We start from the raw sequence: 113,753 nt of genomic DNA, 5'->3' as shown, positions 1-113,753 counted from the left end.
TGGTGTCAGCCCCTCCGTAGCACTCCGAGTTGTGCCTGCCGTCATGACATCCATTAGAGACCTGTGAGGCCGCTGCCACATCGCCCCGCAGAGGTAATCCGCCGTACATCCCGTGGTGCAAGCAACCCTGAGTCCTTATCAGGGTTGTCGGGGACCCGGGGTCCTCCTGCTGGCGTAGGGTCGGCCCATGGACGCCACGCCCCTCCCAGCGCCGACCGCGCAGTCGACCGCGCAGCCGCCTGTGACGTTGAAGCCGACCACGACGGTGACCGCGAGCGCGATGCGCCGGGCGCTGCGCCGCGCCCGCGACGGTGTGGCGCTGGACAGAGGCGAGGCGGCGGTGCTGCTCCAGGCCCGGGACGAGGACCTGGCCGACCTGTGCGCCACGGCCGCCCGGCTGCGCGACCAGGGCCTGGCGGCGGTCGGGCGCGAGGGCGTCATCACCTACTCCAAGAAGGTCTTCGTCCCGCTCACCCGGCTCTGCCGGGACCGCTGCCGCTACTGCACCTTCGTCACCGTCCCCGGCAAGCTGCGCCGCGCGGGGCAGGGGATGTTCCTGTCGCCCGACGAGGTCCTGGAGATCTGCCGCCAGGGCGCCGCGATGGGTTGCAAGGAGGCCCTGTTCACGCTCGGCGACCGCCCCGAGGACCGCTGGCCCGAGGCCCGTGAGTGGCTGGACGCGCACGGCTACGACGACACCATCTCCTACCTGCGGGCGATCTCGATCCGGGTCCTGGAAGAGACCGGCCTGCTGCCGCACCTCAACCCGGGCGTCTGCAGCTGGACCGACTTCCAGCGCCTGAAGCCGGTCTCCGGCAGCATGGGCATGATGCTGGAGACCACCGCCACCCGCCTGTGGTCCGAGCCCGACGGCCCGCACTACGGCTCGCCCGACAAGGAGCCCGCCGTCCGGCTGCGCGCCCTGGAGGACGCGGGGCGCAGCGCCGTCCCGTTCACCACCGGCCTGCTGATCGGCATCGGCGAGACCTTCGAGGAGCGGGCCGACTCGCTCTTCGCGATCCGCGGCATCTCCCGTCAGTACCACGGCATCCAGGAGGTGATCATCCAGAACTTCCGTGCCAAGCCGGACACCGCGATGCGCGGCATGCCGAACGCGGAACTGCAGGAGATCGCCGCCTGCATCGCGGTCGCCCGGGTGGTGCTGGGCCCGAGCATGCGGCTGCAGGCGCCGCCGAACCTGCTGGCGGGGGAGTACCAGCTGATCATCGGTGCGGGCATCGACGACTGGGGCGGCGTCTCGCCGCTCACCCCGGACCACGTGAACCCCGAGGCCCCCTGGCCGCAGATCGCCGAACTGGCCGCCCGCACCGCCGAGCAGGGCTACCGGCTGCGCGAGCGGCTGACGGTCTATCCGGAGTTCCTCGGCCGCGGCGAGCCCTGGCTGGACCCGCGGATCCGGCCGCACGTGGAGGGCCTGCTGGAGCCGGAGACCGGGCTGGCCCGCGAGGACGCGCCGGTGCTCGGACGGCCCTGGCAGGAGCCCGAGGACCTGGGTTCGGCCGGCCGCACCGACCTGCACCGCGAGATCGACACCGACGGGCGCACCGGCGACCGGCGCGGCGACTTCGACGACGTGTACGGGGACTGGGGCGCGCTGCGCGAGCAGGCCGCCGCCCTGCCCGCCGCATCGCCCGCCCGCCTGCCCGGTGACGTGCGCGCCGCGCTCGCCGTGGCCGCCGACGACCCGACCCGCCTGACGGACGACCAGGCGCTCGCCCTCTTCCAGGCCGACGGCCCGGGACTGGACGCGCTCTGCCGGATCGCCGACGACGTCCGCCGCTCGACGGTCGGCGACACCGTCACCTACTGCGTCACCCGGAACATCAACTTCACCAACGTCTGCTACACCGGCTGCCGCTTCTGCGCCTTCGCCCAGCGCCGCACCGACGCCGACGCCTACAGCCTCTCGCTCGACCAGGTCGCCGACCGTGCCGCCCAGGCCTGGGAGGTGGGCGCCACCGAGGTCTGCATGCAGGGCGGCATCCACCCCGACCTGCCGGGCACCGCCTACTTCGACATCGCCCGGGCCGTGAAGGACCGGGTGCCCGGCATCCACGTACACGCCTTCTCGCCGATGGAGGTGGTCAACGGCGCCACCCGGACCGGCCTTTCGATCCGCGACTGGCTCACGGCCGCGCGCGAGGCCGGCCTGGACACCATCCCCGGCACCGCCGCCGAGATCCTGGACGACGAGGTCCGCTGGGTCCTCACCAAGGGCAAGCTCCCGGCCGACACCTGGGTCGAGGTCGTCACCACCGCGCACGAACTGGGCATCCGCTCCTCCTCGACGATGATGTACGGCCACGTCGACACCCCCGCCCACTGGCTCGGCCACCTGCGCCTGCTCGCCGCCATCCAGCAAAAGACCGGTGGCTTCACCGAGTTCGTCACCCTCCCGTTCATCCACACCAACGCCCCGGTCTACCTGGCCGGCATCGCCCGCCCCGGCCCCACCCACCGGGACAACCGCGCCGTCGTCGCGATGGCCCGGCTGCTGCTGCACCCACACATCCCCAACATCCAGACCAGCTGGGTCAAACTGGGCGCCGAGGGCGCGGCCGAGATGCTCCGCTCCGGCGCCAACGACCTGGGCGGCACGCTGATGGAGGAGACCATCTCCCGGATGGCGGGCTCCGCCTACGGCAGCTACAAGTCCATCCGCGACCTGGAGGCGATCGCCACCGCCGCCGGCCGTCCGTCGCGCCAGCGCACCACGTTGTACGGCGAGGTGAGCGAGGAGCGGCGCGCGGTGGCGCTGGCCTCGGACGGGCATCTGCCGGTGCTGCTGCCGGTGGTGGAGTAGGGGGCGGCTCAGAAGCCCGAGGTGTCCAGGGTGAGGCCGAACGGCTCGGGAAGGTGCAGCGGGGTGCCGAACGGATGCGGGCCGTCGACCACCGCATAACCGAGGTCGTTCGGCTCGGAGAACAGGGTGCACATGCGGTTCTGACGGTCAGCCAGGAGGTAGAGCGGCGCGCCGTACTGGGCGTAGCGCTTGCGCTTGACGACCCGGTCGGTGTCGCCGTTGGACTCCGACGTCACCTCGACCACCAGGAGGGTCTGGTGGGGGAGCAGGGCACCGGCCCCGGTGGCCAGCTCCTCCGGCATGACGGCGAGGTCGGGGATGTACCAGTTCGGCGAGCCGGGCAGGTCGAGGTTGCCCGAGCCGATGATGCAGCCGAGCTCGTCCGCTTTGGCATCGAGCTGGCGGCTGATCCCGGCGGCCACCTTCTCGTGGTCCCAGTCCGGTGATGCCAGGACGATCCGCCCCTCGACGACCTGGGCCCAGGGGTGGTCGATGAGTTGGACTGCGTACTTCAGCGCTGCCTCGTGATCCACGTCCCCGTACGCGATGGGCTGTGCGCTCACACTCGCCGCCCCTTCACCCCTCCGGTTCCCACGCTGCCGACGCCGAGCCGTCACGCCGCTGCGGGCTCCCGCTCCGCGCCGCTCAGTCCCTCCTTCGTCGCCCGTAGCGCCGCCCGGGCGTTCGCGGCACCGGTGGCCGTCGCGGCGTAGCCGCCGCCGATCCCGATCGCCGGTGCGCCGCGCCCGGCGCAGACGTGGCATCGGCCCGGCCGGGGCACCGGATCGCGGCACTCCACGCACTCCGAGCGGTCGGCGTGTCCGGGCCGCTCGGCCACGGCGCCTGCGCCCGGTTCCGGCGGCATCTTGCGCTGCAGCCGGTTGCGCAGCAGGCCCAGTGGCGATGCCAGCACCTCGGGCAGGCCCGGTAGTAGCGCCTGGGCGAGGTCGGCGAGCGTGCTGCCGCGCGCCAGCCAGCTCGCCACCAGCGGCGCCAGCTGCAGCGCCTCGGCCTCGCCGAGGCGAAGGCGCCGCTCGGGCCGGATCACCCGGTACAGCGCGGCCACAGCCTCGCGCAGAACCGGGTCGACCTCGCGGGTGGGGCGGGGGGTTGGTTCTTTCTCCCGGTTCTTTCTCTTTTGGATGACACGGGATCCGGTACTCGCCTCACCGGGTCCCAGAATGCTGGGAGTCGGAGCCACCAGCTGAGGGGTGTCGAAGACGTGCACCTCGGTCCGGAGCGTCCCGTCGGGCATTCGTAGCGTCAGGACCCAGTAGTAGCCGGCATCCCGCAGCTCTTTGAGGGCCTTGTAGGTCGCGACCCGCCCCTGCGGGCTGGAGTCGGCCATGTGGCGCCCGTCCTCACGCCACCCGGGCGGGCGGGAGAGCATGTCGAGGAGCAGGCCGCGAGCGGTGTAGGTGAGACGGCGGTTCTGCGCCACACGGTTGGAGACAACCGTGAAGTCGCGTGAGTGCGCGCTAAGGTGAATGTGCATCGGGAGCTGTTCTCTCCGGGTGTCGGGCCCCGGGGTGTTGGCGCACCGCCGGGGTCAACTGTGTTGTGTTGACCTTTCGCACGGAACGTAACACGCCAACCACCTTGCGCTACCGCGCATTCACTCGAACGGGCGGCCATTGGGGGCGTGCGACAGCCCAGTCGCGCCGGCTCGGCGCGCTCACGCCCCAGGAAGGCCGCCCGCTCAGATCCAGGTGTAGTTCCAGTCGGTGACCGGCTCCAGCTCGAACTCCGGCAGCGGTGCGTCCGGCGAGGGAAGTTGAGCGAGAACCTTGCCGATCGGCGGGAACAGCGGCAGGTTGCCGACGGCGCGGAAGTCGATCCATTCGACGCTGCCGACCTCGTGGCTGCCGTCCGGCAGCTCGTCGAACTCCTGAGTCGCGAGGCCGGCACGAACCTCGGGCGTGACGAATGTCCGATAGATCAGGTGGATCTTCCGGGGCGAGGGCGTCGACCCGGGCCGGGTGACCCGGGCATCCATCGTCCCGATCAGCTGGACCGTGTCGGCCTGTTCGGCGCCCAGGCCGAGCTCCTCCGCCAACTCGCGCACCACCGCCTCGCGGAAGTCCTCACCGGGCTCCACATTGCCGCCGATGGTGCTGTAGTGCACGGAGTCGGCGCGGTCGCGGCGCAGCAGCGCGACGTCGTCACCGCAGAAGACCAGGCCGGTGACGCGGACCTTGATCCTGCTGAACGGCTCCTCGGATGTGGGCTCTTGGTCGGTGCTCATCGGGATGGTTCTCCTCGCGGTAGCGCTGCGGGTGCGGGCTGCTGTTGGCCTGGACGGCGCTCCGCAGCTCACCAGCCCTCAATGGCGTGAGGCCGGCCGTCCAGGTAGGCGGCGATACCGCCGGCGTTGTAGGGGACGGTGTTCTCGGGGAGCTGCTCCGGGCACACCCAGAGGAGCCCCGCACACTTGTGCGGTTCGGTGTTGACGGGCTCTCCGTCCCAGCGGCTGGCGGCGAAGAACCAGCCGACGCGAGGTTGGCCTTCGGGGTTGCGGAAGTGGACGACGTGGACGGTGCGCAGGTCGTCCCGGTCGAGTTTGATGCCGATCTCCTCGGCCGCTTCGCGGATGACCGCCTCGGCCACGCTCTCGCCGTGGTCGACCTTCCCAGAGGGGAGGTTGAGTTGGCCGTCGGCGTAGCCGGTGTTGGCGCGTTCGGCGAGCAGGATCCTGCCGTCGGCACGCTCCAGGATCAGCATGACGTCGATGACGGGGCGTTGGGTGGTCATGATGCAGGCCCTTCCGGGCCTCGCAGGTTCAGCTGGCGATGAGCAGGCCCAAGTCGGTAACGCGGTCGGCGATCCAGCGGACCCGGGAGGTCGTGTCGATGCCACTGGGCAGGTCGAGGAGCTTCACCCCGGTCTGCGTCAGGGCATCGTAGACCGCGTCATCGACCTGCGCCTGAAGGTGCAGGACCTTGTCTCGGTAGTGGTCCCCGCCGGCCTGCTGGTCGAAGCGGTCGCGGCAGTAGACCACCGCGTCGTAGGCGTTCGGCATCCAGGCGCGGCACAACGCCTCGATGGCTTCCAGGACTTGAGTGACTTGGGGATCGGACTGGTCGAGCACGAGGCGGGCGTAGGCCAGAACGTTGGCAGGGGTCTTGTCGCAGATCAGCAGCCGGTGGTTGCGGGTCGCGCGCAGGGCGGCGGTCAGCTGGGCGGCGAACAGGTCGAGTTCCGCCGTGAGGTCGAATTCGCCGTCGTGGTGCAGGGTGATGGCTTCAAGGAACGGACTGACCCGTGCGGGCTCACCGGTGCACTCCACGTGGATGCCCAACTCCCGGTAATGGGCGGTGAGAGCGTGGACGAGGGTGGTCTTGCCGGCGGCCTGGGTGCCTTCGACGGCTAGGACGATGCAGTCGCGGATGGGCATGGATCCTCCGTGAGGAGCTTGGTGAAGGTCGGTGAGGTGAGCCACGTCCAGGCACCCTCGGCTCTCTGGGCCAGGACGCGGTTGACGTTCACCGGCTCGCGCCAGGTCGAGACGCCACGCGCGCGAGCAGCGACGAGGGCGGTGGAGAGGCTGTGACGCAGGTTCAGCACGCTCACCCGCTCGCAGGCCTCGTGGTCGGACTTCTCAAGCCAGCGGCGGTGGAGCGCGGTCATCGACGTTCCGCGCAGCTCCGGTTGCGTGACGTCGAGTTGGAGTTCTCCGCAGACGTCGACCAGGCGGCGGGAAGGGTTCGTCAGCAGATGCCCGGCGTCGTATCGGGTGTCGAGGATGGCCGGGTCCGCCGCGTCCGGGGTGCGGCGGCGGCGCCATGCCTCGCGTGCCGGTCCGACGGAGCGCGGCCGGTGGTGGTCGTGGTGGGCGTCCAGGACAGCGAGGTCCGCGCACAGCTGGTGCCCGACGATGAGGTCCGCACCGTCGAAGGCACGCTGAACTGCCGTGCCGGCCTGCTCGATCAGCTGCCCCATCTCGTCGGCGGACTCGACGTAGAGGCTGGTCCAGTCGAACATGACCGCAGCTGGGTCAAGAACGCCGCTGGGCAGGTCGATCCAGGTCAGGGAGTAGCAGAACGGCCGATTGCCGTTCTTGATCCGGTAGTTCTTGGTCCACTCCAGGTCCAGGGAGGCGATTCGCACAGTGCCCGGCGGGCGTCGCGGTGGCACCTGGTGGGGGCGTTCGAGCGTGGACAGGGTGATCACGGCGCACTTCCTCGATCGGTGGCGGGCCCCGGGCCGAGGCCCGCCGGTGACGCTACCGGCCGGTGCCGGACGGACTGAGACGGTGATGCAGCACGTTGGGGAAGGAATCCCAGGCGACAGCCCGCACGATGCGGGCGACCGGCAGGACGCCATCCCACCGGATGTGGCGACGGGCAAGGCCGGCCAGCAGCGTGGTGGCGAATGCTTGGACGACCGCCGAACAGGCCAGCTTCTCCCCGGCCAGCGGCGGGTCCATGCCCAGGTACTCGTAGATCGCCTGGACCCGGTGGGGCATCAGAATGCCATCCGAGCCGTCTGGCACAGCGAGCTCGTTCTCCCGGCACGCCTGGCCGATCGTCCAGCCCGTCAGGGCGAGGTCTTCGCCGGTGTCGGTCAGCTGCGCGGTCGCCCGTTCGCGGACCTCCCGCAAAGCCCACGCCTGTGCCAGCGCAGTGATGCCCGGCGCCCCGCCGGTCGCGTGGGCGAGCAACGCGGCCCTGTCGTCCTCGAAGGAGTGCCAGGCCAGCCCTGCCGCATGCCGACGGCCCTGGACGAGCAACCGGTCCAGGAAGTCCGCCACCTGTGGCGCCTCCTCCTCTGATCCGACGGCGACGGCCTGGTACCCGAAGTGAAGCATCGGTGGGACGACGGTCTTGGTAGCGGTGCGGTGCACGGGCAGGAAGACGGCGGCCGCAGCCACCGGCAGGGCCTGCTGCCCGTTGTCGGCCCACTGCACAGCGAAGCCGGTCAACAGCCGCACGGAGTGCCCGAACGGACGCTTGTCGGCGCCGAACGGAGTGTGGGGCCACAGCTGGTTGGTGTAGCTACGCACTGACGGCCTCCGTGTGGCCAGTGGTGCGGATGGAGCGCCCGAGGTACTTCGCGAAGTGGTTCGCCTTGAACCGGTACCGCTTCCAGATCTCGGTGATCGGCTCTTTCAGGACGTTGCCGAGCGGTTCGAACAAGTCCTTCGCGTCGTACACCGGCCAGGCGTTGACCGCCCCGGTCGGCTCGACGCAGATCATGTGGCCCTCGTTATGTGGGGTCCAGGTCGTCATGCGCAGCGCGGGTGTCCAGTCGTGCACCGCCCGCAGCTCCTGGAGGCGGCCGAAGGCCTCGGCCGCCTCCTCTTCGGTGATGAACTCCTTCTCGTCCAGGTCCAGGGCGTTGCCCTTGCGCAGCGGCAGGATCAGCTTCAGCTTCCCCGCCTCCAGCAAGTCAGCGATCTGGTAGGTGAAGGGGAGCGCGGTGAGCGTCGAGCGGTAGACGACGGCTGACAGGGACAGTGGCAGTCCGGCGTCCTTCAGGGCTCGAACCCCGGCCATCACCTGGTCGTAGTCGCCCCGGACCCGGGTGGTCGTAGCCCGTGGCCCCTCCAGGCCGACGTTCATGAACGCGACTTTTCCCGCGATCCGGCGCGCGTGCGCCAGGCCCTTGGTGGCGTTGGTGGGCACCGCGACGATGAATTTCTCATCGGCGAACATGTCCACCACGTCCCCGAAGTCCTCGCGCAGCAGCGGCTCCCCGCCCGACAGGAACACCCGCCCGACACCCTTGAGGTGGTCGCGCATCCTCTCCAGCTGCCCCAGCGTCGGGTCCGGGAGCTGCAGGGTCTCGGAGCAGAACGAGCAGTCGAAGTTGCACCGCTTGGTGACCTGGAGGATCACCGACAGCGGGCCGGTCGAGTCGGCGACGAGCTGATCCAGGTCGGCGGTCGGGTCGAGCGTGAAGTGGTGGCCGGCGGCGAAGCTGACCCCGCCACCCAGGTCGACGGCCGAACGGCGTGACATCTGCGGAGTTCCGAGCATGGTGGTCACGTACTCAGTCCTTTCGGTTGGCCGGCTGGCGTGCATCCAAGGCGCTACGCCCGACCGGTGGGAAGTGAGCCTCAGGCGGAGGCAGTGCAGGTACAGCCGGTCAATCAGCCTTCGAGCATCGGCTTTCTGCCCTCGCGGACGCCTCGCGGGTGTGTCGACTCATGGGCAGGTGAGCCCACACGACTTTGCCGAACGGGACCGGGTGCCAGCCCCATCCGCTGGTCAGCTCCCGGACGAGTACCAGGCCAAGACCTGACTCGGCCTCGCCAGGCTCCGCCTCCCGCGTGACGGGCCCGGCGGGGTTCTGATCGGCGACCGCCAACAAGCAGTTGCCCTGGCCCGAGTCGAGCAGCAGCGCCCGTACGCGCCCGGGAGCATGCCGCACGACGTTCGCGAGAAGTTCGGCCGCGACCGTCCCGAGCGCGTCCCGCTCGCTTTCCAACGCTGCGGGCCACCACCGCTCGGCCAGGCTGACCAGCCACTGGCGGATGCGGCGCACCTCCAACTCGTCTGCCAGCGCGTCGTAGTACCGTTCATGCTTCTTTGGTCCGCGCCATCCCTGGCCCCTGCGGTGGTCAATGGTGCTCACGATGCTCCTTACTCCCGGGCGCCACTCGGAAAGCGACGCCGAAGCCGCATTCCATGGCAACTGCGGGACTTGCGGAGCTCACAGAGTGCCGCTGACCTGCGGACACAACCACTGCATTGCCGGGGACTCTTGAGACACGTTCTGGTGAAGGCTGGGACAGATCGGGGTCACTTCACGGTCACTTCGAAGCGGGAAGTGTGCACCCCGAGCTTCTGGTGGTAAGCACGTATGCGGCGGACAAAGAAAAGGTGGTGACACCCTTGGCAGACCAGCCTGAGCCCGGGACACTCCTCGGCTCGTTACTCGCGCAAGGTGGTGTGAGTTACCGCGAGTTCAGCGACGAATACCGTCGTATCGGGAAGCAATTGTTCGATGAACGTCGAGACAGCGCCTTCAGGGGCGCGACAGTCGCGACGAAGACGTGGAAGCGCTGGCGCTCGGGAGTCACCGGGCTGCCGCGCCATCCCGCGCCCAGAATCCTCGAACGCATGTACCCGACCTACAGCGTCCAGGCGCTGTTTGGGCCGCCGGACGCAATCGCGGTCAATCCAACTTCCATGTCAACGCTCGACGATAGCGATCTGATGATGACAGCACGTAAGGCAGCCGTTCACGCGGGCAACGCTGCAGCAAGCAACCTTCCAGACATGACCATCAGTCAGCTTGAGGATGATGCAATCGAGTTCGTTCGGGCCTATGTCTCCAAGCCCCCATTCACCGTCTATGGACAAGGCAACGAACTGCTGGCCGTAGCACAGGCGATGCTCGATCGGACGCAGATCGTGTCGCAACGTAGTCGGCTCTACCTCGTGGCCGGGGAGGTGACGGCCATCCTGTCCGCCGCAGCGTTCGACCTCGGCTCGCTGACGGCCGCCACCTCATTCGCCCGATCAGCCGCAATGTACGGACAAGTGATCGAGCACGGCCCGCTCCAGGCCTACGCGCACGGCACCCTCGCCCTGCTTGCCTACTGGGACCGCCGGCCGTCCGATGCGGTTCGGCTCATCGTGACCGCGAAGACGTTCACTGGCCTGGGTGACACCGGTCAGCGGCGGCTCGGTGCGATCGAGGCCCGGGCCTACGGGCACCTCGGCGATGCTGCTAATGCCCGTCGTGCTGCTCTCGACGCACTTGAGTTCGACTCCGGCAGTCGGGATGAACTCCATGACGACGTGGGAGGCGAGTTCAGCTTCTCGCGCCGTCGCACGCTGATGAGCAACGGCACCACCCACCTCCTCCTCGGTGACGGCCCCAGCGCTGAAGAGGCCACGGGGCAGGCGATCGCCCTGATGGCCAGCCGGCCAGGCGGCAAGCCCGCTCTGCTCCCACAGGAGCACACCGACCTTGCCCAAGCCCAGACCGACCTCGCCCGGGCCCGTATCCTCGCCGGTGAGTTCGACGGCGCTGCCGAGGCCATCGCCCCGGTCTTCGATCTCCCCAGGGAGTGGCGGGTGGCCGGTGTCACGGACCGACTGCGAGGCCTTCGCCAGGACCTCACCCGCGTTGCCGTCCCCGGCCCGCCGACCGCAAAGGCCGAGCTGGCAGAGCACATCGATGACTACGTTGCGGTCGGCGCGCACTCCCAGCTCGGTAGCACCCTCGCCTTAGGGTCATGAGGGAGATCGCCCGGCCGTGCTGGCCAGCACCGACGCCTCCTTCTCCTCGCTGATCCCGTGCACGTGACGTCGTGGGTGATCCACCAGCTCGCCACCGGCGTCCAGCCATGCCCAGGTGTCCGCGATGGTCTGCGCGATGGACCGGAAGCGCATCCCCGCTCCTACTGCCCGGGTCGAATCAACGCTCCACACCCCCTGGTGGGTACGCCACAGTGGGAGCTCGGTCCACTCCGTGACCCCGTGCTCGATCAGCAGCCGGTCGTCCACCCACACCGGCTGCCCTGCTCCTTCGGTGACGCGCAGGCACTCCGCTACGAACCCTCCGAAGGTGATCCCCTGAGGGTGGGTGACGTTGAAGATGTCGCCCTCGGCGACGTCGGCGCGGTCGAGCGCGAACGTGGCCACGTCTCGGACGTCGACCGGCTGGACTTTCCGGTCAGGTGGTGCCGGAGCCAGGATGTTTCCGCCTCGTGCCGCTCTGCTCAGCCACCAGGGGAGTCGACCCACGTACTCACCCGGGCCCAGAATCACTCCAGGCCGGAGGAGGGTGACGGCATCGGCGCCGAAGACGCTGGTCACCGCCCGCTCACCGCCGGCTTTCTGAAAGCCGTAGATGGTTGGCGATCCGTCAGGGCCGGTGTACCCGAAGGTCTCGTCCGCGTCAGGCGGGCAGTCCAGCACCGGGCTGTCCTCGGTCAGCTTCCGATGCGGCCAGCCCTGGTAGACCGACACCGTGGAGATGTGCACCCAGTGCCGGACCTGGTCACGGAGCTCGGTGGTGCTGAGGAGGACACCGCGCGGCGACAACTCCGTGCTGGACGTGTCGATCACAGCGTCCCAGGGGCCGTGGGACGCCAGCCTGCGGAGGTCCTCAGGCGCTAGCCGGTCACCGGCGATGTGCTGCGCCTGCGCGGCGGGAAGTCCGGAGCGGCCCCGGCTGAACGTCGACACCTCCCAGCCTCGCGCGAGGGCGCCGTCGACAACGGCCTTCCCGAGGAACCACGTGCCGCCGAGAACGAGAATCCGCATGCTGCCGATCCTGCCGTCCCGCTGTAGGAGCGCGCCAGTCTCGAAGCTTCATGCCGATGCCCGTGGGGCGATCCTGTGCTGGGCGGTCCGACTGCCGGGCTCGGGGGCGTAGGCGGGCAGCCAGGGCGGTCTCGCTCGTACGGTGCGCGCCGAGGGAGTCGGCCGCTACCGAGTCCACGTCCACGTCCACGACTTCGGCCGCTTCGAGTGCGGCACCGAGGGCGCGGCAGTTCACCGGTTCGACAGCGACGACCTTCACGCCATGGTGCTCGGCGGCGATGGCCGTTCCGGCTCCCGCATGGAACTCGCGCGTGCCGCCCTCCGGATGATGAGGTGGCACGGTGACCAACCACGATGAGACGGCGGCTGTCCTACCGTTGACGCTGGCCTGGGTGGGCCGGCACCTGGAGGTCGGTGAACGGGTCGTCAGAGCCGAGGTGCTGCACGGCGGCATCACGGCCGACATGCGGAGGCTGACCATCGGCACGCGGGACGGAGGTACCCGCTACCTGGTGCTGCGGACCTTCGTCAACGTGGAGTATGCCGAGGACTGGCTGGACAGGGAGGCCGGCGCCCTGGCCCTGCTCGCGGGGACCGGTGTGCCGGCTCCTGGGCTGGTCGCGGTTGATCCGACCGCCGCGCATTGCGAGTATCCGTCGCTCCTGATGACGCATCTGGCGGGCCGGACGGTCCTCGACGATGTGGGAGTGGAGGCGCGCGTTCCTCTGCTGGCCCGTCAACTCGTGGCGATCCACGCGTTGCGACCCGCTGAGCGGCCCCGGGAGTACGTGGCGTTGACGACCGCCGACACCGTCGTGACTCCGAAGGGCGCCGACGCGGCGGCATGGGCGGCGGCGATCGATGTGATCCGCAGGCCCGCGCCGCCCTATGAAGGGCGGTTCCTGCACCGGGACTTCCAACCAGGCAACGTGCTGTTCGACGTGCCGCCCTCGGGGCCGGCAGGTGCCAGGATCACCGGCGTCGTCGACTGGGCAGCGACTTCCTGGGGCCCGGCGGACCTCGATGTGGCGCACTGCTCCACCAATCTCGCGCTGCTGCACGGCCCGGCGTGGGGTCTGCGGTTCGCTGAGGCGTATGAGGAGGCCGGCGGGGTGCTGGCCGCGGCCGCGAGCGAGCGGCTGTACTGGCAGGTGCGGGACGGGCTGGCGTGCTCGGAAGAAGTGCGGTTGGTGGCGCAGCCGTGGCGGGCGGCAGGGAGGACAGAGCTGACGACGCGAGCGGTGGAGGAGCGGCTGGATGCCTATGTCACCGCCCTGCTGGACGCGCTGGGCTGAGCCAAGATGGCCCGGGGCGCAGGATCGGTGACGAACTCACGGACGAGTAAACCCGTTCGAGAGGAATTCGAGACCGTGGCACCATGGGCCGCGTGACGACGAACCGAAAGGTCCATGCCGCGTAGACGGCCAGAGCGCATCCGGGCCAGTCTCCCCCTGCGCCGGGCACGGGGGTCAAGGCCGGTGATCGACGGTGTCTCCTCGCGGGCGCTCTCCGAGATCGCCCGCCTCGAGCGCACCCGGAGTTACCTGCTACCGGGGGATGTCACCGCCGCCGTACGCCTGTGGAGGGACTACGCCCGCTGCCCTGAGCGCCAGTTGTGGCACGACGACGAGTGGGGCAACGTGCACTGGTACTGCTGCGGCGATCCGCTGGAAGCCCGCGCCCTCCTCGACACGGTGATGAACGCACTGTCACCCCGAAGCGCCCGCGAACTCCGAACGATCGTCAACAGGTCTGACACTGCAAGGTGAGCTTCTGTCTCCGGCTCCCCAGGCCAGTTGACGATTGACGAGCCCAACGGTCACGCCGCTACCCGACGAACGTCTGCGTGCCCAGCACCGCGAGCAGCGCCAGCCGTTGCGCGTCCTCGGTGTCGGGCTCGGCCGTGTAGATCATGATGCGCAGGTCGCTGCCGGCGACGCTGAGCACGTCGCAGTCCAGCGTCAGCGGGCCCACCTGCGGGTGGTCGATGGTCTTGCGCGACGCCTCGTGCCGGCTCACGGCTCCGGAGTCCCAGAGTTCGGCGAACCGGGGGCTGTTGGCGCGCAGTTCGGCGATCAGGCGGCGCAGGCGCTGGTCCGCCGGGTAGCGGTTGGCCGTCGCGCGCAGCTGGGCGACCTGGGCGGCTTCGAGGGCGCGCCGGGACTGCGGGGTGTGGCGCACGCGGGTGCCGGAGCCGAGGAAGTTGCGCCACACCGCGTTGCGCTCGTTGCCGTGGAACCGGCCCATCAGCGCCGTGTACAGCGGGTTGGCCAGCAGCAGCGTCCAGGTCGCGTCGCTGACCGCGACGGGTGTGCCGGTCAGGCGGTCCAGCAGCCGCTGAACGCTCGGTGTGATGTAGGCGGGCACCGTGCCCTGGCCCGGTGGCACCAGGCCGGCGACGTGGAACAGGTGCTCGCGCTCGGCCGCGGAGACGCGCAGGGCCCGGCCGAGGGCCTCGACGACCTGCTCCGAGGGGTTGGCGGCCCGGCCCTGTTCGAGGCGGGTGACGTAGTCGACCGAGATCCCGGCCAGCAGGGCGAGTTCTTCGCGGCGCAGGCCGGCCGCGCGGCGATGGCCGCCGACGGGCAGGCCGGCCGCCTCCGGGGAGATCCGGTCGCGCCAGCGTCGCACCGTGTGCCCGAACTCCGTGGTCGCCATGACACCCACTGTGCACCGCGCCGCCCGGATCGTCCTGGTACTGGCAGTCCCAGGAAGCCGGGACGTCTGGCTGACCGCGCGGCCGCGCCGCATCGTGGAGGCATGACAGCGACACTGATCACCGGAGCGAACAAGGGTCTCGGGTTCGAGACCGCCCGCCGACTCGTCGCCGCGGGCCACACCGTCTACCTCGGGAGCCGGGACGCCGAACGCGGGCGCCGGGCCGCCGAGCAACTGGGCGCGCGGGCCGTCCAGCTCGACGTCACCGACGACGCGTCCGTGCGGGCCGCCGTCCAGGCCATCGAGGCCGGCGGCGGGCTGGACATCCTGGTCAACAACGCCGGCATCGAGGAGCGGGGCGACGGCAACGCGGTGATCGGCGCCGCGGACGTGACCGCCGACCTGATGCGGACGACCTTCGAGACGAACGTGTTCGGCCTGGTGCGCGTCACCCACGCGTTCCTCCCGCTGCTCGAGCGTTCGGCCGCACCGGTCGTGGTCAACGTGAGCAGCGGACTGGCCTCGCTGACCGTGGCCAGCACCCCGGGCACACCGGGTTACGCCTACCCGGGGGTGGCCTATCCGGCGTCGAAGGCCGCGGTCAACATGATCACGGTGCAGTACGCGAAGGCGTTCCCGGCCATGCGGATCAACGCGGTCGAGCCGGGTTTCACCAAGACCGACCTGAACGGGAACACCGGCATCCAGACCGTCGAGCAGGGCGCCGAGATCATCGTGCGGATGGCACAGGTGGGCCCGGACGGCCCCACGGGCGGCTACTTCTACGCCGAGGGCACCCTGCCCTGGTAACGCGAAGCCCTGGGGGTTTCAGTCGGCTCGCTCGCCGACCAGCAGCTCGCCCAACTCCGTGCGCCGGTACACCACCCGCCGCCCGACCCGGGTGCCGGCCACCAGGTCCGCCTCGCGCAGGACGGCCAGGTGGCCGCCGATGGTGCCGACCGACTGGCTGAGCTGGGCGGCGAGTTCACTGGTGGTGGCCGGGACGGCCAGTTCGTGCAGGACGGCCGCCCGCCCCGGGCCCAGCAGGCGGGCCAGCGCCCGGGGCGGGCGGACGGCCGACAAGGTGGCGAAGCCGCGGGCGGGATAGACCTGGGCGTACTGCCCGGACGGCCCCTCGCAGAGCCAGGTGCCGCTGGAGACGCTCACCGGGACGAAGAGCATGCCCTCGTCGCCCACCACACGGTCGGGGAACGACTGATTGCTGAAGCGGATCGCGTCGGCGCCGACCCAGGTGCTGCGGCGGCTCATCTGCCGCAGCGCGCCCGGCCAGCCGTAGGCGGCCAGCAGGCCGGCCCGGTAGGTGACGTCGCGCTCCAGCACCGCCCGCCGGCGTGGCCAGTCGGGCTCGACATGGCCGACCCAGACGGCGCGGAGCAGCTCGGCCGTCCGCACGGCCCAGCCGGTGCCGGCGAGCCAACTCAGGTCGTGGCGCTGCCAGCTGTGCGCGACCGACTGCTCCAGCTGGGCCCGCACCCGCTGGTCGGAGAAGGCGGCGACCCGGGCCAGCTCGGGGCCCAACGTGGTGCGCATGCCGTCCAGGGGCGGCAGGACGACATGCTCGGGCAACCACTTGGTGGAGCTGAGCAGCCGCACCAGGCCTCGGGCGAACGGGTCGGTGGCGATCGCGGCGGTGAACACCGGGTGGTGGCGGGCGTGCCAGGCGGCGAACGACGGGTCCGGCTGCGACTTGCCCAGTTCGATCAGCGTCCCCAGCGTCTCGGCGAGCGGCGAGAGTGCGAACCGGGAGCGGGACAGGGCCAGCGGGCTCAACCGCAGCAGCGTCATCCTTCGTCCCCGTCTCCTTCGTCGCCTGTCGCTTCCGTCCCCCGTCGCTTTCGCCTCCTGCCGAAACGATAGTCCGGGCCGGCCGGCCGGCGAACACTCGGGCGGATGAGCCCGTCACCCCTGCGCACCCCTGCCTTCCGCTGGTTCTTCACCGGCCAGTCGGTCTCGCTGCTCGGCAGCTCGATGGCGCCGGTCGCTCTGGCGTTCGCGGTGCTGGACGCCTCCGGGCGCAGCGGGGACCTCGGCCTGGTGCTGGCCGCCCGCATGGTGCCGATGCTGGCGTTCCTGCTGGTGGGCGGGGCCACCGCCGACCGGTTTCCGCGCCGGACGGTACTGGTGACGGCCAATCTGGGTTCGGCCCTCACCCAGGGCGCGGTCGCCGCACTGCTGCTCACCGGCCACTACGCGCTGCTCCCGGTGGCGGCGCTGGAACTGCTCAACGGGGTGCTGGCCGCGTTCACCACGCCGGCGTTGCGTGGTGTGGTGCCGCAGTTGGTCGGGACGGCCCAGCTCCAGCGGGCGAACGCGCTGCTCGGGTCGACCCGCAACGCCACCAAGATCCTCGGGCCGAGCGTCTCGGGTCTGCTGGTGGTGGGGGTGGGCGGCGGTCCGGCGATCGCTCTCGACGCGCTGAGCTATCTGCTGGCGGCGGGCTGCCTGGCGAGGTTGGCGGCGGCCGAGGCCGATCCGCTGCCCCGAAGCGCCTCGCTGCTCGGCGACATCCGCCAGGGCTGGACGGAGTTCCGCCGGATCCGCTGGGTCTGGCTGGGCAGCTGGGCCTTCTTCGTCATCAACCTGGTGCAGACCGGCACTTGGCAGATCCTGGGCCCGCTGCTCACCCAACAGCGCAGCTCTGCGGCGACCTGGGGCTTCGTGCTGAGCGCGCGCGGCCTCGGGCTGCTGCTGACCAGCGTGCTGATGTACCGGGTGACGGTCCGTCATCTGTTGCGGCTTGGTCAACTTGCCTGCGCGCTAGGTACGTTGCTGCTGCTCGCGCTCGGGGCCGGGTTGGACGCGCCGTGGTTGATCGCCGCCGCCTTCACCGGCGGGCTGGGCTCGTCCGTCACCGGCATCGCCTGGGACACCTCGCTGCAGGAGCACGTGCCCGCGTCCGTGCTCTCCCGGGTCTCCTCCTGCGGCGACCTGCTCAGCTACCTCGCGATCCCGATCGGCCAGCTCTCCGTCGGCCCGCTGGCCCACGCCTTCGGCGGCGCCCGGGTGACCATCGTCGCCGGCCTGGTGGCCGGTTTCGCGGCGGTGGCCCCGCTGGCGGACGCTTCGGTGCGCCGACTGCGTCATGCGGAGGGCTGGGGAGTGGAGGGCTAGGGAGTGGAGGGCTGGAAAGTCAGGCGCCGACAGGATCGCCCAGCCCTGTGCCCTACGGGCGGGCGACTCTGATCCTCGTGTGTCCAGAGGCGTCGACCAGCTTGCCGAGGTCCCCGAGGTCGTCGGTGAGGATCGGCGCGTCGAGGTACTCGATCGCGGTGAGGACGACACTGGCATCCACCGCGTCATTGCTCCCGGCGCGGTGGCAGAGTTCGGCGGCCGCCTTGGCCCGCGACTCGGTGAGCGGCAGCACCTCGCAGCCGCGCAGTACTCGATGCAGCACCGCCGAGGAGGGGCGGGCGTTCCACGCCTGGGCCAGCACGCCGGCCGGCACCAGGGGCCGCACCCGCGCGGCGAGCAGGGTCTCGTGCTGCGCCACGAAGGTGCGGCGGTTCCTTTCGGCGGCGATCAGTGCCCCGGTGTCATAGACGATGGCGCTCACGCGCTCTGCCGTCCGGGACTGGCGGACCAGCCCATGAGCTCGTCCACTCGTTCCGAGGCCGCGCGGCGTTCGTCCGCAGTGAAGGCGCCGTGCTCGTGCTGGTACTCCTCCATGGCGACAAGGCCGTCGAGACGACGCTGCTCGGTGGTGAAATAGTCGATCAAAGCATGCGTGACAACCGTGGAGATCTGCTCCTGGCGCTGCGCGGCGACCTCTCGCAGTCTGGCCCCGAGCGCTTCGTCGAGGCTGATGCTCAGCTTGGCTTTATCGCTCATATTCCAACTGTAATACAGAGCTCTCCGGATGTCAGCCCGACCGCCCCGACCGCGTTGGGCACTGGCCACGGCGCCGGGAATGGTCCGGCGAAAACCCGTTCAACGGGAACTCCGCGAGCCCCTCGCTCGTTATCAATTCGGGTAATCCGCCCGATAGTTAACACCTTGGGATATTTCGCGAAGCTGTGATTTACTCCCCGGCATGACTCCCCAGACGATCACCGCGTCCTCGGCCGGCACCTGGCAGCTCGGCGACCTGACGGTCAATCGGCTCGGCTTCGGCGCCATGCGCCTCACCGGCAGCGGCCCCTTCGACCTCGGCACGCCCAGTGAGCGCGAGCGGGCGCTCGGGGTGCTGCGGCGGGCGGTGGAGCTCGGGGTGAACCACATCGACACCGCGGCCTTCTACTTCTCCTCGCTCCGCTCCGCCAACGAGCTGATCAACACCGCTCTCGCGCCCTACCCGGAGGACCTGGTGATCACCACCAAGGTCGGGCCGGGCCGCGACAGCGGCGGCGAGTGGTGGTGGGCCGAGCCGGCGCAGTTGCGTGGGCAGGTGGAGGAGAACCTGCGCCAGCTCGGCCGGGACCACCTCGATGTGGTGAACCTGCGGAACAATCGCCCAGCGGTGGAACCGTTCGTCGAGCGGTTCGGCGCGCTGGCCGAGCTGCGCGAGGCGGGGCTGATCCGGCACCTGGGCGTCTCCAACGCCAGCGCCGAGCAGCTCGCCGCCGCTCAGGCCGTCGCGCCGGTGGTCTGCGTGCAGAACCGATTCGGCATCGGTGCCACGGCCGAACAGCGCGAGGTGCTGCGGATCTGCGGGGAGCAGGGCGTGGCGTTCGTGCCGTTCTTCGCGATCGCGGGGGAGGGGCGCGAGGGCGGCGCCGGCGGGGCGGAGGACCAGGCGGTGCTCGACATCGCGGCGGCGCACGGGGCTTCGGCCGCCCAGGTGCGGCTGGCCTGGACCCTGCAGCAGGGGCCGCACGTGCTGGCGATCCCGGGCACCGGCAATCCGGACCACCTGGTCGAGAACCTGGCGGCCGGTGCCCTGCGGCTGACCGGCGAGGAGCTGGCCCGGCTCGACGCGATCTGACCGACGCGCTCCGACGGGGGCGCCCCGCCGGACCGGCGCGGTCGCACGGCCGTCAACTCGCCACCAGGGCAACGGGCTCCGGGTAGTCGGGGACCGGCACGGAGTTGGCCGCGCCCGCGGTCAGCCGGTTGAAGGCGCCGGCCAGCAACCGCGAGGAGAGCAGCTTGTAGAAGCGGTTGCGCCGGCGGATCTTCCGCTCGGTCGGCGGGGCGAGGAAGGGCCCGGCGCCCTTGGCCTGCTTCTGGCCGAGCTCGGCGCCCGGGCGCAGCCGCTCCTCGTAGCGGGCGAAGGCGAGGCCGTGGTCGCCGGGCGCGGCGACCAGCTCGCCGGCCAGGACGTACGCGCCGATCATCGCCAGGCCGGTGCCCGAGCCGCCGGGCCCGGCGCACCAGGCGGCGTCGCCGAGCAGCACCACCCTGCCCCGGGACCAGCTGTCCAGGTGGATCTGGCTGAGCGAGTCGAAGTAGAGGTCGTCGGCGTCGTGCATCAGCTCGACCAGCGCGTCCGTCCGCCAGCCCGCCCCGGCGAAGGCGTCGGCGACGATCCGCTTCTGCTCCGCCTGGTCGTGCCGGGCGTAGGGCGACTCCGGTGCGGCGAAGACGAATCCGACACCCGCCCGGGAGCTGTCGCGGGAGCTGCTGACCAGTGCGCCCCGGCCGGGGACGTTGTAGATCACGCCGCTGTGGTCCAGCCCGAGGTGGTTGGGGGCGGTGAAGCCGGCGAAGCAGTAGCCCATGTCCTGGCGGAAGCGGGACTCGTCGCCGAAGGCGAGCCGCCGCACGGCCGAGTGCATGCCGTCGGCGCCGACCACCAGGTCGAAGGTGCGGGGGGCGCCGTGCCGGAAGGTGACGTCCACTCCGTCGGTGGTCTCGGCCAGCGAGGTGATGCTGTCGCCGAAGACGTACTCGGTGGTGTCCCGGGTCAGGTCGTAGAGGATCCGGGCGAGATCCCCGCGCTCGATCTCGACCTCGCCGCTGAAGAACGCCGACGGCAGGTTGACCAGCGGCTCCCCGTCGCCGTCGATGACCACTTGGGCGCCCATCGCGGTCTGCTGGGCCTGGACGGCCGCCAGGATGTCCATCCGCCGCAGGACCTCCACCTGGGCGCCGCGGAAGTCGACGGCGCCGCCGCTGTCCCGCAGCCCGGGCGCCTGCTCCACGACGGTCGGCACGAAGCCGAAGCGCCGGAGCCAGTGGGCCAGGGACGGGCCGGCGATGCCGGCGCCGGAGATCAGCACGGTGGTGTCGGTGGTCATGGGTGCCCCCTCATGTCGCCCTTGCGGGCTCTTGCCTCGCGGCCTGTGGCTCCACCGTAGGGCGCTCTTATCCGCTTGGTCAATCCATGTGGATAAACCGATCGGTTGAACCGCTTGGATGACGGCTGCGCTAGGATCCGGACATGGGAAACCGCGAGGATCTGCTGACGGGCGCCGTGCAGTGCCTGAAGGACAAGGGGTGGTCGCGCACCACCGTCCGCGACATCGCCGCCGCCGCCGGGGTGAACCATGCGGCGATCGGCTACCACTTCGGCTCCCGGGACGCGCTGCTGACCGCCGCCTTCGTGCAGGCTATGGACGAGTGGGGCGAGCGGATCGGCGAGGCCGTCGCCGCGTCACTGGACCCGCAGGCCACCCGGCAGCAGCAGTACGAGGCCCTGTGGCGGGAGATGATCAAGTCGTTCACCGCCGACCGGTCGCTCTGGCTCGCCTCGCTGGAGGCGGTCGTCCTGGTCGAACAGAACCCGAAGCTGGGCGAACTGCTGACCGCGGCCCATCGGGAGGGGCGCCGCGGGATGGCCGCGCTGCTCTCGGGAGTGCCGGAGGACGAGGTGGACGAGGCCACCGAGCGCAGCCTCGGCGGTGTCCAGACGGCCCTGCTCAGCGGGGTGATGACCCAGTGGCTCCTCGATCCGGAGCACGCCCCGACCGAACACGATGTGATCGCCGGCCTGCGCGCCCTCGGCACCCGCGTCGAGCCCGAGGCCCCGCACGATGCCGGCTCCGGTGGCAGCGAGGTGGTCTGAGCCGGGTGGCGTCCGCTGCTGGCGTTGACGTCAGGGTCAAGGTCTACGGTCGAGGGGATCGAGCGGGCAGGAGGCCATGGGATGCGGATCGGGGAACTGGCGGAGCGGGCGGGAACCACCACGCGCACCCTGCGGTACTACGAGTCACGCGGGCTGCTGACCGCTCGACGCACCGGGAACGGGTACCGGGCGTACGGCGAGGAGGATCTGCGGCTGGTCCGGCAGATCCGGCTGCTCCAGGACTTCGGCTTCGAGCTGGAGGACACCCGCCCGTTCGTGGAGTGCCTGCAAGCGGGGCACCAGGCGGGGGATGCCTGCCCGGCCTCACTGGAGGTGTACCGGCGCAAGCTGGCCGAGCTGGACGACTGCCTGGCCCGGCTCGGCGCGGTGCGTGCCCAGGTGGCGGGGCAACTGGCCCGCGCCGAGCTGGAGGTGGCGAGCGCGGATGCCGAGCCCCGGTGCGAACTGTCGACGAAGCCGACCGGAGAGGGCGAGTAGATGACCGACACGACGACCGAGCAGACGACCGAGCTGGTGAAGGAGGTGACGGACGCGAGCTTCGCCGCCGAGGTGCTCGCGGCCGAGCTGCCGGTGCTGGTGGACTTCACCGCCGACTGGTGCCCGCCGTGCCGGATGATCGCACCGGTGCTGGCGGCGGTGGCGGCCGAGGAGGCGCAGCGGCTCAAGGTGGTCTCGCTGGACGTGGACACCAACCCCGAGATGCAGGCCGCCTACGGCGTGCTCTCGATGCCCACCCTGATGGTCTTCAAGGGCGGCGAGCCGGTGAAGGTGATGGTGGGTGCCCGGGCCAAGGCCAAGCTGCTGCGCGAGCTGGCGGACGTGATCTGAGACACCGTCAGCTCATCGGTGGGCGGGCCGGAAGTGACTTGCGGAGCCACGGTGGGACTGCCTATTGTCCTGACTCAGCGCGTTGATGGAGACGAGTAACCGCGGGATTCCGCGAGCCGAGAGAGCCGCCGGCAGCTGTGAAGGCGGTCTCGTGCCCCACGGTGAAGACACTCCGGAGCGCTGAGCAGTGCAAGAGGCCACTGCCCGGCGAGACCAGCGGCCGGGTGGCGGTGAAAGTGCGGTGGTACCGCGAGTCACCCTTCTCGCCCGCACTTCCAAGGGATCAGCCGAGGTCCCCGGAGGACTGCGATGATCCACCCCATCGAGCGCACCATGGTCGCTGACCTGCGCGAACGCACCGAGCAGCCTGACCGGACGGTCACCGTCGCGGGCTGGGTGCACACCCTGCGCCTGCAGAGCACGATGCAGTTCGTGCTGGTCCGCGACCAGAGCGGCATCGTCCAGGTGACGCACCGCAAGGCGGACGACGAGCTGACCGCCGTCCTGGACGGCCTCACCACCGAATCCGCCGTCCGGATCACCGGCCGGGTGGTGGCCAACCCGGTGGTCAAGCTGGGCGGCCTGGAACTGATCCCCGAGTCGGTCGAGGTGCTGAACCGGGCCACCGCCCCGCTGCCGATCGACGAGCACTCGGGGCCCGAACCCCGGCTGGACTGGCGGTTCCTGGACATCCGGCGCCGTCCGGCGGCCCAGCTGCTGTTCGCCGTGCAGACCACCTTCGAGGCGGGGCTGCGCGACTACGCGTACGGCGCGGGCTGCACCGAGCTGCACACCCCGAAGCTGATGGGCACGGCCTCCGAGTCCGGTGCCGAGGTCTTCGAGCTGGGCTACTTCGGGGGCAAGGCCTACCTGGCCCAGTCGCCGCAGTTCTACAAGCAGATGGCGATCGCGAGCGGCATCGACCGGGTCTTCGAGATCGGCCCGGTCTTCCGCGCCGAACCCTCGTTCACCTCCCGGCACGCCACCGAGTTCACCGGCGTCGACGTCGAACTCGCCTGGACCACCGACGTCGAGGAGGTGCAGCGGTTCGAGGAGGAGATGATCGCGCACGCCCTCGGCCGGGTCGCCGAGCGCCACGGCGCCGCGATCCGCGAGGAGTTCGGCGTCGAGGTGACGGTGCCGAGCCTGCCGTTCCCGCGGATCACCATGGCCGAGGCGCACCGGATCCTGCGCGAGGAACTCGGCTGGGACCCGGAGGGCGCCAAGGTCGACCTCGACCCGGAGGGCGAGCGGGCGCTGGCGGGCCATGTGCGGGAGCAGACGGGGCACGAGTTCGTCTTCGTCACCCACTACCCGGCCGAGATCCGGCCGTTCTACCACGCCCGGCCGGCCGGACGGCCCGACCTGACGCTCAGCTTCGACCTGCTCTGGAAGGGCCTGGAGGTCACCACCGGGGCCCAGCGCGAGCACCGCTACGAGGTGCTGGTCGAGCAGGCGGCGGAGAAGGGCATGCGGACCGAGCCGCTGACGGACTACCTGAACTGCTTCCGCTACGGCTGCCCGCCGCACGGCGGCTTCGGGATGGGCCTGGGCCGGATGCTGATGGTGCTGCTCGGGCTGGGCTCGCTGCGCGACGCGGTGTTCCTCTTCCGGGGGCCGAACCGGCTGACGCCGTGAGCGTTACGCCGCGAACCTGATGCCGTGGGCCCTGAGGCCCGGGTCGCAGCGGTGAGTTGTGACCCGGGCGTCGCCAGCCGTCACCGAGACGAATTACAGTGCGGTGTCGCCGGGGGGAGGCCTCCCGGGTGAGCCCAGTCGTCCAGTGGAAGGCCGTCATCCCCGTGATACCCCTGTGGTCGCGCGCCCAGCAGCAGGACTATCGCAGCCGGGTGCGCGGCTGTCTGCTCGGCGGGGCGATCGGTGACGCGCTCGGCGCCGGCATCGAGTTCGACGCGCTCGACAAGATCCGGTCCGACCACGGTCCGGACGGGGTGACCGGGTTCGTCACGGCGTACGGCAGGCGCGGCGCCGTCACCGATGACACCCAGATGTCCCTCTTCACGGTGGACGGACTCATCCGGGCCCATGTCCGCCAGGGCAGCGGCGCCGGCTGGCACCCGCCAACCGACGTGCACCACGCCTACCTGCGCTGGGCGGCCACCCAGCACGACTGGGGACCGGACGAGCGCCGCCGCGACCTCGGCTGGCTCGGGCGCGAGGAGTGGCTGTACGCGCGCCGGGCGCCGGGCTCGGCCTGCCTGTCCGGGCTCTCCGGACCGGACGCCGAGCGGCTCGGCACCGTGGCGGCGCCGAAGAACCCGCACTCCAAGGGGTGCGGCACGGTGATGCGGGCGGCGCCGTTCGGGCTGCTGCTCGGCTGGGAGCCCGGCCTGGTCTTCCAACTCGCCGTCGAGTGTTCGGTGCTGACGCATGGCCATCCGACCGGCTACCTCTCCGCCGGGGCGCTGGCGGTGATCGTGCACGCCGTGCTGCGCGGCGGGGCGGTGGAGGAGGGGGTCGAGCTGGCGCTCGCGCTGCTCGCCGAGCGGCCCGGCCACGAGGAGACCGCGGCGGCGCTGCGCGGGGCGCTGGCGGCGGTGCGGGCCGGCGAGCCGTCGGCGGAGCGGGTGGCTTCGCTGGGGGAGGGCTGGGTGGCCGAGGAGGCACTGGCGATCGGGGTGTACTGCGCGCTGGTCGCCGAGGACGTGCGGACCGGGCTGCTGCTCGCGGTCAACCACTCGGGGGACAGCGACTCGACCGGGACGGTCTGCGGCAACCTGCTGGGTGCGGTGCACGGGGAGACCGCGTTGCCGGCCGAGTGGGTGGCCGAGCTGGAAGGGCGGGGGACCGTGCTGCAACTCGCCGACGACCTGGTGCTGGAGTTGAGCCACGGGGCCGAGCTGCACGGCCCGGGTGCCGGGCCGGCCTGGCGCGAGCGCTACCCGGTGGGGTGAGCGCTCCCGTCAGGCGGGCTGAGCCGGCGTCAGGCCTCAGGCCCCACAGGTAAGGCCGCAGATCTCAGAGCTCAGACCGCGCCGAACGCGCCGTGCCCCGCGGCCCCCGCGAACGCGTGCCAGGACTCGCGCGAGAAGTGCAGCCGAGGCCCGGACGGGTCCTTGGAGTCCCGGACCGCAACGGTGGCCGGCGCGGGTACCGCGACCTCCACGCAGGCGCCGTTCCCGCCACTGTGGCTGCTCTTGCGCCAGGTCGGGTCAACGGTCAGGGTCTTGGAGCTCATTCTCGTAAACCTCCGCATAGGTGGTGATCAGTGACCTCGACTCGGCGACTCCGAAGGCCGCCGCCCGCAGGTGGTCGTAAAGACCGGTATAGCGGCGGACGTCAGCCTCCTTCTCGAGGTAGAGGTCGCTCGTCACCCCTTCGAAGTAGACAACTGTGGAATCGGCAGACTCCGGGAACTCCATCAGGGAGAATGTCCCGGTCATGCCGGGGTGGGCCCCACGCGTGAACGGGATGACCTGGATGTTCACGTTCGCCTGCTCGCTCGTCTCCAGCAGCCGGCGCAACTGCTGACCCATCACGGCGGGCCCGCCGACCTCCCGGGCCAGCACCGCCTCGTCTATCACGGACCAGAAGCTGGACAGCTGGTCCGCACCGGTCAGCCGGTCCTGCCGCTTGAGCCGCACCTCGACCCGGCGGCGGATCGCGTCGGTGGCGGTGTCCGGCTGGGTGCCGTGCACCACGGCCTCGGCGTACTCCCGGGTCTGCAGCAGGCCGGGCACGAAGGAGGACTCGTAGGCGCGGATCGAGTAGGCCGCCGCCTCCAGTCCGATGTAGACGCTGTAGGGGATGTCGCCGAAGTCGTTCCACCAGCCGCGCTGCTTGGACTCCCGGGCCATCTCCAGCAGGCTGTTGCGCATCTTCGGGTCGGTGACCTCGTAGAGCTCGCAGAGGTCGCGCACGTCGCGCGGGCTGATGCTGCGTCGGCCGTTCTCCAGCCGGCTGATCTTCGACTGGGAGACCATCAGGACGTCGGCCACCTGTTCGGCGGTCATGCCTCGCTGCTCCCGCAGGTGGCGCAGTTGCGCGCCCAACCTTCTGCGGCGGACGGTGGGGTTGCTGCTGGCGGACACGGGGACCTCCGGCGGGACCTCTATGGTGCTTGTGGCGGTTGGGCAGCGAGGCGGGGCAGGCAGCGGCCCGTCGCCGTTCGACGGCTGGGACAGTGGGACCAACCCCCTCTTTCTCAGCAGCATGTCACCTCCGATCCGCTCCTCGCCGGGATATGGCTCGACGACCGTCGGACTGGGCGAAAGCCGCACGCCGGGACGATTTCAGTGGTAATGCGATCTGTATGCGGAGTGCGGGTCCCGCAGCCGCCGAGACAAGCCGACCGAGACAGCCGACCGAGACAGCCGACCGGACCGGCTCCGGGGACGACACAGGGGCGGTCGCTTCCGGCAGGTGCCGGGAGCGACCGCCCCGTAGGCCGTGGGGCCGTCAGTTCATCGCACGCCGACCCGGGTGGGTGCGGCGGGCTCGGTGCGGCTTCGTGGGACCTGGTCCCCGCCCGTGCGGGCGGCCGGGGCGACCCGGCCTGTCGAGCCGGTCCGGCCCGTCTGGGCCGGCAGGCCGTTCTGCACGTCCATCACGGCGTGCGCGACCATGCCGCCGAGCGGGTCGTAGCGGATCAGGTCGCGCAGTCGCGACCGTGAGGATCTGCCCTCGTTGCCCGGGTAGAGGTGCTTGCCCAGGCCGACGGCGTGCGCCAGTGCGGCCAGCGCGGCCGTCCGAGGATCCGGTGGGACGCCGGTGCGGATGGCTGTGTCGAGCCGCTGCTTGATCGCAGCGTTCGTACAGTCGTCCGACGCCTGATAACGCGTCGTCGGCAGCACCCCGCACACCTGGCCCGGGACGGCGGCGACCATGCCGCACCGTTCCAGATGCGCCAGATAGGTCTGCCGCAGCCCCAGCCGGGGCCCGCCGATCCAGTGCACGGCACGCACCGGGCTGCCGCGACGGCGCAGCAGCTCCAGGGCGTGGTCCAGGGTCGGATCACCGGTCGGCCGTGGCAGCACCACGGCGATCCGGTCACCGTCCGGGACGATCCGTCCGGCCAGGGACAGCTCGACGAGCTGTGCCCCGGCGAGTCCGAGGTCGAGGGTCTGCGGCTGCGCCGTGGTGCCCGTGGTCGGGTCCAAAGCGAGCAGCAGGAGTTCCTCGGGAATTGTTCTACGGCTCTTGCCCATCCAAGCCTCCCCGCGTGGATGAATGACAGCGTGACGCCTCTCACACGGACTTGTCGAGTACGCCTCCGAATCGTGACCTTGGGCCGGGAACTCTTTCGAGGCGTCTCGCCGGCGGGGGAACCGGGGGCCGAGAGGGTGACGTCTGTGCCGGGGACGAGCCGGTTGCGCGGAATAACCGCCGGTCGGACGGGGTGTGGCGGGGTGCGAACGAGCCGTGGTGGCGGAGACTGTACAGGTCGGACCCGCGGCGGTGGAACCCCCGCGACGCATCACAGTGACTGCGAAAGAGGAGGTCGGGACAGGTGGGCGACGCCCCGGAGAAGGTGCAGGACGGGGAGCGGGAGCAGCCCGAGGCCGACGCGGCGCCGCCGGAGGGGGAGGGGACGGTGGTCAAGGGCGGGCCGACCGTCCAGCTGCGCGTCCGGGATGCGGACATGCAGACCACCTTCCTGCGGCTGCCCGAGCCCGAGGCGGCCGAACCGGCCGACGCTGCCGAGGAGACGCCGCAGGCAGCCGACCCGCGTCTCGCGATGCGGACGGAGCCGGCGGCGCCGGTGGACGAGGCGGTGGACGAGGCGGCGTCAGCTGATGTGTCGTCAGCTGAACGGAGCGTCGAGCCCGAGCCTGAGCCCGAGCCGCAGCCCGAGTCCGCCCCCTCGCCCCTGGTGCTCACCCCCGCGGCGCCCGCCCCCGCACCGTTGCCGCCTGCCCCCGCGCCGCTGCCCCCCGTCCCGCTGCTGCCCCCGGCGCCGCCCGAGCAGGACGAGGAGGCGCCGGTCGGTCCCGCCGCCCCCAGCACCCAGCCCGGCGCCAAGGTGCGCCGCGTGCTCAAGCGGGCCGCCGTGAGCGCGCTGCTGCTCGGCGTGCTGGCCGGTGGCGTCGGGGTGGCCCAGCTGCTGCGCCCGCTGCCCGCGCCCCAGGTGAAGCTGACCGCCGCCACCTCCTACACCTTCGGCGGCGACCCGCTGGCGCTGCCCTGGCCGGCCAAGGGCCAGGCGGCCGCCGAGGTGGTGGGCCTGGGCAGCCTCGGCAGCTCGGGTCCCAAGGACACCCCGGTCCCGATCGCCAGCGTGACCAAGGTGATGAACGCCTACCTGATCCTGCGCGACCACCCGCTGGCCAAGGGCCAGTCCGGCCCGATGATCACCGTGGACCAGGCCGCCGCCCAGGAGTCCAGCAACGTCGACCAGTCCACCGCCAAGGTGACCGAGGGCCAGCAGATCAGCGAGTACGAGGCGCTGGAGATGCTGATGCTGCCCAGCGCCAACAACATCGCCCGGCTGCTGGCCCGCTGGGACGCCGGCTCGGAGGACGCGTTCGTCAAGAAGATGAACGACCAGGCGGCCAAGTTCGGCATGACGCACACCAGTTACGTGGACGCGGCCGGCTACGACGCCAACACCAAGAGCACCGCGCGGGACCAGCTGAAGCTGGCCGAGGTGGTGGTGCAGAACGACATCTTCCAGCAGATCGTCGCCGAGCCGAGCGCCACCATCGCCGGCACCAAGATCATCAACACCAACTACCTGCTCAACAAGAACGGCGTGATCGGCACCAAGACCGGCTCCAGCTCGCCGGCCGGCAGCTGCCTGATGTGGGCGGCGACCAAGGACGTCGGCGGCACCCGGCAGCTGCTGCTCGGGGTGACCCTGGGCCAGCCGCAGACCGCCACCGACGACATCGTGCGGGCCGCGCAGACCGTCAGCTCGAAGATCATCACCGCCGGCCAGTCGGCGCTGACCGGCGAGACCCTGGCCAAGCAGGGCGAGGTGGTCGGCTACCTGGACGACGGGCTGGGCGGGCGGCTCCCGGTGGTGGCGACCAAGGACATCACGGTGCCCGGCTTCACCGGCACCTCCGCCACTCTCAAGCTGACCGGGACGCCCGGCGGCATCGGCCACACCGCCCCGGCCGGCACCGTGGTCGGCACGTTGACCGCCGGCGACGGCCCGGGCCGGCTCCAGGTGCCGGTCGCGCTCCAGCGCGACCTGGCCCCGCCGTCGATCGCCGCCCGGCTCGCCCGGCTGCACTGACCGATCCGCCGCCCCGGCCGGGCGCACCGGCCGACCGGGCGTGAGACGCGCGAAGGCCCGTACGTCGAGACGTACGGGCCTTCGCGCGCTGTCCACCGCTGCTCGACTACTTCCTGCCGCCCTTGCCGGTGAGCTTGGCCACCCGGGCCTGGAGGCCCCAGACGGTGACCCGCCAGAGCGCCTCGAAGACGATGTTGCGGCTCATCTTGGACGCGCCGTGCTCGCGCTCGACGAAGGTGATCGGTACCTCGGCGACCTTGAAGCCGCTGGAGACCGAGCGGAACGCCAGGTCGACCTGGAAGCAGTAGCCGGCCGAGGCGACCTGGTCCATGCCCAGCCCCAGCAGCGTCTCCTTGCGGAAGGCGCGGTAGCCGCCGGTGACGTCGCGGATCGGCACCCCGAGCATCAGCCGCGAGTAGGTCGAGCCGCCGCGCGAGAGGAACAGCCGCGACTTGGGCCAGTTGACCACCTTGCCGCCCGGCACCCAGCGCGAGCCCAGCACCAGGTCGGCGCCGCGCAGTGCGGTCAGCAGGCGGTAGAGCTCCTCGGGCTGGTGCGAGCCGTCGGCGTCCATCTCGACCAGGACGTCGTAGCCGTTGTCGATGCCCCAGTGGAAGCCGGCCAGGTAGGCGGCGCCGAGGCCTTCCTTGCCCTTGCGGTGCATGACCTGGACGTTGCCGTCCTGCTCGGCGATCTTGTCGGCGATCCCGCCGGTGCCGTCGGGGCTGTTGTCATCGGCGACCAGGACGTGCACCTCGGGCACGGCGGTCCGGACCCGCGAGACGATCCGTTCGACGTTCTCGGCCTCGTTGTAGGTCGGAATGATGACCAGCACCTTGCCGAGGTCGGCGAAGGAGTGCTCCTGGGGCGCAGTCACGTACGAGCCTTTCGGGTTGCGCCGCATCCACCGTGGATTGCGGCGATCACGTAGGTGTGAGAACCGCCCCAAGGGCCCGGGGCCGGTCCGCCGGGAATGTCTGGCACGGGGTCCCTCACCAGTGCCGATGGTAGCGACCTCGCGACGAAGGTCATGACCATCGGCCCGGGCCCGACCGGAGCGCGCGGGCGGGCGCCGCAAGGCGCGCACGGCCGCCCGGGCCCGACTGAGGACCCGCTGTGGAGTGACTGGGAAACCCGTCACGGGCCCGCCCGAAGCCCTGGCGGCGGCGGCCGAAGACCTGCTCAAGCCGCGTCGGGAGCTGTGAACACCGCGTCAGCCCGACAGGGCGGAGACCGACGAGCCGGCGCTTGCGGGGACGTACGGCGGGCGGGGATGCCGGCGGCCCATCGGCACACCACCCTCTCGTAACCTCCTGTAATCCTCCTTGACGGAGCGCTGATGTTCGCCCGATGTACGGGGCGGAGAGGCGCGCCCCTACTCGTGAGCGCCCTGCCCCTGCGCGCCCCCGACCTGCGCGCTCTGCCCCTGCGCGCCCCCGACCTGCGCGCTCTGCTCCTGTGCGCCCTGGTCCTGTGCGCCCTGGTCCTCCGCGAGCGACTCCCGCAGGCCGCTCAGCAGCAGGACGAAGTTCTCCAGGTCGCCGGGCTGGCACCACTCGGGCGGGGTCGTCGCGCTGGTCTCGTTCACCCGGACGAGGCTAGCCAGCGGCGATCAACAATCGATAAGCGTTGCCCCGGGAAGGCCGGAACCGACGTGCCGTCAGGAGCACTTGACGCCGCCGGACTGCCAGTTGCCGGCGTCCACCATGGCGGCCGGGGCGAGCGATTCGGCCGGGAAGTCCTTGCCGCCGCGCAGCCGGTCGACCATGGTCTGCACCGCGAGCGCGCCGACCTCGGTGCCGTTCAGGAAGAGCGCGGCCCGCATCCCGGACGGCTGCCCGCTGCCCCAGTCCTGGCAGGCCAGGTAGGCGCCCAGGCCGACGCCGATCACGTCGTCCGCGCGGACCCCGGCCCGCTGCAGCGCGTTGATGCCGCCCTGGACGTTCTCGTCGTTGCAGCCCCAGACCACCCAGTGCTTGACGCCGCGGTTGGCAGCGATGGTGGCGGCGGCCTGGGTCTGCGCGCCCGCGACGGTGTTGTCGGTCGCCACGTCCAGCACCCGCAGCCGTCCGGCGGCGGCGAAGAAGGCCTCGTCGGCGGCGTTGACCCGGTCGCCGCAGACCGAGACGTCCGGCTGCCAGGCGGAGATGATCCGGGTGTCGGCCGCGGTCCAACCGGCCTTCTGGTACTCCTGGGCCGCCCGCTGCCCCACCGCGGTCCCCAACTGCTCGCCGCTGAAGCCGACCCGGGGCACCAGGTCCTGGTGCGCGCAGGCCGCCGGATCGGTGGCCACGCCGCACAGCTGGTCGTCCGAGGCGAGCAGGGCGACCCTGCCGTCCTTGGCGGCCTGTACCACCTGCGGACCCACCGAGGGGTCCGGCGCCACCACGATCACCCCCTGGCTCCTGGCGGCTATCGCGGCCTGCAACTCGGTGACCGTCCGGCTCGCGTCGGTGCCGAGGTCCACCATCTTGAGGTCGACCCCCAGTTGTGCGGCCCTGGCCCGGGCGCCGGCCGCCTCGTCCTTGAAGTACTGCTGGTCGCCCTGCTTCTGCAGGTAGGTGAGCGAGATCTGCCCGGTCGCCTTGGGGATGCCCGTGCTGCTGGAGCAGCCGGTCAGGCAACTGGTCAGGGCGAGCGTGATCGACAGGGCGAGGGTCAGGGTGAGCGTGCCGGTGCGGGGGAGGCGGGCGGTGGGCATGGTGGCTCCGAGCGATAGACAATCCATCAAAAGCACACAGACTCAAACGCAATGTGACATATGACAGACCCTTAGATGGCATCGCGTCAATACTTAGGGCGTGGCAAGATTCCGGCCCGGGCGCTCAACGCCGAGACTGGGGCCATGGGTCACCGAGTCGGCAGGCTGCTCCGCGGGTACTGGGCCTACATCTGCAGCGCCCCAGGAACCCACATCTGGCTGCTGATCCTCTTCGCCACCACGGTCGCGCTGCGCCATGTCTCCCCGCACGCGGAGCACCGGATCCTGGAGCACCGCTCCACCAATCTGCACGCGCTGGGCACGGATCCGATCCGGGTGCTGATCACCAGCGCCTTCTACATCGCCGGCGGCGGCTGGTTCTTCTACTTCGTGCTCTACAACATCTTCCAGGCGCCCGCCGAACGCTGGCTGGGCACCGCCCGCTGGCTGCTCGTGGTGGTCATCGCGCACGTGGGGGCCACCTACCTGAGCGAGGGCGTGCTGTACTGGGCGATCAAGCACGGCCACGCCCCCGAGCGGGCCAGGTTCACCCTCGACTACGGCGTCAGCTACGCGCTGGCCGGCGTCGAGGCGGTGCTCGTCTACCTGCTCGTCCGCCCCTGGCGCTACCTCTACCTGGTCGGGCTGCTGCTCTTCTACGGCATCGCGATGCTGCGCGCCCGCGACTTCACCAGTGTCGGCCACTTCAGCGCCGTCCTGCTCGGCCTCGCCTGCTACCCGCTGACCCGCGCCCGCCCCGGGAGCTTCGACCCGCTGGATCTGCTCCCCGCCGGCGTCCGTGCCCGGCTCCGCTCCCGACTCCCCGCCCGTTTCCGCCCCCGGCGACCGGCCGGCCCGTAGGCTGGTACGGAGGGTCGCGGTCAGGGCGGACGGCGGAAGGGGCGGCGGATGGCACCGCAGGGCGAGATGAGCGGCCCGGGGCCGACGGTGAACAACTCGATCAGCGGCAGCCGGATCGAGCAGCTCGTCCAGGGGCAGAACGTCACCGTCAACTTCCGTGCACCGCACCGTCCGCACGTCACGCCGCGGCAGATCCAGCCGCTGCGCCGGGCCTTTGTCAACCGGGCGGCCGAACTGGCCGCGCTCACCGAGGCGCTGGCCGGTGTCGGGCACGGCCACGGGCCGTCCATCGTCGCCTTCACCGGCCTCGGCGGGGTCGGCAAGACCGAGCTGATCGCCCAGTGGGCCGAGCGCGAGCGGGCGCAGTTCCCGGACGGCGACCTCTACGCCGACCTGGCGGCGATCCGCCACCAGGGCGCGGTCGACCTCGGCGAGGTGCTCGGTAGCTTCCTGCGCGCGCTGCAGGTCGAGAAGGAGTACATCCCGGACACGGCGGCCGAGCGCAGCGCGCTCTTCCGCAGCATCACCAAGGGCCGCCGGCTGCTGGTCTTCCTCGACAACGTGGAGCAGCCGGCCGAGGTCCGCGCCCTGCTGCCGGGCGACGGCCTGGCGGTGGTGGCGGGGCGCAGGCGCCTGGAGCACCTGGCGCTGGACGGCGCCCAGGTGCTCACCGTGCCGCCGCTGACCACCGGGGCCGGCAGCGAGCTGGTCCGCGGCTGGCTGGGGTCCGGGCGCGGGACGGAGGAGGAGCTGGCCGAGCTGGTCACCCGGTGCGGCGGGCTGCCGCTGGCGCTGAACGCGGTCGGCTCGCAGCTGATCGGGCGCCGGCAGCTGACGGTCCGCCGGGTGGTGGCCGCGCTGGCCGACCGGCCGCGTCAGGACGGGGTGGACGACGCGCTCGAAGCGGTCTGCGCCGGGCTGCCCGAACCGGCCCGCGGGCTCTACCAGCTGATCGGGGTGCTGCCCGGGGCCCGGTTCACCCGCGAGGTCCTCCAGGTCGCCGCCGGCGGTGGCCCGGTCGATCCCGCGCTGGACGACCTTTTGGACGCGCACCTGATCGACGAACTGCCGGTCGCCGGCGAGCCGCCGGAGGACCCGGCCGAGGACCGGTTCGGCTGCCACGACCTGGTCCGCGAGCACGCCGCCCGCCGGGCCGCCGGAGCGCTGAGCGCCGCCGAGATCGCGGCCGTGCAGCGCCGCCTGCTCGACTACTACCTGCACCGCACCGCCCTCGCCGACCGCTCCTTCGGCGAGCGCTTCCGCCTCCAGGAGCCGCCCGCCGCAGGCCTGCTGACGGATCTGCTGACGGACCACGCGCCGGACCTCGACTGGCTGGAGCGGGAGAGCGCGACCATCCTGGTGCTGCTGCGGGCGGCTGCCGCGCAGCGCCTGCACGGTGCCGTCTGGCGGCTGTGCGAGTCGCTGTGGCCGCTCTACCACGGCCGCAAGCTCTACGCCGACTGGATCGAGGCGCACGAACTGGGGGTCGAGGCGGCCGGCTGGGACGCCCGCCCGGACGCGGAGATCCGGATGCGCAACCAGCTCGCCCGCGCCCACTACGAGCTCGGCGAGCACGAACTCGCCGCCGCGCAGCTCGCGCTGGCCGGCGAGTTGCTGCCCCGGGTGACGGACTCGCGGCTGGCCGGCATGCTGCGCGAGTCGCAGGGCCTGCTCTGCCTGGCGCAGGGCCGGGCCGAGGCAGCGGTGGCGATGTTCACCGAGGCCCGGGAGGCCAACGCCGGTGACACGCACGGCATCGTGGTGCAGAGCTACAACCTGGCCCAGGCGCTCTTCGCCGTGCCCGACCGACCTGAGGCACCGGCGCGGGCGCTGGCGGAGGCGGAGCGGGCCGCCGAGCTGGCCGAGCGGACCGGTGACCAGGTGATGATCATGCGGCTCGGCATCCTGCGCGGACGGATCCACGAGGCGCTGGGGCAGCCGGCGGCGGCGATCGAGCGACTGTCCGGGGCCGCCGACCTGGCGCTGCGGCTGGGCCACCGGTTCAAGGCGGACCAGGCGCTGGAGCTGCTGGCCGGGCTGGCCGAGCGGGTGGGCGACACCGGGCTGGCCCGCGCCTGCCGGGAGCGGATCCGCGAACTGCGCGGCGCTGCGGGGGTGCTGCCCGGCGCGGACTGCTCGGACTGAGGCCGGGGGCGCTACGGGCGAGCGGTGAAGCGCACCCTGACCCGCCGCCCCGCCTCGATCACCAGCTCCCGGCCCGCCAGCTCCTCCTGCTGACGCACCGCCACCGCGGCCCCCAGCAGCACCGGGTCCAGCGGCGCGCTCGCCGTCCCCCAGGGGCGCACCGCCTGCGCCTGAAGGACCACCCCCGAGCGCAGCCGCACCAGGTGGCGGTCCTCGTCGAGGGCGGCCACCGCGACCGCCAGGCCCGGCAGTTGGCCCGCCACCCGGGCCAGCCAGACCAGCGGCTCCGGATCCGCTCCGGGCTCGGTGCGCGCGATCACCTCGGCGCTCTGGCGGCGGCGCAGGCCGGCCTCGGCGGTCACGGCGTAGAAACCGCGGGCCGCCAGGTGTCCGGGGCCCACCGGGTAGCGGCGGATCCGCACGCCGTCATCACCGGTGGCCTCGCCGAGCACGTCGTAGGCGCTCACCCGGGCCAGGTCGGCCGGGGCCGGATCCGGGTAGGGCGTGGTGTGTGCCTCCTCCTTGGGCTCCTCGACGTTCGCCAGGTAGGAGTAGAGCAGCTCGCGCAGGATCCGGGCCGAGTGGCCGCGCTCGCCCAGCGAGCGCTGAGTGAGCGTCAACAGTACGTTGTCCGAGGCCTCCTGGTGCTGCTCGGCGGCCCGGCGCAGCTGCGGCTCGAGCGGTCCTGCCGGGTCCAGCGCGGGGGCGCCGCGACCGAAGGCGTAGCTGGGGGAGTCCGGGGCCAGCTCGGCCTCGCCGGTGGCGGCCAGCAGGGTGACCCGGTCCAGCGCGGCGCCGTAGAGCGAGACCGAGCCGTGGTCGCCGACCACCCAGTCGGCCGCGACCAGCGCCGCCTGCCACCCGTTCTGCGGCGGCACCACCAGCAGCCCGGCCGACACCGCCTCGCGCAGCAGGTCCAGCGGGTTGTGCCGGGCCCAGATGTTGGGGTGCAGCACGACGGCCACCGCGTACTCGTCGGCCGGCAACTCCCGCACCAGCCGCAGCGGCAGGTCGGGGCAGCGGCCGAGCAGCGAGTGCTCGCTCCAGGTCGAGCTGACCACCACGAGCCGGCGCCCGCCGACCGCGCCGAGCAGCCGCCGGTACCGGTCGCGCTCGGCCAGGCTGGCCAGCAGCCGGTCGAAGCACGGGTCGCCGACCACCCGGGCCAGCGGCAGCGCCTGCGGGCAGGAGCGGCGCAGCCGTTCGAGCTGCTCCTCGTGCGAGAGCCCGATCACCGCCGGCACCACCCGCCCGCGCCAGGTCAGCTCCTGCCGGGAGAGCCCGGCCGGCGACACGTCGTCACCGGTGGTCGGACGCACCAACCGGTTGTACCCGGCCCCGTGCGGCAGCACCACCAGCGGCGCCCGCAACCGGCGCATCGAGCTGTTCACCGTGCAAGCCACCGCCAGGTCGAAGCCCCGCCGGGTGGCCGCCGACCAGCTGAGCGCCGTGATCCCGTCCAGCGACTCCAGGTACGCGTCCAGCCCGGCGGTGAAGGCCGAGCCCGGGTTGACCGTGATGTACAGCTCGATCCCGTCCCGCGCCCGCAGCAGCGGCAACACGTCCATCACCCGGGTCGCCGAGGTGAGGGTGCGGACCACCGCGAGCACGTGCGCCCTCGTCGGCCGGGTGTCCCACCGGTCCTCATCGGCCCGCCTGGACGCCAGCAGGCGGGACAGCAGCCCGAACAGCGTGACCCCTCCCCGACACCGACCGACGGCACGACGCGCGCCCTCAGATCGTAGTCACCCCGACCCGCACCCCGGCCGAACGACCACCGCCGAGGGCCTCGACGCGTACCCGACCGGCAACGGCAGCGACCCTCGGCGGACCGATCCGCTAGTCTGTCATCGGTCAGGTGGCGATCCCACCGACCTGGGCCTCGCCTCCGGGTGGAGCCCATGCCCCAGTAGCTCAGGGGATAGAGCACAGCTCTCCTAAAGCTGGTGTCGCAGGTTCGAATCCTGCCTGGGGCACAGACGAGGTCCCCACGCGCATGTGCGAGGGGACCTCAGCCGTTCCAGTGTCCCGCTGGGGGATGGCGCCGTGCTTTGTCGTTGGCAGCACAGCGGGTTCAATACATGGTGTGAGTACACGTGGCACTGACGGCCCTCCACTTTGGGCCCTCGGCTCGTTCATGGATCGACTTCCGGCTGACCAGGCTGCGGAGCTGCTGGCGCTGTCCCGGACGGCGGCCTTCGAGGCCGGCGATGTCCTGCTGCACCAGGGTGAGTCGAGCCGGCATGTCATGCTTCTCCAGCCCGCCGACCCGACGGCGGTGGCCTGCGCGAAGGTGACCGCGGGCCTGGAGGGCGGAGCCGAGACGCTGCTCAGCATCCGGGTGAGCGGTGACCTGATCGGCGAGCAGGCGGCGCTGCGCAAGGTACCGAGGTCGGCGACGGTCACCGCCTGCACGCCGCTGAGGGTCGCCGTGGTCACCAGCGACCGCTTTCTGACGTTCCTCGGTCGCTTCCCGGAGGCGGCCCAGCACGTGGCCGCGGTGCTTGCCGACCGACTGGACTCGGCGAATCGCCGCCGGTTGGACTTCGTCGCCTATGGTGTGCCGATCCGGTTGGCCAGGGTGCTGGTCGAACTCGCGGATCTGCTGGGGCGCTCAGGGGACGGCGGTACCTCGATCGGGGTGGAGCTTTCGCAGCCCGAGCTCGGTCGGCTGATCGGTGCGGGCGAGGACGCCGTCGGGCAGGCCGTGCGTCGGCTCAAGGCCGAGGGGCTGGTGCGTCCGCACTACCGAGGGGTGACCGTGCTCGATCTGCGGGGGTTGCGCCGCTTCGCCGACCTCGCCCCGATCACCCTCGAAACAAGGCCGCGAACACGGCGCAACTGATCATCGCGCCGGCCCAGGGCGTGGCCGTGGCGAGATGGCGGTTCTTCAACAGGGCGATGCGGGACAGTAGCCGGGACATCGCCCACGCCTCCGCCGCCTGCGTCTCAGGGGCGGCAGTGCCCTCGGGCTGCGGCCCGACGATGCCGAACCGGCTGGGCAGCGCCGGCGGATCCATCCGGGGACGCAGAGCCTGCAGCACGTGGTACCCGGAGACCAGAAAGGCCACGGCGAACAGGGCGAGCAGCACCCAGACGACGACGGTACGCCCGGAGGTTCCCCCCAGCACACCCAGCGCTGCCACGGTGCCGCCGGTGTGCAGGACCAAGAGCGTGTTCACCTTGGCGTCGGCTTGTTGCACATAACCCTGGGCGGCCGTCATGGCGGCGAGGGCCGTCTCCAGGTCAGTTGATGGAGACCGTTCAATCGGATGATCAGTCACTTGTGCCCCCAAGAGGATGAGTTGCCGCCTCCATGGGATCTCGAAAGTAACTCGGCGATGCCGTATGAATCAGTAAAGTGATCGTCGCTGCACGGCCTGCCCTGAACGGTACGGGTGAACGCCGTACTTTTGCGGGATCTTCTGTCGTACCCGCACGCGACACTGACTCTCTGTCGCCCACCGATCGGTGCGAAAGGTTGATCAGCCTTGGTGCAAAAACCGGGATTCGCTCGTCGTCTGCTGCTGTCCGTCGACGTCATGGGCTACGGCCGCCGGGATGACCGCGAGCACGCGGACGTCCAGCGTGCGCTGCTCATGGTGCTCAACGAAGCCGCCCACGCCTCCGGGCTCGACCGTCTCGACTGGAGCCGGCAGGGTGCCGGGGATGGCGAACTCGCGATCCTGCCGGACCAGGAGGCCGAACCGGTCGTGGTGGACGACTTCGTCGCCGAACTCCATGCCGCCCTGCGCTACTACAACCACGGCCGACTGCCGGAGTTCCGCATGCGGCTCCGGCTCGCCATCCACTTCGGTGCGGCGATCAAGGCCGACAACGGGTATGCGGGCCAAGGGGTCGTCCTGGTGAGCCGCTTGGTGGACAGTCGCCCGCCGCATCTCGCGCTGGAACAGGACGACGGGGCACTGCTCGCGGTGATGGTGTCCGACGAGGTGTACCAGGACGTCGTGGTGCAGCGCCACACGAAGCTGACCGACCAGGACTTCCGCGAGGTTGCCGTGGACAACAAGGAGACCAGGGTGCGTGCGTGGCTGCGGGTGCCGGGCAGTGACATCAGGGCGCTGCGCCTGGAGGCACCCGGTGGTGCGCAGCGCGCAGTCGCTCCGGGACCGGCGTCTGCGGTCACCCGCGCACCTGGCCTCGGGCAGGGCCAGATGGTGCACACGGTCGTCAACGGAAGCGTGCACGCTCCTGGTGCGGTGTTCGGGATCAGCAACGGAGCCCTTGGATGACCTTCTCCCAACCCACAACCGGGCCGGAGGGTGAGTCCGCCGGCTACCCTGCTGCGGCCGAGGACCCGGAGATCGAATCCGGGGTGGAGCCGGATGGCCGCCAACTGCGCGGGGCAGTACAGCAGTTCGTGACCATGGTTTTCAACGGTGAGGTGGATGCCAGGGGAGGCGTGTTCGGGGTCGGCACATCCGGCAAGGGGGGTCGGGGGCGGGGGCGACTACCCGAGACCGGGAAGCTCACCGCCGACGAGGTCGCCGACACCCTGGACGGGTACCAGGCTCCGGCGTGCTACCCGGCGGCGCTCGCTCTGCTGCGCCGCAACTGCGTGGTGGAGCTGTCCGGGTCTCCGGGCATGGGTAAGAGCGCTGGTGCGCTGGCCCTGCTCCGGGAGGTCGTGTCGGGGTCAACCATCCTGCTGGCGCCCACCGTTACGCTCAACCAGCTGGCCGTGCGCGAGTACCACGCCGGGTTCGGCTACGTGGTTCCGGGGCGGGTTGCCGATGCCACCCCGGCGGAGGACGTGGCACACCTCTGGCATCGGATCAGGGACCAGGTCTCCGATGCCAAGTCCTTCCTGGTGGTCACCACAGCCAGCGCGGCGCTGGGCTCGCCGTGGCGCCAGAGTTGGGAGCGCCCCGACCCGATGGCGATCATCGTCGACCGTCTCGGTGGGCACAGTTTCACCGAGCAGGAGCTGAAGCAGTTCGCACAGGCGGTGCCGCCGGCCTTCCGCCCGCAGGATCTGATGGAGGTGGTGCGCCAGATCGCGCAGGGTGGGTCGCCGGAGCGGGCGATGGAGCGCTTTGCGGTGGCGGCCACCGAGATCGCCGGCAACTGGTTCCAGGAGCCGCGATCGCCCAGGGAGATCCTGGGAGTTGCCGCGCTAGCGTTCACCGCTGGCACCGCGGTGCGGACGGTCGAGACCGAGCTGCACCGGCTTGAGGAGCAGATGGCGGCCGCGGTGCCGAGCACGGTCGCCGAACCCGACCGGGCGGAGAAGGCCGTGGCGACCCTGCCGGGCCATCGCAAGCAGTTCGTCGATCCGGCCGGGCTGGTCACCATCCGCACCGTGGCGGACGGCGTCCGCAGCCGCCGGGTGATGGACTTCCGGGAACCGGCGTTCCGCGAGCGGGTGCTGAGCGAGCTCTACGACCGCTATGACAACGCGTTCTGGGACGGGGTGCGCGGCTGGCTGAACGGGACCGTCCGGCAGGGCTACCGGCTGGACCCCGAGCTGAAGCCGGCTGTTGCCACCGGCCTCGCGCTGCTGGCCAAGTGCGACATCGAGGAGGTCGACCGCTCCTACCTCCGGGCCTGGGCGGGCGGGGCGGCGGGCTGGGCCGGGCAGGAGACGGCCGTCTTCACGCTGTGGCTGATGTGCCTGGCGGACGACACCCTCGCACCGGTCGCGCTGACCACCGCCGAGTCCTGGGCGCGGGACGGGGCAGCGGCCCGGCGCTGGGCGGCCGTGGTGGCGTTCGCCGGGGAGCTGGGCCTGCGCTACCCGAGCCGGGCGATCGCCGCGATCTGGCGGGCGATCCGGCGCGGCGGCCGCAACCGCCAGCCGTCGCAGCAGGCGCTGGCCCGACTGTTCGGCCTGCTGACCTCGGAGGGCGAGCAACCGGGACGGATCCCGGCCCAGTTGGACCACGAGCTGTACGAGGGCGGTGGCTCGCGGCCCAGCGTCCTGGTGATCGAGACCGTGCTGGAACTGGTCGAGGTGACCGACGACCAGAGCGGGGTGCCGGTGGTGATGGTGTACCTGCACCGCTGGCCGGAGCGGACGGCCGTGGTGGCCCGGTTGTGGGCCGCGGCGCTGCGGCACCGGCCGAGCCGGCAGCGGGCCCTCGGGGCGCTGGCGACCGGTCTGGCGGGCCTGAGCAGGATCAGCGACCAGCCGGCCGACGAGGCGGCCCGGCTCGGTGAACACCTGGCCCGCGCACTGCCGCCCGACGAGTACCGGCCGCTGCGCAGTGACCTGAGCCTGGTGGCGGCCGGTCTGCGACGTACTCCCGGGCAGGCCCGGGCCCTGATCGAGATCCTCCTGGCGGCGGTGGCCAAGGCCGACCGCCACGAGCTCCTGGAAGGCGACACATGAGCAAGCCGTACCCGGTGGTCGTCCAGCGTCCACTGGCGCAGACGCGCAAGCGGGGCCCGCTCGGGCTGCTGCCCCGCAAGCGCGAGGCGCACGAGCTGCCGACGGTCTCCGCGCACGAGGTGATGGTGTACCGGGTGGACGGCAAGTACCACCTGGACACCGGCCAGGGCCGGCTGAGCGATCAGCCGGTGGTGGAGGCCTCGCACGTCAGCGTCGTCGACCTGCGCCGCAACACGCCCGTCACCGTGCTCCTGCCCATCCCCTCGGCGGAGGCCAGCGAGTTCACGGTCGAGGTCACCTTCGTCTGCACGGTGACCGATCCCGTCGAGATCGTGGCGGAGGGCCTGACGGATGCCGGGCTGGCACTGCGGGCGCACCTGCGCAAGCACCGGCAGATCTTCGAACTCGGGCTCGACCACCGACTGAAGGACGTCAACACCGTTCGCCGCAACGCCAGCGCACAGGTCTTCGCCTACATCACCGAACGGCCGCTGAGGCTCGACGGCATGACGGTGGAGCTGGAGAGCGTCCAAGTACGGACCCCCGAGGTGCTCTCGGACTTCGAGGAGCAGCGGCGCACACAGGAGTTCGACCATGCGCTGGCCTTCGAACGGCAGCGTCAGAGCCACACGCTGGGCTCGCAGCGCCAGCAGTACGAGCAGGACCTGGACGAGCGCGAGCGGGACCACCGCCATGGCGCGTCGACGGCCGACCAGACCAATGAGCTGCTGCTGGAGCAGGAACGCCGCGAGTTCGCGCTCCGGGCGGCTCGGCTGACCAAGGAGCAGGTCGGCGACAGCCCCACCGAGGCCGCCCATCTCGCCCATGCCGCAGGCAGCCTGGACCCCCTCGAGTTGATGCGCGTCCTGCAGCAGGAGGAGGGCAACCAGCGCGCGGCCCGGCGGCTCAGGGAGGCCCGCGACGCCGAGGTCAGGCGGGAGTTGCTCATCAATCTGATCAAGGAGGGCCACACCGCGCACACCAACATCGACGTGGGCTCGTTGATCCAGGAGGCCGTCGGCGCACAGGCGCTCGGCACCGGTCCGGCGGACCCCGAAGCCCCGGCGATCGGTCCTGCGGCGCGGCGCACGACGGTGGACCCGAACGAGGACGAGCCGGACGAGTTCGCTCCGGAGAGCCTTGACGAATCGATCAAGGGCCTGAGGGAAGAGGATGACTACTGAGGTTCGCGGTCCCGCGGTGGCAGAACCGCCGGAGCGCCCTGAGCACGACCAGCCGGGCCCCACGGAGTTCGACGGTGCCCTGAACGCACTGCTGCTCGATGCCGCCCTCACCGAGGGCGCTCGCAGGACCGGCGGGCCCTACCGTCCCGCCAAGCCCTCCTATGGCGTGGGCCGGTTGCTGCGGAAGTTCGCCGGCGTCAAGGAAGACCTCCTCGACTGGGTGCCCGAGGATCGCCGCCGGTACGTCTGGCTCGGCGCCATCGTACTCAACACCGGTTTGCTGGCAGGGGTTTCACTGTTCACGGCGGTGACCAAGTTCGTCCAGGTGCCGTGGCCGCTCCTCATCCCGGTCGCGCTCGGCTGGGCCTGGGTGATCATCTCCTTCGACGCCTGGCTGATCGCCAGCACGCACGGCAGCAGCGGCGCCGCCAAGTGGCGCACGATGGTGCCCCGGCTCGTGCTCTCGGTGCTGCTCGGCGCGGTCATCGCGGAGCCGCTGGTCCTGCGGGTGTTCCAGCCGGCCATCCAGCAGGAGGTCAGGGACGAGCGGCAGAACGACGTGCTGGCCTACGAGAGCCTGCTGAAGCACTGCAACCCCGAGAACGGGAGCGTGGTCGCCGAAGCAGGCTGCGACCAGTACCGCCTCCAGGCGACGGACTCGGTGACCGCCGCCCAGCAGGACCTGCGACAGGTGACGGCGGAACGGGACCAGCTGCAGACCCAGGTCGCCTCGGTGCAGCAGCAGCTGGACGCCAAGGAGCAGCTGGCCCGGGACGAGTGCAACGGAAAGGCCGGCACCGGACTGAGCGGCCGGGTCGGCCAGGGTCCGAACTGTCTGCGCGCCCGGCAGGAGGCGGACCAGTTCAGGACGGACTCGGGAATCGACACCCAGCAGGGCAAGCTCGCCGCCCTCAACACCCAGGTCCTCCAGCTGGATGCCACCGCCGCTGACGCGACCAAGGGCTACGCCGCCCAGATCGACGGCCGGATCACCGGCCTCGTCCAGCAACGGCGTGCCGCCCAGGGCCAGATCGACATCCTGGAGGAGGACCAGGCGCTGGACCGGCTGGCCGGGCGGAGCGGGATGGTGTGGGCGGCCCAGTGGTTGCTGCGACTGCTGCTCATCGCGGTCGACTGCCTGCCGGCGATCACCAAGCTGATGAGCGGCTCGACGACCTACGACGGCCTGGTGGCCCGGCAGATGGCTGCCGCCGAGGAGTTCCACGAGCGCGCGCTGCGCCGGGAGAAGCGCCGTGGGGAGAGGATCAACGACCTGCGGGGGCGGCAGCTGGAACTCCGGATCGACCAGGAGCTGGCCAAGGTGGAGCAGGCTGAGGCCGAGCTGGAGCAGGCGAGGCGGGAGGAGAAGGCCGAGCAGGAAGCCGCCAGCAACGCTCGGATCGAGGAGCACGCCGCCCGGCTGCGGGGTCAGGGCGGCCGTGCCCCGCAGGACGGCGGGCCGGCCTGAGCGAGCGGGCCCCCGGGAGCAGGTGAGGTGCCGCCTGTCACCTTCAACAGATCAAGAAGTGGGCGGACGGGTACGCCGACACCCTGGTACCGGGCATCCTGACCGAGGTGTACGGCCTGGGCATCTCCGTGGCCGCTCAGCCCTACGCCAACTGCGCTCGGCCGCTCGCCCGGCCTACACCGCCGACCTGGAGCGGCTGAGGGCGCACCCGGAACCCCAGGGCCGCCAAGGCCAAGCGCAAGCGTCACGGGCGTGAGCCTTGGCGGCCCCCGGGAACCCTGGTCCGGCGAAGCTGCCCGAGCGAGGAGGGAACCACCCCGCTCAGCCCGAGGACTGGCCGGCCGGCCGAACCCGCGCGGTACCGTGCCGCAATGGACTCCCCTCGAATCAAGGTGTACGGCTCAGGGGCCGAGATCACCATCGCAGCTAACGCGGCAGGGCTTCATGCTCTGGCTGAGCAACTTGTCGGTCTCGCCGATCCTGAACTCAGATGGGGATACCACTTGCACCTTGATGGCGGGGTCAACCTTGAAGAAGGCTCGATCAGCCTGATCTTGGAGCGAGACGACGCAGCGTAGGCACCGTGCTACAGCCGTGCCAGGTCGGACGGGGCGCCAAGGGAAGCGGCGGGCCGGGGCGGGCGGACAGCGCAAGGATGCCCAGTCAGGACAGCAGCAGGTCAGCCCAGTTGACCCACCCCGGTCCTCCTAAAACTCGTGTCGCAGGTTCGAATCCTGCCTGGGGCACACCGCACGCGTGACGCAGAATGCCCCGCGACCCGATCGGGTCGCGGGGCATTCTGCGTCATCGCCGGGGCGGCCTGGTGGTCAGTGGCCGTTCAGGCTCTCGCCCAGGGCGGCGGTCAGGCTGCCGTCGGTGGTGTCGCCGTCCATGGACCAGGCGAAGGTGCCGCGCAGGTTTCTGGCGCGGATGTACTGGCCCTTGAGCCAGACCGAGGCGGGGTCGTCATAGCTGGCGAAGGTGCCGGTGGTGGGGTCGTACTTGTAGGGCTCGGCGGCCAGCGGGTCCCAGTAGGTCTTGCCGGGGGCGGTGACCACCTGGTTGTAGTCCGGGGTGCCGGCCGCGCCCGCGGTGGCGGGTTGGAAGAGGCCGTCGCCGTTCGGGCCGGGGGTGACGCCGGTCCACTCGTGGGCGTAGTACGGGATGGCCAGGCCGATCTGCTCGGGGCGCACGCCCTGGTTCTCGTAGTACTGGACCGCCTGGTCGACGCTGTACCGGTTGTCGGCCGGGTTCGGGTCGCGCGGGTCCTGGAACAGCGCGGAGGAGAAGTCGGTCGGTCCGGTCGGTTCCCAACTGCCGTGGTAGTCGAAGGTCATGACGTTGAACCAGTCGACCACCTGGGCGATCTTCCGCAGCTCCAGCTTGGCGGCGAACGCCGGGTTGGCGGAGGTGTTCGCGGTGAGCAGGTAGCGCTTGCCGTCGGCGGCCCCGGCCTGGGTCTCCTGCTGCCGGAACTCCCGCATCAGCGCGGTGTAGTCCGGGGTGTCCTGCGGGCCGTAGGGGTTGCCGTTGCCCGGCTCGCCCGGGTACTCCCAGTCCACGGCGAAGCCGTCGAAGATGCCGGCGGCCGCGCCCGCGGGCAGGCCGGGCAGGTCGCCCTTGAGGTACTGGTCCACGCAGGAGGCGACGAACTTCTGGCGACCGGCCGCGGTGGCGGCGAGTTGGGAGAACTGCCCGGACCAGGACCAGCCGCCGATCGACATCACGATCTTCAACTTCGGGTACTTCGCCTTGAGTTCGCGCAGCTGGTTGAAGTTGCCCAGCAGTGCCTGCCCGGCCGCGTCGGCCTGCCCGTCGACCGACTCGGTGGCGGAGAAGGGGCGTTGGTAGTCGGCCCAGCTGTCGCCGCTGCCGCACAGGCCGTCCGCCGTGACGTCGCTGAAGGCGTAGTCGAGCTCGGTGAGGTGGTTGATCTCGCCGGTGGTGACCAGGTTCTTCTCCATGAAGCCGGAGTAGATGCCCCACTGGGTGAAGTAGCCGGTCAACTCCTTCTGGCCGTCGGGCCGTCCGCCCCCGTGGCTCGGGGCGGCGTTGGCGGGGGCCGCGCCCAGCAGGGCGAAGGCGCAGGTGGCGGCAGCGGCGGTGACGGCGGCTCTGCGGACGGCGGTGCGGCGGGTCGCTGGCATGGACTCTCCTCGGCGGGCGCCGCGAGCGGGAGCGGCGGTGGGGAACGCGGGAGGTACGGGAATGGTGCGACGAACTCATTGGCATAGACCAATGAGAGGGAAGGTATAGTCCACCGCCCGCACGGTCAATGGCCGGGCGCCGCGGCCCGGCCGAGTTCGGTTCCCGTGCCGACACGGGTGCCCGGCGGCGTCAGTTGACGCAGGGGACGCCGCCCTGGACGGCCGGGCCGAAGTAGCTGTCGCTGGGGGAGGGGGTGGCGCCGTCGGTCGAGGGCGGGGTGCTGCTGTCCGCAGTGCTGGGCGTGGTCGGGGCGGACGGACTGGCCGGGGCAATGTCCGAGGGGGACGCCGACGTTGACGCAGAGGCAGAGGCAGAGGCAGAGGCAGACGCAGACGCAGACGCCGCCGTCGGGTCGATGCCGCCGATGGTCTGCCGCACCATCGCCTGGATCTTCCCCACGTCCACCAGGTTCACGTCCCCGTCGCTCCCCAGTGTGGCGTAGCCCTCCATCGGCAGCGTGTGGAACTCGACGTTCCCACCGGTCAGGTTGGTGGCCTGCTGGGCGAAGTCCAGGATGTCCCAGCCGCTGTCGATCACCAGGTCCTGCTTCACCGCGTCCAGCAACCCCTGCATCTTGGTGAGGTCGCCGAACATCCCCTCCTGCTCCAGCTTGTTGGTGACCGAGGAGAGGAACGCCTGCTGACGGTGGGTCCGGTCGAAGTCCCCGTCCGGCAGGTTGTGCCGCTGGCGGACGAAGGCCAGCGCCATCGAGGCGTCCAGCTGGTTGAGCCCCTGGTGTCCCACGAAGCCGGAGCCGCCGCCTGGCGTGTCGGTGGTGCGGGCGATGGTCGGGTCGCTGACGTCCTTGTTGAGGCAGACGGTGATCGGCCCGAGCGCCTGGGCGACGTCGTAGAAGCCCTTCAGGTTCAGCTCGGCGAAGTGGTCGATCGGCACGTTGAGGAACTTCTGCACCGTCAGCAGGGTCGCCGCGCGGCCCGCGTCGCGGCCCCGGTGTTCCAGGTCCGCGCCCGAGTACTGCTTGGAGAGCTGCTCCTCGGCGTAGTACTTGGCCCGGTCGTAGGCTTCCTTGATCTTGTGCTTGCCGAGCGGGTGGCCGCCGGGCACGTTGACCAGGTCGACGTAGTCGTCGCGGGGGATCGAGAAGGCCTCGACCTTGCCGCCGTTCGCCGGGATGTGCATCAGGATCAGGGTGTTGGTGTTGTAGCCGCCGATGTCGCTGCTGCCGGCGTTCAGCTGGTCCTGGACGAACTGCTTGGGCAGGTCGTTGCCGTTCTCGTCCTTGCGGCTGTCCAGGCCGATCAGCAGGATGTTGACCGACTTGTCCAGCCGTGGCGGAGCGGACACCGCCGCCTGCTGCGGGCCGGGCTGGGCGGCCTGCTTCACCATCTCGATCGCGTTCGAGGTGGTCATCCCGCTGGTGAGGTCGTGGTAGGCGTACCAGGAGAATCCGCACGCGGCCAGGACCGAGGCGGAGACGGCGCAGGCCACCGTACGCCCGACGATCCGCAGGACCGCCCCACTGTTGCCCGCACCCGACATGTTCCCCCCACTGTTGCTACCCGTACTGCCTCTCCTTGGACGTTCCGAGTGGCCGAAAAGGGCGCATGAGTTCGAACAGTGTGGGCAAGGTCACACGGCCACCCGCAGACGGTGCGTCAACTTCGTTACGCTGAACCGAGTTGGCTCGGTCGACGGCTGCCCCGGTCCCGGCCGCCCCGCCTGCGACCGTCCGCCAGGTGGATGATCAACCAGCGGGGGCTACAGGGCATGGCCCATGGCATTTACCATGCATCTGCACCTGAATCCCTGGCTGATAAGAGGGCCGGCCGGGTGCGGCACTCGCATCCGAGTGCTCGGTACCGAGGAGTGTCGCGGTGATCGTTTCTGATCTCCTGGACGTGGCGGACCTGCGGCTGCGGTTGGCCTGGGGCCCGCCCGAGCTGCTGGAACGCCCGGTCACCGGTGTCACCTCCACCGATCTCCAGGACCCGGCCCGCTACCTGCAGCCCGGCGAGCTGGTGCTCTCCGGGCTGGTCTGGTGGCAGCCGGACCACCCCGCCGGGCAGGCTCTCGCGATGCGGTTCGCCACCTCGCTGCGCAGCGCCGGGGTGGCCGCGCTGCTGGCGGGGGAGGGCACGCACGGCGAGGTGCCGACGGGGTTGGTCGAAGCGTGCCGGGTGCACGGGATACCGCTGCTCTCGGTGCCGGCCGGGACCAGCTTCCGGGCCGTGACCGACCGGGTCTACCTACGTCTCTGGGGTGACCTGCGCACGCAGTCCGGCGAGGCGGCGACGGTGCCGGAGGGGGCTCGGCGCGAGCTGATCGAGCTGATGTACGCGGGCGCCCCGGCGGCCCAGGTGTTGGAGCAGGCGGTCTCCCGGCTCGGCTGCGGCCCCTGCTCGCTGGTCTCCGCCTCCGGACGCGCCATCGCCACCTCCACCGGCGCCACCGCCCCGGACCCGGAGACGATCCGACTCGCGCTCCCGAGCCCCACCAGCCCTACCGGTCCCACCGGCGCCACCGCGGCGCTCCCCATCGGCGAGGGCGGCGACACGCCGTTCGACGGCTGGTACCTCTACCCGCACGCCGCCGGCCCGGGGCAGGCCGCCATGCTGCACGGACTGGCCGACGTGCTCGCCACCCTCTGGACCCGCAGCCGTGGCGCGGCCGCCGACCGGCGCCGAGCGGCCGAGCGGCTGTCGGGCCTGCTGACCGGCGCGGCACCGGTGCACGCCGACGAGCTCGGCGAGGCGCTGGCCTCCTGCGGCCTGCCCGGCGACGGCCCGCTGGTCCCGGTGACCGCCCGGATCGACGGTCTGGACGTGCCCTGGGCGGCGGACGCGCTGGCCGAGGCGCTGCGCTCGGCGCCCTGCGAGGTGTTCGCGGTCGGCGCCGACGAGCGCGGCGGCGCCGTCGCCGTCGTGGCCGTCGCGGACCCGTCGCGACTGACGGCCGCGCTGCGCGAGGTCTGGCCCCGGTTGCAGGCCCGGTTGCCCGACCGCCACCTGCTGCGCCTGGGCGTCGGTCCGCGCGCCGGCGGCCGGGCGAGCGAGCTGGCGGCGGGCCTGCGCCAGGCCCGCTACGCCATGGACGCGGCCGCCGCGGCTCAGCCCGTTGCCTGCTCGGTGGGGGCGAGCGCCGAACTGGACTCGCTGGCCGCGCTGGTCCGCGGCATCCCGGCCGAGGTGGCCGCCGCCTTCCGCCGCCGCCTGCTCGACCCGCTCACCGAGCACGACCGCCTCACCGGCGGCTCGCTGCTGGCCACCCTGGTCAGCTTCCTCCGCCACGACTGCTCCTGGGCCCGCACGGCCGAGGCGCTGCACGTCCACGTGAACACCGTGCACTACCGGATCCGCCGGATCGAGGAGCTGACCGATCGCGACCTCGGCAGGCTGGACGACCGCCTCGACCTGCGCGCGGCCCTGCTCTGCACCCCGGCGCCGGCGGCGGCGCGCTGACGGCGGGCTGGTGCGGCTCAGCCCAGCCGCACCAGCGACCGGGTCGCCGTGGCGGCCGCGTCCCGGTCCTTGACGTCGCTCAGCATCCGCAGGTCCTCCCGGACCGCGCGCAGCCGCTCGGGGTCGAGGTCGACCACCGCGAGCCCGGTCTCCGTCTCGCCCAGTGCGGCGATCAGCCGGCCGTCGGGACCCCAGCCGGCGCTGTGCCCGCAGGTGTCCATCGCGCCGGTGTGCCCGATGTGGTTGGCCAGCAGCACGTAAACGGTGTTGTCGATCGCCCGGGCCGGGAACCAGGTGTCGACCTGCTGCCGCCCGCCGCCCCGGCTGAACAGTGCGCCGACCAGGTAGGCGTGGCAGCCGTCCAGCGCGGCGGCCCTGGCGTGCTCGGGGAAGCCGGAGTCGTAGCAGACGCCCAGGCCCAGCCGCCAGCCGGCCAGCTCGACCGTGCAGCCGGTGGTGCCGGCCGCGAAGACCTCGGGCTCGCCGCCGAACTGGTACTGCTTGTCATACCGGGCGGCGAGGGCGCCGTCCGGCCCGAAGACCAGCGCGGAGATCCGCAGCACCCCGGCCGCGTCCCGGGTCGCCGCGCCGACCACGGCGGCGGTGCCGGCCGCCCGGCAGGCGGCGGCGATGGGGGACAGGCGCGGATCGTCCTCGGTCACGGTGTAGCGGGCCGGATCACTCGCGATCAGCTCCGGCTCGTACCCGGTGAGGAACTTCTCGGCGAACAGCACCAACTGGACCCCGTCGGCGCCCGCCTGCTCGATCAGCGCGGCCGCCCGGGCCACGTTGGCGTCCACCGCGCCGCGGACCACGGTCGCCTGGGCGACGGCGACCCGCAGCGGACGGCTGGGCAGGGGAAACGGCTGGGAGAGCTGAGCGGAGGTCATGTCCGGGCAGCCTACCGACGCCGGCGCCGCCCAGCGGGTTCCGGGACCTGCGGGTAGGGCAGCCGCAGCCGACGGGCCAGCGGCGCGACGGCCGCCGCGGCACCGAAGGGCTTGGCCAGCACGAAGAGCGAGGCGAGCACGACCACCGCGCCGACGCCGAGGCCGAACAGGTTGCCGAAGAACCCGCCGCCGAGCATGCCGCCGATCCCACTCGCCAGGAAGTGCCCCAGCAGCGCCCCCGGCAGGCAGGCCAGCACCAGGCCCAGGTGCAGCCCGAAGACGCGGCGGCCGTCGAGGCCGCTGCCCGCCCGGTTGCTGAGCGAGGCCCGCAGCACCCGGGCGCGTGCCTCCGGGTCCTCGGGCGCGGGCGGCAGCGACTGCAGGCGCTTGGCCAGCGCCCGGCCGGTGATCGTCATGCTGACCACGCAGGCCACCGTCTGCGCGCTCGCCATGCCGACGACCTTCCAGTGCGGGCTGAGCACGAGGAACGCGAGGTAGGAGAGCAGCACGTTGGTGCCGGAGGAGACCACCGTCAGCCAGAACGGGGTCCGCGCGTCGCTCATCGCGTAGAAGCCGCGAGCCAGCGCGTACTGGGCGCAGAAGAACGGGATGCCGATCGCGAAGGCCAGCAGCGAGTAGCTGATCAGCGAGGTGGCCGAGGCGCCGGCGCCGTAGCCGTAGGCGAGACCGGAGAGCTGGCCGGCGAACGCGATGAAGAGCATGGTGATCGGAATGATCATCGCGGCCGAGTTCCGCAGCACCCGGGACAGGTCCGCGCCGATCTTCGGCAGGTCGCCCTCGTCCGCCGCGCGGGACATCTGCGGCAGGATCGCGGTCACCAGCGAGATGGTGATCACGCCCTGCGGCACCACGAAGAGCGCGTAGGCGTTGCTGTAGGCCGCGTTGCTGGCGCCGGAGTCGATGCTGGTGGTCAGTGCGGTCAGCGCGGTGAACGCCACCTGGGTGACGATCACCAGCAGCAGCGCCCAGCTCGCCGCCCGCAGCGGCTGGCTCAGGCCCGCGCCGCGCCAGTCGAAGCGCGGCGTCCAGCGGAACTTGGCCGCCCGCAGCGACGGCAGCATGCCCAGCGCCTGGACCACCACGCCCAAGGTGGTGCCGATCCCCAGGATCGCCGTCTGCGTCGAGGTCACCTTGCCGACCGCCGCGGCCTGGCCGCCGATCACGGCGTAGAGCCCGAAGACCGCGATCGCGACGATGTTGTTCAGCGCGGGCGCCCACATCATCGCGGCGAACTTGCCACGGGCGTTGAGCACCTGGCCGAGCAGGGTGAAGAGGCCGTAGAAGAGGATCTCGGGCAGGCAGTACCGGGCGAGCGCGATGGTCAGGTCGCGCTGCGCCCCGTGCCAGTCCGGTGCGTAGACGCTGACGAGCAGCGGCGCGGCGAAGACCGCCACCGCCGTCAGCGCCACCAGCGCCACCGTGCACAGGGTGAGCAGCCGGTCGGTGTACGCGACACCGCCGTCCTTGTGGGTCCGCTGCGCCTTCACCAGCTCGGGTACGAAGACCGAGCTGAGCGCGCCGCCGATCAGCATGGTGAAGACGATGTTCGGCAGCGTGTTGGCGATGTTGAAGGTCGCCGCCACGTCCTTGACGCCGAGCGCGTAGGCGAGCATCGCGCTGCGCACGAAGCCGAGGCCGCGCGAGGCCAGCGTGCCGATCGCCATGATCAGCCCGTTGCGCCCGGCCGCCGCCTCCTCGGACGGCGCGGACTTCTGCTCCTCGTCCGCCGACTCCCGCTGCTGCGGCAGCTGCCCGCGCGACGGCGGGGCGTACGACTCGATCGCCCGCAGCGACAGGGACATCGTCGGCGGGTCGCCGAAGATCTGCGGCATGCCGTAGTCGGGCGGCAGCGTGTACGGCTCGGAGACGACGTACGGCTGCTGCTCCGGCTCCCGGTAGTGCCCCGCGTAGTACTGCTCGGGGGCGGGCTGCCCGTAGCCCTGGGGGTAGCCGTCGGGCTGGCCGTACGGCGGCTGCTGCGGCTGTTGCTGCTGCTCGTAGGACTGCTGGTAGGGGACCTGCTGCTGCTCGTACGGCTGCTGCTCCTGGTACGGCTGGTCCTGGTACGGCTGCTGCTGGTACGGGTCCTGCTGGTACGGATCCTGTCGCTGCTGGTGGATCTGCGGCTGGTAGGGATCCTGCTGCTGGTACGGGTTCTGCGGGTACTCCGGCTGCTGCCCGTACTCCTGCCCGGGCCCGTAGCCCTGGGGCTGGCCGTACTCCTGGGGAGCCTGCCCGTACTCCTGGGGGTTCTGCGCGTACGGGTAGCCCTGGGGGGCCTCCCCGTACCCGGGCGCGGCCTGTCCGTACGCCTGCGCCTGCTGCCCGCCCAGCTCCGGATCCGCCTGACCCTGCGTCGGCGCCGCCGGGTACGGCTGCGCCGACCCGTACGACTCGGACGGGCCATACGAACCGTATGGCTCGCCCGCCGTGTGCGTGGTCATCGGACCCCCGTCGCTCGGTGCCTGGGCAGGTGCTGCTGCGGGGCTGCCGCAGTGCGAGCGCGGTGATGCGGGTCGGTGTACGGAGCTGACGCATGGGCGCGAGTTCCGGACGACCGGCCGCCGCCGCGCTGTCGTGCTCGGTTCCCCCGAACCGGACATGGCTATGCCCAGCCGAAGCAGTCTGCCCTACCCGGGCACTTACTGGGGAGTCCGGTGCCATGTGGTGGATCTCTCCGGTGTGCGAACCGGCCGTTTTCGGGGCGGTCGAGGTGTCCGGGAGTGATCGATTTGCCAGGCGATATACCGCTCAATGTCCAGGTTTGACCGGACTGGACCCGCACTGGGCGGACTCGGCCGACCCTGCCCGGTTACCTCCCGGGTGGCCGCAGACCACTCGTGTGAGGTATCTCACGACCCGTCAGGCGCGCGGGTTTCGAACCTGTCGTCGAACTCGCCGCCGAAGGTCCGCCCGAGCCGGTCCTGGTAGCGGTAGCCCTCGCCCGGGGCCAGCTCCGGGAACGGCACGACGGGGGCCAGCACGCTCTGCACCCGGGGTCTGGTCCGCCAGTCCACCCGCCGCACATCGCGCGACAGCGCGCCGGGCCGCCACAGCTCGACCGCGACCGTGGTCCCGCCGAGCACCGCGCCCGCCAGGAACCAGCCGCCGAGCACGTCGCTGGGCCAGTGCACGCCGAGTCCGATCCGGGTGAAGCCGACCGTGGCGCTGCTCAGCGCGGCCAGCGCGCAGCAGGCGATCCGGGTGGCGCGGTCGGCTCGCGGCCAGATCAGCGCGACCAGGGTGGCCGCCGTGATCGCCGAGGCCATCGCGTGTCCGGAGGGGAACGCGGCGCCGGCGGCGTGTGCCACCGGGTCGGGCCAGCTCGGACGGGCCCGGCCGACCAGCGCCTTGGCCGCCGCCTCGACGCCCCAGCCGACCAGCGCCTGGGCGGCGGTCCAGCCCGCCATGGTCCGGGCGCCGATCGCCCAGAGCCAGGCGGCGGCCAGTGCAAGCAGGGTGCGCATCACCAGCGGGCCGCCGAGCATGGTGGTGGTCTCCAGCGAGGCGGTCCACGCGGTGTGCTGGCGGGCGAAGTCGTGCAGTGCCGAGGTCCAGCCGTGGTCGAGCCGGGCCAGCGGGGACCAGCCGCCCTCGACCAGGGCGAGCAGCACGCCGAAGAGCACCAGGGCGCCCAGCGCGATCGCCGCGTAACGCGAGAGCCGGGTGCGCGGCGTGCGGCGCGGGTCCCACGCGGGACGGTCGGGGCTACTGGTCAGGTGCATGGCTGACACCTTCCCAGCGCGACGAGTAGATCTGATGGGTGGCGCATCGCGATTTGGCATCTTTTGTGCGGACCTGGTGCGGGGATCTCTCGCGACGCCCAGGGCGTTGCACGGATGACGGTGATCCGTCGTCGATCCCGTGCCGTACTCGACGCAGCGTAGGCGAACCCTCGCACGGCGTCGATATTCGGTGCCGGATCGCGCAGGGTACTGCATCTCCCGAAGAATCTGAGCGACTTGGGAATGTTGTCCGGAATCTGCTCGTTGGATTGTTACGTGCGAGGCCCCCGGGGTCCCGCATGGTGAGGAGGCGTGTCGTCGCCCCAACGCAGACCCTCGAGCCAGACCCGGGCATCCACCAGCAAGGGAGCAAGCATGGCCACCCGTGCCGTCGTTCGCGACAGGGCCGACCGGACTCGTACGGCCCGCCCGACCAACCTCGAGGCCGACCGCGACCTGGTCGGCATGTACCTCGACGAGATCGCCAGGACCCCCCTCCTCGATGCCGCCGAGGAGGTCGAGCTGTCGCTGCGCATCGAAGCCGGCGTCTACGCCCAACACCTGCTGGACGAGGCCGACGGCCACGGGGTCGCACTCCCCGAGGGCAGTTCCCGCGAGGAGTTGGAGGCGATAGCCGCCGACGCCGAGCGGGCGAAGGACGTCTTCATCCGTTCCAACCTGCGGCTGGTGGTCGCCGTCGCCCGGCGCTACCCGCGCAGCGGGCTGCCGTTGCTCGACCTGATCCAGGAGGGCAACGCCGGCCTGGTCCGCGCGGTGGAGAAGTTCGACTACGCCAAGGGATTCAAGTTCTCCACCTACGCGACCTGGTGGATCCGTCAGGCGATCACCCGCTCGATCGCCGACCAGTCCCGCACCATCCGCCTGCCCGTCCACCTGGTCGAGGAGTTGGGGCGGATCCGGCGGGTCCAGCGGGAGAAGTCCAAGGAGTTGGGCCGCGAGGCCGAGCCGTCCGAGATCGCGGCCGAGCTGGACACCACCGAGACCCGGATCAAGGACGTGCTCGACTGGGCTCGCGATCCGGTCAGCCTCAACATGGCGGTGGACGACGAGGGCGAGACCCAGTTCGGTGACCTGGTCGAGGACACCGGCGCGGTCTCCCCGGAGGACGCCGTGATGGTGATGCTCCGCCGCGAGGAGCTGGACGACCTGATCGGCCGGCTCGACGACCGCACCGCCTCGATCATCCGCTCCCGCTACGGCATGGAGGACGGCCGCGAGCGCACCCTGACCGAGGTGGGCAAGCAGCACGGCCTGACCCGCGAGCGGATCCGCCAGATCGAGAAGCATGCGCTGGCGGAGCTGAAGAAGATCGCCGGCCACGCCGGCTTCGAGGCCGCCTGACCGCAGGCCCACCGCGAGCCGGACGTTCAGCCGTCCGGCTCGGCACGACCGAGCCCGGACCCCGAGCCCGGACCCCGATCGCGGGGCCCGGGCTCGGTCATGCCGAGCGAGCTTCCCGGGGATCTCTTTGCGGTGGATCAACCGGCGTGAACTCCCGGTTTCGGTTGATCGTTCGTGCTGCCCCCCTTATTGACGGCGCGTCCGGGCCGGGTTGAGATGGACCGTCTTCGGGGGCGTGACGGGCAGCTTGCTGTCAGGTGCATGGCAAATAGGGAAACGGGGAGGTGGCTCGGCGGATGGGTGGGGGCGGGGGCAGGCCCGGGGGAGAGTCGGCATTGATCGGACGAGACGGTGAACTGCTCGCCGCCCGGGAGGCGTTGCGCACGGCCGGCGCGGTCCTGCTGAGCGGACCGGGCGGCATCGGTCGCACCGCCGTGGCCGCCGCGCTCGCGGCCGAGGCCGCCGACTGCGGGAGCACCGTGCTGCGCTGCACTCCGGTGCCGCCGGAACGCGATCTCCCGTACGTGGGCCTCGGCGACCTGCTGGCCGGGCTACCGGGCGGGCAACTCGACGCGTTGCTCGACGGCCTCCCGGCCGGGCCGGCCAGGGCTGCCCTGGATGCGGCTCTGCTGCGCGGGGCGGGGCCCGGCGGCGCGACGGATCGGCTGGCGCTCGGGCTCGGCCTGGTCGACCTGCTGCGCGCGCTGGCCGCACGGGCCGACCGCAGTGGACTGCTGCTCGTGCTGGACGGGCTGCAGTGGCTGGACGCCCCGACCACGCGGGCCCTGGGGTTCGCGCTGCGCCGGGCGGGGACGGGTGTGCGGGTGCTCGCGACCGCGCGCGACGACGCGGCACCGGCCGGTTGGTGGGAGCTCTGCCCACCGTCCACCGTCGAGGTGCGGCTGCCCCCGCTGACCCCGACCGCCGTCGCGCAGCTGCTGGCCCGCGACCTCGGCGGTCCGCTGCCGGTGGCGCTGCTCCGCGACGTCCAGTCGGTCGCGGCGGGCAACCCGGGGCACGCGCTCGAACTCGCCCGGTCCGGCTTCCGGCTCGGACTGCTCGGCCCGCACGGGGTGCCCCCGGCGCTGCGTGCCGCGATGCTGGCGCGCCTGTGCCCGTACGGCGCTGCGGAGCGCCGGCTGTTGCTGCTGGCCGCGGTCGCGGCCCGCCCGACCTTGGCGCTGCTGCGCGAGGCCGCGGGGTGCGAGCCGATCCGGCTGCTGGACGGTGCGCTGCGCGCGCGGGTGCTGGAACTGGTCGACCCGCCGCGGCCGGCCGCCCCGCCCGTGGGAGCGGGCGGACCCGAGGCCGGACCGCGGGCCGGCGAGCTGCGCTTCCGCGAACCCGTGCTGCGCGTGGTGCTGCTGGCCGAGGCCGGGCCGACCGAACTGGCCGCCGCCCGTAGCGCCTTGGCCGCCGCCACCGCCGACCCCGAGGAGCGGGCCCGGCTCGCCGCCCTGGCCCAGCTGGCTCCGCCCGACGCCCGCACCCTGGCCGAGGCGGCCCGCCGGGCCCACCGGCGGGGCGCTCCGGAAGAGGCCTACGGGCTGGCGCTGCTGGCCATCCGTCAGGGGGCGCACGATGCGGACCGGTTGACCGGACCGGTGGACCTGGCGGAGCCGGCGGTTCTGGTGGACGCGGCCGGATACGCCGCGGCTGCTGCCCGCTGGCCGGAGGCCCGGGCGCTGGCGCTTCGGGTGCTGGCTCCTCGGGCACCGGGGGACGTCGGGCGCTCCCCGGCGGCGGTCGTCCTGCGGACCCGGGCCCGCGTGGTGCTGCTCCGGTCGGCGGGGCAGGCGCCGGCCGGGCTGGGCGAGTTGATCGGGGAGGGCCTGGCCGAGGTCGGCACGGTCCGGTCGGCGCAGGAGCCGGCGGGGGCGGTCGGCTGGGCCGAGTCGGAGTTGCTCCGCTGGGCCGCCGACGGCCGGCTGCTGGCCGGAGACCCGGGCCCTGCGGCCACCGCGGCCGAAGCGGCGGTGGCCGCGGCCGTCCCGGGCGAGGCCGCCCAGCGGGTCGCGGCGCTGGGGACGCTCGCGGCGGTGCGGGCCGCTCGCGGCGAACTCCGTTCCGGGCGCCGGGCGTTGGCCGAGGCGGCCGCCCTGTTGCGCGGCGTGGCGGATCGCGGTGCGCGAAGCGGACTGCGGCTCGGCCTGCTCCGGGCCGAGCTGGCGCTGGACGATCCCGCCGCCCTCCGCACCGCGCTGGCGATAGCCGTCCCCGGCCACCCCGATGTCTCCGGCTCCGATGCCTCCGGCTCCGATGCACACGACGCCGATGCCCACGGCTTCGATGCGCCCGACCTTGCGGCGATCACCGCCCTCGGCCTGCGCTGCGCCGCCCACGCCCGGCTCGGTGACGCGGCGTCAGCCATGGCGGCGGCCGACCAGCTGCGGGAGGCCCTGGCCACTCTCGGCGAACCGCTGGCCGCCCCCGCATCCGCCCCCAGCCCCGCCCCCGCATCCGCCCCCAGCCCCGTCCACGGGCTCGCGCTGCACGCGGCGGCTCTGGCGGAGCTGACGGGCGGCAGTGCCGAGCGGGCCGGGGAGTTGGCGCGGCGGGCGGCGGCGGGTTGGGCCGCGGCCGGCGACCGCCTGCATCAGGTGCGGGCACTGGGGACGCTGGGAGAGTCCGGCCTGCTCCGTGGGGACGCGGCCGCCACGGCGGTCGGCGTGGAGGTGCTCCAGGAGGCCCGCCGGCTGAGCACGGCGGCGGGGTTCGCCGATCCGGCCGCGGTGCGCAGACTCGCGCTCCTCGCAGAGGGGTTGGCGGCCCTGGGGGAGCACGGCACGGCCGCGCAGGTGTTGCGGCAGGGGCACGATCTGACGCTTCGTTGGGAGGGCGGGCCGCAGCTCCCCGCCCGCGCGGCGCTGGACCGCGCCGCCGGGCTGGCACAGGCGGGCGTGGGCAACGGGCGGGCGGCGGTGGACCTGCTGCGGGCGGCGGCGGAGCGCCAGCGCGCGGCGGGGCTACCGCTGGAGGTGGCCCGGACCCTGCTCGCCCTCGGCTCGGTCGAGCGGCGCCTGCGGCACCGGCCGGGCGCCCGGGCCGTGTTGCTGGAGGCCCGGGAGCTCTGCGCGGACCGTACGGCCCACCCGCTGCTGGCTCGGGTGATGCGGGAGCTGGGGCGGCTGGACCAGGTGGCCGCCCTGCCGGGCGCGGACGGCGGACTGCTGACGGCCAGTGAGCAGCGGATGGCCGGCCTGGCGGCGGACGGTGCGACCAACCGCGAGGTGGCGGCCGCCCTCTTCGTGAGCGTCAAGACGGTGGAGGGCACGCTCTCCCGGGTCTACCGCAAGCTCGGTGTGCGCTCCCGCGCCGGCCTCGCCCGAGCCCTCGCAGCCGGCGGCTGAGCCCCCACGGCTCCCGCCGCCCCGCCGCCCCGCCGCCCACCACGACGGGGCGCGACGCCGGCGACACCCAGGGCGACACCCCGGGACGACACCCCAGGACGACACCCCAGGACACGATCGCGACACACAACCAGCAGGGGATACCCCTCTTTTGACGGTGGATCGACAAGCCTAGCGTGGAGCCATCCACTCCCCAGGCCTGGGCGCCGCAGCCGTCCGTACCCCCGGCAGCCGGCGCCCACGGTCGATCACCCCCGTCCCAGGAGGACCTCCGTGAAGTCCCGCATCAGGCCTGTCATCGGACTGCTCGCCGCCCCGCTGCCGATCATCGCGCTGGCCGCCACACCCGCGTTCGCCGTCCAGCCCGCCGCCCAGTCGCCCGCCGTGCTGCGCGGGGACGTGGTGGCAGCCGTCAGCCATTCCGCCCGGACCGGCGAGGTCCCGGCCGGCCAGCGGATATCCGTGGCGGTCAGCCTGGCGCAGCGGGACACCGCTGGGCTGGACGCCTTCCTCAACCGGGTGACCGACCCGAGTTCGCCCGACTACCAGCACTACCTGACGGTGGATCAGTTCGCCCAGCGGTACGGGGCGACCCCGGCGACGGTCGCCAAGGTCTCCGGCTACCTGGCGGGCCAGGGGCTGCAGGTCGGCCAGGTGACCGCCAACCGGCTCACCATCGAGGCCAGCGGCAGCGCGGCTCAGGTGCAGAAGGCCTTCGGCACCAGCCTCGCCACCTACTGGGACGGCCGGAGCGGGCGCAGCTACTACGCCAACTCCGGTGCTCCGGTGCTGCCCGCCGACATCGCCGCCGCGGTGACCGACGTGTCCGGTCTCAGCGACTTCACCAAGTACACCCACCCCGGCATCAGGTCGAGCGCCCAGGCCACCCCGGACGCCACCGCCAAGGCGCCCGCCGGGCTGAGCCCGACCAACGCGCAGGCCGCGTACAACCTCACGTCCGCCGTCAAGGCCGGCTACAACGGCACCGGGGCCACGGTGGGCCTGCTGGAGTTCTCCGGCTTCAAGCAGAGCGACGTGGCGGCCTACGACAAGGGGTTCGGCCTGACGCCCGGCGCCCCGACCGTGGTCAGTGCCGGTGGCGGCACCACCGACCTGTCCGGCCAGGACGAGGTCGACCTGGACATCGAGGTCGTGCAGGCCCTGGCGCCCGGCGCGACGATCAAGGTCTACGAAGCCCCGAACAGCGACGCCGGCGAGACCGCGATCTACAGCAAGCTGGTCAGCGACAACGTCCCGGTGATCTCGATCAGCTGGGGCACCTACGAGGCGGGTGAGACCCCGAGCAACCGGGTGGCCGTCGACGCCGACCTCAAGGAGGCCGCGGCGCAGGGCCAGTCGGTCTACGCGGCCTCCGGTGACAGCGGTTCGGACGACGCGGGCGACGGCGGCACCGCGGTCGACTTCCCGGCGGCCGACCCGTGGACCACGGGCACCGGCGGCACCACGCTCTCCCTCGGCTCCGGCGGCGCGTGGAAGGGCGAGAAGGCCTGGTCCGGCAGTGGCGGCGGAGTCTCCTCGTACTTCAACACGCCGAGCTACCAGTCGAACGCCAACACCGGGACCTACCGGGCGGTGCCGGACGTCGCCGCGAACGCCGACCCGGCCTCCGGCTGGGCCGTCTACACCGGCGGCGCGTGGGCCGAGTTCGGCGGGACCAGCGCGGCGGCCCCGAACTGGGCGGCCTTCACGGCGGTCTACAACAGCGAGGCCAAGGCCAAGGGCAAGCCCTCCTTCGGATTCGCGAACGGTCGGATCTACTCGCTGGCGGGCTCCAGCTCCTACTCCGCCGCCTTCCACGACGTGAAGTCCGGCAGCAACGGGGCCTACAGCGCGGGCACCGGCTACGACAAGGTGACGGGTTGGGGTTCCTACAACGGGGCCAACTTCCTGAAGGCCGAACTGGGCTGAGCGCCGACGCCCGCCGGTGAGTGGGCACCGCGGGGGGCCGGGCCGCCGCCCGGCCCCCCGCGGCGTTCTAGGCTGGACGGTGGGAACGGACCACACCGGAGGCGGCACGATGGCAGGACAGCACGAGCGGGACGGCCAGGGCGAGCAGGATCGCCTGCCCAGTCCGTCGACCGCCGCGAAGCCGGCCCCGGCCGCCCCCGCGAAGGCGGCCAAGCTCGTCTTCAAGGACCCGCTGAGCCGGCAGACGGCGGACGACACCGACGCCGGGTGGGGCGAATCCGAGGCCTCGCGCGGTCTCGACTGGTACCTGAGCCAGCGCCCCCCGCACCACGGCTAGCCGGCGGCTGACGGGCCGCGGCCGCTGAGTACCGCCGCCCCCGTCAGCGCCCCGCGGAGCACCGTGCCACCGCCGTCTGGGCAGGCGGCGACTGCGGGCCGGCCGGACCCGTCGGCGTCGGCGCACCGGGGCGCAGCGGACCGGCGGCGATCGCCGTGGCGGCGGCGAGCAGGCCGGTGACCAGCACGCCAGGTCGCTGGCGGACCGCCTGCTGAAGGCGGTCTCGCCCACCCCCGCCCCGCCGGATCGGCCGGAACTCCGGGACGGTCTGCCGCGGCGGCAGCGGGGACGGGCCGCGCGGCGGCGGCTGCTGCGCGCAGTGGCGGGGGGTGAGCGGCGCGGTCGTGGTCATGGGATCCACCCCTGTCGGTGCGGTCGAGCGGGCCCGTTCGGGCTTGCCGGACCAGCATCCGCGCCGCGCGGCACCGCCGACAGCACCCACCGAATTCCTGTGGACAACCCGGCACCTGTGGACAACTCAGAGCCCCCAGAACGCCGCAAGGCCCTTGCCGGCACCCGATCGGGGCGCCGGCAAGGGCCTTGCCGCAGAAGAACCTGGAAGCCGCGTCAGCTCGCCGAAGTCGACTTCGAGGACGATGACGTCGACGAGGACGTCGAAGAAGACGACGACGAGGAAGAAGACGACGAAGACGACGAGGAGCTCGAAGCCCCAGCCGAGCTCGAACCCGACCCGCCCGAGGACGGCGCGGCCGTCGTCGAGGACGAGGAGGACCCCACCGAGCTGGTGGAGGAGGAGCGGCTGTCGGTCCGGTAGAACCCGGAGCCCTTGAACACCACACCGACCGCCGAGAAGACCTTGCGCAGGCGTCCCTGGCAGTTCGGGCACACGGTCAGCGCCTCGTCGGTGAACTTCTGCACCGCCTCAAGGCCGTTGCCGCACTCGGTGCACTGGTACTGGTACGTGGGCACTTTGTCTTCCTCCTGGCACTCTCGCCTGATGAGTGCTAACGACGGTCCATGATGCGGCATTCCGCCTGTTCAGTCCAGCGCCGACATGTCGGAGCTGGACCAGCCCGCCGGCGACCGCGCCGGCTCAGTGCTCCGACACCCCGACGAGCGAGGTCACCGCACTGCCGCCCCTGGCAACGGTACGGCCCCGAGTGCCCGGAGCCTGCAGCAGCCGCCGCAACGTGACCAGCGCCACCAGCCCGAGCCCGGACCCGGCCAGCGGCACCAGGAATCCGGTCCACGGTCCGCCCGCGTCGATCAGCTGCCCGGCCACGGTCGAGCCGACCGCCAGGCCCAGACCGATCGCCCCGGTCAGCCAGGTGAAGGCCTCGGTCTTGGCGCCGTCCGCGACCAGGCTCTCGACCAGCGTGTAGCCGGTGATCAGGGTCGGCGCGATGGCCAGCCCGCAGACCAGTCCGGCCACCGCCAGGGTGGTCAGGCTGGGCATCGCCCAGAGCGTCGAGCAGCCGAGCACCAGCAGCGTGTAGCTGCCGAGCATCCGTTGCTGGGCCGAGCGCCGCCAGGCGACCAGCCCGTACAGCACGCCGGCCAGCATCGAGCCGCCGGCGAAGATCCCGTAGACGATGCCGCTCAGCCCGCCCTGCCCGGCCGCCTCGGCGGTGGCGGTGACGGAGATCTGCATGCCGCCGAAGACGCTGCCGACGCCGAGGAAGGTGCCGGCCAGCAGCCGGACGCCAGGCGAGGCCAGGGCCGAAGCCCGCCGGGCGCCGGGCTCGGGCAGGTGGCGGGCCGGGGCGGTGCGCCGCTGGGCGGCGAAGGCCAGCCCGCCGAAGAGGGTGAGCGCGGCCTCGGTGATCAGCGCGGCCGCCGGGGCCACGGTGGTGGCGATCGCACCGGCCAGCACCGGGCCGATGACGAAGGTGAACTCGTCGGTCACCGATTCGAAGGCGAAGGCGGTGCTGAGGTGGGCCGGCCGGTCGGCCAGCCGGCCCACCCACCGGGCCCGGACCATCGCGCCGATCTGCGGCACGGTGGCGCCGGCAGGCGTGGCGGCCAGGAAGAGCGTCCAGACCGGTGCGTGGCCCAGGGCCAGCGCGATCAGCGCGCCCACCGAGACCGCGTGCACCAGCACGCTCGGGACCAGCACCGCGGCCTGGCCGAAGCGGTCGGCCAGCCTGCCGGTCTGCGGCCCGACCAGGGCCTGGGCCACGGCGGCGACCGCCGCGACGGTGCCGGCGATGCCGTAGGAGCCGTTGGTGTCGCGGATCAGCAGCACGATGCCCAGGCTGAGCATGGCGTAGGGCAGGCGAGCGGCGAGGGCGGGGGCCAGGAAGGTCCACGCGCCGGGGGTGCGCAGCAGGGTGCCGTATCCGACGCGGGCGGGTGCGGCGGAGCTGTCCAGCGCGCCGGCACCGCCCGTCATGGCGGATTCGTCCAGCGCGCCGGGTCCGTCCAGCGCGGTGAGCGGGCCGGACGCGTCGACTGTCTCGACGCTGCCGGCCGTGTGGGCTCGGGGGTTGTCGACCGTTCGGCGGGCCGTCACGGTCGGTCCTTCCTGCTGCCTGGTAGCGCGGCCGGGAACGGGAAAGCCCCGACGGCGCCGAGAGTCGTCCTCTCGCGCGTCGACCGGGGTTGTTACCGGGTCCGGCTGGCCAGGCGGAAGCGGGGGGCCAGGAACTGCTGCGGACCGCGGCCGCCGAGCGGTCGCGCCAACTCTGCTTCAGGCAGATGTTGCGGGTGTCTGTAGATACCTCTGTGCCGGGTGCGCACGGGTGATGCGTACCCGCGGTCAGTCTACGGGGACGGGACGGCCTTGTCTACGCGCATAGAAAAGCGCCTCGCCAGAACAGGCGAGCCCCCGCCCTCACTTCCCCGCCAGCCACCCCGCCAGCTTTCCGCCCCGGTCCACCGCGCGCAGCCGCCGCTCGGTCGCCTCCTCGGCCGCCGTGGTGGTCACCACCAGCAGCTCGTCCTTCTCCCGCAGCACCGTCGTGCGGTCCGGTACGAAGCTGCTGCCCTCGCGCACCACCAGGGTCACCGCGGCCCCGGCGGGCAGCCGCAGCTCGCTCACCTCGACCCCGGACATCCGCGAGCCGGGTGCCAGCGAGACCGAGAGCAGGTGGCCGTGCAGATGCTCCAGCGGCGCCGACTCGATGCCGAGGTCCTGGCCGATCGCGCCCTCGGAGATCCGCAGCCGCTTGGCCAGCCAGGGCAGCGTCGGGCCCTGCACCAGCGTGAAGACGACCACCAGGATGAAGACGATGTTGAAGACGTCCTGGGCACGCGGCACGTCGGCCACCAGCGGGATGGTGGCCAGCACGATCGGCACCGCCCCGCGCAGCCCGGCCCAGCTGAGCAGCGCCTGTTCCTGCCAGGGCAGCTTGAACGGGGTGAGGGTCAGCAGCACCGAGAGCGGCCGGGCGATCAGCACCAGGACCAGCCCGATCACCAGCGCCGGGACCACCGCCGAGCCCATCGTGGCGGGCGTGCAGAGCAGGCCGAGCAGCACGAACATGCCGATCTGCCCGATCCAGGCCAGCCCGTCCGCGAAGCCGCGCACCGCCGGGCCGTGCGGCAGCTTGGCGTTGCCGAGCAGCACCGCGCTGACGTAGACGGCGAGGAAGCCCGAGCCGTGCAGCAGCGCGCCGCCCGCGTAGGCGAGCGAGGTCAGCGCCATCACCGCGATCGGGTACAGGCCGCTGGACGGCAGCGCGACGTGCCGCAGGCCGAGCGCGCCGAGCTTGCCGACCGCCAGGCCGACCGCGACGCCGATCGCCAGCTCGGCGAGGATCTTGCCGACCAGCACGTACCAGGAGTCGAACGGCCCGGTGGTGGCGAAGGCGACCACCAGGATCACCACCGGCGCGTCGTTGAACCCTGACTCCGCCTCCAGCAGACCGCTCAGCCGGCTCGGCAGCGGCACGGTGCGCAGCACCGAGAAGACCGCGGCCGCGTCGGTGGAGGAGACGATCGCGCCGAGCAGCAGCGACATCCGCCAGTCCAGGCCGACCAGCCAGTGCGCGCCGGCGGCGGTGGCGAAGACGCTGATCCCCACCCCGAAGGTGGCCAGCACGGTGGCGGCCGGCATCACCGGTTTGATCTCGCGCCAGCTGGTCTTCAGACCGCCCTCGGCCAGGATCACCACCAGGGCCGCGTAGCCGAGCACCTGGGTCAGCTCCGCGTTGTTGAAGGTGACGCCCAGTCCGTTCTGGCCGATCACCACGCCGATGCCGAGGTAGAGCAGCAGGCTGGGCAGGCCGGAGCGGGTGGAGAGGCGCACCGCTACCACGGCGACCAGCAGGACGACGGAGGATTCGAGCAGCAGCTTGTTCAGGTGGTCAACGGTCACGCAGGGGCACCTCAGGGTCGGGGGCGGCCTTCGAAGGTCGGCCGGCGGCGCGGGAGGGGTCACTGTGGTGGCACGAAACGCCCCGAACGGCCTCGTGGGCGGCCCGGAGCGGACTGGCGGACGACCATCCGCGGATGGTCACCGGATGGATCGTTAACCAGTCTAACATTTTACCTGATCTTTGACCTGGACGGGTGAGCCGTCCCCCTCACGCGGGCCCGGTAGGGTCCCTCTGGTTCCACCGTGGGTGTCCCCCGTGCGCTCGCGCCACCCGAGTCGTCCTAATGTGGTGAGCGGCCACGGCCCGACCCACCTCTGTGACGTTGCTCCGCTCTCTGCCGCTAGGACCCAGATGCCCCGCTCGCCCCGCTCTCCCAAGAAGTTCCGGCGCGCCCGTCTGATCGTGCTCGTGCTCGTCGTGCTCCTGGTGGCCGGCACCGGCGCCGGCGGGTGGTACGCGGTGCACACCGTGCAAGCCTCGTTGCCGCAGCTCAGCGGGACCGTCAAGGTCCCGGGCCTGGGGTCCTCGGTGGACGTCGAACGGGATGCCAACGGGATCCCGCAGGTCTACGCCGACACGCCCGCCGACCTGTTCAAGGCGCAGGGCTACGTCCAGGCGCAGGACCGGTTCTGGGAGATGGACGTCCGGCGGCACATCACCGCGGGCCGGCTCTCCGAGATGTTCGGCGCCGCCGACGTGAACGCCGACGCCTTCGTGCGCACCATGGGCTGGCGCAACGTCGCGCAGCAGGAGTACGACACCCAGCTCAGCCCGCAGACCAAGCAGTACCTGCAGGCCTACTCGGACGGTGTCAACGCCTGGCTGAGCCAGCACCCGGGCGGTGCCAGCGCCTCGCTGGAGTACACCCTGCTCGGCACAGTGCACAGCGGTTACAAGCCGGAGCAGTGGACCCCGGTCGACTCGGTCGCCTGGCTCAAGGCGATCGCCTGGAACCTCTCGGGCAACGTCCAGCAGGAGATCGACCGCTCGCTGCTGAGCCAGACCTTCACCCCGGACCAGCTCGCCCAGCTCTACCCGGACTACCCCTACACCCGCAACGGCACCATCGTGCCGACCGGCACCGTCGACGCCGGCGGTGGCTACCAGCCGCCGGCCGGCTCGACCAACCAGAGCGGCACCAAGCAGAGCGCGGCCGTCACCCAGGGCCTGCTGCAGAACGTCTCGGACCAGATGAGCTCGTTGCCCCAGCTGCTCGGCCCGCAGGGCTCGGGCATCGGCTCCAACTCCTGGGTGGTGGCGGGCACCAACACCACCACCGGCAAGCCGCTGATGGCCAACGACCCGCACCTGGGCCCCAGCATGCCCAACGACTGGTACCAGATGGGCCTGCACTGCCGGAGCGTCAGCACGAGCTGCCCGTTCGACGTGACCGGCTTCACCTACGCCGGGATGCCCGGGGTGATGATCGGTCACAACCAGAACATCTCCTGGGGCATGACCAACATGGGCGCCGACGTGGCGGACCTGTACCTGGAGAAGGTCACCGGGCCGAACACCTACCTGGTCAACGGAAACGACCAGCAGTTCGCCACCCGCCAGGAGACCATCAAGGTGGCCGGTGGCCCGGACCGGGTGATCACCGTACGGACCACCAACAACGGCCCGCTGATCTCCGACCAGAGCACCGAGCAGCAGCAGGTCGGCACCTACGCGCCGGTCGGCAACGCGGCGCCCGACCGCGGCACCACCGGCTACGGCGTGGCGCTGAAGTGGACCGGGCTCGACGAGGACAGCAAGAGCGGCCGGACCATGGACGCCATCCTCGGGTTCGACCAGGCGACCAACTGGAACGACTTCCGCGCCGCGGCCGCCAACTTCTCCGTCCCCGCGCAGAACCTGATCTACGCCGACACCCAGGGCAACATCGGCTACCAGGCCCCGGGCGTGATCCCGATCCGCGGCAAGGGCGACGGCAGCTACCCGGCCCCCGGCTGGGACTCCAGCTACAACTGGACGGGCTACATCCCGTTCAAGTCCCTGCCGTACGAGGAGAATCCCACCTCCGGCTACATCGTCACCGCCAACCAGCCGGTGGTCGACCCGTCCTACAAGTACCTGATCACCACGGACTGGGAGTACGGCACCCGGGCCAAGGAGATCACCGACCAGATCAACGCCAAGCTGGCCAACGGCGGCAAGATCTCGCCGGACGACATGCAGTCGATGCAGCTGGACAACACCAGCGTGATGGCCAAGACCCTGGTCCCGATGCTGCTCAAGGAGCAGATCAACGACCCGTACGTGCGCCAGGCGCAGGACCTGCTCAAGGACTGGAACTACAACCAGGACGCCGATTCGGCCGCCGCCGCCTACTACAACGGCGTCTGGCGCCAGCTGCTGATCCTGGCCTTCGGGCAGAAGTTCCCGGCCTCGGTCCGCGCGCAGGGCGACTGCCTGCTGGTCCAGCAGAAGGCGGACCCGAACCAGCCGGCCGGCACCGTGGGCGGCGAGACCCGGGTGGTGAACCAGTGCGGCACCCGCAACCCGAGCCAGGCGCAGCCGGACGGTGGTGACCAGTGGATGGAGGTGGTCCGCCAGCAGCTGGGCAACCCCAACAGCCCCTGGTGGAGCTACATCGACTCCAACCACCAGCAGCAGCACGGCCTGGACAACATCCTCAAGGAGGCGATGAAGGACGCCCGCCAGGACCTCACCGCCCACCTCGGCAAGGACGTCTCCACCTGGAGCTGGGGCCGGCTGCACCAGCTGAACCTCAAGAACCAGACGCTCGGCATCGACAACTCCGGGTTCCTCTCCGGCGTGATGCACCGGCTGCTCAACCGCGGCCCCGTCAACCTCGGCGGCGGCTCGGCGGCGGTCGACGCGGCGGGCTGGACGGCGGCCGAGGGCTACGACGTGGACTGGATCCCGTCGATGCGGATGGTGGTCGACCTGAGCGACTTCGACGCCTCGCGGTGGATCAACGTGGGCGGCGAGTCGGGGCACGCGTTCAGCCCCAACTACGACGACCAGACCGCGCTCTGGTCCCAGGGCAAGCTGCTGACCTGGGCCTACACCAGCAGCTCGGTGAACGCCGCGACGAAGAACAAGCTCACCCTGACCCCGTGACGCGAGGGTCGAACCGGTGCACGCCGGCCGGGGTGACGGCGGCGTGCACCGGTCGGTCGTGCGGCTCGGTGGGCAGCAGGTCCAGCAGCTCCGACTCGTAGAGCAGGGTGGCCAGCAGCGGCTCGGCGCCGAGCCGGGCCAGCCGGGCCAGCACCCGGTCGTAGGAGCCGCCGCCGCGGCCCAGCCGCAGTCCCCGCCGGTCCACCGCGAGACCGGGCAGCAGCACCAGGCCGGCCGTGGCGATCGCCGCCGGGCCGAGGGTCGGCGCCATCGGCTCCAGCAGGCCCCGGTCGGCCGGGGCGAGCCGCTCGCGGCCCTGGTAGGGCGCCCAGTCGAGGTCGTTGTCGGGCAGCAGCACCGGCAGCAGGACCGGTACGCCCCGCTCGCGCAGCAGGTCGAGCAGCGGCCCGGTGCCCGGCTCCGCGCCCACCGAGACGTAGGCGGCCACCGTGACGCCCCCGGGCAGCAGCGGCAGCGCCCGTTCGGCCAGCGCCAGCGCGGCCGCCGCCCGCCGTTCGGGGGACAGCGCGCGGCGTTCGGCCAGCAGGTGTGACCTCAGGGCGGCCTTGTCGTTGTACAAGGGATCGTCGGTCATGGCCGCTCCTCGGTGCGCGGGTGGTCCGCTGATCCTCTCGCAGGCCGATCCTCTGGTTACCCGTACCCGGCAGGGAGTCCGATGTCCACTGAGCTCCTGGTGCAGGCCGCCGCCCTGCTCAGCGCACCGCTGGCCGGGCTCAGCACGCTGCTCGCCGTGCGCCTGCGCCGCGCGGCCCGCTCGGCCGCCGCCCGCGAGAGCGGCCTGCGCGGACGGCTCGCCGAGTTGGAGCGCCGCTGCGCCGAGCTGGCGGACAGCGCGGTGCGCGATCCGCTGACCGGCGTGGCCAACCTCGACCTGCTCAAGCGCACCCTGGAGCGCGAGGTGGCGCGCTGCGGCCGCCGACCGCCCACCCAGCCGCAACGGGAGCTGGCCGTGGTGCTGCTGGAGGTCGAGGGGTTCGAGCTGGTCACCGCCGAGCAGGGGCGCGGCCGGGCCCAGGCGATCCTGCGCGACCTGGCCCAGCGGCTCAGCCTGGAGGTGCGCCGCACGGACACCTTGGGCCGGTACGGCGGCACCGAGTTCCTGGTGCTGCTGCCCGACACCGACCGGGCCGGCGCGGCCAAGGTCGCCGAGCGGCTCTGCTGGACGGTGCGCCGGCACCGGCTGCTCGACTGGTCCGGCACCCCCTGGTCCGCCGACCCGGCGCCGGGCAGCGGCAACGGCCTGCGCGCCACCGCCGGCATCGCGGTGCTGCCCGCCGACGGCAGCCACCCCGTGCCGCTGCTGCGCGCCGCCGACCGGGCGCTGGCCGCGGCCAAGCGGGTGGAGCGGGCGGAGCTCGCGGAGCGGGGCCGTACCCGGGCAATGAGCGCGGAAAGGCACGGTAACCTGTCGCCCTGTGCCGGTCCGGGCCCCATCGCCCAGGCCGGTGCCGCCCGTACTGTCGCTGCCGTGACCGGTGCTGACGAGGTCCACGCGTAGCCGATCGACCTCGCCACCGGTCAGGGCGGTCATCCTGCCTGAGTAAGGTCAACGCATGACGACGACGAATCCCCGCCTGCCCGTCACGAAGGCCGTCGTGCCTGCCGCTGGTCTCGGGACGCGCTTTCTGCCGGCCACCAAGGCCACGCCCAAGGAGATGCTGCCGGTCGTCGACAAGCCGGCGATCCAGTACGTGGTGGAGGAGGCGGCCGCGGCCGGCCTCTCCGACATACTGATGGTCACCGGCCGTAACAAGCGCGCGCTGGAGGACCACTTCGACCGCGCCTACGAGCTCGAGGAGCTGCTCTCCCGCAAGGGCGACGTGGACAAGCTGCGCCGGGTCCGGGAGTCGGTCTCGCTGGCCAACATGCACTACGTGCGCCAGGGCGACCCCAAGGGCCTGGGCCACGCGGTGCTGGTCGCCGAGCAGCACGTGGCGGGCCAGCCGTTCGCCGTCCTGCTCGGTGACGACCTGATCGACCCGCGCGACCCGCTGCTCTCCCGCATGATCGAGGTCCAGCAGGAGCTGGGCGGCTCGGTGGTGGCGCTGATGGAGGTCGACCCGGCGCAGATCCACCTGTACGGCTGCGCGGCGGTCGAGGCGAACGGCTTCGGCCCGGACGTCTTCCACATCACCGACCTGGTCGAGAAGCCGGAGCGGGCCGACGCGCCGTCCAACTACGCGGTGATCGGCCGGTACGTGCTCGACCCGGCGGTCTTCGAGGTGCTGAAGAAGACCGAGCCGGGCCGCGGCGGCGAGATCCAGCTGACCGACGCGCTGCGCACGCTGGCCACGCTGAGCCTGGCGGAGGGCGGCCAGGTGCACGGTGTGCTCTTCGAGGGCCGCCGCTACGACACCGGCGACCGCGCGGACTACCTGCGCTCGATCGTCCGGCTGGCCAGCGAGCGCGAGGACCTCGGCCCGGACTTCCGCAGCTGGCTGCGGGAGTTCGTGAGCAGCGAGATGCAGGACTGAGCAGAGCCGCAGAGTTGGGCAGCCGCCGCGGCCGACCGGCCGCGGCGGCGACGAGCGAGAGGCGTCGGTGGCGATGACCGAGCAGCACGGCAGCACTCCGGACGCGTGCGGGGCCGAGGCGCCCGGGCAGCGCCACTGGACCGTCGATGAGCACCTCGCCGACGTGCTGGCGGGCGTCGCCCCGCTGCCGGCGATCGAACTGCAGCTGCTCGACGCCCAGGGCTGCCGGCTGGCCGAGGACGTGGTCGCGGACGGCGACCTGCCGCCCTTCGACAACAGCTCGATGGACGGCTACGCGGTGCGCACCGCCGACACCGTCGGCGCCACCGCCCGCTACCCGTCCGTCCTCGCCGTGGTCGGCGAGGTCGCGGCGGGTGCGGCGGAACTGCCCAAGGTCGGCCCCGGGCAGGCCGCCCGGATCATGACCGGCGCGCCGATGCCGCCCGGCGCCCAGGCCGTCGCCCCGGTCGAGTGGACCGACGGCGGCAGCGGGACCGGACAGGCCGCCGACACCATGGCCCCGCCGGCGGCCGGCGAGGAGGTCCGGGTCTTCCAGGACGTCGCCGAGGGCGCGCACATCCGCCGCCGGGGCAGCGACATCCGGGCCGGCGCGACGGTGCTGACCGCCGGCACCCGGCTCGGCCCCACCCAGCTCGGGCTGCTGGCCGCGATCGGCCGCGGCACCGTGCGGGTCCACCCGCGCCCCCGGGTGGTGGTGCTCTCCACCGGCAGCGAGCTGGTGCAGCCCGGTGAGCCGGTGGGCCCCGGGCAGATCTCCGACTCCAACAGCTTCACCCTGACCGCCGCCGCCCAGCAGGCCGGCGCGATCGCCTACCGGGTCGGCGGGGTGCCGGACGACGCGGCGGTGCTGCGCGGCGTGCTGGACGACCAGCTGGGCCGGGCCGACCTGATCGTCACCAGCGGCGGTGTCAGCGTCGGGGCCTACGACGTGGTCAAGGAGGTCTTCGCGGACTACGCGGGGATGGACTTCCGCAAGCTCAAGATGCAGCCGGGCAAGCCGCAGGGCTTCGGCCGGATCGGCGAAGGCGTCTCGGGCATCCCGCTGCTGGCGCTGCCGGGCAACCCGGTGAGCGCGTACATCTCCTTCGAGCTCTTCGTCCGCCCGGTGATCCGCACCATGCTGGGCGCTCCGGACGTCCACCGCCCGGTGACCCGCGCGGTCTGCACCGGCGCGCTGCGCTCGCCGGCCGGGCGGCGGCAGTTCCTGCGCGGCTGGTACGACGGGGACCAGGGCACCGTGGCGCCGGTCGGCGGCGCGGACTCGCACCTGGTCGGGGCGCTGGCCCGGGCGAACTGCCTGATCGTGGTCGATGAGGACGCGGTGGCGGTGGCGGCCGGCGAGCGCGTCAAGGTCGTCCTGCTGGCGGACTGACCGCCGCCGTCCAGCGGTCCCGCGGTACGGCGGTGCTGGGCCCTTCGGCCTAGCGCCACCGTCCCACTGACGGACCGACGGCGATCCGGCGCGGGCGGAGCGGTACGGTAGCGCGGTATTCACCCCGTTCTGCTGGAGTAACTGACGTGACCACACCACCCGGCGACCGCCTGACCCACGTGGACGAGACGGGCGCCGCCCGCATGGTCGACGTCTCCGAGAAGGCCACCACGGTCCGCACCGCGGTCGCGGCCGGGCGGGTCAGGGTCGCCCCACGGGTGATCGAGCTGCTGCGCGGCGAGGGCCTGCCCAAGGGGGACGCGCTGGCGGTCGCCCGGATCGCCGGGATCATGGGCGCCAAGAAGACCCCGGAGCTGATCCCGCTCTGCCACCCGATCGCGATCTCCGGCGTCACCGTCGACCTCGAAGTGACCGACCAGGCCGTCGAGATCACCGCCACCGTGCGCACCGCCGACCGCACCGGCGTCGAGATGGAGGCGCTCACCGCGGTGGCGGTGGCCGGGCTGACCGTGATCGACATGGTCAAGGCGGTCGACAAGGCCGCCGCGATCGAGGACGTCCGGGTGCTCACCAAGACCGGTGGCAAGAGCGGCGACTGGGCGCGCGGTGAGGGCTCGTGAGGGCGCTCGCGGTCACCGTCTCCAACCGCGCCTCGGCCGGGGTGTACCAGGACAAGGGCGGCCCGCTGCTGGTCGAGGGCCTGGGCCGGATGGGCTTCACGGTGGACGGCCCGCGGCTGGTGCCGGACGGCGACCCGGTGGCGGACGTGCTGCGCGAGGCGGTGGCGGCCGGCTACGACGTGGTGCTCACCACCGGTGGCACCGGCATCTCGCCGATGGACCTGACCCCCGAGATGACCGCTCAGGTGATCGACCGTCAGATCCCGGGCATCGCCGAGGCGATCCGCGCCTACGGGCGCGAGAAGGTGCCCACCTCGGCGCTCTCCCGGGGCCTGGCCGGTCTGGCGGGGCGCACCCTGATCGTCAACCTGCCGGGCTCGACGGGCGGCGTGCGCGACGGCCTCGCGGTGCTGGAGCCGCTGCTGGCGCACGCCGTCGACCAGCTCGCGGGCGGTGACCACCCGCGGCCGCCGCTGCAGCCGGGGGGAGAGAACTGAGCGCCGGCTGGCCGGCGGAGCTGCGGGACGGCGACATCGTGCTGCGCCCGATCCGGCTGCGCGACGGCGCCGCCTGGCAGGAGGCGAGCCGCCGCAACCGGGACTGGCTGCGGCGGTGGGAGGCCACCGTCCCGCCGGTGCCGCTGGGCCGGTTGGTCGGGCCACGGCCGTCCTACCGTCAGATGGTCCGCTACCTGCGCCGTGAGGCGGCGGCGGGGCGGATGCTGCCCTTCGTCGTGCTCTACCGCGGTGAGCTGGTCGGCCAGCTGACGGTCGGTGGGATCACCTGGGGTTCGATGTGCTCGGCGAATGTCGGCTACTGGGTCGACGAGGCGGTGGCCGGCCGCGGCATCATGCCGACCGCCGTGGCCCTCGCGGTGGACCACTGCTTCCAGGTTCTCGGGCTGCACCGGGTGGAGGTCTGCATCCGCCCCGAGAACCGGCCCAGCCGCCGGGTGGTGGAGAAACTCGACTTCCGTTCCGAGGGGCTGCGGCCGCGCTACCTGCACATCGACGGGGACTGGCGCGACCACCTGGTCTACGCGTTGACGGCCGAGGAAGTCCCGGAAGGACTGCTGGAACGTTGGCGTTCGAGGTAATTGAATAAGTGTTCGAAAATCATATCGATATGGCATCGCCGGCCCGGCAAGCGGTGACAAATTCCGGCAAAATAGTCAGAGAATCAGCTTGGCGGTGCGACACGCCGCGCCAAATTGCTGCCCACCCTTACCCAACGCCCGTACGGTGTGAAACGTGAGCAGTAGCGGCCTCATCTACGCGGTCATCGTAGGGGCCTGGGCTGCCTATCTGGTGCCCATGTGGCTCCGCAGGCAGGACGAGCTCAACGAAGCGCGCCCGACCGAACGTTTCAGCACCGCCATCCGCCTGCTCGCCGGGCGGTCGGCGATGGAGCGCCGGGCGTCCCGGGCCCTGGGCGACAACGACCCCACCACGACCTCCGACGGCACCCCTGACGCCGAGTCGGCTGACGCACCGTCGGCCGACCCCCCGTCGAGCGGCGCCGTGCCCTCCGGCGCGCCATCAGCGGCGCCGTCGACTGTGTCTGCGGGGCCCTCCAGCCCGGTGGCCGATCCGGCCGGCGACCGGCGGGCACGGGTGCTGGCCCGGCGCCGGCGCATGGTCACCGTGCTCTTCCTGGCCTTCGCGCTCGGCGCGATCGTGGCCGCGGTGGCGGGCGTCGGCTTCCTCTGGGCGCCCGGGCTGCCAGCCCTGCTGCTCACCCTCTACATCGGCCACCTGCGCCGGCTGGAGCGCCAGCGCTACGAGGTGAAGCTGGACCGCGTCCGGGCCGCCCAGGCCGCCCAGCGGGTTCGCGAGCGCGAGCAGGCCCGGTCGGCGCCCACCCTCGCGACGGCCACCGCGCCGATCGTCACCGAGCCGGAGCGCGAGCACCCGCAGCCGCGGTTCGCCGCCGCTCAGCCCGAGCCGCCCGCCGCCCGGCAGGCACTGGTCGAGGCCACCGACCACCAGGAGTGGGTGGACGGCCTGCGCGAGCGCGCCGCGGCCGGCCCCGACTCCTGGGAGCCGGTCCCGGTCCCGCTGCCCACCTACGTCACCGCGCCGGTCGCCCCCCGGGTCACCCGCGGCCTCGACCTCGCGGCCCCCGGCACCTGGACCTCCGGCCGCCCCGCCGAGTCCACGCACACCCCGCTCTTCGACCAGTACGAGACCCCGCCCGCCGCCCGCCCACGCGCGGCGGGCGAGTAGCCCACCCCGTCCCACCAGCGAGGGGGTGGTCACGGGCCCCCTTCAGAAGGTGCTATTGTTTCTTCTCGTTGGGGCTGTGGCGCAGTCCGGTAGCGCACCTCGTTCGCATCGAGGGGGTCAGGGGTTCGAATCCCCTCAGCTCCACCCAACGACTGTTCACGGTTCTGACTCGTGAATGGTCACGAGATCCCGCTCGGTCCGTAAGGACTGGGCGGGATCTTTGCGTTGCGGGGGCTTGTTCGAGGTGGTGTCCGAACTCGGCTGGCCTTCGGGAGCGGTGTTCAGTGGCCTGCTGTGGTGGTTCGGGGGTGTTCCGGGATGCAAGGGGCGCCGCTGGGATGGAGACCAACGGCGACCGGGGAGCGGGCTCTTCGGGATGCGGGCGGAGGGCTCGTCAGCCGGGCGGTGGCGGAAGTCCGTTGGCGGCAAGCGGCATCGGGGTGAGTCCGCCGTAGTCCTGGTCACTGCCGCTTGCGGCGGCCGGGGAGGCGGTGGAGGCGAGCCCTGCGGTCTTGGCGATCAGGCTGGCCCGCTTGACGGCAGGGGACGATCACGGCTTGGTCGAGAGCAGAGGGAAGGCTTGTAGCAGTCGATCTTGGCGAGGAGAATGCGCACGCCAGTTCGCCGATTCGGGGATCCCACTTTGCGCCTTCGCCATGTCGCCGGCTTCGCCGTTGCGACTGCCATCACGCTGCTCGGACTGCCAGCCCTGCCGGCCGCCGCCGACGCGCCGACCACGCTGTACGTCAACAACGATCCGGGCAGCCAGTGCAGCGATGCGGGCACTGGCACCCAGACCCAGCCGTACTGCACCATCTCCGCCGCCGCCAAGGTCGTCCAGCCCGGGCAGACCGTCCGGGTGACGCCGAGCAGGTTCGGCTACCAGGGGGAGGTGGACCTCACCCGGTCCGGGACGCCGGACCAGCCGATCACCTTCGTCGGCAGCAACCCCGACGGCAGCCCGGGAGCCACCATCCAGGGTCTTTACGGCCCGGGCGGAAACCCGTGGCCGCACGCGGTGAGCATCGCCGGCCAGCACGACATCACGTTCGCCGGGTTCGGCTTCACCAACGCGCTGCAGCCGGTCTCCGTGACCGACTCCAGCCGCGTCACCGTCGACAACAACGTCATCAGCGCCCGGCTGACGATCGGCGCGCAACTCCCCTACCCCGCATCGGTGGTGGTCTCGGGCCACAGTGACCACGTCTCGATCACCAGGAACGAGATGGAGGCCGGGTTCGGCGTATCCGTCTCCGCCGGGGCGCAGTCCACGCTGATCAGCACCAACGAGATCGGCGCCATCAACAGCGGGCCGGCACTCACGGTGGCGGACGCGCCGGGTACCGTGATCACCAACAACACGATCGGCTACCAGTGTCACGGGGGAGTGAGTCTGACCGGAGCCTCCTCGGGTGCCTCGGTGCAGAACAACATCATCGTCAGCGACAGTAACTGCACGACCGGCTCGGGCACCCTGATCTCGCTCTCCGCCGACTCCGTCGTGCAGAGCACGGTGGACTACAACATCGTCCACCCGCTGAGCGGCCAGTCCTCCTACAGCTGGGCAGGTACCGGCTACAGCTCTCCGGCGGCGCTGCAGAGCGCGACCGGTCAGGCGCCACACGATGTCGACAGTGCCGTGAGGTTCGACAACATCGCCGGCACGCATGTCGGACTGCTGGAGGGATCCGCGGCCGTCGACTCCGCTAATGCGCAGGCTCCCGGAGTCCTCGCCACCGACCTGGTCGGTCACGCGCCCGTCGACGATCCGACCGTTGCGAACACCGGCGTCGGCGCCGGCGGCTTCCGCGACCGCGGAGCCGTCGAGTTCGTGGGCCTGCAGTCGGTCTCCCTCAGCCTGAGCGGCGCCCAGTACCTGTCCGCCCAGGGGCCGGCGCCGCTGGCGGTGACGGCGCATGCGACGGCGAGCAACCGCTGGAACACGACCTTGACCTACACCTACGACTTCGGCGACGGGACTGCGCCGGTCGTCACCACGCAGGCGCAGTTCAGCCACACGTACCTGACGCCGGGGACCTACACGGCCTCGGTCACGGTCACGGACGGTGTCGGCGGAACCGTGACCGCCGCCGCCCCGACCCCGGTGGTGGCGACCGACCTCGCGCCGCTGGCTCCGGTCCTGACGGTGAGGCCGGCCAGCCAGCTGCTGACCTACTCGTTCACCGCCTCGGTCCCCGCCAGCACCTGGCGGGTGACCACCTACGCGCTGGACTTCGGTGACGGCACCACCGGCTCCGGCGCCTCCACTACCCACACTTACCAGACGCCGGGGACGTACACGGCCACGCTGACGGTCACGGACGAGGCGGGGCGCTCGCAGGAGGTGCAGCAGGTTGTGCAGGCCGCTGCACAGCCCGGCGGTTTCGTCGCCCTGACCCCGAGCCGGCTGGTGGACACCCGCCTGCCCTTCAGCTCCCAGTCCGGCAAGGTGGGGCCCGGCGGGTCGATCGTGATCGCTCCGGCGCTGCCCGTCGGCGCCACGGCGGTGGTGCTCAACGTCACCGCGACGGATGCGACGGCCGACACCCACATCGACGTCTCGCCGGCTCTGGGGTCGGGGACGTCGTCGCTGAACCTCAGCGCTGGCGCGACGGTGGCCAACCTCGTGACCGTGCCTCTCAGTCCCAACGGCTACGTCTACGCCCGCAACAACGCGGGCTCGGTGGATCTGGTGGTCGACCTGTTCGGCTATTACACGCCCGGTGCGGCGGGCAAGTTCACCGCCACGACGCCGGCCCGTCTGCTGGACACCCGGCCGGGTGCCCCGCTGGCGTCGGAGGCCACCACTGCCGTGCAGGTGGCGGGGGTCGACGGTGTGCCGTCCGATGCGACGGCGGCCGTGCTGAACGTGACGGCGATCGCCCCGGACGCGGACGGCTACGTGTCGGCGTTCGCCGACGGCACGGCGAACCCGTGGACCAGCAACCTCAACTTCACCCGGGGGCAGACGGTGCCGAACCAGGTGATCGTCCCGCTGGGCGCTGACGGCAAGGTCGAGGTGTTCAGCCACGGCGCCGACACCCAGATCGCGGTGGACCTGTTCGGCTACTACAGCCCCGAGGGGACGGGCCTGTTCACGCCGGTCACCCCGTCCCGGCTGGTCGACACCCGTGAGGGCGCCGACATCCCGCTCGGCGCGAACAGCTGGCTGCCGGTCGGCGCCCGTGGGGTCGGTGCCGCGCCGGCGAACGCGACGTCCGCCGTAGTCAACGTGACGGCCATCGGGCCGGACACGCCGAGCTACCTGGCGGTCCGCGCGGACGGCACGGGCGTGCCCAGCACCAGCAACCTCAACCTGACGCCGGGTGTGACGGTGGCCAACCACGTCATCACCGGGCTCGACGCCAACGGGAACTTCGCGGTCTTCAACCACGCGGGCAACACCCACGTGGCGGTCGACCTGTTCGGCTACTTCAGCGCCGGCTGAGCCCACCGCGCCACCTGATCCAAGGGCCCTGCCCGGTCCTCGCCGTCGGTTTCCAGCAGTCGTTGCAACACGTGGTCGGTCGTCCAGGCCGCGAGGAGTTCAGTCAGACGCTCGGCTGGGGTTTCCCAGCCGAGCGTTTTGCGTGGGCGGCGGTTGAAGCGATCGGCGACGTCCGCCAGGTCCTGCGGAGAGCGGATCGAGAGGTCGGTAACTGCGGACAGTGTGCAGGGGCTGGACGGGCTCGTCGAGGTGCAGGGTCTGCTCGCCCCTCAACAGCTGCCGTGACTTCACCGACGGTTAGTACCTCTGGCCGGAAGGGCTCGCGCACTACGTCCTCGACCATTTCGTCCGTGGCGGCAGAACGCAGCCAACACGTAGGCCGGATCGCGCTTTCGGGAAACGATCACTGAGTGTGCGGGAAGCGATCTTCGCGGTATCTGTTGGCGGCCTGGTCACCCCCACTGGTGACTTTGCACTCTGGCATGATCGAAGGGTGAACGAGTACTCGTGGCCTGACGACGGCGTTGAAGCTGGAGCGCGGGCGCGGGCGGGCTGGTCCGCGACGTGCCAGGCTCTGCCTGTTGGAACCCACGTGACCGGCGAGGTCATCGGTCGAAGGCCCTTCGGTGTCTTCATCTCCATCAACGACTTCCAGGACGCGATCGGCCTTGCCGAGATCACGGCCATGCCTCGCGACGCCACCCTTCCTCTCGTCGGCGCCGTAGTGACCGGCGAGGTCATCTGGCACGCGGAGCACAACTGCCAGGTGAAGATCAGGCTTGCTGAGTGGGCAACCGGGAACTGACCCCTCCGCCGGCGGCCAGGCCCGAAGCCCAGGCGTGCAGCACCGTGAAGTCCTCCGGCAGCAGTCCGAGCCGAGGATCGACCCGGTGCAGCAGGGCCGGACCAGCATGGTGGACGGCGACCCAGTCCCGGTCCGCCTGCGTGATCTCGTCGTCCAACCAGGCGAACGGGCGCCCGCTCGCCCAGGCGACGATCTCCGGGGTCTTCCAGAACACCCCGCCGTCCGGCTCGGGCCGGGGCGCGGACCAGGTGATGACCGGCAGCTCGGGAAGGCCGAGGACGGGAGCAACGTAGGCGTTGGCCTCCTCCTCCCATGTCGTTGCCCACACCAGATCGAAAGGCAGCGACGCCAGTTCGGGACCGTGATCGGGGTTCAGCCAGACTCGCAAGGGCTTGGGCCGCTTGTTCGGTGTGCCCCAGGCGGACAGCCGCAGCCGCTCGGCGGCAACCCAGCGAGGGGTCAACAGCCGGTGTGTCTCGTACCCGCGCGGACGGCGAGAAGGCTTCGCGGCGTATGGGTTCAGCGGCCCGTCCACGTCCAGAAGCAACAACGGCTGCGCTGAGGCGGCGTCCACGGTCATGTGCCGCACCGTACCGCCCGGCGAGTTCCCCACGCCTCCAGATTTGGAGTCGCTCAGGAAGCCCGGGCAGCCCACGCCGTCAACAAGCGCTCGGCGAGCTCGTGTCCGCATCGACGGGCGAACCACAACGGGAGGGTTCCATCAGGTCCAGGAAGCTGGGGATCCGCCCCGTAGGCGAGCAGGACTGCGGTGCAGGCGGCTGTCAGCGGCTCGCCAGTCTGCTTGGAGCCGTCCGCCTCGATGTCGATGGCGTGCAACAGCAGCGTCATGTTCGACCACGTCTCATTCGGGTCCGCCCCGCCGTCTAACAGCCTTGTGAGCTCGCCGACTTGCTCGTGTTCGACCGCCAGGTGCGTCGGCGGCATCGCCCAGCTCGCAGCACCCGATTCCGCCACGTCACCGCCCCCGTTGCTTGACGCCTGCGCAGGCCAGCAACGGCTTCTCAATGCCCTTCGCCCGGGTGCGTTCCAGCCGCACCGCGTAGGTCCGCGCCAATAAGCCGGCAGGTACCGAGCCGTCCCACACGACGAAATCGCCGCCTCCCAGCAGAGCATCGGATGCCGGACCGCACGCCTCGGTCTGGTCGCCGAGCAGCCCAGCGAGCTGTTCACGCTCCACGTGCCATCCCCCGGTCACGAATCGATCATCGGCGGTCCTCAAGCCGAACCCTAGCTAGGCGCACCGGAAATCAGGTGACCGGAGCTGCCAGCGTCTTCAACAATGAGCATGCTGATTGATCACTGGCCGCTGCTGGGACTGCGTCTGAACCCGCCCCGCCTGGAACTTCGACTGCCCGGCGACAACGAGCTGGCCGAGCTGACCAACCTGGCGGCTGAAGGCATCCACGAGCCGGACCGGATGCCCTTCCTCGTGCCGTGGACCGACCTTCCGCCGGCGGAACGGGCGCGCTCGGTGGTGCAGCACCACTGGTTGCGCCGAGGGACCTGGTCCCCGGACAACTGGGCCCTGACCCTGGCCGTCTTCGAGAACGGCCAGGTCGTCGGCCTGCAGACCGTCGCCGCCCGCGACTTCGCCGTGCTGCGGCAGGTCAGCACCGGCTCCTGGCTCGGCACGCGGTATCAGCGCCAAGGGATCGGCACCGAGATGCGCGCCGCCGTACTGCACCTGGCCTTCGCCGGCCTGAACGCGCTGGAGGCGACGTCGGGCGCCTTCGAGGACAACACCTCCTCGTTCGCCGTGTCCCAGAGGCACGGCTACGAACTCGACGGCATCGACCGTCACGTGGTCCGTGGCCGACCCACGACCACGAGACGGCTCAGGCTGGCCCGCGAGCGCTGGGAGACGCACCAATACGTCCCGGTCTCGATCAGCGGGCTGTCCCCTTGCCTACAGATGTTCGGCCTGCCGGGAGGCAGCCAGGCGCGGGCTTCATAGCCGGACGCTGGTTCCGCTCGATCGATCCGATCGGGCGGGACTCTTCGCGTTGTCGGGCGCTTGCCGTGGCCGAGGTGGCGAGTAAGACTGATTACATGATTACAGAGAAGGAGTTCGAGGCGGTCCGCGGCTGGTTCGGCGGACGACTGCCTGAAGGTCTGTTCACCGAACTCGCGGAGGTCGCGGTCGACCGCGAGGAGATCACCGTGATCGGGCGGATTCCCGGGCCCGAGCTTGCGGCGGAGGTGTCGGACGCCGAGCGGCGGGCCGCGGTGGAGGGGCGGATCGCGGAGTTCCGCGAGCGTACGCGGGAGGCGCGGATGGGGGTGGCCCGGGAGGCTGAGCACCGGTACGGGCGCAAGGTGTCCTGGGGGGTCGAGTGCGACGGGGTGCGGGGGCTGTTCACCACGGTCTCCGCGCCGGTGATGACCCGGTTGCGGCAGCCGGAGCGGCAGGTGCTGGACACGCTGGTGGAGGCCGGTGTGGCGCGCAGTCGCAGCGAGGCGCTGGCCTGGTGCGTGCGGCTGGTGCAGAAGCACTCGGACAGCTGGCTGACCGAGCTGCGCGACTCGCTGGAGCAGGTGCGGCGGCTGCGGGCGCAGGGGCCGGACCGGGAGGGGTGATCGTTGGTCAGAGCCGAAGGCGTGCGGCTCGCAGGGCCGCGTGCTCCAGTAGGCGGTGGACGTCGGCGGGGCGGGTGTCCGGGCGGTCGTTGTACTCGTCGGGCGAGCTGACCGGCCGTCCGGTGGCGTGCAGCACCTCCATCACCTGCGCCCGGGCGGTCCGCACGGTGCTGGCGGTGCCGTAGCCGTGGCCGAGCACGGCGGCCTGCGCGCCGAGCAGGCAGACCCGCCCCGCCGGATCCCACATCGCGCCCTGCAGCCAGCCGTACTGGGTCAGGTAGCGCGAGGTGAGGCGCAGGTGGTCGGCGGCACTGACCGGGGCGGGGCGGGCCGGGCGGCGGGTCAGCCGGTCGCGCAGGGTGCGGCGGGGGAGCGGGTGGTCGGCGTTCCAGGGCCGCAGCACCTGGCCGTAGCGGCAGATGTTCGGGCAGACGTACGGCGCGGGCGGCCGGGTCGGACCGGGCAGCGAGGCCAGGTAGGCCTCGATCTCGTCGACCAGGCCGCAGGTGTCCGGGACGATGACCAGTGGCCGGGGCGGCAGGGTCAGGTGCACGGCGGGCTCCCTCAGTCCTGAGTCTCTGTCCGTATTGTCCGGATTAGTACTCATTTCCATGGATAGCCGGAACGGGGGCGCCAGGCGTGGACCCGGGCGGCCGAGCGGGTGGCGTGTCGCGCGCCCCGCCGGATGACCGGGGGCCGGTGCCGGGCGGGTCAGCCTCAAGGCTGAGAGGCTGCGCCCCAAGGTGGAGACGCGCTCTCCGTCCCGGGAGCGACGCGGGCCGCCCACCCGCTCGGGAGGATGGAGCCATCAGCCCATCGTCCGAAGGACCGCTCATGCCGCCCAGGACCGCCACCGTCGCCGCTGTCACCGTGACCGTCCTCGGCCTCGGCGTGCTGGGTGTCGCCCTGGTGCCGATGGCCGGCGACGTGCTGGCGAGCCGGCACATCGAGGAGTCCAACTACAGCTCCGGTGCCCAGGCGAAGACGGCGCGGGCCTCGGTGCCGCGCTGGCTGCCGGACGGCGCGACGGCCGTCCGGTACAAGATGTCGACCACCGGCGGCGACCGCCTGCTGCGCGCCCACCTGCCGGGCGGGGTGCTGCCGGCCGGGTGCGCCAGCGGTGCGCCGGGGGCCGGCGCCGTCAAGCTGAGCGCCACCTGGTTCCCGGCCGGCCGGATGGCGGCCAAGCCCGGCGCGCACTGCGGGAGTTACCGGGTGGCGCTGGACGGCGACCAGCTCTACGCCTGGCAGGACAACGCCGACCTGGCCGCCGCCCGGTAGCGGCTACCGGAGCTGCTCGGCGGCCGCCAGTGCCGCGCGCAGCTCGGCGGCCGGATCGCCGGCGTGGTAGCGCTCCTCGCTGGGCTCGATCCCGTCGAGGAACTCCTGGTAGCGCACCGCGTGGGCGAGGTGGGCGAGCGGCTCGGCCAGGCGCAGCGCGGTGACCGGATCGCAGCCGGGGGCCAGGGTCCGCCAGGCCGCGCACCAGGCCTCGGCCGCCTGGCCCCAGCGCTCGGCGGAGGTGAAGCTCTTGGGCCGCAGCCCGTCGAGGGCCGGGTGGCCGTAGCAGCTGTCGGCGAAGTCGACCAGCACCACCGAGTCCGGCCCGGCCGCCCGCCAGTTGCCGGGGTGGAAGTCCCCGTGCAGCACCGTCTCCGGTAGCCCGCAGGCCGTCAACCGGTCGACCAGTGAGGGGAGTCGGTCGAGCAGCCGGCCGGCGCGGGTCAGCTCGTCCGGCGTCAGCTCGGCCCCGGTCGGGCCGTTCAGGAGTGCTTCGAGCGCGGCCGGCAGCAGGCGCGGCGAGCGGTCCGGCAGCCCGCCGGGCGGTCGGCCTGGCCGGCGCGCGGCCAGCGCCGCCTGGACCCGGGCCAGCCGCGGCACCGCGGCCTCGACCACCGCCGCCGACGGGCCCCAGCAGTCCGCGCCGGGGACGTGGTCGAGCAGCAGCAGCCGCCGCGCCGGGTCGGCGGCCAGCACCGCCGGGACGAACCGCGGGTCCACCGCGGCGAAGAGCCCGATCACCTCGGCCTCGTCGACCGCGAACCGGCGCCCGGTTTTCAGCCAGACCGGCCCGGTGGCGGTGGGCAGCCGGAACAGCCCGGCCAGGTTCCAGGTCTTCACCTGCTCCACCGGCCCGACCGCCGGCCGGCCGAGCCCGGCCAGCGCCTGCTCGGCCCAGGCCAGCGCCGCCAGCACCCCGGCGGCGGTCGCGTACTCGGCGCGGCGCGGGTGCGGCGCGAGCAGCGCCGACTCGTCCGCCGTGGCGGGGCGGGTCAGCGCACCGGTGACCGGCTCGCGCAGGGCCTGCGCGTGGTAGCGCACCAGCCCGCCCTGACCGTCGGCGCCGCCCTCGACGTCCAGCAGGCGCAGCACCACGGTCGGCACCCCCAGCACCGCCGTCAGCCGCTCGACCACCGGCTGCACGTCGTGCCAGCGGGGCCGGCCCGCCACGGTGAACGGTCCCACCACCCCCAACTGCTGTTCGCCACAGGACACCAGGACACTCGCCGTACGATCGGACGCACTGTTCACCGGTGCAGTCTGCGGTCCGTCCCGATCGGGCGCGACCGAATTTTCGGGGGAGGCCGGATGGAAGCGCTGCGGCTGACGGAGGTCGGCAAACGGTACGGGCGCTCGGGCCCCTGGGTGCTGCGCGGGGTGGGCCTGGCACTGGAGCCCGGCGCGCTGGTGCGGATCGCGGGGGCGAACGGCAGCGGCAAGTCGACGCTGCTCAAGCTGGTCGGCGGGATCGAGCCGCCGAGCCGGGGCCGGTTGCGAGTGGCCGGGCGCCGGGCCTACGTCCCCGAGCGCTTTCCGCCCGCGCTGCCCTTCGATCCGGCCGGCTATCTGCGCCATCTCGGCCGGATCCACGGGCTGAGCACCGCGGTGGCGGCCGACCGCGCGGAGTTCTGGCTGGACCGCTTCGGCATCACCGATCGGGCCGGCACCCCGCTCGCCCGGCTCTCCAAAGGCACCTGCCAGAAGGTCGCGGTGGCCCAGGCGCTGCTCGCCGAGGCCGACGTGCTGCTGCTGGACGAGGCCTGGACCGGGCTCGACCAGGCCGCCCGGACCACCCTGGACGAGGCGGCGATGGAGCGGGCCGGGGCGGGCGGCGTCGTCCTCTTCGTGGACCATGACCCGAACCGGCTGGCCGGGCTGACCAGCCGCGCCTTCCAGCTCCGGCAGGGCGGGCTGACGGAGGTTCAGCCGCCCGGTGCCGAGGAGCCGCGCGAGCTGATGAGCGTCCTGGTCGCGGCGGGCGAGCTGCCCGAGTGGCTGCCCGGCACACCCGAGCGGGAGGACCGGCCGGACGGCACGGTGCTGCTGCGGGTGGCCGCCGGGCAGTCGGACGCGCTGCTGCGGCGACTGCTCACGGCCCCGGCCGAGCTGCGGATCCTGGACGTCAGCAAGATCGACGGTGCGCCGGTGGGCAAGCCCGTGAGTGAGCCCGCCGACGCGCCGGAGGTTGCCCGGTGAGCGCGCTGATCCGCTATCAGGTCGAGCTGCTGCTGCGCTCCCAGCGTTGGCTGCCGCCGTTCCTCGGCTATCTGCTGGTGCTTGGCCTGGGGGTCTCGGGCGACCAGCCGATGATGGACTGCCTCGGCTACGCGGCCGCCCTGCTGGTGCCGATCACCGCCTGGTACGTGCGCTGCACGCTGACCGCCGACCCGCCGCAGGCGCGGGCCTGCCGGGTGGCGGCCGCCGGTCCGGCCCGAGTGCAACTGGCTTCGCTGGCCGCCGCGTTGATCGCCGGGCTGGTGCTGGCGGTCGTGGCGGTGGCGGCGATCTGGCTGGTCTGCGGGCGCACCACGATCATCCCGGGGCGCGAGGTGTCGTGGGCCAGGGCCGCGCTGGCCGGGCTGCTGGCGGCCGTCTGCTGCGTGCTGGTCGGGCTGGCGGTCGGGGCGCTGAGCCACCGTCCGGTGCTGCTGCGCGGCTCGTACGGGATCCTGGCCGCGCTCGGCCTCTCGGTGCTGGTGCTGGTGGTGCCGTTCTCGCCGGCGAACGTGGCGGTGCGGGCGCTGGTGTCCGGCTCGCTGCGGGCCGAGGTCCGCTACCCGCTCGCCGCACCCGCCGTCGCCGCGCTGCTGGCCCTGCTGACCGCGGCGGGCACGGCCGCGCTGTCCCGGCGCCGCACCGAGTAGCCGCCACGACCCGTCGAGGGCCGGGTGAAGGGCCGCCGATCACCGATCGGCGGCCCTTCGGCATGTGCGGCGGTTGTCGCTGCGGGGTGGCCCATCGTCGGGAGTACAGATCATACAGGGATTGACAGTCGGAATCAGGATCACTAGCTTCACTAATCATCGAGTTTTCGATGATCTAAGCATCGACTGCTGGGGGTTTCCGATGTCCATCGCACCGACCGTCATCGAGGCGGGCGCCACCGCGCCGGCCGCCAAGTCCGCCGGACGGTGGTGGACGCTCGGCATCGTCTCGATCGCGACCTTCATGCTGATGCTCGACCTGACCGTGGTGAACGTCGCGCTGCCGGACCTGCGCACCGCGCTGCACGCCGGCTTCTCCGACCTGCAGTGGGTGCTGGACGCCTACGCGCTGACGCTGGCCGCCTTCCTGCTCACCGGCGGCTCGCTGGCCGACCGGCTGGGTCGCAAGCGGATCTACGGGATCGGCTTCGCCGTCTTCATCGCGGCCTCGCTGGCCTGCGGTGCGGCGCCGGACATCCTGCTGCTGAACCTGGCGCGCGGGCTCCAGGGGGTCGGTGCCGCGGTGCTCTTCGCGGTCGGCCCGGCGCTGATCGGGCAGGAGTTCCGGGGCAAGGACCGGGCGCTCGCCTTCGGCGTCTTCGGCGGGGTCTCCGGGCTGGCCATCGCCTTCGGGCCGCTGATCGGCGGCGCGCTCACCGACGGCGTCGGCTGGCGCTGGATCTTCCTGGTGAACGTCCCGATCGGGCTGGTCGCGATGGTGCTCGGCGCGCTGCGGATCGGCGAGTCGCGCGACCCCGCCGCGCACCGGGTGGACTGGGCCGGCCTGCTGGTCTTCTCCGCCGCGCTCGGGCTGCTGGTGCTGGGCTTCCTGCGCGGCGAGGCGCTGGGCTGGACCAGTGCGGCGGTGCTCGGCATGTTCGCCGGGGCGGTGCTGCTGCTGGTGCTGTTCACCCTGATCGAGCGGCGGCTCGGCGCCGCGGCCATGCTCGACCTCGGGCTGTTCCGCAACCGCACCTTCAACGGGATCTCGGTGGCCACCCTGCTCGGCAACGCGGCCGGCATGTCGGCGATCTTCCTGGAGGTCTCCTACATGCAGAACGTGCTGGGCTACTCGCCGCTCGCCACCGGTCTGCGTTTCCTGCCGCTGACCCTGACCCTCTTCGTCGCCGCAGCGGTCACCGGCAGCCTGACCGCCTCGGTCTCGCCGCGGCTGCTGGTCGGCACCGCGATCACCATGATGTCGGCCGGGCTCTTCCTGGTCGGCCTGGTCGAGCCGGGCAGTGACTGGACCGCGCTGCTGCCCGCCATGCTGCTGACCGGCCTGGGGATGGGCATGTTCAACCCGCCCCGGTCCTCGCTGGCGATCGGGGTGGCCGAGCCGGCCAAGGCGGGGATGGCGGCCGGCATCGGCGAGACCTTCCAGCAGGTCGGCATCGCGATCGGGATCGCCGGCTTCGGCGCGCTCTTCCAGCACCGGGTGACCGACGCCTTCGCGCACTCCGCCGCCGGAGCCGCGCTCGGTGGGCAGGCCCAGGCGGCCGGGCAGGCGGTGGCGGCCGGCGGCGGCCGGGAGCTGGCCGCCACGGTGCCGGCCCAGCTGCGTGCAGCAGTCCAGGCGGCGGCCCGCGCGGCCTTCGTGCACGGGCTGACCGACGTGCTGGTGGGCTGTGGCGCGGTGGCGGCCGCCGGCGCGCTGGCCGGCTTCCTCTTCATCCGCACCCGGGACCTGCACGAGAGCGCGCTGGCCGGCGCCGAGCTGGGTCACTGAGCCCGACCCGCAACCGATTCGGTGGCCGCCCGGTTCCTTGCGGGCGGCCGCCCGATTCATTGGTGATGAACAGGCCCGATGATAGATTCTTGAAAAGTTGAAGAGTCCAAAGACTCCCGATGGATTGGGAGATCCCCGATGGCCCGCACCGCCCCCGTGACCAGTTCCGACGCGGCCGCCGGCACCCCGCGCCGCGACTTCCCGCTCGCCGGCCACACCGGCGTGCTGCTGCACAAGGCCGGGCTGCTGATCGCCGAGGAGGTCGACCGGGAACTCCAGACGGCCGGCTTCAAGCTCCGCGACTTCCTGGTGCTGGCCACGCTGGCCGGCGGGGCCGAACTCTCCCAGCAGGACCTCAGCCAGGTGATCAACCTCGACCCGACCACCGTGGTCTCGCTGATCGACGAGCTGGAGCGGGCCGGCGCGGTCGAGCGCCGTCGCAACCCGGCTGACCGCCGCCGCTACATCCTGGGCCTCACGCCGGGCGGGCGGCAGACCCTGGCCGAGGCCCAGGCGGTGGCGGAGCGGGCCGAGCGGGCCTTCTTCGCCCGCCTCCCGGAGGGCCACCGGGAGTTGCTGCACGAGATGCTCTCCGGGCTGCTCGTGCACCGCTGGCCGGACGCCGTCTGCGGCTGACCTGCCGTCGGGCCGACCCGCTGACGGGCTGAGGGACCACCGAGCTGACGGACCGCCGAGCTGACGGACCGCCGAGCTCGCGGGCTCGCGGCCCATGGGGTAAAAGCGGACACACCGTCGCAGAAGCTCGATAAATATGGCTAATCGTCCTACCGTGGCGCCAGTATGCCCGTCGAGTCGGATGGGACCGTGCCGTGCGCCGCCTGAGGAGCAGAGTCCGGTGATAGCCCCGAGCACCAGACAGGAGCCGCGGTCCGCCCATGGCCACACCCGCAGTCGCCGCCGTCCGTGGTGGGCCCACCGGGCCCCGGCCCAGCACCGGACGCAACGTCGAACTCGCCCTGGTGCTCTGCGCGGTGGCGATCGCGGTGTTCGGCTACATCGAGGTCGGCGTCAACATCGACGACAAGGTCCCGCCGGACGCCGCCGAGTACGGCGCGGCGCTCGGCGGCCTGGCGCTGATCGCGCACGGGGTGATCCGCTGGCGGGCGCGGTACGCCGACCCGCTGCTGCTGCCGATCGCGGTGCTGCTCAACGGCATCGGACTGGTCGTCATCTACCGGCTGGACCGGGCCACCCCGAGCAGCCACGCGGCGCCGACCCAACTGCTCTGGTCGACCCTCGGGGTGGCGCTCTGCGTGGCCGTGATCGTGCTGCTGCGCGACCACCGGATCCTGCGGCGCTACGCCTACAGCGGGGCGTTGGTGGCGCTGGTGCTGCTGGTGGTGCCGATCTTCTTCCCGGCGGTGTACGGCTCGCGGATCTGGATCACCATCGGGCCCTTCTCCATCCAGCCGGGCGAGTTCGCCAAGATCCTGCTGGTGATCTTCTTCGCGGCCTACCTGTCCGCGCACCGCGGCGCGCTGGCGTTGACGGGGCGTCGGATCTGGCGCTTCACCTTGCCGCCGGGCCGGGTGCTCGGGCCGGTGCTGCTGGTCTGGGCGGCCTTCATCGGGGTCCTGGTGCTGGAGACCGACCTCGGGATGTCGCTGCTGTACTTCGGCATCTTCGTGGTGATGCTCTACGTGGCCACCGCCCGGATCAGCTGGATCGCGATCGGTCTGGTGCTGGCCGCCGCGGGCGTGGTGATGGTCGGCTGGCTGTCGCCGCACGTACACGCCCGGGTCGACCAGTGGCTGCACCCGCTCGCCTCGGTCGCCGCCGGGCAGGGCGCCAACCAGATCGCGCAGTCGCTCTTCGCCTTCGCCTGGGGCGGGGTGCTGGGCACCGGGCTCGGGCTGGGCCACTCGATCCTGATCGGTTTCGCGGCCAAGTCCGACTTCATCCTCGCCACCATCGGCGAGGAGCTCGGGCTGGTCGGCATGGTGGCGCTGCTGCTGCTCTACCTGCTGCTGGTCTCCCGCGGCTACCGGGCCGGGATCGCGCTGCGCGACCCGTTCGGCCGGCTGCTCGCGATCGGTCTGGCCACCATCATCGGCCTACAGGTCTTCGTGGTGGCCGGCGGCGTGCTCGACCTGATCCCGCTGACCGGGGCGACGCTGCCGTTCATCGCGCAGGGCGGTTCCTCGGTGGTGACCAACTGGATCATCGTGGCGCTGCTGGTGCGACTCAGTGACACGGCCCGCAGGCCGGTGCCGGAGGGGGAGACCCGATGACCCGCAAGCAGTCGAAGACCCGCAAGCCCAGGGGCAACGGCCCGCAGGGGTTGCCCGGGATGTCCACCACCGGGCGCCGGGCCGGGCTGTTCTGCCTGGTGCTGATCCTGCTGCTGGCCGCCCAGGCCACCCGGATCCAGGTCTTCCAGGCCAAGGGCTACGACAACAACCCGGCCAACCAGCGCAAGGCGATCCAACGTTACGACCAGCCGCGCGGCAACATCCTGGCCGGCGGCGACCCGGTGACCGGCTCGGCGGCCACCGGCGGCCGGTTCGACTACAAGCGCACCTACACCGACGGACCGGGCTACGCCGCCGTCACCGGCTTCTCCTCGCAGATCTACGGCAACACCCAGCTGGAGGGCATCGAGGACGGCATCCTGGCCGGCACCGACAACCGGCTGTCCGGCTGGGCGGTCTGGAACGAGATCACCCGCAAGCAGAACCCCGGCGGCGACGTCCACACCACCATCGACAAGGCCGCCCAGCAGGCCGCGATGCAGGGCCTGGGCAACCAGAAGGGCGCGGTGGCGGCGATCGAGCCGAGCACCGGGCGGATCCTCGCGCTGGCCAGCACCCCGTCCTACGACCCGGGCAGCTTCGCCGGCTCCTCGACCGCGGACCAGAACGCCTGGACCAAGCTGCAGGCCGACACCGACCAGCCGATGCTCAACCGGGCGCTGCGCCAGACCTACCCGCCCGGCTCCACCTTCAAGGTGGTCACCGCCGCGGCCGCGCTGGCGAACGGGGTGGTCACCGACATCAACGCCCCCACCGGCACGCCCTACCCCTACGTGCTGCCCGGCACCACCACCACGCTGGTCAACGACACCAGTTCGTGCGACCAGGCCAACCTCGACCTGGACACCGCGATGACGCTCTCCTGCAACAGCGTCATGGGCTACCTGGGCGTGCAGACCGGGCTGGACGAGATGGTGGGGATGGCGCAGAACTTCGGCTTCAACGACCCGAAGCTGGACATCCCGGTGCGCGCGGCACGCAGCAACTTCGACACCCGGATGGACCAGTCCCAGCTCGCACTCTCCTCGATCGGCCAGTTCGACACCGCCGCCACCCCGCTGGTGATGGCGATGGTCGCGGCGGGCGTGGCCGACAACGGCACGGTGATGTATCCCCAGCTTGTGGACAAGTTGACGAAGTCCGACGGAAGCACCGTCCAGCTGATGAAGCCGCAGGTCTACAAGCAGGCGATGAGCCCCTCGGTGGCGGGGCAGCTGCAGCAGCTGATGACCGACGTGGTGCAGAACGGCACCGGCGGCAACGCCCGGATCCCCGGTGCGGTGGTCGGCGGCAAGACCGGCACCGCCCAGCACGGGGTGGACAACACCGGCACGCCGTACGCCTGGTTCATCTCCTGGGCCAAGCCGACCGGTTCCTCGGGCGTGCCGCCGGTGGCCGTCGCGGTGGTGATCGCGGACAGCGCGGCGACCGATGTGAGCGGCGGCAAGCTGGCCGCACCGATCGCCAAGTCGGTGATGCAGGCGGTGCTGGCGGGGAAGAGCTAGCGGGAGCCAGTGACCGCGATTATCCGATGATGTGTATATTTATGCGCTGATCGTCGAAATCTGCAGAAAGTTCCCCGTCGTGCCGAGCACCACCTCCCTGAGCAGCCGCCTGCTGCGGCGCAAGCCGGTCGAGACCCTGATAGCCGAGAGCGCCGGCAGCGGCGACCCGGGCCGGCTGCGCCGCTCGATCGGGCTCTGGCAGCTCTCCGCGATCGGCATCGGGGCCACCGTCGGAACCGGCATCTTCTTCGTGCTCTCCTCGGCCGTCCCCGAGGCCGGCCCGGCCGTGGTGCTCTCCTTCCTGCTGGCCGCCGTCACCGCAGGCCTGACCGCGCTCTGCTACGCCGAGCTGGCCTCGGCGATCCCGGTGGCCGGCTCCTCCTACAGCTACGCCTACGCCACCCTCGGCGAGGCCACCGCCTTCGGGGTCGGGGTCTGCCTGCTGCTGGAGTACGGCGTCTCCGCCTCGGCGATCGCGGTCAGCTGGGGGCAGTACTTGAACAAGTTCTGCGAGCTGGCCTTCGGCTTCGGCATCCCGGCCTGGCTGGCCCAGCCGCCCGGCGACGGCGGCTACGTCAACCTGCCGGCCGTGGTGCTGGTGGCGCTGGTCTGCCTGCTGCTGGTGCGCGGGGTCAGCGAGAGCGCCAAGGTGAACGCGGCCATGGTGGCGATCAAGATCGCGGTGCTGCTGCTCTTCGTCGCGGTCGGGCTGACCGGCTACCGCTCCGGCAACCTGCACGACTTCATGCCGCTGGGCTGGTCCGGGGTGGGCACCGCGGCCTCCGGCATCTTCTTCTCGTTCATCGGCCTGGACGCCGTCTCCACGGCGGGCGAGGAGGTCCGCGACCCGCGCCGCACGCTGCCGCTGGCGATCATCATCTCGCTGGTGGTGGTCACCCTGCTCTACGTCCTGGTGGCCGTCGCCGCGATCGGTGCCCAGCCCTGGCAGCGCTTCGGCGGGCAGGAGGCCGGGCTCGCGCAGATCCTGCAGGACCTCACCGGGCAGACCTGGCCGGCGCTGCTGTTCGCGCTCGGTGCGATCGTCTCGATCTTCAGCGTCACGCTGGTGGTGATCTACGGTCAGACCCGGATCCTCTACTCGATGGGGCGTGACGGGATGCTGCCCGCCCGCTTCGCCGAGGTCTCGCCGCGCACCGGCACACCGGTCTGGAACACGGTGGTGGTCGGCGTCGCGGTCGCCGCGCTGGCCGCCTTCGTGCCGCTGGACATCCTGACCGACCTGACCTCCCTGGGGACGCTGGTCGCCTTCACGGTGGTCTCACTGGGCGTCATCGTGCTGCGCCGGCGCAGCCCGGAGCTGCGCCGCGGCTTCAAGGTCCCCGGATACCCCGTCACCCCGCTACTCAGCGTGGCCTTCTGCATCTACCTGATTCGCGGCCTGCAGCCGCTGACCTTCGTCTTCTTCGGCGTCGCGCTGCTGCTCGCGGCGGCCTGCTACCTCGGGTACGGGATCCGGCACTCCCGACTGGAGTACACCGCTGTGGCCCCGCGATCCGAGCTCACGCCGCAGGGCTGACGCCCTAACCGATCGATCGGGTTCTGGCTAGCCCCTGCAGTCTGACGACACGGGCGGCGGCGCCCAAATAACCTTCACCCATGGTGACCACCCGCTCGTCCGGCGCCCCGCGCAGCCGCGGCCGGTTCGGTGTCCGGCGCGGCCGCCCGGCGCAGGACAGCCGGCCCGTCGGGCACCCCGGCGGTCAGCAGGCAGGTCGCCGGGCCCGGCCCGAGGCCGCGCACCTGGGGCCCGTCGTCGGGCCGGCCGGTGGCGAGCCGCGCGCCGGGATGCCGCGGCAACGCCCCGACGGTCCGTCGGCTTCGGCCGGGCGCGGTCAGCGGTTGGCCGTGCTGGCGATGCGGCTGGGCGCTCGGCGCAGCGTTCACCTGCTCGGCTGCCTGATCGCGGCCGGTTGGGCCGGCGCCTTCCCGCTGGTCTCCGACCTGGGCAACCAGCGGCTCTGGGGCGAGGTGGCGGCCCCCGCCTACCTGCTTGCCGGGCTGGCCGTGGTCACCCTGCCACGCCGCTACGCGGGCCGGGTCGCCGCCGTCGTGGCGCTGCTGGGCGCGGTGCTGCTGCCGCTCGGGCTGCTGGCCGCCAACGGCCAGCACCAGTCCGAGGTGATGGTGGTCGAGCGTTCCGCCCAACTGCTGCTGCACACCGGCACCCCGTACCTGCCGCATCCGGTGAAGGTCACCGACTTCAACCCGTACCTGCCGGCCATGGCGCTGTTCGGGCTGCCGCGCGCGGTGCTCGGCTCGGGCAACGAGTTCACCCGGGTGCTGGGCGACGCCCGGATCTGGTTCGCCCTCAGCTTCCTGAGCTGCCTGACCGTCAGCTGGCGGCTGCTGCGCCCCACCCGCAGGCACTCGCCGCTGCTGCCGCTCGGGGTGCTCACCGGCTCGCCGCTGGTCGCGCTGATGCTGGCCGTCGGAGGGGTGGACCTGCCGCTGATCGGCGTCTGCTGCCTGGCGATGGCGCTGGCCGCCCGCGGCCGCACGATCGGCGCCGGGCTGGTGCTCGCGCTGGCCTGCACCCTCAAGTGGACCGCCTGGCCGGCGCTGCCGGTGGCCGCGCTGCTGCTCTGGCGGCTGTACGGCCGGCGCCCGGCCGGCCGCGCCGCGCTGACCGCCGCGCTGGCCGGCGTCGCGGTGATCGTGCCGTTCGCGCTGCAGCGGCCGCAGGACTTCCTGGACCAGGTGATCCGCTTCCCGCTCGGCCTGACCTCGGTGCGCACCCCGGCCGGCAGCCCGCTGCCCGGCAAGGTGCTGGCCGACCTCGGCCCGGTGGGGCACACCATCTCGATCGTGCTGCTGGTGCTGGGCGGCCTCGTGGTGGCGGGCTGGCTGCTGCTGCGCCCGCCGGCCACCGCGGTGGCCGCCGCCGACCTGCTGGCCGCCGGGCTCACGGTGGCCTTCATGCTGGCGCCCGCCGGGCGGTTCGGCTATCTCGCGCTGCCCGCCGTGCTGGCCATCTGGCCCCGGTTGGCCGCCCGCTCGTGGACCGGGCGGCCTTCATACAGCACCCGTACGGTGGAGAGCGAAGGCGTCGCGGCACTCCGGTAGCCGGGCGCTGACGACCAGTGAGGGCGCCTCGAGCCGCCCAGCCCAGACGTCAGGAGGCACCCGGATGGCCGAGCAGCAGGCAGTTGACGACCCGTCGGACGGGCAGCGGCCAGGCACCGGCCGACGGCGGTTCCTCGGCCTGGCGGGCGCGGCGGCGGCCGGGGTGGGGCTGACGGCCTGCGGGACGGGCGGCTCCGCAGGCCTGCGGCAGGCCGCGGTGGCGGCCACGGCGGGCGGCGGCTCGATACCCTCCTCGGGCGCCGGGAGCAGCGCCGTTCCGCAGCAGGAGAACGCCAAGCCCGGCAACGCCGACTGGCGGATCGGCACCGCGGGGCCCGACCGGGCGATCGAGGGCTGGGCCGACCGGACGAGCGTGCTGCCCGGCGAGAGCTTCGGCCTGCACGTCTCCACCACCGCGTCGACCTTCAAGGTCTCGGCCTACCGGATGGGCTGGTACGGCGGTGCCCGGGGCCGCCTGGTCTGGCAGTCGGACCAGCTGCCCGGCAGCACCCAGTCGGCGGCCGCCCTCGATCCGCACACCCGGATGATCAGCACCGACTGGTCGAAGACCACCACCGTGGACACCGCCGGCTGGCCCGAGGGCAGCTACCTGCTGCGGCTGGACGCGGCCGGCGGTGCCGGCCAGCGGTACGTGCCGGTCACCGTCCGCTCGGCGAGCACCGCCGGGAAGCTGGTGGTGGTGAACGCGACCGCCACCTGGCAGGCCTACAACACCTGGGGCGGCTACAACCTCTACAACGGCGAGAACGGCGCCTACGCGACCCGCTCGCTGGTGGTCTCCCACGACCGTCCGTACCACGAGTACGACGGCGCCGGGCTCTTCATGGTCTACGAGACGCCGCTGATCGCGCTGGCCGAGAAGCTGGGCCTGCCGCTGGCGTACGCCACCAGCACCGACCTGGCCGGGCAGCCGGGCCTGCTCAAGGGCGCGCTCGCGGTGCTCTCACCGGGTCACGACGAGTACTGGTCGCCCGAGCAGCGCGCCAACGTGGTCGCGGCCCGGGACGCCGGGACCAACCTGGCCATCCTGGGCGCCAACTGCTGCTTCCGCCGGGTCCGTTACGAGCCCTCGCCGACCGGCGCCGACCGCCAGGTGGTCTGCTACAAGGACTCGTACAAGCAGGATCCAGGCTTCCAGCAGACCGGTCTGCCGACCAACGACTACCGGGCGGCCCCGCACGCGGACCCGGAGAGCTCGATGCTCGGGGTGATCTACGACGGCTACCCGGTGGACGCGCCCTACGTGGTGGGCGACCCGGGGCACTGGCTCTTCGCGGGGACCGGAGTGCAGGCGGGCGACAGCTTCCCGCACCTGGTGGGGGTGGAGTACGACCGGGTGAACACCGGCTTCGACACGCCCCGGCCGATCGAGATCCTGGCGCACTCGCCGGTGGTCTGCGAGGGGCGCAAGAGCTTCAGCGACACCGCCTTCTACCGCGCGCCCAGTGGGGCCGGGGTGTTCGCCAGCGGCACCATGCGCTGGGTGGAGGCGCTGGACGCCAGCGGTGACGGCCGTTCGGGGGCCGACCACGCGATGGACGCGAAGGCGGGGGCGCTGACCCAGAAGGTGACCGAGAACCTGCTGCGGGCCTTCGCCGCCGGGCCGGCCGGCGCGGCGCACCCGCCGCAGGACAACGTGGCGGCGGTCTACGGTCAGTGAGAGACGGCTGTGGGCCCGGTCAGGCAACTGCCTGACCGGGCCCACCGTCATCTCCGGACGACTCAGCCGTTGTTGCCGACCTTGAGCACCTCGGCCGCCGCGGGCACTGCGGCGGCGGCGCCGAAGCCGCCGTTGATCACCTCGGCGGAGACCGCCAGGTTGTCCCGGTAGCCGGTGAACCAGCTGTTGGTGGGGGCCTTGGGGTCGCTGGAGGTCTCGGCGGTGCCGGTCTTGCCGCCGATGGTGCCGCTGACCCCCTGCAGCGCGTTGTAGGCGGTGCCCGCCGGGTTGGTCAGGACGCTGTTCATCATCGAGCGCAGCTTGGTCAGGGTGTCCGGCGACAGCTGCCGGGCAGCCGGGAGCTGCGGCAGACCCGCCAGCAGGACCGGCTGCTTGAACGTGCCGCTCTCCACGGTGGCCGCGACCGAGGCCATGGTCAGCGGGTTCATCAGGTCCTTGCCCTGGCCGAAGTACTCACCGGCCGTCTCGTCCTTGGTCTGGCCCGGCCCCGGGACCGAGCCGTCGAAGCTGGGGAAGCCGATCTTCCAGTTCAGCCCGATGCCGAAGACGTCCCCCGCCTGCTTGGCGAGCTGGCCGGACTGCAGGGTGGTCGTGCTCTGCTTGATGAAGGCGGTGTTGCAGGAGACGGTGAAGTCCTGCATGAACGTGTTGTTGGGCTCGTCGTCCTTGAAGTCGTTGTGGTACGTCGTGCCGACGGTGTAGCTGGACGGGCAGGGCATGGTGGCGCTCGGGTCGATCCCGGCCTCCAGCAGTGCGCTGGCGGTGATCACCTTCATCGTGGAGCCGGGCGCGGTCTGGCCCTGCAGCGCGGTGTTGAAGCCGGTCGCCGGGGAGTTGGCGACGGCCAGGATGTTTCCGGTGCTCGGCTCGATGGCGACCATGGCCGCGGGCTGCTTGAGCTTGGCGGCCTGCTCGTCGACCGCCGTCTGCGCGGCCGCCTCCAGGGTCGCGTCCAGGGTCAGCTTGATCGGCTGGCCGGGCTTGGGGTCGGTGACCGTGAAGAGCGGCTCGGGCTTGCCCTTGCCCGCCGGGTTGACGATCGCCACGCCACTGCCGGCGTCGGCCGGGTTCACGGCGGGCGGGTTCTGCTGGAAGTTCAGCAGGATCTGGCTCAGCGAGGGGAAGTTCGCCAGCGACTGGCCGTTGCGGTCGGTGATCTTGGTCGGCGGGTTGTAGACCGGCTGGGTGACGATCTGCTCGCCGGGCCCGAGGTGCGGGTTGATCACGGTCGGCGCCCAGTGCACCGCGGCCGTCCCGTCGCTCATCTTCACCACGCCCAGGAACCCGGTGTAGTCCCAGGTGTTGGTGGTGCCGGCGAACTCGACGTGCGACTTGAAGTTGAGCAGCACCCCGGTCGGCCCCGCCGAGGCCGATGCCGAGGGCGAGGCGGACGCGCCGGCCGAGGCAGCGGTGGAGGGCTTCGCGGTGGCGGCGCCGGAGGGCTGCGCGGTGGCCGAGGCGAACGCGGCGGGGGTGGTCGGCGTGCCCGGGGTCAGCGTCACCGCGCTCGGCTTCACCTGCTGCTGGAACGCGGTCAGCGCGGCCAGCGCGCTCTGCGGGTCGTCGGTCAGCTTGGCAGCTCCCTGCAGGTCGCCGCTGGACCAGGCGGCCAGGAAGCTCTTGGCGCCACTGGCAGCCAGATCGGCCGACGGTGGCTCGGCGACGACGGTGCGTGGCTTGGGCGCGGCCGCGGGGGACTTGCTGCCCGAGCCGACCAACGAGTACGCACCGTAACCGCCGGCCGCGAGCATGGCGGCGGCGGCAACGCTGACGATGGCGGTCTTCGCGCCCTGACGCATGGTGGTGCTCCCCCTGGAAGACGACGAGGACTGGGTGACCGGCCGAAACCGGGCAACCCAGGGTAAGCCGCCATTCAGCGCACTCTCATCCACCCAGGCCCCTCGTGACAGAGCTGGTACACACCTCCCAGCTGCGCACAGGCGTGCGGATCACCGGTCAGATCCAGCTGGTGAACCACATCCGGGAGCGCCAGTCGTCCATCGGGATCACCTGGCCGGTGTACAGCGGATAGAAGTAGAGGAAGTTCCAGAGCACCGCGAGCACCAGCAGTCCGGCCCCCGCGCCCCCCGCGAGCCGGCGTTCGTAGACCGCCGTGGCCGGCCCGATCATCGCGCCGATCATCATGGTGACCGCCAGGACCAGGAACGGCACGAAGGCCACCGCGTAGAACAGGAAGATGGTCCGGTGCTGGTACTCGAACCAGGGCAGGTACCCCGCGCCCAGCCCGCACAGCACCGCGCCGGCCCGCCAGTCGCGCCGCAGCACCCACCGGTACAGGCAGTACACCAGCGCCACCACGCCGGCCCACCAGAGCACCGGGGTGCCGATCGCGAGCACCTCGGAGGCGCACTCGGTGGCCTTGCAGCCGCTCTGCCCCAGGTGCGGCGACTCGTAGTAGAAGGAGACCGGCCGCCCCAGCACCAGCCAGCTCCACGGGTTGGACTGGTACAGGTGTGGCGTGGAGAGGCCGATGTTGAAGTTGTACATCTGCGAGTGGTAGTGCCAGAGCGCCCGCAGGCTCCCCGGCACCCAGGTCATGTCCACCTGGAAGGGCATCTTGACCTTGCCGAGCAGCGGCAGCGAGACGAACTCGGAGGACAGGCCGTGGCGGCCCACCGCCCAGTCCCGGCCGTAGCCGCCCTTGCCCGGTGCGGAACTGCTGGCCAGCCAGCCGGACCAGGAACCGACGTAGACGACCAGCGAGACCAGCACGATCGAGGCGAAGGCGGGCAGGCCGTCGCGGATCAGGGTGGACCAGTACGGGCGGCGGGCCCCGGCGAGCTTGCGGGCGCCCAGGTCCCAGAAGACGGTCAGCAGGCCGAAGAAGGCCGCCACGTACATCCCGCTCCACTTGGTGGAGCAGCTCAGGCCCACGCAGACGCCGGCGGCCAGCCGGTAGGGGCGCAGGCCCAGTCGCATCCGGTGGGCGAGCGCGGCGTCGGCCAGCGCGCCATCGGGCAGTTCGGTGAGCCGGCGGGCGATCCTGGCCCGGGTGTGGTCGCGGTCGAGCAGCAGGAACCCGAAGGCGGCCAGGATCCAGAACATCACGACCAGGTCGAGCAGCGAGGTGCGGCTCATCACGAAGTGCAGCCCGTCCACCGAGAGCAGCAGGCCGGCCACGCAGCCCAGCAGGGTGGAGCGGAAGAGCCGGCGGGCGATCCGCGCGATCATCAGGATCGAGAGGGTGCCGAGCACCGCGACCATGAACCGCCAGCCGAACGGGTGCATCCCGAAGAGCTGCTCGCCCATCCCGATGATCCACTTGCCGACCGGCGGGTGGACCACGAAGGCGGGGTCGGCCTGGTACGGGATCACCTGGTGCGGCTGGACGATCTGGGTGTTCGCGCTGTCCGGCCAGGAGGTCTCGTAGCCGCCCCGCCAGAGCGCGTAGGCGTCCTTGGCGTAGTACGTCTCGTCGAAGATGATCGCGCCCGGGCTGCCCAGGTTCCAGAACCGCAGCAGGCCGCCGAAGAGTGCCACCGCCAGCGGGCCCAGCCAGCCGGACCAGCGGCAGAGCCAGGTCCACAGGCCCGCGGGCAGCCGGATGCCGGCCCGCAGCAGCAGCGGCGAGGGCGCCACCACGGCCGGGGTCACCCCGGGGCCGTCCGGCATCGGCGGAACGAGACGCTCAGCCACGGGAACCTGGCTCGGCGCCTGGTAGCCGAGCGCGGCCAGCCGGCGCAGCCAGCCGTCGCCCGCCCGGGGCGCCGGTATGCCGGCGGGGTCGAGCCCGCCGGCCTCGCCGCCCAGGTCGGTGCCGCCCGGGGTGTCCGCGATGGTCTCTACCACCGCCGTCTCTGCCGCCGTCTCGCCATTCACCCGCACATCGTAGGGGCGGGGCCGAAAAGCCGGACCCCTCCCTCGTAAGCTGCCCGGTTCGTCACTTTTCTTCTTCGGATTCTGTCTTTGGGGTCCTCCGGTACTCCCTGACAGGATGTGCCCGTGACAGGTGTACTCGTGTTGGCAGGAACCCCCATCGGCGACGTCGCGGACGCTCCGCCCCGGCTGCTCACCGAGCTCGCCTCGGCGGACGTGATCGCGGCCGAGGACACCCGGCGGCTGCGCCGGCTCACCCAGGCGCTCGGCGTCACCCCGGCGGGGCGGGTGCTCTCCTACTTCGAGGGCAACGAGGTGGGCCGCACCCCCGAGCTGGTCGAGGCGCTGACCGGCGGCTCCCGGGTGCTGCTGGTGACCGACGCCGGGATGCCCTCGGTCTCCGACCCCGGCTACCGCCTGGTGGCCGCCGCCGTCGAGGCCGGCATCAAGGTCACCGCCGTGCCGGGGCCCTCCGCCGTGCTCACCGCGCTGGCGCTCTCCGCGCTGCCGGTGGACCGCTTCACCTTCGAGGGCTTCCTGCCGCGCAAGGCCGGCGACCGCTCCCGGGCGCTGGCCGAGATCGCCGCCGAGCCGCGCACCATGGTCTTCTTCGAGGCCCCGCACCGGATCGCCGAGACGCTGTCGGCGATGGCCGACGCCTTCGGCGCCGAGCGGCCCGCCGCCGTCTGCCGCGAGCTGACCAAGACCTACGAGGAGGTCAAGCGCGGCCCGCTCGGCGAGCTGGCCGCCTGGGCCGCCGAGGGGGTGCGCGGCGAGATCACCGTGGTGGTGGCCGGCGCCCCGCCCGCCGCGCCCGCCCAGCTCACCCCGGCCGAGCTGGCCGAGCGGGTGGCCGCCAGGGAGGCGGCCGGCGAGCGCCGCAAGGAGGCGATCGCGGCCGTCGCGCTCGCTCTCGGGCTGCCCAAGCGCGAGGTGTTCGACGCGGTCGTGGCGGTCAAGCACGCTCCGTGATCATCCCTGGTCAAGGCAGCTGAACTGTCCCTCGCCCAAGCAGCCGCAGGCGCGTACGGTGGAGTGATGGGCAGCACCGCGCACGCCGGTGCGCGCGGTCGGCGGCAGCGGTCCGACGGGTCGGGGCGTACGCCCCGCAGCCCCTGAAAAGGTAAAGCGGAGGCCTGCTAAACCCCTGCTGAGCTGGGGTTTCACAGGCTCTTCGTACAGGGATCCCCAAGTCCGGGCCAAGTCTCGGCAAGCCGGGCATCGGGTTCGGGCGCTTGGGCATTCCATCGGATGGAAAGACCCGAACCGGACGAACGTCCGGCGGGCGCTGGGAGACCGCGATGAGCGAGACAATCGGTAGCCCTGTCGGTGGCACTCCGCTGACCGGCCTCACGTCGGCCCCGGAGGAGTCCGGGCGGGCCACCCGCCCCGGACCCGGCGGCATGGCCGCCGCGCACGTGGGCCGACTCCAGCGGGGCGGGGAGATGGTCCAGGAGGCCTACTCCTTCGCCTGCCTCAACTGCGGCTACGGCTGGGAGCAGGCGTACGACATCGAGCACCACCAGGCGAAGGACGGGCACACCGTGGTCCAGTACTACGCCAACGGTGTGCGAGTGCCCTCGCCGCTGCTGCAGCCGACCTGCCCCGGCTGCGGCGGGCACACGGTCCGGATCATGCAGCCAGGGCGGATCCGCACGGCCGAGAGCCTGTGGCACCACTCGCCCGGATTCGCCGCGCACGCCGAGCCCGCCGACCCGCCGCAGCCACAGGAGCTGCGGACCAGGGAGCACTGGTACCAGCTCTGGCTGCCGAAGCCGTAGGGCGCCAAGCCGTAGTGCGCCGCCGGTTGTGCCACGGTCGCTCGGCGCGGGCCCGTCTCGCCGGACGGGCCCGCGCGGCGCGCCGCTAGGCTTCTGGACCATGGCTGCCAAGGACGACCGCTCCACCCCGCCTCCGCCGCCCGCGCCGCTCGCGGTGGCGGTGGCCGATTCGCACACCCACCTGGACATGCAGTCCGGCACCCCGGCCGAGGCGCTCGCCACGGCCGCCTCGGTGGGAGTGACCACGGTGGTCCAGGTCGGCTGCGACCTGCCGGGTTCGCGCTGGGCCGCCGCGCTGGCCGCCGAGTTCGAGCAGGTGCACGCGGCGGTCGCGCTGCACCCCAACGAGGCGCCGCGGCTGGTGCTCGGCGACCCTGACGGCTGGTCAGGTCAGCGGCGCACCCCGGGCGGGTCGAAGGCGCTGGACGAGGCGCTGGCCGAGATCGACCGGCTGGCCGCGCTGCCGCAGGTCAAGGCGGTCGGCGAGACCGGGCTCGACTACTTCCGCACCGGGCCCGAGGGCGTGGACATCCAGCAGGAGTCGTTCCGCCGGCACATCGAGATCGCCAAGCGGCACGGCAAGGCCCTGGTGATCCACGACCGGGACGCGCACCAGGACGTGATCGAGGTGCTGCTGGCCGAGGGCGCCCCGGAGCGGACCGTCTTCCACTGCTACTCCGGCGACGCGGCGATGGCCGAGGTCTGCGCCGAGCACGGCTGGTACCTCTCGTTCGCCGGCCCGGTCACCTTCAAGGCCAACCAGCCCCTGCGCGACGCGCTGGCCGTCACCCCGCTGGACCGGGTGCTGGTGGAGACCGACGCGCCCTTCCTCACCCCGCACCCCTACCGGGGGCGCCCGAACGCGCCGTACCTGATCCCGGTCACGGTGCGCTCGATGGCGCAGACCCTGGGGCTGGCGGAGGAGGAGCTGAGCAGCGCGATCGCGGCGAACACCGCGCGTGCCTTCGGGTACTGAGTACGGCTTGTAGCCTTACCCGGTGAGCACCACCGACCCCACCCCTGACAGTCACCTGCTCGGCGCCTCCGACATCCGGGAGCTGGCCGCCGCCTTCGGGGTCCGCCCGACCAAGCAGCGCGGCCAGAACTTCGTGATCGACGCCAACACCGTGCGCCGGATCGTCCGGGCCGCCGGGGTGACGCCCGAGGACGCCGTGGTGGAGGTCGGCCCCGGGCTCGGCTCGCTCACCCTGGCGCTGCTGGAGGTGGCCGCGCACGTCACCGCCGTCGAGATCGACCCGCTGCTCGCCCAGCACCTGCCGGCCACCGTCGCCGCCCGGATGCCGGACAAGGCGGGCGTCTTCGACCTGGTGCTGAGCGACGCCATGGAGGTCGTCGAGCTGCCGGGCCCCGCGCCCACCGCGCTGGTGGCCAACCTGCCGTACAACGTCGCCGTCCCGGTGCTGCTGCACATGCTGGCCACCTTCCCCAGCATCGAGCGCACCCTGGTGATGGTGCAGTCCGAGGTCGCCGACCGGCTGGCCGCCAAGCCCGGCAACAAGGTCTACGGGGTGCCCTCGGTCAAGGCCAACTGGTACGCCGAGGTCAAGCGGGCCGGCGCGATCGGACGCAACGTCTTCTGGCCCGCGCCCAACGTCGACTCGGGCCTGGTCTCGCTGGTCCGCAGGCAGCCGCCGGTCACCACGGCGACCCGGACCGAGGTCTTCCAGGTGGTGGACGCCGCCTTCGCCCAGCGCCGCAAGACGCTGCGCGCCGCGCTGGCCGGCTGGGCCGGCTCGCCGGCCGCCGCCGAGCAGGCGATCGCCGCCGCCGGCATCGACCACACGCTGCGCGGCGAGATGCTGACGGTCGAGCAGTTCGCCGCCATCGCCGAGCACAAGCCGAAGGGACCGGTGCTGTGACTCCACACTCCGAGGTCGGCGTCCGGGTTCCCGCGAAGGTCAACGTCCAGCTCGGCGTCGGCGGCCTGCGCGGTGACGGCTTCCACGACCTGGCGAACGTCTTCTTCGCGGTCGCGCTGGGCGACGAGGTGACGGCCCGTCAGGGCGTCGGGGTCAGCCTGACCTGCGAAGGGCCGGACGCCGACCAGGTCCCGCTGGACGACACCAACCTGGCCGCCCGCGCCGCCCGCCTGCTGGCCGCGCACCACGGGATCGAGCCGAACGTCGCGCTGCACATCACCAAGGCCATCCCGGTGGCCGGCGGCATGGCCGGCGGCAGCGCCGACGGGGCGGCCGCGCTGGTCGCCTGCGACGCGCTCTGGGGCCTGGGCACCCCGCTGCCCGAACTGCTCGAGCTGGCCGCCGAGCTGGGCTCCGACGTGCCGTTCGCGCTGCTCGGCGGCGCCGCACTCGGCCGTGGCCGGGGCGAGCTGCTGGAGCCGCTGGCGGTCGGCGGCACCTTCCACTGGGTCTTCGCGGTGGCCGACGGCGGCCTCTCCACCCCCGCCGTCTTCCGCGAGTGCGACCGGCTGCGCGAGGCGGCCGGCACCGGCTCGAGCGAGCAGGACGTGCCGACCCCCGACGCCGACCCGGCGCTGCTGGCCGCGCTGGCCGAGGGCGACCCGGTCGCGCTGGCCGCCGCGCTCGCCAACGACCTGCAGGCCGCCGCCCTCACGCTGCGCCCCGCGCTGGCCGACTGCCTGGCGGCGGGCCTGGCGGCCGGGGCGCTCGGCGCGCTGGTCTCCGGGTCCGGACCGACCTGCGCGTTCCTGGTCAAGGACGCCGTGGAGGCCGGCTCGGTCGCCGCGGCGCTGACCGCCTCCGCCAGCTGCCGCACCGCGCACGCCACGTACGGCCCGGTGCCCGGAGCCCGGGTGGTCGCCCGGGCCTGAGGGCGAGGCAGCGCCGACGGGGAGCGCGGGCGCGCCGACTAGGCTGGAGGCTCCAGTCCGTCCATCCCAGGAGCGCAGCACACGTGGCCGTCAACCTCGCCACCATCGAGTCCGTCACGAAGGTCTACGGCACCCGGGCCCTTCTGGACGGGGTCAGCCTCGGCGTCAGCGAGGGGGACCGGATCGGCGTCGTCGGACGCAACGGCGACGGGAAGACCACGCTGATCCGGATGCTCGCCAAGCTGGAGGAGCCCGACACCGGGCGGATCACCCACTCCGGCGGGCTGCGGATGGCCGTGCTCACCCAGCACGACTCGCTCGACCCGAAGGCCACCATCCGGCACGAGGTGATCGCCGACCGGGCCGACCACGAGTGGCTCGGCGACGCCCGGATCCGCGACATCATCCAGGGCCTCTTCGGCGGCCTCGACCTGCCCGGCTTCCCCGACGGCCTGGACACCGTGATCGGCCCGCTCTCCGGTGGCGAGCGGCGCCGGATCGCGCTGGCCAAGCTGCTGCTCGGCGAGCCCGACCTGATCGTGCTGGACGAGCCCACCAACCACCTCGACGTCGAGGGCATCGCCTGGCTGGCCCAGCACCTGCAGAACCGCCGCTCGGCGCTGGTCTGCGTGACCCACGACCGCTGGTTCCTGGACCAGGTCTGCACCCGGATGTGGGATGTGCAGCAGGGCGAGGTCCGCGAGTACGAGGGCGGCTACTCCGACTACGTCTTCGCGCGCGCCGAGCGCTCCCGGATCGAGGCCACCGAGGAGCAGAAGCGGCAGAACCTGGCCCGCAAGGAGCTGGCCTGGCTGCGCCGCGGCGCCCCCGCCCGGACCGCCAAGCCGCGCTACCGGATCGAGGCGGCCAACGCGCTGATCGCCGACGTGCCGGAGCCGCGCGACCGCAGCGAGCTGATGAAGTTCGCCAACGCGCGCCTGGGCCGGACCGTCTTCGAGCTGGAGGACGTCACGGTCAAGGCCGGTGACAAGCTGCTGCTGGAGCACCTGACCTGGAACCTCGGCCCCGGCGACCGGATCGGTCTGCTCGGCGTCAACGGTGCCGGCAAGACCTCGCTGCTGCGCGCCATGCAGGCCGCCTACGCCACGCAGGGCGACGTGCAGCCCGCGTCCGGCGTGGTCAAGGTCGGAAAGACGGTGCGGCTGGCCTACCTCTCCCAGGAGATCGCCGAGCTCGAGCCCACCACCCGGGTGCTGCAGGCCGTCGAGCAGGTGCGCGGCCGGGTCGACCTCGGCAAGGGCCGGGAGATGAGCGCGGGCCAGCTCTGCGAGCAGTTCGGCTTCGGCAAGGACAAGCAGTGGACCCCGGTCGGCGACCTGTCCGGTGGTGAGCGGCGCCGCCTGCAGCTGCTGCGGCTGCTGATGGACGAGCCCAACGTGCTCTTCCTGGACGAGCCGACCAACGACCTGGACATCGAGACGCTCAACCAGCTGGAGGACCTGCTCGACGGCTGGCCCGGCTCGATGATCGTGATCAGCCACGACCGCTTCTTCATCGAGCGCACCACCGACACGGTCCAGGCGCTGCTCGGCGACCGCCGGATGCGGATGCTGCCGAACGGCGTGGACGAGTACCTGGAGCGCCGCGCCGCCGTGGTGGCCGCCGCCGTGCCGGCCGCCGCGGCCATCCCGGTGAAGGCCGTGGGGGACACCCGGGCGGCGAAGAAGGAACTGCAGCGGATCGAGCGCCAGATCGCCAAGCTCGACAAGGAGGAGGCCAAGCTGCACGGTCAGATGGCCGAGCACGCCGCCGACTTCGCCAAGGTCGCCGAGCTGGACGCGCAGCTGCGCAAGGTCCGGGAGGAGAAGGAGGAGCTGGAGCTGAGCTGGATGGAGCTGGCCGAGGACTTCTCCTGACGGTTCCTCAGGTCAGCAACTGCTCCAACTCCCCGGCCGCCTGGGTGAGCGCGCTGCGCGCCGGGTTGTGCGGGCCGGGCGGCCGCTCGGCCCGGCCGTCCGGTGGGCGGTGCGCCCGGGCGGCCGCCGCCAGTTGCTCCAGCGCGGCCAGCACCCGCGCCACCTCCTCGGGTTCGGGGCGTCGACCGCCGTACCGCAGCTGCGCCGCGTAGGCGGCGACCGCGCCGCCGAGCCGCTCGAGCGCCGCCGTCGCGGGCAGCCAGGCCTCGGCCTGCCGCCCGGCCGGCGGCGGCTCGGTCAGCCCGTGCCGCACCTCCTGCCGCGCGTCGGCCAGGGCGCGGTAGGCGGTGCGGCGCAGCCAGACCTGGGACGGGACCTTCGTCTCGAGGTGGTCGTTCGCGGCGGGTCCGATCGTCGGCCCGGCGTCCGTCACCGAGAGCAGGTACGCACCGAGGGTCCCGGTCGCGGCCACGATCCGCGGCTCGATCCGGTGCGGTGCCCGTTCGGGCCACAGCAGGTAGCCGAAGACCAACACGATCACGCTGGCCAGCACCGAGTCCAGCACCCGCGGCCCGACCTCCGCCACCCCGCTCTGGCCGCCCAACTGCACCAGCACCAGCGCCATCGGCGTCATCACCGCCGTGTTCAGCCCGTAGTGCGCGGCCGCCGCGTACGGCAGCAGCGCGACGCAGAGCGCGGCGACCGCGGCCAGCAGCCAGCGCTCGGTGGTCACCGCCAGCAGCGCCGCCGTCAGCGTCACCCCGATCACCGTGCCGACCGCCCGGCTGACCGCCCGCAGGAAGACCGAGCCGAGGTCCGGCTTGAGCACGAAGGCCACCGTCATCGGCACCCAGTAGCCCCGGTTCAGCGGCAGCCCCACCGTCACCGCCTCGGCCACCGCCACGCAGAGCGCGACCCGTGCCCCGTACCGCGCGGCCGCCCGTGAGCGCAGCCGCACCCGCAGTCGCCACGGGTCCGGCGGCGGCGCGACGGCGGCGCGCACTGCGGTTGCCGGGTCGACCGGGCGGTCCGCCACGGCGTCAGCCGCCGTGTGCAGGGCGGCGTCCAGGGCTCGGCGGGCGGGGGTGTCGGGGGACCAGTCGGGGACGGCGGCGCGGGAGTCGGCCGTGCTGCCGGGCTCCGCCGATCGTGCCGGCGCCCGGATGAGCCGGTGGGCGAGCGTCGTCGGTACCGCCGCGACCTCGGGCGGCACCGGGCGCCAGGCCCAGAGCAGCCCGGTGGCCGCCTCGCTCGCCGCCAGCGCGGCCTCGTAGGCCCGGTGCAGTCGCGCGGACTCCTGCTGCCGGTGCCAGTGTCTGGGCCTGGGCCTGGGCCGGTATGGTCGCGCGGCCTCCCGCTGACGGTCCGGCAGCAGGTCCTGCAGCTGGTTCAGCCGGGCCGTCAGCACTCGGCGGGCAGCCGCCCCGTCCGGCGTCCCGAGCGCTGCCAGCAGCTCGCCGAGCGCCTCGTACACCGCCGCCAGTGCCAGCCGTCGCGGATCCGTCGCGGGCCGCAGCTGGTAGCGCAGCCCGAGCAGCAGCACCAGCCCCGCGCCCAGCAGCAGCATCGGCGCCGCCGCCCACCACGGGTGCGGCGCGGCCATGCCGCCGCCCAGCGTGGCCGACACCAGCAGCAGCATCCCCGCCGCCGACCCGCGCGGCCCGGTGGCGCTGAGCGCGCCGGAGCCGAAGCCGACCAGGGTGAGGACCAGGGCGGTGAGCAGCGGCGCGGCGTCGAAGTGTCGCAGCGCCCCGCCGACCGCCATCCCGGCCGCCGAGGCGCCGACCGCCGATCCGATCCGATGCAGCCGCAGCCAGCCCGGCTCCAACCGGTCGCTCAGCGTCGCGTGCATCGCCCCGAGCGCCGCGAACACCCCGAGCCCGAGCTGCCCGCAGGCCAGCCCCGCGAAGAGCGGTACCGCCAGCCCGACGGCGGCGCGCACCATCAGCGCCCACGGCGGCCGCGGCCGCTCGGGCCGGGCCGCCCGGGCCCACCAGGGTGTGCGGTCGGCCGTGCTGCTGCTCATAACGGTCAAAGCTGCCATACCCGCGTATCGCCCCGGTCGGCGGCCCGGTTCCCTGACGAACGCTCAGTTCGGCTGCCGCGTGGCGCGGGTGCCACGTGACAACTCCGTACCAATAACGACCTGATGTCCCAAGGCCCCTGCCATGTCGTCGGACCCGCTCGGTAGGATGTTTCGTGACGGCTACTGTCCGGCCACGGAGCGTTGGTCACGTAGGGGCGCGGGACGGTTGAAGGTGGAGAACGTGTTACGGCACGGCGGCGATGGCCGGTCGTGCACGGGGGAGGTGTATCGCAGTGGTTGAGCTCATGTCGGCAGATGGGGGCGGCGGGGTCGCGCCCGGCTACTACAACGCGCAGGGTGCGAAGAACATCCAGGCGCTGAACGCCCGCGACCTGGTGGCTCAGGTCGGGACCGCTCAGGTCACGGCGGAACTGCACACGCTGCAGGGCTTCAAGTCCCAGGTGGACCAGATGCTCACCCAGCTGGACTCGTCGAACGCCAGCTCGGGCCAGATCGCGCAGCAGACCCTGGAGCAGACTCACCTCGGCTCCGGGTTCCCACAATCGGGCGACCTGTTGGGCGCGTACAACGTCGTGCACAGCAACCTGCAGACGCTGTCGCAGACGCTCTCCGACCAGATCGAGGCGATGAGCATCGCCATCGACATCAACAACCGCGGCTACCAGAACGTCGACGACTCGCAGCGCGCACTCCTGTGGAACATCCGCAACCAGACGGACAGCCAGTACAACAACGGTGTCCAGCAGGGCGGCGTGGTGGCCCCGGTGACCGTTGACACCTCGGCGGCCGGCGGACGCACCGGTGCGGGCGGCACCACGGCCACGCCCGCCTCGAACACCACCTCCACCACTTCGGGGACCAGCACCGGAGGCGTCGGATGAGCCTGTTGGACTGCGTGGGGAACCGAACCGGCACTGGTACTGGCACTGGCACGGGGAGCAACTGATGCCCAACCCATCCGTCGACGACGGCCCGCACGACTGGTTCGCGGCCAAGTCGCACCAGGAACTGCTCGACATGGTCATGAACACGGACACCGGCGTCATCTCGACCCGTGGCGGTGCGCTGCGCGGTGCGTCGAGCACGCTGACCGAGATCAGCGCGCAGCTGAAGACCAACGTCCAGAACCTGGAGTGGACCGGCGCCGCGGCTGACAGCTTCCGTGACTGGGCCGGGAAGCTCAACACGGCGACCAACCAGCTCTCCGACTACGCCGTGGCCGCGGCGCCTCCCCTGGAGGCCGCCGCCACCGCGCTGGGCACGACGAAGGCGATGCCGCCGGTGCCGACCACGGAGCTGGACACGCTCTCGCGCTACGCCAGCCAGGGGCCGCCGCTCAGCCCGCCCGAGCAGGCGCAGCGCAAGATGCTGGATCCGACCTATGTGACGACCCAGGAGGCACAGGCCGCGCAGGCGAAGGTCGACACGGACCACCAGGACGCCGTGGCCGCGATGACCAGCCTGGCGAGCGCGTACGACGAGTCGACGTCGCAGCTGAAGGCGCTGACGCCGCCGCTGTTTCCGCCGACGCCGACTTCGGTGATGGGGCCGCCGCCGCCTGGGCAGAGCGATTCGCAAACCAGGCAGGCCGTCAGTTACGGCGGCGGCGGAGGAGGTTCGTCCTACCGCGGTGGTGGCACCTACAAGCCGCCTACCGGCCCCGGCCCGGTGCGCAACGCTCCGGTCCAGCCCGGCCCGCCGCCGCCGGTCCACGGGGGACCGACGCCCCCGCCGATCCAGGCCCCGCCGATCCGGTACCCCGTCCCGCCGCCGGTGACGGGACCGACGCCCCCGCCGATCCAGGCCCCGCCGATCACCAACCCGGTCGTGCCGCCCAGCACCGGTATCGACCACGTCGTCCCGCCGCCGACCCTGCCACCCCAGGGCACCGTCCCTGGCGGACCGCCGCCTCAGGGCGGCCCCGGCGGCGGCAACGTCGGCGGTCCGGGTGGCTTCGGTGGCCTGCCGGGCGGTAGTTACCCCGGTGGCAGATACCCCGGCGGTAGCTACCCCAGCGGTAGTTACCCCGGTGGCAGTTACCCCGGCGGCTCGCGCCCCTACGGCGGTCTCACCGGCACCGGCACGCCCAACCTCGACGAAGGCATCTCCGGTGGCGTCGGCGGCCCCGGCGCGGTCTCGGGTCGCAGCCAGCTCGGCGCCAACGCGATCGGCGCCGAGGAAGGCGGGGCCGGCGCTGGCGGCCGCGGTGCGGCGGGCGGCATGGGCGGCGGCGGTGGCGGCTTCGGCGGTGGTCGTGGTGGTGTCGGTGGCGGTCGTGGTGGCGTCGGCGGTGGCATCGGCCGCAACCGTGGCCTGGTCTCGGCCGAGGGCGGCGAGGTCGGCGGTAGCCGCGGACCGGGTGCCGAAGGCGAGTTCACCCCGGGCGGCAGCGGCCTGCGGGCCCGTGCCGCTGCCAGTGCCGAGGGTGAGGGCGGTGCGGCCGGTCACAGCGGCATGATGCCCGGTGGCATGGGCCAGGCCGGCAAGCGCAAGAAGGACCGCCGCAACCGCGCCGACTACCTCGTCGAGGACGAGGAGACGTGGGTGGGCGGTACCCCGGGCAGCAACCCGGACGTGATTGGGTAAGGATCGGACGTCTGCCCGGCCACTGGGTCAGTCCCGGTGGCCGGGCAGTTCTGTTCAGCCGTTCGGCAACCATGGCGATGAGGAGAACGTGATGCGGCGATCTGGCACGGGGGTGCGGCGGGTCGCCGCGCTGCTGGCACTGACGACGTGTTTGGCGGGTGGGTTCAGTGCAGTCGCTGGGGCGAGTAGTACGCCCCGGGACGACGAGTGGCATTTGGATGCCCTGCACATGCCGGAGGTCTGGCAGACCAGCACGGGTGCCGGAGTCACCGTCGCGGTGATTGACAGCGGCTTCAAGTCCGATCTCCCGGACCTGACCGGCCAGCTCCTGCCAGGCAAGGACTTCAGCGGCCTCCCGGGCGGGGTAAACGTCGACCCTGAGGGTCACGGGACCGGCATGGCCAGCGACATTGCCGGGTCGGGTAAGAACTTCAACGGCAAGGGCGCCTCCGGGTTGGCGCCCGGTGCGCGCATCCTGCCGATCAAGATCAACACTAATTCGAGCCCTAGTACGGCCATCGGCTCCTCGGCCTCTCTCAAGCAGATCGACCAGGGGATCACCTACGCGGTCGACCAGGGCGCCAAGGTGATCAGCATCTCCCAGGGCATCGAGAAGGGCGCGCTCTCGGCATCGGATATCTCAGCTCTGCAGGATGCCGTCAACTACGCGGTCAGCAAGGGAAGGCTGATCGTCGCGTCGGCGGGAAACAGCGGGCAACAGGGCGACCCGGTGATGTATCCGTCCGCGGCCTCGGGTGTCGCAGCGATCGCTGCCTTCGATCACAACGGGACCAACACGCCTGAATCGGAGTACGGGCCGCAGATCGCTCTGGCTGCGCCGGGAATCGACATCATCAGCGCCTGTACCGACCCGACTGGCTACTGCAAGACGAGCGGTACCTCCGACGCCACCGCGCTCACCGCTGCCGCTGCGGCCATCCTCTGGCAGGTCCACCCCAGTTGGACCGGTAACCAGATCCTCCGCGTCATGATCAACACGGCCAATAAGCCCACCGACGGGAGCAACCACTCCCCGTACATCGGCTTCGGCAACATCAGCCCCCGCAACTCCATTCGCTACACCGGCGACCCCGGCCCGGCCGACGTGAACCCGCTGATCGCCGCCGGCATCGACGTCAAGCCGTCCGCCCCGGCCTCGGCCCCTGGCGTCACCCCCTCGGGTGCCGCCGCCAACCCGAGCGCACCGGCCGCCGGTAGCAAGTCGGCTCCGGCGAGCACCACGACCGCCGTCGCCAAGTCCTCCAGCAGCAGCCTGCCGCTCATCATCGGTGGCGTGGTCGTCGTCCTCGTCGTGGCCGGCGTGGTGGTCTTCCTGGTCCGCCGCAAGCGCTCCACCCCGCCGCCGCCCCCCGCCGCCCCGGACGGCTACCCGACGTACCAGCAGCCCCCGGGCTACGGCACCCCCCAGCCGCCGGCCTTCGGCCCCGGCCAGCCGGTCTACCCGCCGCAGCCGGCGCCGGGCAACCCGTACCAGCAGGCGCCGCCGTCCGGCCCGTCCAACCCGCCGCAGGGCTGAGTCGCCGACAAACCGGCCTGCGTGGATCTCGCCACCAAGTAGCGGGGGGCCGCCCCCCCCCGGGGGGGGGCGGCGCGGGGGGGGGGGGGTGAGGGCGTCAGCCCCCGGGCGGGGTGGCCGGGCACGGGGGGGGC

The 113,753-nt window shown here is 72.1% G+C and carries 99 protein-coding genes, 2 tRNA genes and 2 pseudogenes (1 of these 103 running past the window's edge); 59 read left to right on the top strand and 44 right to left on the bottom strand.

Features of this window, described 5'->3' with window-relative positions; genetic code table 11:
• Window position 1 carries a 1-nt sliver of a DUF2092 domain-containing protein gene (locus P3T41_RS11795; RefSeq protein WP_280689643.1) on the bottom strand. The gene continues 1,331 nt to the left of window position 1, outside the view, so just 1 of its 1,332 coding nucleotides falls inside the window; its start codon straddles the left edge of the window (only 1 of its three bases is visible, at window position 1); its stop codon lies beyond the left edge, outside the window.
• A gap of 186 nt (window positions 2-187) precedes the next feature.
• On the opposite strand from P3T41_RS11795, the gene P3T41_RS11790 reads away from it, so the two are divergent.
• Window positions 188-2,824: a bifunctional FO biosynthesis protein CofGH gene (locus tag P3T41_RS11790; RefSeq protein WP_280689642.1), complete on the top strand. Its 2,637-nt coding sequence runs from the start codon at window positions 188-190 to the stop codon at window positions 2,822-2,824.
• A gap of 8 nt (window positions 2,825-2,832) precedes the next feature.
• On the opposite strand, the gene P3T41_RS11785 is transcribed toward P3T41_RS11790, so the two are convergent.
• The 9 genes from P3T41_RS11785 to P3T41_RS11745 all read right to left on the bottom strand — a co-directional run bounded on the left by P3T41_RS11785 (window position 2,833) and on the right by P3T41_RS11745 (window position 9,400).
• A complete protein-coding gene (locus P3T41_RS11785) occupies window positions 2,833-3,387 on the bottom strand; it encodes a Uma2 family endonuclease (RefSeq protein WP_280689641.1) in 555 nt (184 codons plus the stop codon).
• A 50-nt stretch (window positions 3,388-3,437) separates the two neighbouring features.
• Window positions 3,438-4,319, bottom strand: a complete 882-nt coding sequence (locus P3T41_RS11780; protein WP_280689640.1) for a hypothetical protein — start codon at window positions 4,317-4,319, stop codon at window positions 3,438-3,440.
• A 204-nt stretch (window positions 4,320-4,523) separates the two neighbouring features.
• Window positions 4,524-5,069, bottom strand: coding sequence for an NUDIX hydrolase (locus P3T41_RS11775; RefSeq protein WP_280689639.1), 546 nt, complete (start codon window positions 5,067-5,069; stop codon window positions 4,524-4,526).
• Between the two features lie 68 nt (window positions 5,070-5,137).
• Window positions 5,138-5,575, bottom strand: coding sequence for an NUDIX domain-containing protein (locus tag P3T41_RS11770; RefSeq protein WP_280689638.1), 438 nt, complete (start codon window positions 5,573-5,575; stop codon window positions 5,138-5,140).
• A 28-nt stretch (window positions 5,576-5,603) separates the two neighbouring features.
• The gene (locus P3T41_RS11765) at window positions 5,604-6,218 is read right to left on the bottom strand and encodes an AAA family ATPase (RefSeq protein ID WP_280689637.1); all 615 of its coding nucleotides are present in this window, start codon (window positions 6,216-6,218) and stop codon (window positions 5,604-5,606) included.
• The gene (locus P3T41_RS11760; protein WP_280689636.1) at window positions 6,191-6,994 is read right to left on the bottom strand and encodes a hypothetical protein; all 804 of its coding nucleotides are present in this window, start codon (window positions 6,992-6,994) and stop codon (window positions 6,191-6,193) included. The genes P3T41_RS11765 and P3T41_RS11760 overlap by 28 nt, the downstream gene beginning before the upstream one ends.
• A gap of 52 nt (window positions 6,995-7,046) precedes the next feature.
• Window positions 7,047-7,826: a hypothetical protein gene (locus tag P3T41_RS11755; RefSeq protein WP_280689635.1), complete on the bottom strand. Its 780-nt coding sequence runs from the start codon at window positions 7,824-7,826 to the stop codon at window positions 7,047-7,049.
• A complete protein-coding gene (locus tag P3T41_RS11750) occupies window positions 7,819-8,802 on the bottom strand; it encodes a radical SAM protein (RefSeq protein ID WP_280689877.1) in 984 nt (327 codons plus the stop codon). Before P3T41_RS11750 ends, P3T41_RS11755 begins: the two co-directional genes overlap by 8 nt.
• Before the next feature lie 109 nt (window positions 8,803-8,911).
• A complete protein-coding gene (locus P3T41_RS11745) occupies window positions 8,912-9,400 on the bottom strand; it encodes an ATP-binding protein (RefSeq protein ID WP_280689634.1) in 489 nt (162 codons plus the stop codon).
• Window positions 9,401-9,597: 197 nt separating this feature from the next.
• On the opposite strand from P3T41_RS11745, the gene P3T41_RS11740 reads away from it, so the two are divergent.
• Window positions 9,598-11,016: a hypothetical protein gene (locus P3T41_RS11740; RefSeq protein ID WP_280689633.1), complete on the top strand. Its 1,419-nt coding sequence runs from the start codon at window positions 9,598-9,600 to the stop codon at window positions 11,014-11,016.
• On the opposite strand, the gene P3T41_RS11735 is transcribed toward P3T41_RS11740, so the two are convergent.
• Complete coding sequence (locus P3T41_RS11735; protein ID WP_280689632.1) at window positions 11,011-12,045, bottom strand: NAD-dependent epimerase/dehydratase family protein; 1,035 nt, start codon at window positions 12,043-12,045, stop codon at window positions 11,011-11,013. The genes P3T41_RS11740 and P3T41_RS11735 overlap by 6 nt on opposite strands.
• A gap of 118 nt (window positions 12,046-12,163) precedes the next feature.
• Window positions 12,164-12,337 (bottom strand): annotated as a pseudogene (locus P3T41_RS11730) (threonine/serine dehydratase); the annotation flags it as partial.
• A gap of 49 nt (window positions 12,338-12,386) precedes the next feature.
• Between P3T41_RS11730 and P3T41_RS11725 the strand changes: the two are divergent.
• Window positions 12,387-13,340: a phosphotransferase gene (locus P3T41_RS11725; protein WP_280689631.1), complete on the top strand. Its 954-nt coding sequence runs from the start codon at window positions 12,387-12,389 to the stop codon at window positions 13,338-13,340.
• Between the two features lie 183 nt (window positions 13,341-13,523).
• Window positions 13,524-13,814: a hypothetical protein gene (locus P3T41_RS11720; protein ID WP_280689630.1), complete on the top strand. Its 291-nt coding sequence runs from the start codon at window positions 13,524-13,526 to the stop codon at window positions 13,812-13,814.
• Window positions 13,815-13,872: 58 nt separating this feature from the next.
• Here the strand turns inward: P3T41_RS11720 and P3T41_RS11715 are convergent, their stop codons facing one another.
• Window positions 13,873-14,703: a helix-turn-helix transcriptional regulator gene (locus tag P3T41_RS11715; RefSeq protein ID WP_280689629.1), complete on the bottom strand. Its 831-nt coding sequence runs from the start codon at window positions 14,701-14,703 to the stop codon at window positions 13,873-13,875.
• Between the two features lie 102 nt (window positions 14,704-14,805).
• Between P3T41_RS11715 and P3T41_RS11710 the strand changes: the two genes are divergently transcribed.
• Entirely contained in the window at window positions 14,806-15,513 is a 708-nt protein-coding gene (locus P3T41_RS11710; RefSeq protein ID WP_280689628.1) for an SDR family NAD(P)-dependent oxidoreductase, read from the top strand.
• Between the two features lie 18 nt (window positions 15,514-15,531).
• Here the strand turns inward: P3T41_RS11710 and P3T41_RS11705 are convergent, their stop codons facing one another.
• Entirely contained in the window at window positions 15,532-16,509 is a 978-nt protein-coding gene (locus P3T41_RS11705) for a helix-turn-helix domain-containing protein (protein WP_280689627.1), read from the bottom strand.
• A 105-nt stretch (window positions 16,510-16,614) separates the two neighbouring features.
• Between P3T41_RS11705 and P3T41_RS11700 the strand changes: the two genes are divergently transcribed.
• A complete protein-coding gene (locus P3T41_RS11700) occupies window positions 16,615-17,835 on the top strand; it encodes an MFS transporter (protein ID WP_280689626.1) in 1,221 nt (406 codons plus the stop codon).
• Between the two features lie 52 nt (window positions 17,836-17,887).
• Here P3T41_RS11700 and P3T41_RS11695 read toward each other — a convergent pair whose 3' ends face one another.
• Together P3T41_RS11695 and P3T41_RS11690 are read right to left on the bottom strand one after the other, a co-directional pair.
• Window positions 17,888-18,277 carry a PIN domain-containing protein gene (locus P3T41_RS11695; RefSeq protein ID WP_280689625.1) on the bottom strand — a complete coding sequence of 130 codons (390 nt, stop codon included), beginning with the start codon at window positions 18,275-18,277 and terminating at the stop codon, window positions 17,888-17,890.
• Complete coding sequence (locus P3T41_RS11690) at window positions 18,274-18,552, bottom strand: hypothetical protein (protein WP_280689624.1); 279 nt, start codon at window positions 18,550-18,552, stop codon at window positions 18,274-18,276. Before P3T41_RS11690 ends, P3T41_RS11695 begins: the two co-directional genes overlap by 4 nt.
• A 202-nt stretch (window positions 18,553-18,754) precedes the next feature.
• On the opposite strand from P3T41_RS11690, the gene P3T41_RS11685 reads away from it, so the two are divergent.
• Entirely contained in the window at window positions 18,755-19,645 is an 891-nt protein-coding gene (locus P3T41_RS11685) for an aldo/keto reductase (RefSeq protein ID WP_280689623.1), read from the top strand.
• Window positions 19,646-19,697: 52 nt separating this feature from the next.
• On the opposite strand, the gene P3T41_RS11680 is transcribed toward P3T41_RS11685, so the two are convergent.
• Window positions 19,698-20,900 (bottom strand): FAD-dependent monooxygenase, encoded by a 1,203-nt coding sequence (locus P3T41_RS11680; RefSeq protein ID WP_280689622.1) that lies wholly within the window; start codon window positions 20,898-20,900, stop codon window positions 19,698-19,700.
• A gap of 143 nt (window positions 20,901-21,043) precedes the next feature.
• On the opposite strand from P3T41_RS11680, the gene P3T41_RS11675 reads away from it, so the two are divergent.
• From P3T41_RS11675 to P3T41_RS11655, 5 genes are all read left to right on the top strand, one after another.
• A complete protein-coding gene (locus P3T41_RS11675) occupies window positions 21,044-21,667 on the top strand; it encodes a TetR/AcrR family transcriptional regulator (RefSeq protein WP_280689621.1) in 624 nt (207 codons plus the stop codon).
• An 81-nt stretch (window positions 21,668-21,748) separates the two neighbouring features.
• Window positions 21,749-22,165 carry a MerR family transcriptional regulator gene (locus tag P3T41_RS11670; RefSeq protein WP_280689620.1) on the top strand — a complete coding sequence of 139 codons (417 nt, stop codon included), beginning with the start codon at window positions 21,749-21,751 and terminating at the stop codon, window positions 22,163-22,165.
• Window positions 22,166-22,516, top strand: a complete 351-nt coding sequence (gene trxA, locus P3T41_RS11665; protein WP_280689619.1) for a thioredoxin — start codon at window positions 22,166-22,168, stop codon at window positions 22,514-22,516.
• A gap of 309 nt (window positions 22,517-22,825) precedes the next feature.
• The gene (aspS, locus tag P3T41_RS11660) at window positions 22,826-24,154 is read left to right on the top strand and encodes an aspartate--tRNA(Asn) ligase (protein ID WP_280689618.1); all 1,329 of its coding nucleotides are present in this window, start codon (window positions 22,826-22,828) and stop codon (window positions 24,152-24,154) included.
• Between the two features lie 164 nt (window positions 24,155-24,318).
• Complete coding sequence (locus P3T41_RS11655) at window positions 24,319-25,431, top strand: ADP-ribosylglycohydrolase family protein (RefSeq protein WP_280689875.1); 1,113 nt, start codon at window positions 24,319-24,321, stop codon at window positions 25,429-25,431.
• Between the two features lie 71 nt (window positions 25,432-25,502).
• On the opposite strand, the gene P3T41_RS11650 is transcribed toward P3T41_RS11655, so the two are convergent.
• The 3 genes from P3T41_RS11650 to P3T41_RS11640 form a co-directional block, all read right to left on the bottom strand.
• The gene (locus P3T41_RS11650; protein WP_280689617.1) at window positions 25,503-25,715 is read right to left on the bottom strand and encodes a DUF397 domain-containing protein; all 213 of its coding nucleotides are present in this window, start codon (window positions 25,713-25,715) and stop codon (window positions 25,503-25,505) included.
• Window positions 25,690-26,568 (bottom strand): helix-turn-helix transcriptional regulator, encoded by an 879-nt coding sequence (locus P3T41_RS11645; protein ID WP_280689616.1) that lies wholly within the window; start codon window positions 26,566-26,568, stop codon window positions 25,690-25,692. The genes P3T41_RS11650 and P3T41_RS11645 overlap by 26 nt, the downstream gene beginning before the upstream one ends.
• Window positions 26,569-26,940: 372 nt before the next feature.
• Window positions 26,941-27,684, bottom strand: a complete 744-nt coding sequence (locus P3T41_RS11640; protein ID WP_280689615.1) for a GPP34 family phosphoprotein — start codon at window positions 27,682-27,684, stop codon at window positions 26,941-26,943.
• A 302-nt stretch (window positions 27,685-27,986) separates the two neighbouring features.
• On the opposite strand from P3T41_RS11640, the gene P3T41_RS11635 reads away from it, so the two are divergent.
• Entirely contained in the window at window positions 27,987-29,717 is a 1,731-nt protein-coding gene (locus P3T41_RS11635) for a D-alanyl-D-alanine carboxypeptidase (RefSeq protein ID WP_280689614.1), read from the top strand.
• A 106-nt stretch (window positions 29,718-29,823) separates the two neighbouring features.
• Here the strand turns inward: P3T41_RS11635 and P3T41_RS11630 are convergent, their stop codons facing one another.
• The 3 genes from P3T41_RS11630 to P3T41_RS11620 form a co-directional block, all read right to left on the bottom strand.
• On the bottom strand, window positions 29,824-30,621 hold the full coding sequence (locus P3T41_RS11630; RefSeq protein ID WP_280689613.1) for a polyprenol monophosphomannose synthase: 798 nt from the start codon (window positions 30,619-30,621) through the stop codon (window positions 29,824-29,826).
• Between the two features lie 471 nt (window positions 30,622-31,092).
• A complete protein-coding gene (locus P3T41_RS11625) occupies window positions 31,093-31,305 on the bottom strand; it encodes a hypothetical protein (protein WP_280689612.1) in 213 nt (70 codons plus the stop codon).
• Window positions 31,306-31,377: 72 nt separating this feature from the next.
• Window positions 31,378-32,418, bottom strand: coding sequence for a substrate-binding domain-containing protein (locus P3T41_RS11620; RefSeq protein ID WP_280689611.1), 1,041 nt, complete (start codon window positions 32,416-32,418; stop codon window positions 31,378-31,380).
• Window positions 32,419-32,562: 144 nt separating this feature from the next.
• Here P3T41_RS11620 and P3T41_RS11615 point away from each other — a divergent pair, with 144 nt between their 5' ends.
• Together P3T41_RS11615 and P3T41_RS11610 are read left to right on the top strand one after the other, a co-directional pair.
• Window positions 32,563-33,279: a rhomboid-like protein gene (locus P3T41_RS11615; protein WP_280689610.1), complete on the top strand. Its 717-nt coding sequence runs from the start codon at window positions 32,563-32,565 to the stop codon at window positions 33,277-33,279.
• A gap of 48 nt (window positions 33,280-33,327) precedes the next feature.
• A complete protein-coding gene (locus tag P3T41_RS11610; RefSeq protein ID WP_280689609.1) occupies window positions 33,328-35,424 on the top strand; it encodes a hypothetical protein in 2,097 nt (698 codons plus the stop codon).
• An 11-nt stretch (window positions 35,425-35,435) separates the two neighbouring features.
• On the opposite strand, the gene P3T41_RS11605 is transcribed toward P3T41_RS11610, so the two are convergent.
• A complete protein-coding gene (locus P3T41_RS11605; protein ID WP_280689608.1) occupies window positions 35,436-37,034 on the bottom strand; it encodes a hypothetical protein in 1,599 nt (532 codons plus the stop codon).
• Window positions 37,035-37,327: 293 nt separating this feature from the next.
• On the opposite strand from P3T41_RS11605, the gene P3T41_RS11600 reads away from it, so the two are divergent.
• Window positions 37,328-37,400 (top strand) — tRNA-Arg (locus P3T41_RS11600).
• Window positions 37,401-37,561: 161 nt separating this feature from the next.
• Window positions 37,562-38,269, top strand: coding sequence for a Crp/Fnr family transcriptional regulator (locus P3T41_RS11595; RefSeq protein WP_280689607.1), 708 nt, complete (start codon window positions 37,562-37,564; stop codon window positions 38,267-38,269).
• Here the strand turns inward: P3T41_RS11595 and P3T41_RS11590 are convergent.
• Window positions 38,232-38,648, bottom strand: coding sequence for a hypothetical protein (locus P3T41_RS11590; RefSeq protein WP_280689606.1), 417 nt, complete (start codon window positions 38,646-38,648; stop codon window positions 38,232-38,234). The two genes, P3T41_RS11595 and P3T41_RS11590, sit on opposite strands and share 38 nt — an antisense overlap.
• A 267-nt stretch (window positions 38,649-38,915) precedes the next feature.
• Here P3T41_RS11590 and P3T41_RS11585 point away from each other — a divergent pair, with 267 nt between their 5' ends.
• From P3T41_RS11585 to P3T41_RS11565, 5 genes are all read left to right on the top strand, one after another.
• A complete protein-coding gene (locus P3T41_RS11585; protein WP_280689605.1) occupies window positions 38,916-39,677 on the top strand; it encodes a hypothetical protein in 762 nt (253 codons plus the stop codon).
• Window positions 39,674-41,776: a hypothetical protein gene (locus P3T41_RS11580; RefSeq protein ID WP_280689604.1), complete on the top strand. Its 2,103-nt coding sequence runs from the start codon at window positions 39,674-39,676 to the stop codon at window positions 41,774-41,776. The genes P3T41_RS11585 and P3T41_RS11580 overlap by 4 nt, the downstream gene beginning before the upstream one ends.
• Entirely contained in the window at window positions 41,773-42,960 is a 1,188-nt protein-coding gene (locus P3T41_RS11575) for a hypothetical protein (RefSeq protein WP_280689603.1), read from the top strand. The genes P3T41_RS11580 and P3T41_RS11575 overlap by 4 nt, the downstream gene beginning before the upstream one ends.
• Complete coding sequence (locus P3T41_RS11570) at window positions 42,950-44,428, top strand: DUF4407 domain-containing protein (RefSeq protein ID WP_280689602.1); 1,479 nt, start codon at window positions 42,950-42,952, stop codon at window positions 44,426-44,428. The genes P3T41_RS11575 and P3T41_RS11570 overlap by 11 nt, the downstream gene beginning before the upstream one ends.
• A 371-nt stretch (window positions 44,429-44,799) precedes the next feature.
• Complete coding sequence (locus P3T41_RS11565; protein WP_280689601.1) at window positions 44,800-45,006, top strand: hypothetical protein; 207 nt, start codon at window positions 44,800-44,802, stop codon at window positions 45,004-45,006.
• A gap of 249 nt (window positions 45,007-45,255) precedes the next feature.
• Here the strand turns inward: P3T41_RS11565 and P3T41_RS11560 are convergent, their stop codons facing one another.
• Both P3T41_RS11560 and P3T41_RS11555 read right to left on the bottom strand, forming a co-directional pair.
• Window positions 45,256-46,575: a glycoside hydrolase family 18 protein gene (locus P3T41_RS11560; protein ID WP_280689600.1), complete on the bottom strand. Its 1,320-nt coding sequence runs from the start codon at window positions 46,573-46,575 to the stop codon at window positions 45,256-45,258.
• Window positions 46,576-46,765: 190 nt separating this feature from the next.
• Window positions 46,766-48,136 (bottom strand): LCP family protein, encoded by a 1,371-nt coding sequence (locus P3T41_RS11555; protein WP_280689599.1) that lies wholly within the window; start codon window positions 48,134-48,136, stop codon window positions 46,766-46,768.
• A 335-nt stretch (window positions 48,137-48,471) separates the two neighbouring features.
• On the opposite strand from P3T41_RS11555, the gene P3T41_RS11550 reads away from it, so the two are divergent.
• On the top strand, window positions 48,472-50,055 hold the full coding sequence (locus P3T41_RS11550; RefSeq protein WP_280689598.1) for a PucR family transcriptional regulator: 1,584 nt from the start codon (window positions 48,472-48,474) through the stop codon (window positions 50,053-50,055).
• A 17-nt stretch (window positions 50,056-50,072) separates the two neighbouring features.
• Here the strand turns inward: P3T41_RS11550 and P3T41_RS11545 are convergent, their stop codons facing one another.
• The 3 genes from P3T41_RS11545 to P3T41_RS11535 form a co-directional block, all read right to left on the bottom strand.
• The gene (locus P3T41_RS11545; protein ID WP_280689597.1) at window positions 50,073-50,945 is read right to left on the bottom strand and encodes a carbon-nitrogen hydrolase family protein; all 873 of its coding nucleotides are present in this window, start codon (window positions 50,943-50,945) and stop codon (window positions 50,073-50,075) included.
• A gap of 11 nt (window positions 50,946-50,956) precedes the next feature.
• Entirely contained in the window at window positions 50,957-53,410 is a 2,454-nt protein-coding gene (murJ, locus tag P3T41_RS11540; protein WP_280689596.1) for a murein biosynthesis integral membrane protein MurJ, read from the bottom strand.
• A gap of 408 nt (window positions 53,411-53,818) precedes the next feature.
• Complete coding sequence (locus tag P3T41_RS11535) at window positions 53,819-54,691, bottom strand: phosphatase PAP2 family protein (protein WP_280689595.1); 873 nt, start codon at window positions 54,689-54,691, stop codon at window positions 53,819-53,821.
• 465 nt (window positions 54,692-55,156) lie between these two features.
• Here P3T41_RS11535 and P3T41_RS11530 point away from each other — a divergent pair, with 465 nt between their 5' ends.
• The 4 genes from P3T41_RS11530 to P3T41_RS11515 all read left to right on the top strand — a co-directional run bounded on the left by P3T41_RS11530 (window position 55,157) and on the right by P3T41_RS11515 (window position 61,669).
• Entirely contained in the window at window positions 55,157-56,053 is an 897-nt protein-coding gene (locus P3T41_RS11530; RefSeq protein ID WP_280689873.1) for a sigma-70 family RNA polymerase sigma factor, read from the top strand.
• A gap of 335 nt (window positions 56,054-56,388) precedes the next feature.
• Window positions 56,389-59,403: an AAA family ATPase gene (locus P3T41_RS11525; RefSeq protein ID WP_280689594.1), complete on the top strand. Its 3,015-nt coding sequence runs from the start codon at window positions 56,389-56,391 to the stop codon at window positions 59,401-59,403.
• 273 nt (window positions 59,404-59,676) lie between these two features.
• Complete coding sequence (locus tag P3T41_RS11520; protein ID WP_280689593.1) at window positions 59,677-61,332, top strand: S53 family peptidase; 1,656 nt, start codon at window positions 59,677-59,679, stop codon at window positions 61,330-61,332.
• A 109-nt stretch (window positions 61,333-61,441) separates the two neighbouring features.
• Window positions 61,442-61,669, top strand: coding sequence for a hypothetical protein (locus P3T41_RS11515; RefSeq protein ID WP_280689592.1), 228 nt, complete (start codon window positions 61,442-61,444; stop codon window positions 61,667-61,669).
• 43 nt (window positions 61,670-61,712) lie between these two features.
• Here P3T41_RS11515 and P3T41_RS11510 read toward each other — a convergent pair whose 3' ends face one another.
• The 4 genes from P3T41_RS11510 to P3T41_RS11495 all read right to left on the bottom strand — a co-directional run bounded on the left by P3T41_RS11510 (window position 61,713) and on the right by P3T41_RS11495 (window position 65,948).
• Window positions 61,713-62,021 (bottom strand): hypothetical protein, encoded by a 309-nt coding sequence (locus tag P3T41_RS11510; RefSeq protein WP_280689591.1) that lies wholly within the window; start codon window positions 62,019-62,021, stop codon window positions 61,713-61,715.
• A gap of 215 nt (window positions 62,022-62,236) precedes the next feature.
• A complete protein-coding gene (locus tag P3T41_RS11505) occupies window positions 62,237-62,599 on the bottom strand; it encodes an FmdB family zinc ribbon protein (RefSeq protein ID WP_280689590.1) in 363 nt (120 codons plus the stop codon).
• A gap of 124 nt (window positions 62,600-62,723) precedes the next feature.
• On the bottom strand, window positions 62,724-64,022 hold the full coding sequence (locus P3T41_RS11500) for an MFS transporter (RefSeq protein WP_280689872.1): 1,299 nt from the start codon (window positions 64,020-64,022) through the stop codon (window positions 62,724-62,726).
• 441 nt (window positions 64,023-64,463) lie between these two features.
• The gene (locus P3T41_RS11495; protein ID WP_280689589.1) at window positions 64,464-65,948 is read right to left on the bottom strand and encodes a potassium/proton antiporter; all 1,485 of its coding nucleotides are present in this window, start codon (window positions 65,946-65,948) and stop codon (window positions 64,464-64,466) included.
• A gap of 352 nt (window positions 65,949-66,300) precedes the next feature.
• Here P3T41_RS11495 and P3T41_RS11490 point away from each other — a divergent pair, with 352 nt between their 5' ends.
• Entirely contained in the window at window positions 66,301-69,039 is a 2,739-nt protein-coding gene (locus P3T41_RS11490; RefSeq protein WP_280689588.1) for a penicillin acylase family protein, read from the top strand.
• Here P3T41_RS11490 and P3T41_RS11485 read toward each other — a convergent pair.
• Window positions 69,023-69,634: a 5-formyltetrahydrofolate cyclo-ligase gene (locus P3T41_RS11485; protein WP_280689587.1), complete on the bottom strand. Its 612-nt coding sequence runs from the start codon at window positions 69,632-69,634 to the stop codon at window positions 69,023-69,025. The two genes, P3T41_RS11490 and P3T41_RS11485, sit on opposite strands and share 17 nt — an antisense overlap.
• A gap of 81 nt (window positions 69,635-69,715) precedes the next feature.
• Here P3T41_RS11485 and P3T41_RS11480 point away from each other — a divergent pair, with 81 nt between their 5' ends.
• The 9 genes from P3T41_RS11480 to P3T41_RS11440 all read left to right on the top strand — a co-directional run bounded on the left by P3T41_RS11480 (window position 69,716) and on the right by P3T41_RS11440 (window position 79,241).
• Window positions 69,716-70,558 carry a GGDEF domain-containing protein gene (locus P3T41_RS11480; protein ID WP_280689586.1) on the top strand — a complete coding sequence of 281 codons (843 nt, stop codon included), beginning with the start codon at window positions 69,716-69,718 and terminating at the stop codon, window positions 70,556-70,558.
• A 55-nt stretch (window positions 70,559-70,613) separates the two neighbouring features.
• A complete protein-coding gene (gene galU, locus P3T41_RS11475; protein ID WP_280689585.1) occupies window positions 70,614-71,534 on the top strand; it encodes a UTP--glucose-1-phosphate uridylyltransferase GalU in 921 nt (306 codons plus the stop codon).
• 73 nt (window positions 71,535-71,607) lie between these two features.
• Window positions 71,608-72,927: a gephyrin-like molybdotransferase Glp gene (gene glp / locus P3T41_RS11470; protein ID WP_280689584.1), complete on the top strand. Its 1,320-nt coding sequence runs from the start codon at window positions 71,608-71,610 to the stop codon at window positions 72,925-72,927.
• Between the two features lie 203 nt (window positions 72,928-73,130).
• Window positions 73,131-73,568 (top strand): cyclic pyranopterin monophosphate synthase MoaC, encoded by a 438-nt coding sequence (gene moaC, locus P3T41_RS11465; protein ID WP_280689870.1) that lies wholly within the window; start codon window positions 73,131-73,133, stop codon window positions 73,566-73,568.
• The gene (locus P3T41_RS11460) at window positions 73,565-74,065 is read left to right on the top strand and encodes a MogA/MoaB family molybdenum cofactor biosynthesis protein (protein WP_280689583.1); all 501 of its coding nucleotides are present in this window, start codon (window positions 73,565-73,567) and stop codon (window positions 74,063-74,065) included. The genes moaC and P3T41_RS11460 overlap by 4 nt, the downstream gene beginning before the upstream one ends.
• On the top strand, window positions 74,062-74,664 hold the full coding sequence (locus P3T41_RS11455) for a GNAT family protein (protein ID WP_280689869.1): 603 nt from the start codon (window positions 74,062-74,064) through the stop codon (window positions 74,662-74,664). Before P3T41_RS11460 ends, P3T41_RS11455 begins: the two co-directional genes overlap by 4 nt.
• Before the next feature lie 154 nt (window positions 74,665-74,818).
• Window positions 74,819-75,793 (top strand): gephyrin-like molybdotransferase receptor GlpR, encoded by a 975-nt coding sequence (gene glpR / locus P3T41_RS11450; RefSeq protein ID WP_280689582.1) that lies wholly within the window; start codon window positions 74,819-74,821, stop codon window positions 75,791-75,793.
• A 70-nt stretch (window positions 75,794-75,863) separates the two neighbouring features.
• A tRNA-Ala gene (locus P3T41_RS11445) sits at window positions 75,864-75,937 on the top strand.
• A 499-nt stretch (window positions 75,938-76,436) separates the two neighbouring features.
• Window positions 76,437-79,241, top strand: a complete 2,805-nt coding sequence (locus tag P3T41_RS11440; protein WP_280689581.1) for a PKD domain-containing protein — start codon at window positions 76,437-76,439, stop codon at window positions 79,239-79,241.
• Window positions 79,242-79,327: 86 nt separating this feature from the next.
• On the opposite strand, the pseudogene P3T41_RS11435 reads toward P3T41_RS11440, so the two are convergent.
• Window positions 79,328-79,450 (bottom strand): annotated as a pseudogene (locus tag P3T41_RS11435) (IS30 family transposase); the annotation flags it as partial.
• A gap of 284 nt (window positions 79,451-79,734) precedes the next feature.
• Between P3T41_RS11435 and P3T41_RS11430 the strand changes: the two are divergent.
• Complete coding sequence (locus tag P3T41_RS11430) at window positions 79,735-80,046, top strand: hypothetical protein (RefSeq protein ID WP_280689580.1); 312 nt, start codon at window positions 79,735-79,737, stop codon at window positions 80,044-80,046.
• Here the strand turns inward: P3T41_RS11430 and P3T41_RS11425 are convergent.
• From P3T41_RS11425 to P3T41_RS11415, 3 genes are all read right to left on the bottom strand, one after another.
• Window positions 80,015-80,626, bottom strand: a complete 612-nt coding sequence (locus P3T41_RS11425; protein WP_280689579.1) for a hypothetical protein — start codon at window positions 80,624-80,626, stop codon at window positions 80,015-80,017. The genes P3T41_RS11430 and P3T41_RS11425 overlap by 32 nt on opposite strands.
• 53 nt (window positions 80,627-80,679) lie before the next feature.
• A complete protein-coding gene (locus P3T41_RS11420; RefSeq protein ID WP_348533646.1) occupies window positions 80,680-80,895 on the bottom strand; it encodes a hypothetical protein in 216 nt (71 codons plus the stop codon).
• A gap of 127 nt (window positions 80,896-81,022) precedes the next feature.
• Window positions 81,023-81,244 (bottom strand): hypothetical protein, encoded by a 222-nt coding sequence (locus P3T41_RS11415; protein WP_280689577.1) that lies wholly within the window; start codon window positions 81,242-81,244, stop codon window positions 81,023-81,025.
• Between the two features lie 108 nt (window positions 81,245-81,352).
• Between P3T41_RS11415 and P3T41_RS11410 the strand changes: the two genes are divergently transcribed.
• Together P3T41_RS11410 and P3T41_RS11405 are read left to right on the top strand one after the other, a co-directional pair.
• Entirely contained in the window at window positions 81,353-82,021 is a 669-nt protein-coding gene (locus P3T41_RS11410; protein ID WP_280689576.1) for a GNAT family protein, read from the top strand.
• Between the two features lie 95 nt (window positions 82,022-82,116).
• Window positions 82,117-82,644: a hypothetical protein gene (locus tag P3T41_RS11405; protein WP_280689575.1), complete on the top strand. Its 528-nt coding sequence runs from the start codon at window positions 82,117-82,119 to the stop codon at window positions 82,642-82,644.
• Between the two features lie 7 nt (window positions 82,645-82,651).
• Here the strand turns inward: P3T41_RS11405 and P3T41_RS11400 are convergent, their stop codons facing one another.
• Window positions 82,652-83,197: a hypothetical protein gene (locus tag P3T41_RS11400; RefSeq protein ID WP_280689574.1), complete on the bottom strand. Its 546-nt coding sequence runs from the start codon at window positions 83,195-83,197 to the stop codon at window positions 82,652-82,654.
• Window positions 83,198-83,478: 281 nt separating this feature from the next.
• On the opposite strand from P3T41_RS11400, the gene P3T41_RS11395 reads away from it, so the two are divergent.
• Window positions 83,479-83,925: a hypothetical protein gene (locus P3T41_RS11395; RefSeq protein ID WP_280689573.1), complete on the top strand. Its 447-nt coding sequence runs from the start codon at window positions 83,479-83,481 to the stop codon at window positions 83,923-83,925.
• 3 nt (window positions 83,926-83,928) lie between these two features.
• On the opposite strand, the gene P3T41_RS11390 is transcribed toward P3T41_RS11395, so the two are convergent.
• Window positions 83,929-85,176 carry a phosphotransferase gene (locus P3T41_RS11390; protein ID WP_280689572.1) on the bottom strand — a complete coding sequence of 416 codons (1,248 nt, stop codon included), beginning with the start codon at window positions 85,174-85,176 and terminating at the stop codon, window positions 83,929-83,931.
• A 57-nt stretch (window positions 85,177-85,233) separates the two neighbouring features.
• Here P3T41_RS11390 and P3T41_RS11385 point away from each other — a divergent pair, with 57 nt between their 5' ends.
• The 9 genes from P3T41_RS11385 to P3T41_RS11345 all read left to right on the top strand — a co-directional run bounded on the left by P3T41_RS11385 (window position 85,234) and on the right by P3T41_RS11345 (window position 97,121).
• Window positions 85,234-86,121: an ABC transporter ATP-binding protein gene (locus tag P3T41_RS11385; protein ID WP_280689571.1), complete on the top strand. Its 888-nt coding sequence runs from the start codon at window positions 85,234-85,236 to the stop codon at window positions 86,119-86,121.
• Window positions 86,118-86,789 (top strand): ABC transporter, encoded by a 672-nt coding sequence (locus P3T41_RS11380; RefSeq protein ID WP_280689570.1) that lies wholly within the window; start codon window positions 86,118-86,120, stop codon window positions 86,787-86,789. Before P3T41_RS11385 ends, P3T41_RS11380 begins: the two co-directional genes overlap by 4 nt.
• Before the next feature lie 202 nt (window positions 86,790-86,991).
• The gene (locus P3T41_RS11375; protein ID WP_280689569.1) at window positions 86,992-88,578 is read left to right on the top strand and encodes a DHA2 family efflux MFS transporter permease subunit; all 1,587 of its coding nucleotides are present in this window, start codon (window positions 86,992-86,994) and stop codon (window positions 88,576-88,578) included.
• Window positions 88,579-88,716: 138 nt separating this feature from the next.
• Window positions 88,717-89,214, top strand: a complete 498-nt coding sequence (locus tag P3T41_RS11370) for a MarR family transcriptional regulator (RefSeq protein WP_280689568.1) — start codon at window positions 88,717-88,719, stop codon at window positions 89,212-89,214.
• A gap of 260 nt (window positions 89,215-89,474) precedes the next feature.
• Window positions 89,475-90,830 carry an FtsW/RodA/SpoVE family cell cycle protein gene (locus tag P3T41_RS11365; RefSeq protein ID WP_280689567.1) on the top strand — a complete coding sequence of 452 codons (1,356 nt, stop codon included), beginning with the start codon at window positions 89,475-89,477 and terminating at the stop codon, window positions 90,828-90,830.
• 59 nt (window positions 90,831-90,889) lie between these two features.
• Complete coding sequence (locus tag P3T41_RS11360; protein ID WP_280689868.1) at window positions 90,890-92,356, top strand: penicillin-binding transpeptidase domain-containing protein; 1,467 nt, start codon at window positions 90,890-90,892, stop codon at window positions 92,354-92,356.
• 79 nt (window positions 92,357-92,435) lie between these two features.
• Window positions 92,436-93,893, top strand: coding sequence for an amino acid permease (locus tag P3T41_RS11355; protein ID WP_280689566.1), 1,458 nt, complete (start codon window positions 92,436-92,438; stop codon window positions 93,891-93,893).
• An 80-nt stretch (window positions 93,894-93,973) separates the two neighbouring features.
• Window positions 93,974-95,440, top strand: coding sequence for a glycosyltransferase 87 family protein (locus tag P3T41_RS11350; RefSeq protein ID WP_280689565.1), 1,467 nt, complete (start codon window positions 93,974-93,976; stop codon window positions 95,438-95,440).
• 64 nt (window positions 95,441-95,504) lie between these two features.
• On the top strand, window positions 95,505-97,121 hold the full coding sequence (locus tag P3T41_RS11345) for a N,N-dimethylformamidase beta subunit family domain-containing protein (RefSeq protein WP_280689564.1): 1,617 nt from the start codon (window positions 95,505-95,507) through the stop codon (window positions 97,119-97,121).
• Between the two features lie 62 nt (window positions 97,122-97,183).
• Here P3T41_RS11345 and P3T41_RS11340 read toward each other — a convergent pair whose 3' ends face one another.
• Together P3T41_RS11340 and P3T41_RS11335 are read right to left on the bottom strand one after the other, a co-directional pair.
• On the bottom strand, window positions 97,184-98,941 hold the full coding sequence (locus P3T41_RS11340; protein WP_280689563.1) for a penicillin-binding transpeptidase domain-containing protein: 1,758 nt from the start codon (window positions 98,939-98,941) through the stop codon (window positions 97,184-97,186).
• 157 nt (window positions 98,942-99,098) lie between these two features.
• The gene (locus P3T41_RS11335; protein ID WP_280689562.1) at window positions 99,099-100,982 is read right to left on the bottom strand and encodes a phospholipid carrier-dependent glycosyltransferase; all 1,884 of its coding nucleotides are present in this window, start codon (window positions 100,980-100,982) and stop codon (window positions 99,099-99,101) included.
• Window positions 100,983-101,105: 123 nt separating this feature from the next.
• Between P3T41_RS11335 and rsmI the strand changes: the two genes are divergently transcribed.
• From rsmI to P3T41_RS11305, 6 genes are all read left to right on the top strand, one after another.
• Window positions 101,106-101,951, top strand: a complete 846-nt coding sequence (gene rsmI, locus P3T41_RS11330; RefSeq protein WP_280689561.1) for a 16S rRNA (cytidine(1402)-2'-O)-methyltransferase — start codon at window positions 101,106-101,108, stop codon at window positions 101,949-101,951.
• A 329-nt stretch (window positions 101,952-102,280) separates the two neighbouring features.
• Entirely contained in the window at window positions 102,281-102,760 is a 480-nt protein-coding gene (locus P3T41_RS11325; protein WP_280689560.1) for a hypothetical protein, read from the top strand.
• Between the two features lie 100 nt (window positions 102,761-102,860).
• The gene (locus tag P3T41_RS11320; protein ID WP_280689559.1) at window positions 102,861-103,736 is read left to right on the top strand and encodes a TatD family hydrolase; all 876 of its coding nucleotides are present in this window, start codon (window positions 102,861-102,863) and stop codon (window positions 103,734-103,736) included.
• Between the two features lie 22 nt (window positions 103,737-103,758).
• Complete coding sequence (rsmA, locus tag P3T41_RS11315; RefSeq protein WP_280689558.1) at window positions 103,759-104,640, top strand: 16S rRNA (adenine(1518)-N(6)/adenine(1519)-N(6))-dimethyltransferase RsmA; 882 nt, start codon at window positions 103,759-103,761, stop codon at window positions 104,638-104,640.
• Window positions 104,637-105,572: a 4-(cytidine 5'-diphospho)-2-C-methyl-D-erythritol kinase gene (locus P3T41_RS11310; RefSeq protein WP_280689557.1), complete on the top strand. Its 936-nt coding sequence runs from the start codon at window positions 104,637-104,639 to the stop codon at window positions 105,570-105,572. The genes rsmA and P3T41_RS11310 overlap by 4 nt, the downstream gene beginning before the upstream one ends.
• 83 nt (window positions 105,573-105,655) lie before the next feature.
• Window positions 105,656-107,449 carry an ABC-F family ATP-binding cassette domain-containing protein gene (locus P3T41_RS11305; protein WP_280689556.1) on the top strand — a complete coding sequence of 598 codons (1,794 nt, stop codon included), beginning with the start codon at window positions 105,656-105,658 and terminating at the stop codon, window positions 107,447-107,449.
• Between the two features lie 7 nt (window positions 107,450-107,456).
• On the opposite strand, the gene P3T41_RS11300 is transcribed toward P3T41_RS11305, so the two are convergent.
• The gene (locus tag P3T41_RS11300) at window positions 107,457-109,475 is read right to left on the bottom strand and encodes an FUSC family protein (protein WP_280689555.1); all 2,019 of its coding nucleotides are present in this window, start codon (window positions 109,473-109,475) and stop codon (window positions 107,457-107,459) included.
• Window positions 109,476-109,780: 305 nt separating this feature from the next.
• On the opposite strand from P3T41_RS11300, the gene P3T41_RS11295 reads away from it, so the two are divergent.
• The 3 genes from P3T41_RS11295 (at window position 109,781) to P3T41_RS11285 (ending at window position 113,619) form a co-directional block, all read left to right on the top strand.
• Window positions 109,781-110,377, top strand: coding sequence for a hypothetical protein (locus P3T41_RS11295; protein WP_280689554.1), 597 nt, complete (start codon window positions 109,781-109,783; stop codon window positions 110,375-110,377).
• 64 nt (window positions 110,378-110,441) lie between these two features.
• Window positions 110,442-112,082, top strand: a complete 1,641-nt coding sequence (locus tag P3T41_RS11290) for a hypothetical protein (RefSeq protein WP_280689553.1) — start codon at window positions 110,442-110,444, stop codon at window positions 112,080-112,082.
• A 229-nt stretch (window positions 112,083-112,311) separates the two neighbouring features.
• Entirely contained in the window at window positions 112,312-113,619 is a 1,308-nt protein-coding gene (locus tag P3T41_RS11285) for a S8 family serine peptidase (RefSeq protein WP_280689552.1), read from the top strand.
• Window positions 113,620-113,753: the final 134 nt, after the last annotated feature.

Origin of the sequence: Kitasatospora sp. GAS204B, from assembly GCF_029892155.1 — a bacterium.
Classification (GTDB): Bacteria; Actinomycetota; Actinomycetes; order Streptomycetales; family Streptomycetaceae; genus Kitasatospora.
Note: the sequence above shows the minus strand (reverse complement) of the source record. Positions and strands in the feature narration are given on the sequence as shown.

What these genes read in the sequence shown, in the direction of transcription:
- P3T41_RS11790 (WP_280689642.1), top strand. Translation starts at nt 188, where the DNA reads ATGGACGCCACGCCCCTCCCAGCGCCGACCGCGCAGTCGACCGCGCAG.
- P3T41_RS11780 (WP_280689640.1), bottom strand. Translation starts at nt 4,319, where the DNA reads ATGCACATTCACCTTAGCGCGCACTCACGCGACTTCACGGTTGTCTCC.
- P3T41_RS11775 (WP_280689639.1), bottom strand. Translation starts at nt 5,069, where the DNA reads ATGAGCACCGACCAAGAGCCCACATCCGAGGAGCCGTTCAGCAGGATC.
- P3T41_RS11770 (WP_280689638.1), bottom strand. Translation starts at nt 5,575, where the DNA reads ATGACCACCCAACGCCCCGTCATCGACGTCATGCTGATCCTGGAGCGT.
- P3T41_RS11765 (WP_280689637.1), bottom strand. Translation starts at nt 6,218, where the DNA reads ATGCCCATCCGCGACTGCATCGTCCTAGCCGTCGAAGGCACCCAGGCC.
- P3T41_RS11750 (WP_280689877.1), bottom strand. Translation starts at nt 8,802, where the DNA reads ATGCTCGGAACTCCGCAGATGTCACGCCGTTCGGCCGTCGACCTGGGT.
- P3T41_RS11735 (WP_280689632.1), bottom strand. Translation starts at nt 12,045, where the DNA reads ATGCGGATTCTCGTTCTCGGCGGCACGTGGTTCCTCGGGAAGGCCGTT.
- P3T41_RS11715 (WP_280689629.1), bottom strand. Translation starts at nt 14,703, where the DNA reads ATGGCGACCACGGAGTTCGGGCACACGGTGCGACGCTGGCGCGACCGG.
- P3T41_RS11710 (WP_280689628.1), top strand. Translation starts at nt 14,806, where the DNA reads ATGACAGCGACACTGATCACCGGAGCGAACAAGGGTCTCGGGTTCGAG.
- P3T41_RS11705 (WP_280689627.1), bottom strand. Translation starts at nt 16,509, where the DNA reads ATGACGCTGCTGCGGTTGAGCCCGCTGGCCCTGTCCCGCTCCCGGTTC.
- P3T41_RS11700 (WP_280689626.1), top strand. Translation starts at nt 16,615, where the DNA reads ATGAGCCCGTCACCCCTGCGCACCCCTGCCTTCCGCTGGTTCTTCACC.
- P3T41_RS11690 (WP_280689624.1), bottom strand. Translation starts at nt 18,552, where the DNA reads ATGAGCGATAAAGCCAAGCTGAGCATCAGCCTCGACGAAGCGCTCGGG.
- P3T41_RS11685 (WP_280689623.1), top strand. Translation starts at nt 18,755, where the DNA reads ATGACTCCCCAGACGATCACCGCGTCCTCGGCCGGCACCTGGCAGCTC.
- P3T41_RS11680 (WP_280689622.1), bottom strand. Translation starts at nt 20,900, where the DNA reads ATGACCACCGACACCACCGTGCTGATCTCCGGCGCCGGCATCGCCGGC.
- P3T41_RS11675 (WP_280689621.1), top strand. Translation starts at nt 21,044, where the DNA reads ATGGGAAACCGCGAGGATCTGCTGACGGGCGCCGTGCAGTGCCTGAAG.
- P3T41_RS11670 (WP_280689620.1), top strand. Translation starts at nt 21,749, where the DNA reads ATGCGGATCGGGGAACTGGCGGAGCGGGCGGGAACCACCACGCGCACC.
- trxA (WP_280689619.1), top strand. Translation starts at nt 22,166, where the DNA reads ATGACCGACACGACGACCGAGCAGACGACCGAGCTGGTGAAGGAGGTG.
- aspS (WP_280689618.1), top strand. Translation starts at nt 22,826, where the DNA reads ATGATCCACCCCATCGAGCGCACCATGGTCGCTGACCTGCGCGAACGC.
- P3T41_RS11650 (WP_280689617.1), bottom strand. Translation starts at nt 25,715, where the DNA reads ATGAGCTCCAAGACCCTGACCGTTGACCCGACCTGGCGCAAGAGCAGC.
- P3T41_RS11640 (WP_280689615.1), bottom strand. Translation starts at nt 27,684, where the DNA reads ATGGGCAAGAGCCGTAGAACAATTCCCGAGGAACTCCTGCTGCTCGCT.
- P3T41_RS11630 (WP_280689613.1), bottom strand. Translation starts at nt 30,621, where the DNA reads ATGCGGCGCAACCCGAAAGGCTCGTACGTGACTGCGCCCCAGGAGCAC.
- P3T41_RS11620 (WP_280689611.1), bottom strand. Translation starts at nt 32,418, where the DNA reads ATGCCCACCGCCCGCCTCCCCCGCACCGGCACGCTCACCCTGACCCTC.
- P3T41_RS11615 (WP_280689610.1), top strand. Translation starts at nt 32,563, where the DNA reads ATGGGTCACCGAGTCGGCAGGCTGCTCCGCGGGTACTGGGCCTACATC.
- P3T41_RS11610 (WP_280689609.1), top strand. Translation starts at nt 33,328, where the DNA reads ATGGCACCGCAGGGCGAGATGAGCGGCCCGGGGCCGACGGTGAACAAC.
- P3T41_RS11595 (WP_280689607.1), top strand. Translation starts at nt 37,562, where the DNA reads ATGGATCGACTTCCGGCTGACCAGGCTGCGGAGCTGCTGGCGCTGTCC.
- P3T41_RS11590 (WP_280689606.1), bottom strand. Translation starts at nt 38,648, where the DNA reads ATGACGGCCGCCCAGGGTTATGTGCAACAAGCCGACGCCAAGGTGAAC.
- P3T41_RS11580 (WP_280689604.1), top strand. Translation starts at nt 39,674, where the DNA reads ATGACCTTCTCCCAACCCACAACCGGGCCGGAGGGTGAGTCCGCCGGC.
- P3T41_RS11575 (WP_280689603.1), top strand. Translation starts at nt 41,773, where the DNA reads ATGAGCAAGCCGTACCCGGTGGTCGTCCAGCGTCCACTGGCGCAGACG.
- P3T41_RS11570 (WP_280689602.1), top strand. Translation starts at nt 42,950, where the DNA reads ATGACTACTGAGGTTCGCGGTCCCGCGGTGGCAGAACCGCCGGAGCGC.
- P3T41_RS11565 (WP_280689601.1), top strand. Translation starts at nt 44,800, where the DNA reads ATGGACTCCCCTCGAATCAAGGTGTACGGCTCAGGGGCCGAGATCACC.
- P3T41_RS11560 (WP_280689600.1), bottom strand. Translation starts at nt 46,575, where the DNA reads ATGCCAGCGACCCGCCGCACCGCCGTCCGCAGAGCCGCCGTCACCGCC.
- P3T41_RS11555 (WP_280689599.1), bottom strand. Translation starts at nt 48,136, where the DNA reads ATGTCGGGTGCGGGCAACAGTGGGGCGGTCCTGCGGATCGTCGGGCGT.
- P3T41_RS11545 (WP_280689597.1), bottom strand. Translation starts at nt 50,945, where the DNA reads ATGACCTCCGCTCAGCTCTCCCAGCCGTTTCCCCTGCCCAGCCGTCCG.
- murJ (WP_280689596.1), bottom strand. Translation starts at nt 53,410, where the DNA reads ATGACCACGCACACGGCGGGCGAGCCATACGGTTCGTATGGCCCGTCC.
- P3T41_RS11535 (WP_280689595.1), bottom strand. Translation starts at nt 54,691, where the DNA reads ATGCACCTGACCAGTAGCCCCGACCGTCCCGCGTGGGACCCGCGCCGC.
- P3T41_RS11530 (WP_280689873.1), top strand. Translation starts at nt 55,157, where the DNA reads ATGTACCTCGACGAGATCGCCAGGACCCCCCTCCTCGATGCCGCCGAG.
- P3T41_RS11515 (WP_280689592.1), top strand. Translation starts at nt 61,442, where the DNA reads ATGGCAGGACAGCACGAGCGGGACGGCCAGGGCGAGCAGGATCGCCTG.
- P3T41_RS11510 (WP_280689591.1), bottom strand. Translation starts at nt 62,021, where the DNA reads ATGACCACGACCGCGCCGCTCACCCCCCGCCACTGCGCGCAGCAGCCG.
- P3T41_RS11500 (WP_280689872.1), bottom strand. Translation starts at nt 64,022, where the DNA reads ATGACGGGCGGTGCCGGCGCGCTGGACAGCTCCGCCGCACCCGCCCGC.
- P3T41_RS11490 (WP_280689588.1), top strand. Translation starts at nt 66,301, where the DNA reads ATGCCCCGCTCGCCCCGCTCTCCCAAGAAGTTCCGGCGCGCCCGTCTG.
- P3T41_RS11485 (WP_280689587.1), bottom strand. Translation starts at nt 69,634, where the DNA reads ATGACCGACGATCCCTTGTACAACGACAAGGCCGCCCTGAGGTCACAC.
- P3T41_RS11480 (WP_280689586.1), top strand. Translation starts at nt 69,716, where the DNA reads ATGTCCACTGAGCTCCTGGTGCAGGCCGCCGCCCTGCTCAGCGCACCG.
- galU (WP_280689585.1), top strand. Translation starts at nt 70,614, where the DNA reads ATGACGACGACGAATCCCCGCCTGCCCGTCACGAAGGCCGTCGTGCCT.
- glp (WP_280689584.1), top strand. Translation starts at nt 71,608, where the DNA reads ATGACCGAGCAGCACGGCAGCACTCCGGACGCGTGCGGGGCCGAGGCG.
- moaC (WP_280689870.1), top strand. Translation starts at nt 73,131, where the DNA reads ATGGTCGACGTCTCCGAGAAGGCCACCACGGTCCGCACCGCGGTCGCG.
- P3T41_RS11425 (WP_280689579.1), bottom strand. Translation starts at nt 80,626, where the DNA reads ATGACCGTGGACGCCGCCTCAGCGCAGCCGTTGTTGCTTCTGGACGTG.
- P3T41_RS11420 (WP_348533646.1), bottom strand. Translation starts at nt 80,895, where the DNA reads ATGACGCTGCTGTTGCACGCCATCGACATCGAGGCGGACGGCTCCAAG.
- P3T41_RS11410 (WP_280689576.1), top strand. Translation starts at nt 81,353, where the DNA reads ATGCTGATTGATCACTGGCCGCTGCTGGGACTGCGTCTGAACCCGCCC.
- P3T41_RS11405 (WP_280689575.1), top strand. Translation starts at nt 82,117, where the DNA reads ATGATTACAGAGAAGGAGTTCGAGGCGGTCCGCGGCTGGTTCGGCGGA.
- P3T41_RS11395 (WP_280689573.1), top strand. Translation starts at nt 83,479, where the DNA reads ATGCCGCCCAGGACCGCCACCGTCGCCGCTGTCACCGTGACCGTCCTC.
- P3T41_RS11385 (WP_280689571.1), top strand. Translation starts at nt 85,234, where the DNA reads ATGGAAGCGCTGCGGCTGACGGAGGTCGGCAAACGGTACGGGCGCTCG.
- P3T41_RS11375 (WP_280689569.1), top strand. Translation starts at nt 86,992, where the DNA reads ATGTCCATCGCACCGACCGTCATCGAGGCGGGCGCCACCGCGCCGGCC.
- P3T41_RS11370 (WP_280689568.1), top strand. Translation starts at nt 88,717, where the DNA reads ATGGCCCGCACCGCCCCCGTGACCAGTTCCGACGCGGCCGCCGGCACC.
- P3T41_RS11365 (WP_280689567.1), top strand. Translation starts at nt 89,475, where the DNA reads ATGGCCACACCCGCAGTCGCCGCCGTCCGTGGTGGGCCCACCGGGCCC.
- P3T41_RS11360 (WP_280689868.1), top strand. Translation starts at nt 90,890, where the DNA reads ATGTCCACCACCGGGCGCCGGGCCGGGCTGTTCTGCCTGGTGCTGATC.
- P3T41_RS11350 (WP_280689565.1), top strand. Translation starts at nt 93,974, where the DNA reads ATGGTGACCACCCGCTCGTCCGGCGCCCCGCGCAGCCGCGGCCGGTTC.
- P3T41_RS11345 (WP_280689564.1), top strand. Translation starts at nt 95,505, where the DNA reads ATGGCCGAGCAGCAGGCAGTTGACGACCCGTCGGACGGGCAGCGGCCA.
- P3T41_RS11340 (WP_280689563.1), bottom strand. Translation starts at nt 98,941, where the DNA reads ATGCGTCAGGGCGCGAAGACCGCCATCGTCAGCGTTGCCGCCGCCGCC.
- P3T41_RS11325 (WP_280689560.1), top strand. Translation starts at nt 102,281, where the DNA reads ATGAGCGAGACAATCGGTAGCCCTGTCGGTGGCACTCCGCTGACCGGC.
- P3T41_RS11320 (WP_280689559.1), top strand. Translation starts at nt 102,861, where the DNA reads ATGGCTGCCAAGGACGACCGCTCCACCCCGCCTCCGCCGCCCGCGCCG.
- P3T41_RS11300 (WP_280689555.1), bottom strand. Translation starts at nt 109,475, where the DNA reads ATGAGCAGCAGCACGGCCGACCGCACACCCTGGTGGGCCCGGGCGGCC.
- P3T41_RS11295 (WP_280689554.1), top strand. Translation starts at nt 109,781, where the DNA reads ATGTCGGCAGATGGGGGCGGCGGGGTCGCGCCCGGCTACTACAACGCG.
- P3T41_RS11290 (WP_280689553.1), top strand. Translation starts at nt 110,442, where the DNA reads ATGCCCAACCCATCCGTCGACGACGGCCCGCACGACTGGTTCGCGGCC.
- P3T41_RS11285 (WP_280689552.1), top strand. Translation starts at nt 112,312, where the DNA reads ATGCCGGAGGTCTGGCAGACCAGCACGGGTGCCGGAGTCACCGTCGCG.